Source organism: Myxococcus dinghuensis (genome assembly GCF_024198235.1).
GTDB lineage: Bacteria > Myxococcota > Myxococcia > Myxococcales > Myxococcaceae > Myxococcus > Myxococcus dinghuensis.
Genome location: NZ_JAKCFB010000017.1, coordinates 1 through 110,858 on the forward strand (window position 1 = coordinate 1; position 110,858 = coordinate 110,858).

112 protein-coding genes (1 of these 112 running past the window's edge) are annotated in these 110,858 nt (G+C 69.6%); 85 read left to right on the forward strand and 27 right to left on the reverse strand.

The features are described from left to right. The 31 genes from LZ198_RS21995 to rplQ form a co-directional block, all read left to right on the forward strand. On the forward strand, window positions 1–236 hold a 236-nt coding region (locus tag LZ198_RS21995), incomplete at its 5' end, for an EF-Tu C-terminal domain-related protein (RefSeq protein WP_456094077.1). Between the two features lie 201 nt (window positions 237–437). Further along, window positions 438–746, forward strand: a complete 309-nt coding sequence (rpsJ, locus tag LZ198_RS22000; protein WP_002633608.1) for a 30S ribosomal protein S10 — start codon at window positions 438–440, stop codon at window positions 744–746. 53 nt (window positions 747–799) lie between these two features. Then, entirely contained in the window at window positions 800–1,423 is a 624-nt protein-coding gene (rplD, locus tag LZ198_RS22005) for a 50S ribosomal protein L4 (RefSeq protein ID WP_253973999.1), read from the forward strand. Beyond that, window positions 1,420–1,713 carry a 50S ribosomal protein L23 gene (locus tag LZ198_RS22010; protein WP_206716909.1) on the forward strand — a complete coding sequence of 98 codons (294 nt, stop codon included), beginning with the start codon at window positions 1,420–1,422 and terminating at the stop codon, window positions 1,711–1,713. The genes rplD and LZ198_RS22010 overlap by 4 nt, the downstream gene beginning before the upstream one ends. Window positions 1,714–1,747: 34 nt before the next feature. After that, window positions 1,748–2,593 carry a 50S ribosomal protein L2 gene (rplB, locus tag LZ198_RS22015; RefSeq protein WP_253974000.1) on the forward strand — a complete coding sequence of 282 codons (846 nt, stop codon included), beginning with the start codon at window positions 1,748–1,750 and terminating at the stop codon, window positions 2,591–2,593. A gap of 15 nt (window positions 2,594–2,608) precedes the next feature. Next, window positions 2,609–2,896: a 30S ribosomal protein S19 gene (rpsS, locus tag LZ198_RS22020; RefSeq protein ID WP_046714300.1), complete on the forward strand. Its 288-nt coding sequence runs from the start codon at window positions 2,609–2,611 to the stop codon at window positions 2,894–2,896. A gap of 35 nt (window positions 2,897–2,931) precedes the next feature. Continuing rightward, the gene (gene rplV, locus LZ198_RS22025) at window positions 2,932–3,276 is read left to right on the forward strand and encodes a 50S ribosomal protein L22 (RefSeq protein ID WP_141327456.1); all 345 of its coding nucleotides are present in this window, start codon (window positions 2,932–2,934) and stop codon (window positions 3,274–3,276) included. Window positions 3,277–3,317: 41 nt separating this feature from the next. After that, window positions 3,318–3,980 (forward strand): 30S ribosomal protein S3, encoded by a 663-nt coding sequence (rpsC, locus tag LZ198_RS22030; protein ID WP_002633602.1) that lies wholly within the window; start codon window positions 3,318–3,320, stop codon window positions 3,978–3,980. Window positions 3,981–4,047: 67 nt separating this feature from the next. Then, window positions 4,048–4,467 (forward strand): 50S ribosomal protein L16, encoded by a 420-nt coding sequence (rplP, locus tag LZ198_RS22035; protein ID WP_234068632.1) that lies wholly within the window; start codon window positions 4,048–4,050, stop codon window positions 4,465–4,467. Window positions 4,468–4,510: 43 nt separating this feature from the next. Then, window positions 4,511–4,726, forward strand: a complete 216-nt coding sequence (rpmC, locus tag LZ198_RS22040; protein WP_253974001.1) for a 50S ribosomal protein L29 — start codon at window positions 4,511–4,513, stop codon at window positions 4,724–4,726. A 90-nt stretch (window positions 4,727–4,816) separates the two neighbouring features. Next, window positions 4,817–5,143 (forward strand): 30S ribosomal protein S17, encoded by a 327-nt coding sequence (rpsQ, locus tag LZ198_RS22045; protein ID WP_201768921.1) that lies wholly within the window; start codon window positions 4,817–4,819, stop codon window positions 5,141–5,143. A 66-nt stretch (window positions 5,144–5,209) separates the two neighbouring features. Further along, window positions 5,210–5,578 carry a 50S ribosomal protein L14 gene (rplN, locus tag LZ198_RS22050; protein WP_046714296.1) on the forward strand — a complete coding sequence of 123 codons (369 nt, stop codon included), beginning with the start codon at window positions 5,210–5,212 and terminating at the stop codon, window positions 5,576–5,578. Between the two features lie 43 nt (window positions 5,579–5,621). Next, window positions 5,622–5,951 carry a 50S ribosomal protein L24 gene (gene rplX / locus LZ198_RS22055; RefSeq protein ID WP_253974002.1) on the forward strand — a complete coding sequence of 110 codons (330 nt, stop codon included), beginning with the start codon at window positions 5,622–5,624 and terminating at the stop codon, window positions 5,949–5,951. Window positions 5,952–6,255: 304 nt separating this feature from the next. Then, the gene (gene rplE / locus LZ198_RS22060; protein WP_253974164.1) at window positions 6,256–6,786 is read left to right on the forward strand and encodes a 50S ribosomal protein L5; all 531 of its coding nucleotides are present in this window, start codon (window positions 6,256–6,258) and stop codon (window positions 6,784–6,786) included. A gap of 27 nt (window positions 6,787–6,813) precedes the next feature. Next, window positions 6,814–6,999 carry a type Z 30S ribosomal protein S14 gene (locus tag LZ198_RS22065; RefSeq protein WP_002633595.1) on the forward strand — a complete coding sequence of 62 codons (186 nt, stop codon included), beginning with the start codon at window positions 6,814–6,816 and terminating at the stop codon, window positions 6,997–6,999. 196 nt (window positions 7,000–7,195) lie between these two features. Then, window positions 7,196–7,600, forward strand: coding sequence for a 30S ribosomal protein S8 (gene rpsH / locus LZ198_RS22070; protein ID WP_253974003.1), 405 nt, complete (start codon window positions 7,196–7,198; stop codon window positions 7,598–7,600). Window positions 7,601–7,664: 64 nt separating this feature from the next. Then, the gene (gene rplF / locus LZ198_RS22075) at window positions 7,665–8,231 is read left to right on the forward strand and encodes a 50S ribosomal protein L6 (RefSeq protein ID WP_253974004.1); all 567 of its coding nucleotides are present in this window, start codon (window positions 7,665–7,667) and stop codon (window positions 8,229–8,231) included. Between the two features lie 108 nt (window positions 8,232–8,339). Further along, window positions 8,340–8,696, forward strand: a complete 357-nt coding sequence (gene rplR, locus LZ198_RS22080) for a 50S ribosomal protein L18 (protein ID WP_234068627.1) — start codon at window positions 8,340–8,342, stop codon at window positions 8,694–8,696. A 19-nt stretch (window positions 8,697–8,715) separates the two neighbouring features. Continuing rightward, window positions 8,716–9,237, forward strand: coding sequence for a 30S ribosomal protein S5 (rpsE, locus tag LZ198_RS22085; protein WP_253974005.1), 522 nt, complete (start codon window positions 8,716–8,718; stop codon window positions 9,235–9,237). 2 nt (window positions 9,238–9,239) lie between these two features. Next, window positions 9,240–9,509: a 50S ribosomal protein L30 gene (gene rpmD / locus LZ198_RS22090; RefSeq protein WP_253974006.1), complete on the forward strand. Its 270-nt coding sequence runs from the start codon at window positions 9,240–9,242 to the stop codon at window positions 9,507–9,509. Window positions 9,510–9,528: 19 nt separating this feature from the next. Next, window positions 9,529–10,056 (forward strand): 50S ribosomal protein L15, encoded by a 528-nt coding sequence (rplO, locus tag LZ198_RS22095; protein WP_253974007.1) that lies wholly within the window; start codon window positions 9,529–9,531, stop codon window positions 10,054–10,056. Between the two features lie 134 nt (window positions 10,057–10,190). After that, window positions 10,191–11,537: a preprotein translocase subunit SecY gene (secY, locus tag LZ198_RS22100; protein ID WP_253974008.1), complete on the forward strand. Its 1,347-nt coding sequence runs from the start codon at window positions 10,191–10,193 to the stop codon at window positions 11,535–11,537. Window positions 11,538–11,683: 146 nt separating this feature from the next. Then, window positions 11,684–12,337, forward strand: coding sequence for an adenylate kinase (locus LZ198_RS22105; RefSeq protein WP_253974009.1), 654 nt, complete (start codon window positions 11,684–11,686; stop codon window positions 12,335–12,337). Window positions 12,338–12,437: 100 nt separating this feature from the next. Continuing rightward, a complete protein-coding gene (gene map, locus LZ198_RS22110; protein WP_253974010.1) occupies window positions 12,438–13,196 on the forward strand; it encodes a type I methionyl aminopeptidase in 759 nt (252 codons plus the stop codon). Between the two features lie 151 nt (window positions 13,197–13,347). After that, window positions 13,348–13,566 (forward strand): translation initiation factor IF-1, encoded by a 219-nt coding sequence (gene infA, locus LZ198_RS22115; RefSeq protein ID WP_002614803.1) that lies wholly within the window; start codon window positions 13,348–13,350, stop codon window positions 13,564–13,566. 74 nt (window positions 13,567–13,640) lie between these two features. Beyond that, window positions 13,641–13,757 (forward strand): 50S ribosomal protein L36, encoded by a 117-nt coding sequence (gene rpmJ / locus LZ198_RS22120; protein WP_002633586.1) that lies wholly within the window; start codon window positions 13,641–13,643, stop codon window positions 13,755–13,757. A 53-nt stretch (window positions 13,758–13,810) separates the two neighbouring features. After that, window positions 13,811–14,194, forward strand: coding sequence for a 30S ribosomal protein S13 (gene rpsM / locus LZ198_RS22125; RefSeq protein WP_015350165.1), 384 nt, complete (start codon window positions 13,811–13,813; stop codon window positions 14,192–14,194). Between the two features lie 62 nt (window positions 14,195–14,256). Continuing rightward, window positions 14,257–14,697 (forward strand): 30S ribosomal protein S11, encoded by a 441-nt coding sequence (rpsK, locus tag LZ198_RS22130; protein ID WP_015350164.1) that lies wholly within the window; start codon window positions 14,257–14,259, stop codon window positions 14,695–14,697. Between the two features lie 71 nt (window positions 14,698–14,768). After that, the gene (gene rpsD, locus LZ198_RS22135; protein WP_253974011.1) at window positions 14,769–15,395 is read left to right on the forward strand and encodes a 30S ribosomal protein S4; all 627 of its coding nucleotides are present in this window, start codon (window positions 14,769–14,771) and stop codon (window positions 15,393–15,395) included. A 155-nt stretch (window positions 15,396–15,550) separates the two neighbouring features. After that, window positions 15,551–16,573 (forward strand): DNA-directed RNA polymerase subunit alpha, encoded by a 1,023-nt coding sequence (locus tag LZ198_RS22140; RefSeq protein WP_253974012.1) that lies wholly within the window; start codon window positions 15,551–15,553, stop codon window positions 16,571–16,573. Between the two features lie 185 nt (window positions 16,574–16,758). After that, entirely contained in the window at window positions 16,759–17,172 is a 414-nt protein-coding gene (rplQ, locus tag LZ198_RS22145; protein ID WP_253974013.1) for a 50S ribosomal protein L17, read from the forward strand. Window positions 17,173–17,280: 108 nt separating this feature from the next. Here the strand turns inward: rplQ and LZ198_RS22150 are convergent, their stop codons facing one another. The 3 genes from LZ198_RS22150 to LZ198_RS22160 form a co-directional block, all read right to left on the reverse strand. After that, window positions 17,281–17,865, reverse strand: a complete 585-nt coding sequence (locus tag LZ198_RS22150; RefSeq protein ID WP_253974014.1) for a hypothetical protein — start codon at window positions 17,863–17,865, stop codon at window positions 17,281–17,283. A 111-nt stretch (window positions 17,866–17,976) separates the two neighbouring features. Next, complete coding sequence (locus LZ198_RS22155; protein ID WP_253974015.1) at window positions 17,977–19,368, reverse strand: tetratricopeptide repeat protein; 1,392 nt, start codon at window positions 19,366–19,368, stop codon at window positions 17,977–17,979. An 11-nt stretch (window positions 19,369–19,379) separates the two neighbouring features. Continuing rightward, a complete protein-coding gene (locus LZ198_RS22160) occupies window positions 19,380–20,177 on the reverse strand; it encodes a lysophospholipid acyltransferase family protein (protein ID WP_253974016.1) in 798 nt (265 codons plus the stop codon). Between the two features lie 233 nt (window positions 20,178–20,410). Between LZ198_RS22160 and LZ198_RS22165 the strand changes: the two genes are divergently transcribed. The 3 genes from LZ198_RS22165 to LZ198_RS22175 are packed head-to-tail and all read left to right on the forward strand — an operon-like array spanning window position 20,411 to window position 23,948. Then, window positions 20,411–21,025 carry a deoxynucleoside kinase gene (locus LZ198_RS22165; protein ID WP_253974017.1) on the forward strand — a complete coding sequence of 205 codons (615 nt, stop codon included), beginning with the start codon at window positions 20,411–20,413 and terminating at the stop codon, window positions 21,023–21,025. Further along, a complete protein-coding gene (locus LZ198_RS22170) occupies window positions 21,025–22,197 on the forward strand; it encodes a DUF2314 domain-containing protein (RefSeq protein WP_253974018.1) in 1,173 nt (390 codons plus the stop codon). The genes LZ198_RS22165 and LZ198_RS22170 overlap by 1 nt, the downstream gene beginning before the upstream one ends. A 53-nt stretch (window positions 22,198–22,250) precedes the next feature. Continuing rightward, window positions 22,251–23,948: a sigma-54-dependent Fis family transcriptional regulator gene (locus LZ198_RS22175; protein WP_253974019.1), complete on the forward strand. Its 1,698-nt coding sequence runs from the start codon at window positions 22,251–22,253 to the stop codon at window positions 23,946–23,948. Between the two features lie 10 nt (window positions 23,949–23,958). Here LZ198_RS22175 and LZ198_RS22180 read toward each other — a convergent pair whose 3' ends face one another. Then, entirely contained in the window at window positions 23,959–24,867 is a 909-nt protein-coding gene (locus LZ198_RS22180) for a DMT family transporter (protein ID WP_253974020.1), read from the reverse strand. A gap of 100 nt (window positions 24,868–24,967) precedes the next feature. On the opposite strand from LZ198_RS22180, the gene LZ198_RS22185 reads away from it, so the two are divergent. Next, a complete protein-coding gene (locus LZ198_RS22185) occupies window positions 24,968–25,882 on the forward strand; it encodes a pseudouridine-5'-phosphate glycosidase (RefSeq protein ID WP_253974021.1) in 915 nt (304 codons plus the stop codon). Window positions 25,883–25,947: 65 nt separating this feature from the next. Here LZ198_RS22185 and LZ198_RS22190 read toward each other — a convergent pair whose 3' ends face one another. After that, the gene (locus tag LZ198_RS22190) at window positions 25,948–26,433 is read right to left on the reverse strand and encodes a GAF domain-containing protein (RefSeq protein WP_253974022.1); all 486 of its coding nucleotides are present in this window, start codon (window positions 26,431–26,433) and stop codon (window positions 25,948–25,950) included. A gap of 102 nt (window positions 26,434–26,535) precedes the next feature. On the opposite strand from LZ198_RS22190, the gene LZ198_RS22195 reads away from it, so the two are divergent. Next, window positions 26,536–27,273 (forward strand): SIR2 family NAD-dependent protein deacylase, encoded by a 738-nt coding sequence (locus tag LZ198_RS22195; protein WP_253974023.1) that lies wholly within the window; start codon window positions 26,536–26,538, stop codon window positions 27,271–27,273. Window positions 27,274–27,315: 42 nt separating this feature from the next. Here LZ198_RS22195 and LZ198_RS22200 read toward each other — a convergent pair whose 3' ends face one another. Continuing rightward, the gene (locus LZ198_RS22200) at window positions 27,316–29,019 is read right to left on the reverse strand and encodes a serine/threonine protein kinase (RefSeq protein WP_256559810.1); all 1,704 of its coding nucleotides are present in this window, start codon (window positions 29,017–29,019) and stop codon (window positions 27,316–27,318) included. A gap of 123 nt (window positions 29,020–29,142) precedes the next feature. On the opposite strand from LZ198_RS22200, the gene LZ198_RS22205 reads away from it, so the two are divergent. Beyond that, a complete protein-coding gene (locus LZ198_RS22205; protein ID WP_253974024.1) occupies window positions 29,143–31,119 on the forward strand; it encodes an ABC-F family ATP-binding cassette domain-containing protein in 1,977 nt (658 codons plus the stop codon). A 13-nt stretch (window positions 31,120–31,132) separates the two neighbouring features. On the opposite strand, the gene LZ198_RS22210 is transcribed toward LZ198_RS22205, so the two are convergent. After that, on the reverse strand, window positions 31,133–31,813 hold the full coding sequence (locus LZ198_RS22210) for a TFIIB-type zinc ribbon-containing protein (RefSeq protein ID WP_253974025.1): 681 nt from the start codon (window positions 31,811–31,813) through the stop codon (window positions 31,133–31,135). Window positions 31,814–31,980: 167 nt separating this feature from the next. On the opposite strand from LZ198_RS22210, the gene LZ198_RS22215 reads away from it, so the two are divergent. Then, the gene (locus LZ198_RS22215; RefSeq protein WP_253974026.1) at window positions 31,981–32,811 is read left to right on the forward strand and encodes a hypothetical protein; all 831 of its coding nucleotides are present in this window, start codon (window positions 31,981–31,983) and stop codon (window positions 32,809–32,811) included. Window positions 32,812–32,835: 24 nt separating this feature from the next. On the opposite strand, the gene LZ198_RS22220 is transcribed toward LZ198_RS22215, so the two are convergent. Further along, complete coding sequence (locus LZ198_RS22220) at window positions 32,836–35,076, reverse strand: ATP-binding protein (RefSeq protein WP_253974027.1); 2,241 nt, start codon at window positions 35,074–35,076, stop codon at window positions 32,836–32,838. A 107-nt stretch (window positions 35,077–35,183) separates the two neighbouring features. Here LZ198_RS22220 and LZ198_RS22225 point away from each other — a divergent pair, with 107 nt between their 5' ends. From LZ198_RS22225 to mltG, 3 genes are read left to right on the forward strand one after another with little or no spacing between them, the layout of a single operon-like run. Beyond that, a complete protein-coding gene (locus LZ198_RS22225) occupies window positions 35,184–37,580 on the forward strand; it encodes a lytic transglycosylase domain-containing protein (RefSeq protein WP_253974028.1) in 2,397 nt (798 codons plus the stop codon). Window positions 37,581–37,598: 18 nt separating this feature from the next. Continuing rightward, window positions 37,599–37,976, forward strand: a complete 378-nt coding sequence (locus LZ198_RS22230) for a hypothetical protein (protein WP_253974029.1) — start codon at window positions 37,599–37,601, stop codon at window positions 37,974–37,976. Next, the gene (mltG, locus tag LZ198_RS22235; RefSeq protein ID WP_253974030.1) at window positions 37,973–38,989 is read left to right on the forward strand and encodes an endolytic transglycosylase MltG; all 1,017 of its coding nucleotides are present in this window, start codon (window positions 37,973–37,975) and stop codon (window positions 38,987–38,989) included. The genes LZ198_RS22230 and mltG overlap by 4 nt, the downstream gene beginning before the upstream one ends. Window positions 38,990–39,064: 75 nt before the next feature. Here the strand turns inward: mltG and LZ198_RS22240 are convergent, their stop codons facing one another. Together LZ198_RS22240 and LZ198_RS22245 are read right to left on the reverse strand one after the other, a co-directional pair. Then, window positions 39,065–39,547, reverse strand: a complete 483-nt coding sequence (locus LZ198_RS22240; RefSeq protein WP_253974031.1) for a hypothetical protein — start codon at window positions 39,545–39,547, stop codon at window positions 39,065–39,067. A gap of 180 nt (window positions 39,548–39,727) precedes the next feature. Beyond that, window positions 39,728–40,222 (reverse strand): hypothetical protein, encoded by a 495-nt coding sequence (locus LZ198_RS22245; protein WP_253974032.1) that lies wholly within the window; start codon window positions 40,220–40,222, stop codon window positions 39,728–39,730. Window positions 40,223–40,470: 248 nt separating this feature from the next. Here LZ198_RS22245 and LZ198_RS22250 point away from each other — a divergent pair, with 248 nt between their 5' ends. Both LZ198_RS22250 and LZ198_RS22255 read left to right on the forward strand, forming a co-directional pair. Further along, window positions 40,471–41,166: a TetR/AcrR family transcriptional regulator gene (locus LZ198_RS22250; RefSeq protein ID WP_253974033.1), complete on the forward strand. Its 696-nt coding sequence runs from the start codon at window positions 40,471–40,473 to the stop codon at window positions 41,164–41,166. After that, window positions 41,163–41,927, forward strand: coding sequence for an SDR family NAD(P)-dependent oxidoreductase (locus LZ198_RS22255; RefSeq protein ID WP_253974034.1), 765 nt, complete (start codon window positions 41,163–41,165; stop codon window positions 41,925–41,927). Before LZ198_RS22250 ends, LZ198_RS22255 begins: the two co-directional genes overlap by 4 nt. A gap of 48 nt (window positions 41,928–41,975) precedes the next feature. On the opposite strand, the gene LZ198_RS22260 is transcribed toward LZ198_RS22255, so the two are convergent. Continuing rightward, window positions 41,976–42,314: a tellurite resistance TerB family protein gene (locus LZ198_RS22260; protein ID WP_253974035.1), complete on the reverse strand. Its 339-nt coding sequence runs from the start codon at window positions 42,312–42,314 to the stop codon at window positions 41,976–41,978. Window positions 42,315–42,404: 90 nt separating this feature from the next. Between LZ198_RS22260 and LZ198_RS22265 the strand changes: the two genes are divergently transcribed. Further along, on the forward strand, window positions 42,405–42,911 hold the full coding sequence (locus tag LZ198_RS22265; protein ID WP_253974036.1) for a GNAT family N-acetyltransferase: 507 nt from the start codon (window positions 42,405–42,407) through the stop codon (window positions 42,909–42,911). A 36-nt stretch (window positions 42,912–42,947) separates the two neighbouring features. Here the strand turns inward: LZ198_RS22265 and LZ198_RS22270 are convergent, their stop codons facing one another. Then, window positions 42,948–43,739, reverse strand: a complete 792-nt coding sequence (locus tag LZ198_RS22270; protein WP_253974037.1) for an acyl-CoA desaturase — start codon at window positions 43,737–43,739, stop codon at window positions 42,948–42,950. A gap of 142 nt (window positions 43,740–43,881) precedes the next feature. Here LZ198_RS22270 and selA point away from each other — a divergent pair, with 142 nt between their 5' ends. From selA to LZ198_RS22300, 6 genes are all read left to right on the forward strand, one after another. Next, entirely contained in the window at window positions 43,882–45,279 is a 1,398-nt protein-coding gene (gene selA, locus LZ198_RS22275; protein ID WP_253974038.1) for an L-seryl-tRNA(Sec) selenium transferase, read from the forward strand. Then, window positions 45,276–45,869, forward strand: coding sequence for an HNH endonuclease (locus LZ198_RS22280; RefSeq protein WP_253974039.1), 594 nt, complete (start codon window positions 45,276–45,278; stop codon window positions 45,867–45,869). Before selA ends, LZ198_RS22280 begins: the two co-directional genes overlap by 4 nt. Window positions 45,870–46,025: 156 nt before the next feature. Continuing rightward, window positions 46,026–47,045, forward strand: a complete 1,020-nt coding sequence (locus LZ198_RS22285; RefSeq protein WP_253974040.1) for a P-loop NTPase — start codon at window positions 46,026–46,028, stop codon at window positions 47,043–47,045. Then, a complete protein-coding gene (locus LZ198_RS22290) occupies window positions 47,042–48,829 on the forward strand; it encodes a helix-turn-helix domain-containing protein (RefSeq protein ID WP_253974041.1) in 1,788 nt (595 codons plus the stop codon). Before LZ198_RS22285 ends, LZ198_RS22290 begins: the two co-directional genes overlap by 4 nt. An 85-nt stretch (window positions 48,830–48,914) precedes the next feature. Continuing rightward, window positions 48,915–49,178, forward strand: a complete 264-nt coding sequence (locus LZ198_RS22295; protein WP_253974042.1) for a hypothetical protein — start codon at window positions 48,915–48,917, stop codon at window positions 49,176–49,178. Window positions 49,179–49,188: 10 nt separating this feature from the next. After that, entirely contained in the window at window positions 49,189–50,229 is a 1,041-nt protein-coding gene (locus tag LZ198_RS22300; RefSeq protein WP_253974043.1) for an RluA family pseudouridine synthase, read from the forward strand. Here the strand turns inward: LZ198_RS22300 and LZ198_RS22305 are convergent. Beyond that, window positions 50,210–51,520, reverse strand: a complete 1,311-nt coding sequence (locus LZ198_RS22305; RefSeq protein ID WP_253974044.1) for an HD-GYP domain-containing protein — start codon at window positions 51,518–51,520, stop codon at window positions 50,210–50,212. The genes LZ198_RS22300 and LZ198_RS22305 overlap by 20 nt on opposite strands. 3 nt (window positions 51,521–51,523) lie before the next feature. Further along, entirely contained in the window at window positions 51,524–53,281 is a 1,758-nt protein-coding gene (locus LZ198_RS22310; protein ID WP_253974045.1) for a HEAT repeat domain-containing protein, read from the reverse strand. Window positions 53,282–53,459: 178 nt separating this feature from the next. Between LZ198_RS22310 and LZ198_RS22315 the strand changes: the two genes are divergently transcribed. Beyond that, window positions 53,460–53,783, forward strand: coding sequence for a hypothetical protein (locus LZ198_RS22315; protein WP_253974046.1), 324 nt, complete (start codon window positions 53,460–53,462; stop codon window positions 53,781–53,783). 75 nt (window positions 53,784–53,858) lie between these two features. Here the strand turns inward: LZ198_RS22315 and LZ198_RS22320 are convergent, their stop codons facing one another. From LZ198_RS22320 to LZ198_RS22350, 7 genes are all read right to left on the reverse strand, one after another. Further along, complete coding sequence (locus LZ198_RS22320; protein ID WP_253974047.1) at window positions 53,859–56,321, reverse strand: OPT family oligopeptide transporter; 2,463 nt, start codon at window positions 56,319–56,321, stop codon at window positions 53,859–53,861. A 162-nt stretch (window positions 56,322–56,483) separates the two neighbouring features. Continuing rightward, window positions 56,484–57,371: an RNA polymerase factor sigma-32 gene (locus LZ198_RS22325; RefSeq protein ID WP_253974048.1), complete on the reverse strand. Its 888-nt coding sequence runs from the start codon at window positions 57,369–57,371 to the stop codon at window positions 56,484–56,486. Between the two features lie 338 nt (window positions 57,372–57,709). After that, window positions 57,710–59,773, reverse strand: coding sequence for a transglutaminase TgpA family protein (locus LZ198_RS22330; RefSeq protein WP_253974049.1), 2,064 nt, complete (start codon window positions 59,771–59,773; stop codon window positions 57,710–57,712). Continuing rightward, a complete protein-coding gene (locus LZ198_RS22335; RefSeq protein ID WP_253974050.1) occupies window positions 59,770–60,741 on the reverse strand; it encodes a DUF58 domain-containing protein in 972 nt (323 codons plus the stop codon). The genes LZ198_RS22330 and LZ198_RS22335 overlap by 4 nt, the downstream gene beginning before the upstream one ends. Next, complete coding sequence (locus LZ198_RS22340) at window positions 60,738–61,724, reverse strand: AAA family ATPase (protein WP_253974051.1); 987 nt, start codon at window positions 61,722–61,724, stop codon at window positions 60,738–60,740. The genes LZ198_RS22335 and LZ198_RS22340 overlap by 4 nt, the downstream gene beginning before the upstream one ends. A gap of 97 nt (window positions 61,725–61,821) precedes the next feature. Further along, entirely contained in the window at window positions 61,822–62,145 is a 324-nt protein-coding gene (locus LZ198_RS22345) for an STAS domain-containing protein (protein ID WP_253974052.1), read from the reverse strand. Window positions 62,146–62,372: 227 nt separating this feature from the next. Further along, entirely contained in the window at window positions 62,373–63,110 is a 738-nt protein-coding gene (locus LZ198_RS22350; RefSeq protein ID WP_253974053.1) for a lytic transglycosylase domain-containing protein, read from the reverse strand. A gap of 313 nt (window positions 63,111–63,423) precedes the next feature. On the opposite strand from LZ198_RS22350, the gene LZ198_RS22355 reads away from it, so the two are divergent. From LZ198_RS22355 to cglE, 14 genes are all read left to right on the forward strand, one after another. After that, the gene (locus LZ198_RS22355) at window positions 63,424–63,582 is read left to right on the forward strand and encodes a lmo0937 family membrane protein (RefSeq protein ID WP_253974054.1); all 159 of its coding nucleotides are present in this window, start codon (window positions 63,424–63,426) and stop codon (window positions 63,580–63,582) included. Further along, the gene (locus tag LZ198_RS22360) at window positions 63,579–64,142 is read left to right on the forward strand and encodes a hypothetical protein (RefSeq protein WP_253974055.1); all 564 of its coding nucleotides are present in this window, start codon (window positions 63,579–63,581) and stop codon (window positions 64,140–64,142) included. Before LZ198_RS22355 ends, LZ198_RS22360 begins: the two co-directional genes overlap by 4 nt. A 58-nt stretch (window positions 64,143–64,200) precedes the next feature. Beyond that, entirely contained in the window at window positions 64,201–65,283 is a 1,083-nt protein-coding gene (locus LZ198_RS22365; protein WP_253974056.1) for a HupE/UreJ family protein, read from the forward strand. Between the two features lie 58 nt (window positions 65,284–65,341). Further along, the gene (locus LZ198_RS22370) at window positions 65,342–65,815 is read left to right on the forward strand and encodes a hypothetical protein (RefSeq protein ID WP_253974057.1); all 474 of its coding nucleotides are present in this window, start codon (window positions 65,342–65,344) and stop codon (window positions 65,813–65,815) included. Window positions 65,816–65,878: 63 nt separating this feature from the next. Beyond that, entirely contained in the window at window positions 65,879–66,649 is a 771-nt protein-coding gene (locus LZ198_RS22375) for a hypothetical protein (protein WP_253974058.1), read from the forward strand. Between the two features lie 146 nt (window positions 66,650–66,795). Further along, window positions 66,796–67,467, forward strand: coding sequence for a 50S ribosomal protein L3 (gene rplC, locus LZ198_RS22380; RefSeq protein WP_253974059.1), 672 nt, complete (start codon window positions 66,796–66,798; stop codon window positions 67,465–67,467). A 388-nt stretch (window positions 67,468–67,855) separates the two neighbouring features. Then, window positions 67,856–68,677 carry an outer membrane beta-barrel domain-containing protein gene (locus tag LZ198_RS22385; RefSeq protein ID WP_253974060.1) on the forward strand — a complete coding sequence of 274 codons (822 nt, stop codon included), beginning with the start codon at window positions 67,856–67,858 and terminating at the stop codon, window positions 68,675–68,677. Between the two features lie 13 nt (window positions 68,678–68,690). Beyond that, window positions 68,691–69,974 (forward strand): outer membrane beta-barrel domain-containing protein, encoded by a 1,284-nt coding sequence (locus LZ198_RS22390; RefSeq protein WP_253974061.1) that lies wholly within the window; start codon window positions 68,691–68,693, stop codon window positions 69,972–69,974. A gap of 23 nt (window positions 69,975–69,997) precedes the next feature. Beyond that, window positions 69,998–71,539 (forward strand): tetratricopeptide repeat protein, encoded by a 1,542-nt coding sequence (locus tag LZ198_RS22395; RefSeq protein WP_253974062.1) that lies wholly within the window; start codon window positions 69,998–70,000, stop codon window positions 71,537–71,539. Window positions 71,540–71,786: 247 nt separating this feature from the next. Beyond that, window positions 71,787–75,479 (forward strand): tetratricopeptide repeat protein, encoded by a 3,693-nt coding sequence (locus LZ198_RS22400; protein ID WP_253974063.1) that lies wholly within the window; start codon window positions 71,787–71,789, stop codon window positions 75,477–75,479. After that, the gene (locus tag LZ198_RS22405) at window positions 75,476–76,873 is read left to right on the forward strand and encodes a tetratricopeptide repeat protein (protein WP_253974064.1); all 1,398 of its coding nucleotides are present in this window, start codon (window positions 75,476–75,478) and stop codon (window positions 76,871–76,873) included. Before LZ198_RS22400 ends, LZ198_RS22405 begins: the two co-directional genes overlap by 4 nt. A 125-nt stretch (window positions 76,874–76,998) precedes the next feature. Next, window positions 76,999–77,289, forward strand: a complete 291-nt coding sequence (locus LZ198_RS22410) for a hypothetical protein (protein ID WP_253974065.1) — start codon at window positions 76,999–77,001, stop codon at window positions 77,287–77,289. A 52-nt stretch (window positions 77,290–77,341) separates the two neighbouring features. Then, window positions 77,342–79,384, forward strand: a complete 2,043-nt coding sequence (locus LZ198_RS22415) for a TonB family protein (protein ID WP_253974066.1) — start codon at window positions 77,342–77,344, stop codon at window positions 79,382–79,384. Between the two features lie 178 nt (window positions 79,385–79,562). Continuing rightward, window positions 79,563–80,165: an adventurous gliding motility protein CglE gene (gene cglE / locus LZ198_RS22420; RefSeq protein WP_253974067.1), complete on the forward strand. Its 603-nt coding sequence runs from the start codon at window positions 79,563–79,565 to the stop codon at window positions 80,163–80,165. A gap of 85 nt (window positions 80,166–80,250) precedes the next feature. On the opposite strand, the gene LZ198_RS22425 is transcribed toward cglE, so the two are convergent. The 4 genes from LZ198_RS22425 to LZ198_RS22440 all read right to left on the reverse strand — a co-directional run bounded on the left by LZ198_RS22425 (window position 80,251) and on the right by LZ198_RS22440 (window position 86,608). Further along, window positions 80,251–81,771, reverse strand: coding sequence for a hypothetical protein (locus tag LZ198_RS22425; protein WP_253974068.1), 1,521 nt, complete (start codon window positions 81,769–81,771; stop codon window positions 80,251–80,253). Window positions 81,772–82,031: 260 nt separating this feature from the next. Beyond that, window positions 82,032–83,879: a translational GTPase TypA gene (typA, locus tag LZ198_RS22430; protein WP_253974069.1), complete on the reverse strand. Its 1,848-nt coding sequence runs from the start codon at window positions 83,877–83,879 to the stop codon at window positions 82,032–82,034. 207 nt (window positions 83,880–84,086) lie between these two features. Then, window positions 84,087–85,028: an alpha/beta fold hydrolase gene (locus LZ198_RS22435; protein ID WP_253974070.1), complete on the reverse strand. Its 942-nt coding sequence runs from the start codon at window positions 85,026–85,028 to the stop codon at window positions 84,087–84,089. Next, window positions 85,025–86,608, reverse strand: coding sequence for a sigma 54-interacting transcriptional regulator (locus LZ198_RS22440; RefSeq protein ID WP_253974071.1), 1,584 nt, complete (start codon window positions 86,606–86,608; stop codon window positions 85,025–85,027). Before LZ198_RS22440 ends, LZ198_RS22435 begins: the two co-directional genes overlap by 4 nt. Window positions 86,609–86,715: 107 nt before the next feature. Here LZ198_RS22440 and LZ198_RS22445 point away from each other — a divergent pair, with 107 nt between their 5' ends. From LZ198_RS22445 to LZ198_RS22465, 5 genes are all read left to right on the forward strand, one after another. Further along, entirely contained in the window at window positions 86,716–87,714 is a 999-nt protein-coding gene (locus LZ198_RS22445; protein ID WP_323382849.1) for a cation diffusion facilitator family transporter, read from the forward strand. A gap of 112 nt (window positions 87,715–87,826) precedes the next feature. Further along, a complete protein-coding gene (locus tag LZ198_RS22450) occupies window positions 87,827–88,864 on the forward strand; it encodes a hypothetical protein (RefSeq protein WP_253974073.1) in 1,038 nt (345 codons plus the stop codon). Window positions 88,865–88,890: 26 nt separating this feature from the next. After that, window positions 88,891–89,448 (forward strand): 16S rRNA (guanine(966)-N(2))-methyltransferase RsmD, encoded by a 558-nt coding sequence (gene rsmD, locus LZ198_RS22455; protein ID WP_253974074.1) that lies wholly within the window; start codon window positions 88,891–88,893, stop codon window positions 89,446–89,448. Between the two features lie 53 nt (window positions 89,449–89,501). Further along, a complete protein-coding gene (coaD, locus tag LZ198_RS22460; protein WP_253974075.1) occupies window positions 89,502–89,984 on the forward strand; it encodes a pantetheine-phosphate adenylyltransferase in 483 nt (160 codons plus the stop codon). A 50-nt stretch (window positions 89,985–90,034) separates the two neighbouring features. Beyond that, entirely contained in the window at window positions 90,035–91,225 is a 1,191-nt protein-coding gene (locus LZ198_RS22465; protein ID WP_253974076.1) for a pyridoxal phosphate-dependent aminotransferase, read from the forward strand. A 49-nt stretch (window positions 91,226–91,274) separates the two neighbouring features. On the opposite strand, the gene LZ198_RS22470 is transcribed toward LZ198_RS22465, so the two are convergent. Further along, entirely contained in the window at window positions 91,275–92,006 is a 732-nt protein-coding gene (locus LZ198_RS22470) for a hypothetical protein (protein ID WP_253974077.1), read from the reverse strand. A gap of 151 nt (window positions 92,007–92,157) precedes the next feature. Between LZ198_RS22470 and carB the strand changes: the two genes are divergently transcribed. The 4 genes from carB (at window position 92,158) to LZ198_RS22490 (ending at window position 100,392) form a co-directional block, all read left to right on the forward strand. Next, window positions 92,158–95,412 (forward strand): carbamoyl-phosphate synthase large subunit, encoded by a 3,255-nt coding sequence (gene carB / locus LZ198_RS22475; protein ID WP_253974078.1) that lies wholly within the window; start codon window positions 92,158–92,160, stop codon window positions 95,410–95,412. A gap of 136 nt (window positions 95,413–95,548) precedes the next feature. After that, the gene (locus LZ198_RS22480) at window positions 95,549–96,355 is read left to right on the forward strand and encodes an SDR family NAD(P)-dependent oxidoreductase (RefSeq protein ID WP_253974079.1); all 807 of its coding nucleotides are present in this window, start codon (window positions 95,549–95,551) and stop codon (window positions 96,353–96,355) included. A gap of 382 nt (window positions 96,356–96,737) precedes the next feature. After that, on the forward strand, window positions 96,738–98,744 hold the full coding sequence (locus LZ198_RS22485; RefSeq protein WP_253974080.1) for an ABC transporter ATP-binding protein: 2,007 nt from the start codon (window positions 96,738–96,740) through the stop codon (window positions 98,742–98,744). After that, window positions 98,737–100,392: a serine hydrolase domain-containing protein gene (locus LZ198_RS22490; RefSeq protein WP_253974081.1), complete on the forward strand. Its 1,656-nt coding sequence runs from the start codon at window positions 98,737–98,739 to the stop codon at window positions 100,390–100,392. Before LZ198_RS22485 ends, LZ198_RS22490 begins: the two co-directional genes overlap by 8 nt. 15 nt (window positions 100,393–100,407) lie before the next feature. Here the strand turns inward: LZ198_RS22490 and LZ198_RS22495 are convergent, their stop codons facing one another. Further along, the gene (locus LZ198_RS22495; RefSeq protein ID WP_253974082.1) at window positions 100,408–100,680 is read right to left on the reverse strand and encodes a DUF5132 domain-containing protein; all 273 of its coding nucleotides are present in this window, start codon (window positions 100,678–100,680) and stop codon (window positions 100,408–100,410) included. Window positions 100,681–100,877: 197 nt separating this feature from the next. On the opposite strand from LZ198_RS22495, the gene LZ198_RS22500 reads away from it, so the two are divergent. The 11 genes from LZ198_RS22500 to LZ198_RS22545 all read left to right on the forward strand — a co-directional run. Then, window positions 100,878–101,804, forward strand: a complete 927-nt coding sequence (locus LZ198_RS22500; protein WP_253974083.1) for a hypothetical protein — start codon at window positions 100,878–100,880, stop codon at window positions 101,802–101,804. Then, window positions 101,792–102,643 carry a 2OG-Fe(II) oxygenase gene (locus LZ198_RS22505; RefSeq protein WP_253974084.1) on the forward strand — a complete coding sequence of 284 codons (852 nt, stop codon included), beginning with the start codon at window positions 101,792–101,794 and terminating at the stop codon, window positions 102,641–102,643. Before LZ198_RS22500 ends, LZ198_RS22505 begins: the two co-directional genes overlap by 13 nt. Window positions 102,644–102,901: 258 nt before the next feature. After that, entirely contained in the window at window positions 102,902–103,405 is a 504-nt protein-coding gene (locus LZ198_RS22510) for a YcjF family protein (protein WP_253974085.1), read from the forward strand. A 216-nt stretch (window positions 103,406–103,621) separates the two neighbouring features. Then, entirely contained in the window at window positions 103,622–103,750 is a 129-nt protein-coding gene (locus LZ198_RS42945; RefSeq protein ID WP_256559814.1) for a hypothetical protein, read from the forward strand. Window positions 103,751–103,987: 237 nt separating this feature from the next. Then, entirely contained in the window at window positions 103,988–104,929 is a 942-nt protein-coding gene (locus LZ198_RS22515; protein WP_253974086.1) for a hypothetical protein, read from the forward strand. Between the two features lie 3 nt (window positions 104,930–104,932). Next, window positions 104,933–106,042 (forward strand): prenyltransferase/squalene oxidase repeat-containing protein, encoded by a 1,110-nt coding sequence (locus LZ198_RS22520; protein ID WP_253974087.1) that lies wholly within the window; start codon window positions 104,933–104,935, stop codon window positions 106,040–106,042. Further along, a complete protein-coding gene (locus LZ198_RS22525) occupies window positions 106,039–106,848 on the forward strand; it encodes a phytanoyl-CoA dioxygenase family protein (protein WP_253974088.1) in 810 nt (269 codons plus the stop codon). The genes LZ198_RS22520 and LZ198_RS22525 overlap by 4 nt, the downstream gene beginning before the upstream one ends. Further along, a complete protein-coding gene (locus LZ198_RS22530; RefSeq protein ID WP_253974089.1) occupies window positions 106,845–107,777 on the forward strand; it encodes a phytanoyl-CoA dioxygenase family protein in 933 nt (310 codons plus the stop codon). Before LZ198_RS22525 ends, LZ198_RS22530 begins: the two co-directional genes overlap by 4 nt. Window positions 107,778–107,808: 31 nt before the next feature. Beyond that, window positions 107,809–109,041, forward strand: coding sequence for a cupin domain-containing protein (locus LZ198_RS22535; protein ID WP_253974090.1), 1,233 nt, complete (start codon window positions 107,809–107,811; stop codon window positions 109,039–109,041). Window positions 109,042–109,044: 3 nt separating this feature from the next. After that, complete coding sequence (locus tag LZ198_RS22540; RefSeq protein ID WP_253974091.1) at window positions 109,045–110,196, forward strand: cupin domain-containing protein; 1,152 nt, start codon at window positions 109,045–109,047, stop codon at window positions 110,194–110,196. Then, on the forward strand, window positions 110,193–110,858 hold the 5' portion of the coding sequence (locus LZ198_RS22545) for a type 2 lanthipeptide synthetase LanM family protein (protein WP_253974092.1). The gene runs 2,517 nt beyond the window's last position; the window shows 666 of its 3,183 coding nt (coding positions 1–666); the start codon lies at window positions 110,193–110,195; the stop codon falls past the right edge of the window. The genes LZ198_RS22540 and LZ198_RS22545 overlap by 4 nt, the downstream gene beginning before the upstream one ends.

A 110,858-nucleotide genomic window follows, 5' to 3' on the forward strand; every position in this document is an offset into this window, starting at 1 on the left:
GTGGACGTCACACCCCGTTCTTCAAGGGCTACCGTCCGCAGTTCTACTTCCGCACGACGGACGTGACGGGCACGGTGAAGCTGCCGGAGAACGTCGAGATGGTGATGCCGGGCGACAACATCGCGATCGAGGTGGAGCTGATCACCCCGGTGGCGATGGAGAAGGAGCTGCGCTTCGCGGTTCGCGAGGGCGGCCGCACGGTGGGCGCCGGCGTCGTGGCCGAGGTCATCGAGTAGTAGACCCCTTCCGGCTCCCTCGGACGTCCCTTCCGGGGAATTTCCAGGGAGCCGGAGGAAATCCAGTTGCATACACCGGGGCGGGATGGTAATCACCGCGCCCCTTCGTTCTGAAGAAACGGCTCTGTGACAACCAGGGGACGTCGGTCGTAGCGCCTCCCGAGGCGGTGGCACAGGGTTCGTTCTAAGAGGTTCTTGCGAATGGCGACACAGAAGATCCGCATCCGGTTGAAGGCATACGACTCGAAGCTCCTGGACCAGAGCGCTGGAGAGATCGTCGAGACGGCCAAGCGCACGGGCGCGAAGGTGGCCGGTCCGATCCCCCTTCCTACGCGCATCAACAAGTTCACGGTTCTGCGCTCGCCGCACGTGGACAAGAAGAGCCGCGAGCAGTTCGAGATCCGTACGCACAAGCGCCTGCTCGATATCCTCGAGCCCACGCAGCAGACGCTGGATGCGCTCATGAAGCTGGATCTGTCGGCCGGCGTTGACGTCGAGATCAAGTCCTAGGAAGCGGGTGGGCGTCCGAGTGGTTTCACTCCGACCCCCGCGAGGAAAGTGCCATGGCGAAGTTTGACGTTGTCGACCTGGATTTGAAGAAGGTGTCGGAGATCGAGCTCTCCGACGATGTCTTCGGCGCCGAGCCGAACACGCACCTCTTTTACGAGGTTGCGAAGATGCAGCAGATCAACCGGCGTCGCGGCACGGTGGGTGTGAAGAACACCTCGCTGGTCAGCGGCGGCGGCAAGAAGCCCTGGAAGCAGAAGGGCACCGGTCGCGCCCGCCAGGGTTCCATCCGCGCTTCCCACTGGGTGGGCGGCGGCAAGGCGATGGCTCCCAAGGCTCGCGACTACTTCTACCGTCCGCCCCGCAAGGTGCGCCGCGGTGCGCTGAAGTCCGCGCTGTCCCTGCGCGCCAAGGAGAAGACGCTCATCATCCTGAGCGGGTTCTCCCTGGACGCCCCCAAGAGCAAGCAGGCCTTCGAGGTGCTCACCAAGCGCCTGAAGCTGCAGAACGCCCTGGTGGTGGACGACAAGGGCAACACCAACCTGCACCGCAGCGTGCGCAACCTGGCGAAGTTCGACGTGCTGCCCCCCGAGGGTCTCAACCTCGAGGCGGTGCTGAAGCACTCGCACCTGGTTCTCACCTCCGCGGCCGCGAAGTCCCTCGAAGGGGCGCTCTCATGAATCTCAGTGACGTCATCAAGGGCCCGCTCATCACCGAGAAGCTGGACAAGGCCCGCGAGAAGTTCCGGCAGTATTCGTTCATCGTCGACCGCAAGGCCACCAAGCACGACGTGGCTCGCGCGGTGGAGACGCTGTTCAAGGTCACGGTCGAGGGCGTCCGCACGAACATCGTCCGCGGCAAGATCAAGCGCGTGGGTCGGAGCATCGGCAAGCGGCCCAACTTCAAGAAGGCGGTCGTCACCCTCAAGGAAGGCGACTCGATCGAACTCTTCGAGGGAGGGGCGGCCTGACGCTACGGCGTAAGGTCAGCCTGAGGAACACACCATGGGCATCAAGAAGTACAAGCCGACAAGCGCCGCCCGCCGTCTGATGACGGTGTCCGATTTCGCGGACATCACCAAGGACGCGCCCGAGAAGAAGCTGACCGAGCCGCTGAAGCGCTCGGGCGGCCGCAACGTCCACGGACACATCACCCGCCGTCACCAGGGCGGTGGTCACAAGCGCCGTTACCGCGTCATCGACTTCAAGCGTCGTGACAAGGACGGCGTGCCGGCCAAGGTCGTGGCGGTGGAGTACGACCCGAACCGCACCGCGAACATCGCGCTGCTGCACTACGCGGACGGCGAGAAGCGCTACATCCTGGCCCCCGTGGGCCTGAACGTGGGCGACACGCTCTTCGCCGGTGACCAGGCGGACATCCGTCCGGGCAACTCCCTGCCGCTGCAGAACATCCCGGTGGGTACGGTCATCCACAACGTGGAGCTCAAGCCGGGCCGCGGCGCGCAGATCATCCGTTCGGCCGGCACGTCTGGCCAGCTGATGGCGAAGGAGGGCCGCTACGCGCAGGTGCGCATGCCTTCCGGCTCCGTCCGCATGGTCCTCATCGAGTGCCGCGCCACCGTGGGCCAGGTGGGCAACATCGAGCACGAGATCATCCGCATCGGCAAGGCGGGTAAGAGCCGCTGGCTGGGCATCCGCCCGACGGTTCGTGGTCTCGCGATGAACCCCGTGGACCACCCGCACGGTGGTGGTGAGGGTAAGTCCGGTCAGGGTAACCCGCACCCGGTGTCGCCGTGGGGCAAGAAGACCAAGGGCCTCACCACGCGCACCAACAAGCGTACCGACAAGTTCATCGTGAGCGGCCGCCGCCAGGGCGCGCGCAGCCAGTAAGAGGATTCGCAAGCCATGGCTCGTTCGATCAAGAAGGGTCCGTTCGTCGACGACTTCCTCGTGAAGAAGATCGAGGACATGATCAAGACGAACAAGAAGACTGTCGTGAAGACGTGGTCCCGCCGCTCCACCATCCTGCCGGAGTTCGTGGGTCACACCTTCGCGGTGCACAACGGGAAGAAGTTCATCCCGGTGTTCGTCACGGAGAACATGGTCGGCCACAAGCTCGGCGAGTTCGCCCCGACGCGTACGTTCGGTGGTCACTCGGCGGAGAAGAAGGTCGCCAAGGCGCCGGGCAAGTAGCCAGGTGCATTGCCTGAGAAGCTGAGGAGATGACCATGGAGTCGACTGCACATCTGCGTTTCCTGCGCATGAGCCCGCGCAAGCTGTCCACCGTCGCGGCGCTCGTCCGGGGCAAGCCCGTCGAGGCGGCCCTCAACATCCTGAAGTTCACCCCCCGCGCGGCGGCCCTCCCGGTGGAGAAGCTCATCAAGAGCGCCGTGGCCAACGCGACGGACAAGTCCAAGGGGCAGGTCGACGTGGACACGCTCTACGTCAAGACCATCTCCGTGGACCAGGGCCCCACCCAGCGCCGGTTCATGCCGCGCGCCATGGGCCGGGCAACCCCCATCAAGAAGAAGACCGCCCACGTTCACGTGGTGCTGGCCGAGGCCAAGAAGTAGGACCCGTCGGGCCCTGCCCGGACGCTTCAAGGAGATTCACGTTGGGACAGAAAGTTCATCCGATCGGGTTCCGGCTTGGCGTCATCAAGACCTGGGACTCCAAGTGGTTCGAGCACAAGAACTACGCGCAGTGGCTGCATGAGGACATCCGCATCCGCGAGTTCGTGAAGAAGTCGCTGAACCACGCGGGCGTGTCCAAGGTGGAGATCGAGCGCGCCGCCAACAAGGTGAAGGTCAACGTCCACACCGCGCGCCCGGGTATCGTCATCGGCAAGCGCGGCGCGGGCATCGAGACGGTGAAGAAGGACCTCCAGCAGTTCACGAAGAACGAGGTCTTCCTCAACATCGTCGAGGTCCGCAAGGCGGAGACCGACGCGCAGCTCGTGGCGGAGAACATCGCCACGCAGCTCGAGCGCCGCATCGCCTTCCGCCGCGCCATGAAGAAGGCGCTGCAGACGGCCATGAAGTTCGGCGCCAAGGGCATCCGCGTGGCCTGCTCGGGCCGCCTGGGTGGCGCGGAGATGGCTCGCTACGAGTGGTACCGCGAGGGCCGCGTGCCCCTGCACACCCTCCGCGCGGACATCGACTACGGCTTCGCCGAGGCCAAGACGACCTACGGCAAGATTGGCTGCAAGGTCTGGGTCTGCAAGGGCGAGGTCCTCCCGGGTAAGGGTGGCCAGGCCCCCATGCCCTCCAACCGGTAAGAGCCCGCTTGCGCCCGGTGCCCTCGAACAGGGGGCACCCGGAGCAGGGCAGTGAAGGACCACGACGATGCTTCAGCCTGCACGTACGAAGTACCGCAAGATGCACAAGGGCCGCACGCCCGGCGCCGCGCACCGTGGCAGCGACCTGACCTACGGTGAGTACGGCCTGATGAGCCTCCAGCCGGGGTGGATCACCTCCCGGCAGATCGAGGCGGCCCGTATCACGATGACCCGTCACGTGAAGCGTGGCGGCAAGATCTGGATCCGGATCTTCCCGGACAAGCCCATCACCAAGAAGCCCGCCGAGACTCGTATGGGTACCGGCAAGGGTGGCGTGGAGTACTACGTCGCGGTGGTGAAGCCCGGTCGCATCCTCTACGAGATGGAGGGTATGACCCCGGAGGTGGCGACGCAGGCGCTGAAGCTGGCGCAGGCGAAGCTGCCGGTGCTGACCCGCATCGTGAAGCGCTCGGATCTGAGCCTCTAGGCACCGCGGCGGGAGCCCCTCTCGAGCGGGCTCCCGCACGCATGTGGAGATTGCAATGGCGACTTCGAAGGAACTGAGGGACCTGTCGGCGGACGACCTGCAGCGGCGGGCGACGGAGCTGCGCGAGACGCTGTTCCAGGACCAGCTGAAGCGGCGGACCGGCTCGCTGGACAGCCCGGCGGAGCGGACCCAGCACCGGCGCGACCTGGCCCGGGTGCTCGGCGTGCTCAGCGAGAAGCGGAAGACGTCGAAGGGCTAGCCCTCGACGTGGGACACCAAGCGCGCTCGCCCGGAAGCGGGTGCGTGCGGCCATCCGGGAGTGCGAGAGCGCCCGGGTGCATGAGAGACAGTGAGAGAACAGATGGCTGAAACGACTGAAGCACCCAAGGCTGAGACCTCCACCCGCGGTCGTCCCAAGACGCGCGTGGGCATCGTGACCTCCAACAAGATGCAGAAGACGGTGGTCGTCACCGTCCAGCGTCGGGCTCCGCACCCGAAGTACGGGAAGATCATGAGCCTGCGCGAGAAGTACAAGGCGCACGTGGAGGACCACGACTACCCGAAGAAGGTCACCATCAACGAGGGTGACCGGGTCCGGATCGCCGAGACCAAGCCCGCTTCGAAGGACAAGCGCTGGCGCGTGGTCGAGGTGCTGGAGAAGAGCAAGAACGTCTAGCACGCACCTCCACCCGGGCCCTCGTGAGACGGCCTGGTGGAGCCACCGGCGATAGGAGATTCTCAGATGATTCAGATGACGAGCGTGCTCGACGTGGCGGACAACTCGGGCGCGAAGAAGGTGTTCTGCATCAAGGTGCTCGGCGGTTCGAAGCGCAAGTACGCGTCCATCGGCGACGTCATCGTCGTGTCGATCCGCGAGGCGCTGCCCAACTCGAAGGTGAAGAAGGGTGACGTCGCCAAGGCGGTCATCGTTCGCACCAAGCGCGAGGTGGGTCGTCCCGACGGCAGCTTCATCAAGTTCGACGGCAACTCCGCGGTCCTCATCAACAAGGACATGGAGCCCATTGGCACGCGCATCTTTGGCCCTGTGGCCCGTGAGCTGCGCGCCCGTAAGTTCATGAAGATCATCTCGCTGGCGCCCGAAGTCCTCTGAGGGGACCCCAGGCCGGACGGCGAGCAGCCAGAGAGAGGAAGCCATGCAGAAGATGAAGGTGGGAGACACGGTCCAGGTCATGGCCGGGGCCGAGGCCTCCGAGAAGAGCGCTGCGACCAAGCGCGGCAAGGTGCTGAAGATCGACCGCGAGGCGGGTCGCGTCACGGTCGAGGGTCTGCGTCTGGTCAAGCGCCATCTGCGCAAGACCGCCCAGAGCCCCGAGGGTGGCATTGTCGAGAAGCCCGGCACCATCGCCCTGGCGAACGTCCAGGTGGTGTGCGCCAAGTGCGACAAGCCGACCCGTGTGGGTATCCGGGCCGAGGGCGAGAAGCAGAAGCGGTTCTGCAAGAACTGCGACGCCCTGATTGACTAGGAGTCCCTGTTGGGGCATGTATGCGCGCCCTTCTGTCCACCCAGGTGGGTGGGTAGAGGGGCGTGCAGGCTAGAGGGCCCAGGTATCGGACAGGGCCCTTGGGTTGTTCACGGATTTTCATCAGAAGGACTGATCGGACGCGCTGGGTCCACGACGGCGCCCCGAAGCAGAGGACACGACGATGGCTGACGAGAAGAAGGCCGAGCAGAAGGAAAAGAAGGCGAAGCGCGGCAAGAAGGAAGAGGCCAAGAAGGTTGGCTTCGCGGCGAACATCGAGGAAGGCCTCGAGAGCAAGCCGGCGCGCATGAAGGAGCGCTTCCGCAAGGAAGGCGTCCCCGCCCTCATGAAGGAGCTGGGTCTGAAGAACCCGATGCAGGTTCCCCGGCTCCAGAAGATCGTCGTCAACATGGGTCTGGGCGAGGCGCTCGCCAACAACAAGATCCTCGAGTCCGCGGTGGACCAGCTCGCGGCGATCACCGGTCAGAAGCCGATCGTGACGCGCGCCCGCAAGTCGATCGCGAACTTCAAGCTGCGCCAGGGGCAGGCCATCGGTGCCGCCGTCACGCTGCGCGGCGACCGCATGTTCGAGTTCATGGACCGCCTCATCACCGTGGCGCTGCCGCGCGTGCGTGACTTCAAGGGCGTGTCTCCGAAGGCATTCGACGGGAAGGGCAACTACACGCTCGGCGTCCGCGAGCAGATCATCTTCCCCGAAATCAACTACGACCAGATCGAGAAGGTGAAGGGGCTCAACATCAGCTTCGTCACCACCGCCCAGAACGACGAGCAGGGGCTGGCGCTGATGCGTCACTTCGGCATGCCGTTCCGCCAGTAAGCCCTCGAGCCAAGGACCTTAAAGACAATGGCCAAGCTCTCCAAGATCGCCCAGGCGAAGCGCAAGCCGAAGTTCTCGGTGCGCCAGTACAACCGCTGCCCGCTCTGCGGCCGTCCCCGCGCGTTCCTGCGCAAGTTCAAGATGTGCCGTATCTGCCTGCGCAACCGTGCGCTGCGCGGCGAGATCACCGGCGTCACCAAGTCGTCCTGGTGATGCGGTAGGGCAGGGCGCCCGGGATCCCCAGATGGGATCGCCAGGCGCCCTGGTCGTGCTCCACGAGGGGCACGGCGGAAGAAGCTTCAATGCAGTGAAGTGGCGACCGACGCGAACCCCCGGGATGGGCCCGGCAGGCGCGGTGGTCGCGAACGCGAGGTGCCCGGAGAGGGGCCTCGCCTCTGGAAGGTAGCCCATGCCGGTCAATGATCCCGTTGGCGACATGCTGACCCGCCTGCGCAATGCTTCGCGCGCGCGTCACGACAAGGTCGTCATCCCCCACTCGAAGCTCAAGCTCGAGATCATCAAGGTCCTCAAGGACGAGGGCTACATCGGGGAGTTCACCATCCACACCCAGGACGGCTCGCCGCAGAGCGAGATCACCGTTCAGCTCAAGTACGGGCCGGACCGCAGCCCCGCCATCACCGGCATCCGCCGCGTGTCGAAGCCGGGCCTCCGCCGCTACGTGGGCATCAACGACATCAAGCCGGTGCTGGGCGGAATGGGTATCTCCATCCTCTCCACCTCGCGCGGCATCCTGGTGGACTCCGAGGCCCGCAAGCAGAAGGCGGGCGGCGAGCTGCTCTGCACCGTCTACTAGCCAGCGGCCTGGTGGCCGCGCCTCGTGAGAGTGCGCGCCCCGGGCATACAGGACCGAGGCAACCATGAGTCGGATTGGAAAACTGGCGATCAAGCTCGGCGACAAGACGAAGGCCATCGTCGCCGGCCAGCAGGTGAACTTCGAGGGCCCCAAGGGCAAGCTGTCGGTGAAGCTGCCCATCAAGGTCAAGGTCGAGGTCAAGGACGGTCAGGTCACCGTGCAGCGCGAGGATGACTCCCGCGAGGCGCGCAGCCTGCACGGCCTGACCCGCACCATCCTCGCGAACGCCGCCAAGGGCGTGTCCACGGGCTTCGAGAAGAAGCTGGACATCCGTGGCGTCGGCTTCCGCGCCGAGGTGAAGGGCAAGGCGATCCACTTCTCGCTGGGCTACTCGCACCCCATCGTCTTCAACCTCCCCGAGGGTGTGACGGCGGAAGTGGACAAGCAGGCGCGCACCGAGGACAGCCTCCCCACCGTGGGCCTGACGCTGCGCTCGGCGGACAAGGAAGTGCTGGGCGCGACGGCGGTCAACATCCGCTCGCTGCGTCCGCCCGAGCCCTACAAGGGCAAGGGCATCAAGTACGCCGAGGAGCGCATCCGCCGTAAGGAGGGCAAGACCGGAACGACCTAGTCGTCCCGTCTGTCCTGAGTGGACTCAATCCCGCCGGGCCCTGGAGGCCTGGCGGCATCATCCGGCGGTGGAAGTCCGTATCGCCGCCGGAAGGAAAAGGAAGCAGCCATGCCGACGAAGATCGATCCCCGTCTCAAGAGGAAGAACCGCATCCGCAAGAAGTTGTCGGGCACGCCCGAGCGGCCGCGGCTCACCGTTTACAAGAGCCTCAAGCACATCTATGCGCAGGTGGTGGACGACACCACGGGCCGTACCCTCGCGTTTGCCTCGTCGCTGTCCAAGGAGCTGAAGGGCCAGGACGAAGGCGACAAGAAGGCGGACGCGAAGCGGGTGGGTTCGCTCATCGCGCAGCGGTGCAAGGCTGCCAACGTCGAGGCGGTGGTGTTCGACCGCAACGGCTTCCCCTATCACGGGCGTATCGCCGCCGTGGCTGATGCCGCGCGCGAGGCCGGGCTGAAGTTCTAGCTTTCGAAAGGATTTCCAAGTGGCAACTCCGATCAATCCGAACGATCTGGACCTCACCGACCGCGTGGTGAACATCAACCGCGTCGCCAAGGTCGTGAAGGGCGGCCGCCGGTTCTCGTTCGCCGCCCTGGTGGTGGTGGGTGATGGCGCCGGTCACGTGGGCGTGGGCCTGGGCAAGGCCAACGAGGTCCCCGAGGCCATCCGCAAGGGTGGCGAGAACGCGAAGAAGAACCTGTTCCGCGTTCCGCTGATGGGTCACACGATTCCGCACGAGGTGCTCGGGCACTTCGGCGCCGGCTGGGTGCTGCTCAAGCCGGCCAGCGAAGGTACGGGCGTCATCGCCGGCGGCGCGGTCCGCGCGGTGCTCGAGGCAGCGGGTATCCGCAACATCCTGACCAAGAGCCAGGGCTCGCGGAACCCCCACAACGTGCTGAAGGCCACGGTGGCGGGCCTGAAGCAGCTGCGCAGCGCGGCCCAGGTGTCGCGCCTGCGTGGCAAGGACGTCGAGTCGGCGAAGCTCGCCGGGGAGCAGAGGGGCTAGTCATGGCGCTCAAGGTCAAGCTGACGAAGAGCTACGCGGGCGCTTCCGAGGACATGCTGGGCACGATCAAGGGCCTGGGTCTGAAGAAGTTCGGTGACGAGCGCCTGCTCAAGGACACGCCGGCCATTCGTGGCATGGCGTTCAAGGTGAAGCACCTGGTCTCCCTGGAGACGGTGTCCACCGAGGCGCCGGCGCCGAAGCGCCGCAAGCCGCGCAAGATCGCCCTGCGGGATCGCGCGCGCGCCTACCAGGCCAAGCAGGACAAGGCCTGAGACGAGAGGACCCAAGACAATGAGCACTCTGCACGGTTTGAAGCGTCCCTCGCGCTCGTGGCACCGCAAGAAGCGGGTGGGCCGCGGCCAGGGTTCCGGCCTGGGCAAGACGGCCGGTCGTGGTGGCAAGGGTCAGAAGGCCCGCACCGGCAACATGCGGTTCGAGGGCTTCGAGGGCGGCCAGAGCCCGCTCCAGCGCCGCCTGCCGAAGTTCGGCTTCAACTCCCCCAACCGCACGATGTACGCGGTGGTGAACCTCGCTGACGTGGAGGCCCACTTCGAGGCGGGCGCCACGGTGGACGAGGCCGGCCTGAAGAAGGCGGGGCTGGTGAAGGGCCGCTACGACGGCGTGAAGCTGCTGGGCCAGGGCGAGCTGACCAAGAAGGTCACCGTCCGGGTCCACAAGGCCTCCGAGGCCGCGAAGTCCGCGGTCGAGAAGGCGGGCGGCGCGGTGGACGTCCTGCCGCTCATGGCGCACAAGCCGGAGTCGGCCGCCAAGGCCCACGCGGGCAAGGGCGTCAAGGCTCCTCGGCAGCCCAAGGCCTGAGCATGTCCGGCGCGCATCACTTGTCGGTGGTGCGCGCCATTTCGCTTGTGTAGGCTTCTGCGCCCCTTTCCCGTCCGTGGAACAGGGGCGTTTTGTCGTCCTGGCAGAACCCTCACGAAGAGGATGGCTACCCCGTGGCTCTGAATGCCTTCGCCAACGTCTTCCGTATCGCGGAGCTGCGCAGCCGGCTGGCTTACACGCTCGCCCTGCTGGCGGTCTACCGCATCGGCATCTTCATCAACACCCCAGGTGTGGACCGCGCGGCGATGAACGCGTTCATGGACGCCCAGAAGCAATCGGGTGGCCTGGTCTCGCTGTTCAACCTGTTCTCCGGCGGCGCGCTGGAACAGATGTCCATCTTCGCCCTGGGCATCATGCCGTACGTCAGCGCCTCCATCATCATGCAGCTGCTGGCCGTGGTCATCCCGAGCCTGGAGCGCCTGCAGAAGGAAGGCGCGGCGGGGCGGCAGAAGATCAACCAGTACACGCGCTACGGCACCATCGTCCTGTCCGTCATCCAGGGCGTGGCCATCTCCCAGTACCTGGCGTCGCTGGGCCGCTCCGACGGTGGCCAGAGCGGCTTCAACCAGGTGGTCGTCCCGGACAACAGCGTCTGGTTCACCTTCATGACGGTCATCAGCCTGACGGCTGGCACGGCCTTCATCATGTGGCTGGGTGAGCGCATCACCGAGCGCGGCATCGGCAACGGCATCTCCCTCATCATCTTCGCGGGCATCGTGGCGGGCGTGCTTCCCGGCGGCAAGACGCTGCTGGACCTGACCCGGCAGGAGGTCGTGACGGTGGCCGAGGTCCTGGCGCTGCTGGCGTTCATGCTCGTCATCATCGCGGTGGTCGTCTACATGGAGCGCGGCATGCGCCGCATCCCCATCCAGTACGCCAAGCGCATGGCGGGCCGCCGGATGTTCGCCGGTCAGGCCACGTACTTCCCGATGAAGGTGAACGCCTCCGGCGTCATCCCGCCCATCTTCGCCGGCGCCGTGCTGTCCTTCCCGGCGACGCTGGGGACGTGGTTCCCGTTCCTGCAGGGCTTCCAGCGGGCCATCGAGGGCAACCTCTGGATCTACAACGGCCTGTTCGTGCTGCTGGTCATCTTCTTCGCGTACTTCTACACCGCGCTGACCTTCCGCCCGGACGACGTGGCCGACAACATCAAGAAGCAGGGTGGCTACATCCCCGGCATCCGTCCGGGTCGCCAGACGGCGGAGTTCATCGAGCGCGTGCTGAACCGGCTCACGTTCGGTGGTGCGTTGTACCTGGCGGTCATCTGCGTGATTCCGTCCGTCATCAGCGGCTTGCTGAACGTGCCCTTCCGCTTCGGCGGCACCGCGCTGCTCATCGTCGTGGGCGTGGCGCTGGACACGGTGCAGCAGATCGAGGGTCACCTCATCAGCCGCAACTACGAAGGCTTCGCCGGGCCGCGTGGCCCTCGCATCCGCGGCCGGGTGCGCGTGGCGGCCTGAGTCTCGACGTTCGCATCCCGGGCGCCTCTCCTCGTCGTGGGGAGGGGCGCCTCGTCGTTCAAGCTATCCGGTGGTGCACACGGGGGGCGCATGGGAGCTTCGTGGCCGACGACTTCCGTGCCTTCCTTGGGAGCTGAGAGGAGCACATGAACCTGATCCTGTTGGGACCGCCGAACGCGGGGAAGGGTACCCAGGCGAAGAAGCTCTTCGCCGACTTCCACATCCCGCAGATTTCGACCGGCGACATCCTGCGCAAGGCGGTGGCGGATGGCACGGAGATGGGGAAGATCGCGGGGCCGCTGATGGCGGCGGGCCAGTACGTGCCGGATGACGTCGTCATCGGCATCGTCAAGGACCGCCTGAAGCACGCGGACGTGGCCAACGGCTTCGTCCTCGATGGCTTTCCCCGGACGCCGGCCCAGGCCGACGCGCTGGACAAGATGCTGTCCGGGCTGGGCAAGCGCCTGGACGCGGTCATCTCGCTCGAGGTGCCACACAAGACGCTGGTGGAGCGCGGCTCCGGGCGCCGGGTGTGTCCGGCCGACGGCAGCGTCTACCACGTGGACCAGAGCCCGCCGAAGCGGGCCGGCTTCTGCGACAAGTGCGGCACGGGGCTGGTGCAGCGCCCGGACGACATGCCGGACGTCATCGAGAAGCGGCTGCAGAAGTACGACGCGGAGACGTCGCCGCTGAAGGACTTCTACGCGAAGAAGGGCATCCTCAAGAGCGTGGACGGCGTGGGTTCGCCGGACGGCATCTACGAGGAGATCAAGGCGGCGGCGGGCAAGGGCCGCGGCTGAGGGCCGGACCGGTCAGCGGGCGGGCAGGGGGCCCTTGCGGCCCTCCCGGACGCTGACCACCCGTTCCTGCTGGAGCGCGAGAGGCGGAGCGGAGCACGCGATGAGCCAGGCGGAGATCAAGTCCCCGGAGGAGATCGCCTTGATGCGCAAGGCGGGGCGGATCGTCTCGGAGATCCTGGACGCGCTGGAGAAGGCGGTCGCCCCGGGCGTCACGACCTGGGAGCTGGACGCCCTGGCCGAGCAGTTGATCGCGGAGAAGGGGGCTCGGCCCGCCTTCAAGGGGTACCTGGGGTTCCCGTGTGTGTTGTGCGCCTCCATCAACGAGGAGGTGGTGCACGGCATCCCCAGCCGGAAGCGGAAGCTGGTCGAAGGCGACCTGATGAAGCTGGACTTCGGCGTGTCGTACAAGGGGTGGTTCGGGGACTCCGCCCGGACGGTGCCGGTGGGGAAGGTGAGCGCGGCGGCACAGGCGCTGGTGGACGCCACCCGGGAGTCGTTGCACAAGGCCATCCAGGTGATGAGGCCCGGCAACCGGATTGGTGATATTGGACAGGCCGTCCAGCGACACGTGGAGGCGCGGGGCTATTCGGTCGTCCGGGACTTCACCGGACATGGGATTGGCCGGAAGCTGCACGAGCACCCCCACGTGCCCAACCACGGGCAGGCGGGCGGGGGCATGAAGCTGCGGCCGGGGATGGTGCTGGCGGTGGAGCCCATGGTGAACCAGGGCACCTATGAAGTGGAGCTGCTGGAGGACGACTGGACGGCGGTGACGGCGGACGGCAAGTTGTCCGCGCATTTCGAGCACACCATCCTCATCACCGACAGCGGTGCAGAGATCCTCACCCGGAGCGCTTGAAAACGCAGGGACTGCGGGTGAAATAGGATGGTGTTACGGTGCGTTGGTAGGAATCCGAGTTTTCCTGCGCGCGGCGCTTGCCACTAGCGGACCAAAGTGCTATCCCGCCGCGCTTCCAAGAGGTTCGTGGTCCGGGAAGAGGGTTTGACGCTTGCCGAAGGATGATTCCATCGAAGTCGAGGGGACGGTGATGGAGCCCCTCCCCAACGCGATGTTCCGCGTGGTGCTGGACAATGGCCACAAGGTGCTCGCGCACATCTCGGGCAAGATGAGGATGCACTTCATCCGCATCCTCCCCGGTGACAAAGTGAAGGTCGAGCTGTCTCCATACGACCTGACGCGCGGACGGATCACGTACCGGGCGAAGTAGAACGGGCGGCCCCTCCAAGGTAGGGTGGGCGGCCCGCTGGCTTTTCATCTGTTCGAAGGAAGGAAGTTCGCTCCATGAAGGTTCGGGCGTCCGTCAAGAAGATCTGCGACAAGTGCAAGGTTGTCCGCCGCAAGGGTATCGTGCGCGTCATCTGCGCTTCCAACCCCCGGCACAAGCAGCGCCAGGGCTAGCAGCCGCAAGGCTGTTGGCTTCAGACCAACTCCACCCCAAAGGAATACCGAAGATGGCTCGTATCGCCGGCATCGACCTGCCGCCCAACAAGCGCGCCGTGATCTCGCTCCAGTACATCTACGGGATCGGCAACAAGTCCGCGCACGACATCATCGAGGCGGCGGGCATCGACCCCACCACCCGGACCAAGGACCTCACCGAGGATCAGGCTCGCAAGATCCGTGAGATCATCGAGGCCAGCTACAAGGTGGAGGGCGACCTCCGGCGCGAAGTGACGATGAACATCAAGCGCCTGATGGACCTGGGCTGCTACCGCGGCCTCCGTCACCGCAAGGGTCTGCCCGTGCGTGGCCAGCGTACCCACACCAACGCGCGTACCCGCAAGGGTCCCAAGCGCGGCATCGTCCGGGCGAAGCCGGCCGCTCCGGCCCGGTAAACCTCAGCGTGGGTGCCTGAGGCACCCGCGTCGATCACCTCCTCCCAGGAGCAGCAACTCACATGGCTGACGAGACCAATACTTCGGCTGCGGCGCCCGCGGGTGCCGAGGGCGAGGCCCCTGCCGCGAAGAAGGCGAAGCGCAAGGGCAAGAAGAGCATTCTGAACGGCGTGGTCCACATCCAGTCCACGTTCAACAACACCATCATCACGATCACGGACGTGTCCGGGAACGTGATCTCCTGGTCCTCCGCCGGCGCGCGTGGCTTCAAGGGAAGCCGCAAGTCCACGCCGTTCGCGGCCCAGGTGGCCGCTGGCGACGCCGCGGCGAAGGCGATGGAGCACGGCCTGAAGAACGTGTCCGTGTTCGTGAAGGGTCCGGGCGCGGGCCGTGAGTCGGCGCTGCGCGCGCTGGCCGCCGCCGGGCTGAAGATCAACCTCATCCGCGACGTGACGCCCATCCCGCACAACGGGTGCCGTCAGCCCAAGCGCCGCCGCGTCTAACCCCTTCGTCCGGGCCGCCTTCGCGCTTCCGGGCGTGAGGGCGGCTCCAGACCACCTCTAAGGAGAAGTCAGTGGCCCGTTACACCGCGAGCGCCTGCCGCATCTGCCGGCGCGAAAACCTCAAGATGTACCTGAAGGGCGACCGCTGCTACACGGACAAGTGTGCCATCGAGCGCCGCCCGTATCCCCCCGGTCAGCACGGCCAGGGCCGCGTGAAGTTCTCTGGCTACGGCGTGCAGCTGCGCGAGAAGCAGAAGGTCAAGCGCATGTACGGCCTGCTGGAGAACCAGTTCCGCGGCTACTACCACCGCGCGTCCGCCGCCAAGGGCAAGACGGGTGAGAACCTGCTCCAGCAGCTCGAGCTCCGTCTGGACAACGTGGTGTTCCGCATGGGCTTCGCGGACACGCGCAACGAGGCGCGCCAGCTGGTGCGTCACGGCCACTTCCAGGTGAACGGCCGCAAGGTGAACATCCCCTCGTTCTCCATCAAGCCGGGCACGACGGTCGAGGTGGTGGAGAAGAGCCGCAAGGTGCTGCGCATCGCCGAGGCGCTCGAGACGGTGGATCGCCGTGGCGTTCCGCAGTGGATCGACCTGGACAAGAAGGCGTTCAAGGGCACGGTCAAGACGGTCCCGAACCGCGAGGACCTGACGATGCCCATCCAGGAGCAGCTCATCGTGGAGCTCTACTCCAAGTAGTCCTGTCGCCGGGCGACATACCCGCCTGGACGTCGCAAACGCGCCCTGGCCGAAGAGGCCGGGGCGTCGTGCTTTGTGCAGTCCCCACGTGCCCATCCTCCCGCCGCGCTGGTGGGTAAGTCGGTGGTGGCGCACGGTTCGAAAGGCCGTACATCATGGCAGATACGTTCGTTGCGAAGAACTGGCGTGACCTCATCAAGCCGCGCCGCATGGAAGTGGACCAGGACAGCCTGTCCCCCACGTACTGCAAGTTCGTCGCGGAGCCGCTGGAGCGTGGCTTCGGCACCACCCTGGGCAACTCGCTGCGCCGGGTGCTGCTGTCGTCGCTGCAGGGCGCGGCCATCACCTCCGTGAAGATCGAGGGCGTGGACCACGAGTTCACGACCATCCCCGAGGTCTCCGAGGACGTCACCGACGTCGTGCTGAACCTGAAGGAAGTCCTCCTTCGGATGCACACGAACGAGACGAAGACGCTGCGCATCGAGGCGGAGGGCCCCAAGGAGGTGAAGGCGGGTGACATCATCGCCGACGCCGACGTGGAGATCCTCAACCCCGGTCACCACATCTGCACCATCTCCGAGGGTGGCAAGCTGCGCATGGAGCTGTCGTGCCGCCGCGGCCGTGGCTACGTCCCGGCGACGGTGAACAAGGTGGCGGGTTCGCCCATCGGCACCATCCCCATCGACTCGCTGTTCTCGCCCATCCGCAAGGTGAACTACCAGGTCACCAACGCGCGCGTCGGGCAGGTCACGGACTTCGACAAGCTGTCGCTCGAGGTCTGGACGGACGGCTCCGTGACCCCTCAGGACGCGGTGGCCTACGCGGCGAAGATCATCAAGGAGCAGCTGACCGTCTTCGTGAACTTCGACGAGACCGAGGAGCCGGTCATCGCCGAGGCGCCGAAGGAGGAGGCGAAGCTGAACGAGAACCTGTTCCGCTCGGTGGACGAGCTGGAGCTGTCGGTGCGTTCGGCCAACTGCCTGCAGCAGGCCAACATCAAGACCATCGGCGACCTGGTGCAGCGCACCGAGGCCGAGATGCTCAAGACGAAGAACTTCGGCCGCAAGTCCTTGAAGGAGATCAAGGAGATCCTCGCGGAGATGGGCCTGTCGCTGGGCATGAAGCTGGAGAACTGGCCGCCGAAGCAGGCGCCGGCGCCCGCGCAGCCGAAGGTGTAGTGTTCACGCAGGACCTCCCTTCGCGCCCGCGACATGGTCGCAGGCGGGGCGAGGGGAGGGGAGTTGGACGGAAGCACGTCCCACTCCGAATGGCGGCGGCGGGCCCCGTGTCGGGTCCGCCCTTCCCACCCGGTACCTGATACGGCCGGAGTGGTGGGCCCCCTGACGGGGGCCGGAGCACGACGATGCGTCACAAGGTCGGACAAAGGAAGCTGCACCGCACCACGAGCCACCGGCTCGCGATGCTCAACAACATGGTCACCTCGCTGCTCGAGCACCAGGCCATCCGCACCACGCTTCCCAAGGCCAAGGAGGCCCGGAAGCTGGCGGAGCGCATCATCACGCTGGGTAAGCGTGGTGGTCTCTCCAACGTGCGCCTGGCGGCCCGGACCGTGAAGGACCGTGACGTGCTGCAGAAGGTCTTCAGCGAGTACAAGGAGCGTTACGCCAGCCGTCCCGGTGGCTACACCCGCATCGTGCGCCTCGGCTTCCGCCGTGGCGACGCGGCGGAGATGGCGCTGCTGGAGCTGGTGGACCGCCCGGAGAAGAAGGCCGGCGAGCCCGAGGCTCCCTCCACCGAGGAGACCAAGGCCGAGTAAGGCCGGGTCATCGAGTCCCTCCTGAAAGGGAGGGGCCGGTGGCGACGCGAGGGGCGCTCTTCCCACGGGGAGGGCGCCCTTCGTGTTTCCAGGGCCCTCCAGCGCGTCCTAGCGGGGCTTCTGGAGGCGCTCCCATTCCTTGCGGAGGTTCTCCGTCAGGTTGGCCTTGTCGTCGTTGGTGCGCATCTCCAGCGTCTCGAAGCGCAGGTCCGCGGGCGCCGCGCCGGCGCTGCCCATGAGCTGCTTGGGCGTCAGGGTGATGAACTCCCCCGGCCCCACGGCCGGCACCGCCGCGCGGTACTGCCCGTTGACGATGAGCGTGACGTCCTTCCACGCGTCGCGGCTCTCGTTCCAGATGGTGAGCGACGGGCGATCCATGCGCTCGCTGAGCACCAGCCGCGCGTCCATGTCGCCCGTCCGCACGGAGGTGCCGGGGCAGGCGATGGCGAGGCTGGCCGCGGACATCACCAGCCAGCCGGCGACGATGGAGGCCTTGTACTTGAAGAAGCGATCCCGCTGACGGAAGTCCGCCGCGAACTCCTTCAGGACGGCCAGGCCGTTGAGGAGCTGGTTCGACGCCTCGCCCGCCAGGCGCTTGCCGAGCGGGCCGTCCGCGCCGCCCTTCTGCAGAGGGGCGGCGCGGGCCGCGCTCATCACCCGGAGCGTGCCGGGGTTGGAGGGGGCTTTGGGCATCCCCGGACTGGTGGGCGTCCGGGGCTGGGTGCCAGGATTCGTTGGCGTGCGCGGAGATTTGCGACCGTCGCTCATCGGGCTCGGAGTGTAGAGGGCAGGGCCCGCTGGTGGCTACTGGCCCTTGAGGGATTGCAGCGCGCGCGAGGCCACCGCGTTCTCCGGCTGCGCCTCCAGTACCTTGGAGAGCCACCGCTCGGCCTCCCCCGCGGCCTCCTTGCGCGCCTGGGGCCGCGTGGACTTCTTCGCCTGCTCCGTGAAGAGCAGCCCCAGTCGCAGCGAGAACTCCACGTTCTCCGGGTCCTTTTCGACCACCCGACGCAGCTCGCGTTCGGCGGCGGGGTAGTCCCCCTCCAACTGGTAGACGAGGGCGAGCTTGCCCCGGGGAGGGACGGCGTCCGGCAGGAGCGAGACGGCGACGGAGAAGGCCTCGCGCGCGGCCGCGAGGTCTCGCCGCTCGAGGTGCAGGTCGCCCAGGCGGAACCAGGCGACGTCCAGCAGCGGGTGCAGGGTGATGGCGCGCTCGAAGGCGGTGCGGGCCGCGTCTGGGCGCTGGCGGGACAGGTACAGCTCGCCCAGGTAGAGCTGGTTCTTGCCGTCGCGCGGCGCGCTCTCGATGGCCTGCTTGAACTCGTCCACCGCGCGGCCCGCGTCATCCAGGCGCTGGTAGGCCAGGCCCAGCAGCGCGTGCACCACGGCGAGGTCCGGGTAGTCGTGCAGGACCTCCTCGAAGGCGACGATGGCGTGCTGGGGCGCGTCCAGGTCGTTGAGCAGGCGCAGGCCCTCCTCGAACTTGGCCTCCGCGGCCTTGGGGATGCCGTTGAAGGGGTTGGAGATCTGCTCCATCAGCGCGCGCGCGGTGGCGACGTCCGCGGGCGACGGGTGTCCACGCACCACCACGCCCAGCGCCTTCACCGCGCCGTCCAGGTCGCCGGTGCGGTGCAGCGCCTTGGCCAGGGGCAGGTGCCACGCGGTGCGGTCCGGCACGAGCGCCACGGCCCTGCGCAGGGGCTCCACCGCCGCGGCGTACTGCTCCGACTCCAGCCGCGCCACTCCGAGCCGGTAGTGGTACTCGCCGGTGTCGGGCGCCAGGGTGATGGCGCGCTCGAAGGCGGCCACCGCGGGGGCTCCCGCGTCGCGGGCCCGGGAGAAGAGGGCCAGGCCCAGCATGTACTGGTCCACCGCGCGTTCCTTGGAGCCGATGCGGGCCTGCAACTGGGCGATCCACGCGTCGGCGTGGCCGGCCTTCACCTGGGCCTCCGTCAGCATGCGGGCCACGTCCAGGTCCTCCGGGGCGCGGCCATGCAGGTCCCCGAGGATCCCCAGCGCCTTCTGGGGCTGGTTGTCGTCGAGGTAGGCGCGGGCCTTGGAGCGGTCGTCGGACGGACGCTGGACGGTGCCCGCGCCGCTGGCCTGGGTGTGGCCGCAGCCGGCGGTGACGAGGCCCAGGCCCAACACCGCGATGCGGGCCCAGGGGTGGAAACGGCGGACGTAGGTCGTCTTCACGGAAGGACGTCTCAGGCTGGGGTGGAAGCGCGAGAGGAGGTGGAGGCGCCAACGCCCTCGCGGCCGGCGACCGCGACGGCGTCCTCGGGATCTCCCCCCTTGCCCCCGAGCGACAGGCTGTCCGCGATGATGACCTCGCGCACGGCGCGGGCCAGTCCCTCGCGATCCCCCTCGTCGAAGCACGTGGTGTCGATGGGCTTGCCGATCTTCACGCGCACGGGGCCCGGGGTGATGTTCCAACTGTTCTTGGGCATCAGGGCGCCGGAGCCCTCGATGGTGACGGGGCAGACGGGGACGCGGGCCTTGAGGGCGAGCGCGAAGGGGCCCTTCTTGAAGGGCAGCACGCGGCCGTCCTCGGAGCGGGTGCCCTCCGGGTACAGGAAGATGCTGATGCCGCCGCGGATCTTCGCCGCCGCCCGGTCCAGCGACGCGATGGCCTTCGACCGCTCACCGCGGTTGACGAAGACGTGGCCGGCGAGGGCGAGGTACCAGCCGATGAGCGGCACCCACTTGAGCTGCTCCTTGGCCACGTAGCGGAACGCCACCGGCACCGCCATGAAGTGGGCGGGGATGTCGAGGGTGGACTGGTGGTTGGCCACGTAGATGGTGGGCCGGTTCGGGTCCACGTTCTCCTGGCCGATGACCTCGAGCTTCGCGCCGCCCGCCCACAGGAGCACCGGCGACCAGATCTCCCGGACGACCCAGAGCGAGTTCGAGGCCCGGAACGTGACGACCATCGCCAGGATGGCCAGGGGGAAACAGACGATCGTCCAGACGCCGGCCGTCAAAATGCAGAAGATCTTGCGCATCCCTCAGCCCCCCTCCGCGGGGCCGGAAGCGGGCCGGCGAGGGCGCGGCCCGTGGGCATGCCCGAAAGGCGCCACCGCTTCACGGCCGACCGGGCGGGTGCTCGCATCCCGAAGGGGAGCGACGCCCGGGGTTGGCGGAAGGGACGGCGTGGGGGCATGCATGTCTTCTACCACGTCCCCCCTTACCTTGTTTCTGGTGCGCGCCGCTCGGCGGGGTTACAAGCAAGGGTTGCGTGGCCAGGAAAAAGTTCATCGCCATCGCGGGCAACATCGGCGCCGGGAAGACGGAGCTCACGTCCTTCCTCTGCCGGAAGTACGGGCTGACCCCGTCCTTCGAGCCCAATGACCAGAACCCCTACCTCGCGGACTTCTACAAGGACATGAAGACGTGGGCCTTCCGCTCACAGCTCTTCTTCCTGACGCACAAGTTCCGCCTCCACCGGGAGATGGAGGCGACGCCCGGTACCGTGCTCCAGGACCGCACCCTCTACGAGGACGCGGAGATCTTCGCCAAGAACCTCCACCGCCAGCGGCTCATCGACAAGCGCGACTGGAAGACGTACTGCGAGCTCTACGAGACCATCTCGGACTCCTTGCGCCCTCCGGACCTGATGATCTACCTGCGGTGCCCCGTGCAGACGCTGCGCGAGCGCATCCGCATCCGGGGACGGACCATGGAAAAGGACATCCCCACCCGCTATCTCCAGCGCCTCAATGCCCTGTATGAGGAATGGTTCGGGGCCTACCAGTTGTCTCCGGTATTGGTGCTGGCCACCGACAAGCTCGACTACTTGACCAACCTGGTGGACCGCGTGGACCTCTTTCGGCAAATCGAGAAGCACCTGTGATGGAGGTCTACCTCCTGGCGACGGAGCAGGAAGGCCCCGCGCCGCTGGATGCCCTGCGGGCCTCGTTCGCGACCGACGAGGTGGAGTTCACCCCGAGCGAGGACGGGGAGGGGTTCGTGCTCCGGGCCGACAGCTCGGAGGTCCACGTGCGCCGGACGGTGGGCATGGAAGGCCTGCCGCGCTTCAACAAGGCGGCCTACAGCGGCAGCCCGGAGGCCTTCACCCGCCTGGGCCGCGCCAAGGCCTTCTACCACCTGTCCCTGGAGCCCGGCGGCCCCCAGCCCACACTGCCCGTGTTCGAGGCGCTGTGGGCCGTGCGCACGCTGCTGGAGCACGTGCCGGGCGTCCTCGTCGACCTGGCGGCCTACAAGCTCCATGAGCCCGAGGATGTCGTGGAAATCACGGAGCTCGATTTCGACATCCGGGACCACGTGCACCTGCACGCGGTGGAGGTGGCCGAAGGGGACACGCCGCTGTGGGTGCACTCGCACGGCATGGAGAAGTTCGGCGCGCGAGATTTGGAGATCTTCCACCTGGCCGAGCAGGACCTGCTGCCGGCGGAGAGCTTCCTCCACGAGCTGTGCACGGATCTGGCCTTCGGGCAGGGGCCGGCGCTGCGCTCGCAGGTGGGCACCAGCGAGGGCCAGGCCTTCATGGTCGTCCCGTCGGAGGAGGCCCGGACGAACCTGCTGGGGGTGCCGCTGGAGACGTTCGAGGGGCATGAGAGCCGCTTCCTCACCGTGGTCTCTCCCCTGGGGCGGCACAACACGTCCCAGTTGCTGGCGCCGTACCGCGAGCGCTTCGCCCAGGAGCCGGAGGAGCAGACGGAGTCCATGCGCCGCGAGGCGCAGGCGCTGCTGCCCGCGTTCCTCGCGCGCTTCCAGCGTAAGGGGCTGATGGAGCCCCTGACGTTCCTCGTCCGCGCGCCGTTCGACACCCATCCGGACGGCAACACGGTGGTGGAGAACCTGTGGCTGGAGGTCATGGCCCGGGACGAGGGCAGCCTCGTGGGGAAGCTGGTGGATGGCGCGGTGCACACCACGGAGTGGCGCAAGGGCGCTCACGTGGAGGTTGAAGAGACCCAGGTCAATGCACTGGCGATCAGCCGCGAGGGACGCGCGCTCGACGAGGGTGAGATTCGCGCCTTGTTGAACGCCGAGCGCCCCATGTAGTGACACACGGGGCCGCTTGCCCGGTCCTCCAGGGGCGCTAGGCTCCGCGCTCCATGCCCGCCCTGCTGCTGCTCACCGGCCCTTCCGCGGGACGCCGTTACGAGATCCACGCGGAGATGGCCATCGGCCGCAGCCCGTCGTGTGACATCCCCCTGCGCGACGACCAGGTGTCGCGCAAGCACGCGCAACTGTCCGTGCAGGAGGGGCAGGTCCGGCTGAGGGACCTGGACTCCCGCAACGGCACGCTCGTCAACGGCGCTCGCATCAGCGGCGAGGTGGTGCTGCAGGCAGGGGATCGCGTCCGGGTGGGCGGGACGATGGCCGTCTTCGAGCCGCCCGCGGTGACGCTGGTGGAGGGCGGCCCCACGTCCCCGGGCCACGTCCCCATCGAGGAGGTGCTGCCCCACGTGGGCGCGGCCGCGGCGCTGTACTCGGCGGGGACGGCGCTCCTGGGCGCCACCAGCGAGGCCATGGTGCTGCGGCGGCTGGCGGACGAGGTCGCGCGGGCGCTGAGCGCGGACCGCGCCGCCGCGCTCCTGGGCAACGGGACGGGGTTGCTGACGGCCGCCGTGTCGGGCGCGGAGTCCGTGTCGGTGCCGCGGCTGCTCGCGCAGGTGGCGCTCGACCGCAAGGAGTTGGTCCAGTCGGACTCGGAGATGTGCGCGCCGCTCGTCGCGTCCGGGGGCATGCCCTTCGGCGTGCTGTACGTGGTGCGCGCGGACTCGCCCTTCACCGGCGGCGAGGGACAGCTCCTGGCCGCGTTGGGGCGACTGGGGGGCGAGGCCTATACGGCGGTGCGCTCGCGGAGCGAGGGCGAGGCCCAGGCGCCCGCGCTGCTGGGAAGCTCGCGTCCGCTGCGCACGGTGATGGAGAACGCCCGGCGCGCGGCGAACAGCGCCGCCCCCGTGGTGATTCACGGTGAGCCGGGGACGGGCAAGACGCTGCTGGCGCGGCTCGTCCACGCGCGCTCTCCGCGAGCGCTCGAGCCGCTGGTGGTGGTGGACTGCCGTCTGCCACCGGAGCAGGTGGAGGAGATGCTGCTCGGCAGGGCGAGCGCGCCGGGGCAGCCACCCATGGCGTCCGCGCTGCTGCGCGCCGACCGGGGCTCGCTGGTGCTCCAGCACGTCGGGGCCCTGCCCAAGCCCCTCGCGGAGCGCCTGGCGCGGCTGCTGGCCCGGCGCACCGCGCCCGCGCGTCAGGGCGGCGAGGAGCCCGTCGACGTGCGGCTGCTCGTCACCGCGCCGGCCCCGCTCGGTGTGATGACCTCGAAGGGAGGGCTGGACTCCGCGCTGGGGCGGAGCCTGATGGGCTTCGAGCTGGACGTCCCCGCCTTGCGGGAGCGGCGCGCCGACGTCCTGGTGCTCCTGGAGTCCTTCATCACGCGAGCTGCGCGCCGGGTGAGCCGCGAGCCTCCCGTCCTCGCGCCGGACGCGCGGCGGCTGTTGTCCGACTACGGCTGGCCGCAGAACGTCCGCGAGGTGGAGCTGGTGGGCGAACGGCTGGGCCTGCTGTACGCCGGCGGGCGCGTGGGCGCGCTCCACCTGCCTCCCGAAATCCAGGACGGCGGAGCGGAAGGGCGGACGCTCCAGGAGCGTGTGTCGCGACTGGAGCGCGACGCCATCACCGAGGCCCTGCGCGAGGCTGGAGGCAAGAAGGTCCGCGCCGCGGCGCTGCTGGGCATCAGCCGGCCGACGCTCGACAAGAAGATCGAGGAGTTCGGCATCACCGTGGAGCGCAATCGCCGGGGGTGACGCCGTCGCGTCACTTCCTGCGGCTGAGCACCACGCCGGTGATGATGAGCGCGGCTCCCAGGATCTGCAGGCCGGTGGGCCGCTCGCCGCGCACGGCCCACGCGGTCAGCGCCGCCACCACGGGGACGCCCGTGTTGTAGAGCGAGGCCCTCGCGCTGCCCACCTGCTGCACGGTGCGACCCCAGATGTAGTAGCTGAGCACGAGCGGAATCAGCGCCGAGTACACCACGCCCAGCCACGCGCCCATGCCGATGGGGCGCGGGTCGAGCACGAGCACGGAGGGCACCCCCGCGAGGATGACCCCGGGCGCCCCGGTCAGCATGGTGACGGCGGTGACGCGCAGCGCGGACACCTCCGGGCCGATGGTGCGGATGCCCACGGTGTACACCGCCCAGCACACGCACCCGACCAGGATGAGGCCGTCGCCCAGCCGGCTCCCCGCGCCCATGGAGGGGCCCCGCGCGAGGACGATCATCAACATGCCCACCACCGCCAACGACAGGCCCGTCATCAACGGGCGCGTCAGCCGGTCCACGCCCAGCACCGTGCCCAGCCCGGCCACCAACACAGGCGTCGTCGCCGTCAGCAGTCCGCTGTTCGCGGCCGTCGTGTTCGCCACGCCGAGGATGAAGCACAGTTGGTACACGGTGTTGCCCACCAGCCCCAGCCCCGCGAGCTTCAGGAACAACCGCCAGGGGAGGGGCTTCCAGCCTTCGACCTTCCACAGCAGCGCCGCCATGGCCACGGAGGCGACGGTGAAGCGCAGCGACATGAAGGCCAGCGGTGGAATCGTGTCCAACGCCTCCTTCACCACCGTGTAGTTGGAGCCCCAGACAACCACCACGCCCAGGATGGCCAGGTCCGACGCGGAGAAGGGCCGGGACGCGGCTGCGGGGGCGGTGGCTGTCGAGGAGGACACGACGCGCGAGCCAATACGCCCCGCGGCCTCCGCGCGCAACCCGACCTTTCCCCACCGGGCCGGCTTGTCCGCATGGCCGGCGTGGCATAAACGCGCGGCCATGGACCTACGCTTTTCGGACGAGGTGCGACGCGCTCGCGACGAGGGGAAGCCCATCGTCGCCCTGGAGACGAGTGTGGTGGCCCAGGGGCTGCCGTACCCGGACAACCTCGGGGCCGCGCGCGCCTGTGAGGAGGCCGTCCGACGCGCGGGCGCCGTGCCCGCCGCCATCGCCGTGGTGGACGGCGAGGTGTGCATCGGTCTGGAGGACGCGGCGCTGCGCCGGCTCGCCGAGGGCAAGGAGCGGTTGATGAAGCTCGGCTCCCGCGACCTCGCGGTGGCGCTGGCCACGCGGGCGTCGGGCGGCACCACGGTGAGCTCGACGTGCGAGCTGGCCGCCGCGGCGGGCATCCGCGTGTTCGCCACCGGCGGCATCGGCGGCGTGCACCGGGGCGTGTCCGAGCACTGGGACATCTCCCAGGACATCTCCGCCCTGGCGCGATTCCCGGTGGCGGTGGTGTGCGCGGGCGCCAAGTCCGTGCTGGACCTGCCCAAGACGATGGAGCTGCTCGAGACGGCGGGCGTGCCCGTCATCGGCGTGGGGACGGACGAGCTGCCGTCCTTCTACAGCCGGGAGTCCGGGCTGAAGCTGGAGCACCGCGTGGACGACGTCGCCACCGCGGCGCGCATCGCCCGCGTCCGCTTCGAGACGCTGGGGCAGGGCGGGGGCGTGCTCTACACCGTGCCGCCGCCCGAGGAGACCGCGCTGCCGCGCGGAGACGTGGAGCTGCACATCGCCTCCGCGCTCGCGGAGGCCGAGCAGCAGGGCGTGCGCGGCAAGGCCGTGACGCCGTTCCTCCTGTCGAACCTCGCCAAGCGCACCAGCGGCAAGACGCTCAAGGCCAACCTGGCGCTGCTCACGAACAACGCCCGCTTCGCCAGCCAGCTCGCCGTGGCCTACGCGCGCGGCGACTGACACAGGCGATACATCCACCCTCCGGTGGGGCGCGCGGTGGGCGCGCCTCACCGGACCGGGGCGCGCTACTGCTGGAACCAGGCGACCAGCGCCTCCAGTTCGCGCCGGTCCACGTCGTCGAAGGCCGCCTTGTGCTGGCTGTCGATGTCCAGCACGGCGATGAGCTCGCGGTTCTTGCCGTACACCGGGACGACGATCTCCGACGCCGAGCGCGCGTCGCACGCGATGTGGCCGGGGAAGGCGTGGACGTCCGGTACGACCTGCGTCTGGCCCGTCTCCGCGGCGGTGCCGCACACGCCGCGGCCGAACTTGATCTCCATGCACCCGAGGGTGCCCTGGTAGGGGCCCACGCGCAGCAGCTTGCCGGGCGTCACCACCCGGTAGAACCCCGTCCACAGGTGGCCGAAGGCGTTGTGCAGCAGGCAGCTGATGGTGGCCATGCCCGCGATGGTGTCATCCATGCCCGCGAGCACCGCCTGGACGTGCTCTCGGAGCTCCGCGTAGGCCTGCTCCTTGGGAACGGCGCGCAGATCCAGGGTGACTTCAGCCATGATGGGAGCCTCGGATTCGGGGGGGCGACCCCAGCGTCAGGGCCGGGGGATGTCGGCGTCCCCACTTAACACCCTGACTCCCCCGTCGCACAGGAGGCTCCCGTGGAACGACTCATCCTCGATGCAGATACCTGGCTGCTCGTCCTCACCGGGGCGGGCGTCTCAGCGGAGAGCGGCATCGCCACCTTCCGGGGAATGGGCGGTCTCTGGGAGAACCACCCCGTCGAGGACGTGGCCTCGCCGCAGGGCTTCATCAAGGACCCACTGCTCGTGTGGCGCTTCTACTCGGAGCGGCGCGCCGCGGCGGCGAGTGTCCAGCCCAACCCCGGCCACCACGCGCTCGCGGACTGGGAGCGCCACCTGGGCAACCGCTTCCTCCTGGCCACGCAGAACGTCGACGGCCTGCACCTGAGCGCGGGCAGCCAGCGCGTGGTCGAGATGCACGGCAACCTCTTCAAGAGCCGCTGCACCCACTGCGAGCGCGAACCGTTCGCCGACACCACCGTCTACGCCACCGGCACGTTGCCCCTGTGCGGACAGTGCGGCGAGATGCTGCGGCCCCACATCGTGTGGTTCGGCGAATACCTCGAGCCGGCGGACCTGGAGCGCATCGAGAGCTTCGTCCACACGGCGCTCGACCACGGCGGAAAGCTCGTGTTCCTGTCGGCGGGGACGTCCGGCGCGGTGTACCCGGCGGCGGGGCTCGTCAACAAGGTCACCGCGGCGGGCGGCGACACCTGGTCCGTCAACCTGGAGGCGGCGGAGAACTCCCACCGCTTCAAGCACTTCGTCCAGGGAAAGAGCGGCGAGGTGCTCCCCGCGCTGGCCGACCTGCGCTGAGACACGAACGCCGCCTCGGGATTCCGGGGCGGCGTCGGGGGACTACTCGAAGACGGAGATGTCCGAGCCGGGGCTCGCCGGCTTGGGCTTGGGCTTGGGCTGCGCGACCCGGATGGGCTCCAGCGTGACGTCCACCGTCTGGGTATCACCGGCGACGCGGCTGAAGTTGAGCGTGCGCTCCTCGCTCTTGTGCCCCGCGAGCCGGAAGCTCAGCACGTGCGACTTGTCGCGCGGCATCTCGAGCTTGATGGGCGTGGTGCCCAACTGCTCCTCGCCCTCGAAGATGGCCGCGCCCGCCGGCGTCGTGTTGAACGTCACCACGAGCGACGTGGCTCCCGTGTTGCCGGCGCTGGTCGTGGTCGTGGGCGTCGAGGGCTCGGTCGGACGCGCCGCCACGGGCTTGTCGGGGGCGACCTCCACCACGCGCGGCATGGGCTGCGGGCCGCTCTTGCCACCGCCGAACACCACCGCCGCGCCCACGCCGAGGAGCACGAGCGGCACCGCCACCAGCGCCACCTTCTTGCCGGTGGACATGCCGGTGGGCTCCGGCGGAGGGGGCGGAGCGGGTGTCGCGCCGCGCGGGTTGGGCGGCCTGACCCGGCTCTGCGAGGAGCTGCCGCCCGGGCCCGCACCGGCCTGGCTTCGCGCGACGACGATGTTCGAGGGCGTGGAGCCGGCCCGGCCCGCGCTCGTGGCGGAGCGGGGACGCACGCCGCTGCCACTGCCGACGGGGCGGCCCGCGCGGCTCCCCGGACGGCTGCCGCTGCCCCGGTCGTTGACGCCGGAGGTGGAGCCGCCGCTGGGCATCGCGTCGAGCTGCTCGGGCGACAGGTCCGCCACCGTGTCCTGCATGGCGTCGATGAACTCCTGCGCCGTCTGGTACCGGTCGTCCTTCTCCGGGGCCAGGGCCTTCTGGAAGAAGGCGTCCAGCGCCGCGGGCACCGGCGCGCCCTGGCGCTTGGTGTTGACGGCGGGGACCTGCTGCGTGAGCGACGCGGTCAGCGCCTTGCGCACGGTGTTGGCGCCGAAGGGCGAGCTGCCCGTGAGGCAGAAGTAGAGCACGCCCGCCATCGAATACAGGTCGGAGCGCTGGTCCACGGCCTCGCCACCGGCCTGCTCGGGCGGCATGTACTGCGGCGTGCCCAGCACCTGACCGGTGGAGGTGAGCTGCTCCTCCTCCTCGGCCTCGAGCGCCTTCACCAGGCCGAAGTCCAGCACCTTGACGAAGTCCTTCCCGCCCAGGTCCTGCACCATGATGTTGTGCGGCTTCAGGTCGCGGTGGACGCAGCCCTCCGCGTGCGCGTGCGCCAGGCCCTGCGTCGCCTGCTCCAGCAGGCTGATGGCGCGACGCAGGGACATGGGCCCCTCGCGCTTGACGACCTCCTTGAGGCTCTCGCCCTGGAGGAGCTCCATCACGTAGTAGCAGGTGCCGTCCGGCGAGCGACCGAAGTCGAAGATGGTGATGACGTTCGGGTGGCGCAGACGGCTGGCGATCTCCGCCTCGCGACGGAAGCGCTCGAAGAACTGGGGTGCGGCGGCGAGCGAAGGGTTCAGCGTCTTCACCGCGACGGGGCGCTGCACGGACGTCTGGGTGGCACGGAACACCATGCCCATGCCGCCCTGGCCGAGCACGCTCTCAATCTTGTAGCGGCCATCGAGCACCTGGCCGATGAGCTGGAGGCTCTGGCCCGAGCAGAGGTGGTCGATGCCGTCGGTGCTTCCGCAATGGGGACAAGGGGCAGCCATGTGGGGCCGGAGTATAGGCAGGCACGGGGCGGGTCCGGAAAGGGGCCTCTGGGCCCCCTGGGGGCCGGGCGGTCATCTCCGGCGTTCCCCGTGGGGCCCGAGACTGTTACATCCCCGCCCGCCATGAGCCTCGTCATCGCCCAGGACCTCAGTCTCGCCTATGGGAAGAAGGTCCTCTTCGACAGCGACAGCTTCACCCTCGGCCCCAGGGACCGTGTGGGCCTCGTCGGGGCCAACGGGACCGGCAAGAGCACCCTGATGAAGATCCTGGCGGGGGTCACCCAGCCGGATTCGGGGACGCTCACCTACCGGCGGCGGGCCCGCTGGGGGTATCTGCCCCAGGAAATCGCGGGGTTGCCCGAGGGCACCGTGGTGGAGGCGGTGATGAGCACCGTCCCGGGGCGTGACGCGTTGGAGACACGGCTCCAGGAGACGGAGGCGGCCCTGGCCGCCGCGGAGGACGAAGAGGACCAGCTGGAGCTGGCCCAGTCCCTGGCCGACCTGCACACGGAGCTGGACGACTTCGAGAACCGCTTCGGCCGGCATCACGCCGAGCGCATCCTCAAGGGCCTGGGGTTCAAGGACACGGACCTGGCCAAGCCCACCTCCGCGCTGTCCGGCGGCTGGCGCATGCGCGCGGCGCTGGCGGGCCTGCTCCTCCAGGACCCGGACCTGCTCCTGCTCGACGAGCCCACCAACCACCTCGACGTGCCCACGCTCGCCTGGTTCGACGGCTTCCTGAAGCGGTCGAACAAGGCGATGGTGCTCATCTCCCACGACCGGGACTTCCTCAACCGGCAGATCAACCGGGTGGTGTCGCTGGAGCTGGAGGGCGTGCGCGAGTACGCCGGCAACTACGACGACTACAAGCGCCTGCGCGCCGAGGAGAAGGTCCTCCTCCAGGCGCGGGCGGAGAAGGTGGAGGCCCGTCGCGCGGAGCTCCAGTCCTTCATCGACCGCTTCGGCGCCAAGGCGACCAAGGCGCGCCAGGCGCAGAGCCGCGCGAAGATGATCGAGAAGCTGGAGAAGGTCGTCGTCCTCGAGGAGCGGGCGACGATGAAGTTCCGCTTCCCGGAGGTGGATCGCAGCGGCCGGGACGTGGTGACGCTGGAGGGCATCACCAAGCGCTACGGTGCGCAGACCGTCTACGACGGGCTCACGGGGCGCGTGGAGCGCGGGCAGCGCATCGCGGTGGTGGGCGCCAACGGCGCGGGCAAGACGACGCTCCTGCGGATGGTGGCGGGGGAGCTGACGCCGGACTCGGGCACGGTGACGCTCGGTCACAACGTGGTGGTGGGGTATTACGCGCAGCACCACGCGGACAAGCTCGACCGCCGCAACACCATCATCGAGGAGGTCAAGCCGCTCGCGGCCGACAAGCCGGAGAGCTACGTGCGCGCGGTGCTGGGCGCGTTCCTCTTCAGCGGTGACGACGTGGAGAAGCCCATCGGCGTGCTCAGCGGTGGCGAGCGCGCGCGCGTGGCGCTGGCCAAGCTGCTCCTGGTGCCGTCCAACTTCCTGCTGATGGACGAGCCGACGAACCACCTGGACCTCGACTCGTCGGAGATGCTCATCGAGGCGTTGAAGCTCTACGGTGGCACGCTGCTGTTCGTCAGCCACAACCGCAGCTTCATCAACAACCTGTCCACGCATGTCTGGGAGGTGGCGGACGGGAAGCTGACGCCGCACCCGGGCAACCTCGACGACTACCTGTACCACCAGGAGCAGCAGCGCCTGGAGGCGGAGGCCGCCGCGGGCGGCGCGGGGCAGGGGCGTGGTGGGGCGGACAAGGCCGCGGCCGGGCCCGTGTCGGAGAAGGAGCGCAAGCGACTGGAGGCCGAGGCCCGCCAGCGGCGCAGCGCCGTCGAGGGGCCCATCAAGAAGGAGATCGCGAAGATCGAGGAGCAGATCGCGAAGCTCGAGGCCGAGCAGAAGGAGCGCGAGGCGCAGCTTGCCGACCCCGTCCTCTACAACGACTTCGCGCGCGCCAAGCCCCTGATGGACGCGCACCGCGAGGGCAAGGAGACGCTGGAGGACCTCTATGCGCGGTGGGAGTCCGCGCAGGAGAAGCTGGCGGAGGCCACCGCGTCGCTGAGCTGAGGCCGGGTTCGGCTCACTGGCCGAACATCCGGGAGAACAGCCACGTGAGCGCGGAGCCCGCGGCGTCTCCCGTGGCGCCCACGGCCAGGGCCTCCGTGCCGCCAGCGCCGGAGGGGAACGACGGCTCCGCGCTCGGTCGGGCCTTCGTCAGCTCGTCGGTGAACGGGGCGGCCCCCTCGGGGGCGCAGCTACCGCAGTAGAGCTTCTCCTCCCAGACGAAGCCGTACCGGGGTTCGAGCTTGCGCCGGCACGCGGCGCAGGTCGACGTCTCCTGCTTGCCGAGCTGGGGCCGCACGTCGAGTGGCACGCTCCGATACTGCGCCGCGGCCTGCTGGAGCTGTTGCAGCTCACCCGGGTCCAGCGCCACGCCCGCGCAATCCGGGCAGGCCTCCACCGTGATGCCCAGTGCCTCCACGGCGGGGAGGGGCGCCTTGCCGCAGCGGGGGCAGGTGGGCGCCGTGGCGCCGCACTCGGGGCACGCGGGGACGTATTGGAGCGACACCGAGCAGCCCTTGCACACGCCCGGCTTGCCCCGCGCCCGCCGCACCAGTGCTTCGGAGAAGGAGCCGCCCAGCACCTTCGCCAGGGCCTCGCCCTCGAACCAGACGGCCCCGCACCCATCACATTCCTCGCGGGACAGGCCGCCGATGAACGTCGGACGCATCGTCTGCTGACAGAAGGGACAGGCGCTCATGACCGGTCAGTCTACGCCAGGTGCGAGTCCGGTATCGGCGAGGCCCACGCCCGTTCGAGGAATCTCAGCCTCGCGTGAATTTTCTCCAAAGGGCGTCGTCCTCAGCGAGCGCCGATGGAACCCGGGAGCCACGGCACATCCCCCACTCACGCTCGTCTGGAGAAGACATGTTTTCGCGCGCGCTCGTCGCAAACGTCGTCGCGTTGTCCCTCGTTGGCTGTGCAGGCGCTACGTTCACCACGACGAGGACGGGGCTGGACGGAAAGACCGTCGTCACCAGCTCCGACCCGGCGGAGCAGGCGCGCATCGATGCGGCGGAGCGTGACCGGGAGGCCTACGCCAAGGCCATCGCCGACGCGCCTCGCCGCTCGCCTGGAGCGCCCATCGAGATCGCCGTCTTCGAGACGACCGTCGCCGAGGAACTCGCCAGGTCCCTCGACCGGAAGCAGCTCGACGAGATGTTGCACCGCGAGCTCTCCAGCGACGCCACGCTGCGCATCGTCTCCGTGGGGAGCCTGCCCTCCAACCTGAACCGCCTCGGCGCGTCGGATGGGGAGCGCATCGACGCGGCCCGCGCCAAGGGGCTCTCCCCCGACGTGTGGGTCATGCCGCACGTCCTCCTCGAGGACACGGTGGGGACGAGCGGTGGCAAGCTCGTCTCGGTGAAGGCGTTCACCCTGCGCAGTGAGCTGTGGTCCGCCTACGGCACGGGCACGACGAAGGCAGAGGCGAAGGGCACCGTCTTCCAGAACGCGCAGGTGGTGATGAGCGCCGCGGCGCGGATCCGCTCGGCCACCGTGGATGAGCTCGGCCCCAACCTGCCCGACCGCAAGGCGGTGGCCGGCATCCAGGAGGAGCGGCGGAAGAAGCAGCTCGACGCGATCAAGGAGCAGGCCGGCATCCGCCCCGAGGACGACACCCAGACCCGGCTGCGCAAGCTCTTCGGCGTCAAGGACGAGCAAGCCCAGCCGGCGGAGCAGTCGTCCGCGAAGGAGTAGCTGCCCAGCCGACGTCGAGGCGGCTCAGCCCGCCTTGCGTCGCCGCTCGCGCTTGGTGCGTGGCTCGGGCGGGGAGGGCTTGGGGGGCTCGCGCAGCTCCTCGGGGACGGGGATGGACTGGGAGATGCGCGTCGCTGGCGGCGGCGTACCTTCCGCGGGCAACCCCTCCACGGGCTTCTCCGCGGGCAGGGCGGGCAGGCGGATGATGAAGGTCGTCCCCTCGTTGACCTTGCTCTGCACGGAGATGCTGCCTCCGTGGTTCTTCACGATGCGCTGGCAGATGGCGAGCCCCAGGCCCGTGCCCTTCTGCTTCGTGGTGAAGAACGGCACGAAGATGTGCATCTGCTGGTCCACGGGGATGCCCGGGCCCGTGTCGGAGATGCGGACCTCCAGCAGCTCGCCCCCGGCGTTGCGGAACTCACCGAAGCGCTCCGGGCGCTCCGTGCGCACGGTGATGCGTCCCTCGCGCGTGTCGAGCGCCTGCACCGCGTTCTGTACCAGGTTGATGAGCACCTGCTTGAGCTGCTCCGCGTCTCCGTCCACCCGGGGCAGTTGCAGGTCCAGCTCCACCGCCAGCGCGACGTGGGCGGGCACGTCGTTCTGGATGAGGCGCATGGTGCGCGTGACGACCTCGTTGAGGTCGGTGGGGCCGAAGCTCTGCTTCATCGGCCGCGCGTAGTCGAGGAACGCCGTCACCACGCCGTTGAGGCGGTTGACCTCCTCGACGATGACCTCCAGGAACTCGCCGTCCTCGCCGGGCAGCCGCACGGGGTCCAGGCACTGCGCGGCACCCTTGATGGCGCCCAGCGGGTTGCGGATCTCGTGCGCGAGGCCCGCCGCCATCTCACCCAGCGCCGCCAGGCGGTCACGCTCGCGGATCTTCTCGTACAGCTTCGAGTTCTCCAGCACCGTCGCCAGCTTCTCCGCCACCTCCAGGATGAGGGCGATCTCATCCGACGCGAACGCCTCCGGCACCCGCTCGTCCCACAGATTCAGGAAGCCGATGACCCGGTCGTTCCCCACCATGGGCACGCTGATGCCGGCCCGCATCTGCACCAGCGCCGCGCGCGTGTCGTTCAACCGCTTGAGCTCGTCGCGATACCGCCGTCCCTCCACCGACTGGAGCCGCAGCGTGGCGCCTCGGCGCTCGACGTTCTCCAGCAGCACCGCCTTCTGGCCGCTGGCCACCGCGAACAACAGGCCGCGCGCGGCGGCCGTGTCCAGGAACGCCACGGGCAGGGGGCCTCGCGAGTCCAGCAGCCGGTAGCCGGGGCGATCCTCCGCCAGCAGGTACACCGACGAGTGCGTCACGCGGCCCGTCTCGTGGAGCGTGTCGAGCACCAGCCGCGCCAGCTCGGAGATCTCGATGACGTTGGCCATGCGCGCGCGCAGCGTCCCCAGCGCGTCCAGCAGGGCGAAGCGCTCGCGGAAGAAGATGCGCACCACCATCTCCTCCACCTTGGCGCGCAGCGGGTCCAGCAGGATGAGGATGACGAACGCCGCCACCACCGTGTTGAAGACGAACAGCCCCGTGTCCTCGTCCACCCACGCCGTCAACACCGTGAAGACGGCCGCGAGGATGACGGCCAGCACCGTCTGCGAGGCGATCTTCCCCAGCAGCTCGTGCAGGTCCATCAGCCGCAGCCGCAGCAGCGTCTGCGCGAGGAAGAACAGGTAGAGCGTGGTGAAGACCGGCCCCAGCGTCGGGACGGGGACGCCGTAGCGGCTCAGGAAGTCCAGCGCGGAGAAGAGGATGGCCGCGCCCGCGCCGATGGCCAGGTACATCAGCCGCAGCTGCTCGATGCGGGACTCGTTGCTGCGAACCCGATGGAGCAGCAATGAGACGGAAGCAAGCAGGGAGCCGAGCACCCAGATGCCCATGGCGACGCGGCCCCACGCCTTGTCTCCGAGCGGGGTGACGGCGACCGCCAGTCCCAGGACGACCGACAGGACGGCGAGCCTGCGGCCGACCAGGTGTGTTCCCTTGCTGACACCCAAGAACTCGAGGAAGAAGCCCACCGCCGCGCCTGGGACGAGCGAGGCCGCCAGGACGGTGATGCCGAGGGTGATTCGGGACGTCCATGGGTAGGACGTCGCGGGGAAGATGCTGTGGAAGAAGAACGAGAGGTAGTACCCGGCCACCGTCAGGGCGAAGACGGAGTACAGGGTGAGGACCTTGGGCCGGCCCGGCCGCAGCAGCATGGACACGCCCAGGGCGAGGCCGATGATGGATGCCAGCAGGGCGCTCTGTGTCCGGATATCCATGGGCGGGCGGACAGTCTAACCTGTGTCCAGCTCCGGAAATTTTCCATGTCGTGCCGGTTGTCCTGGGGCGAGCCCGCGCACACCTCCCCGCTTCCCCAGCCCCGCGTATGAAGCCCTTCCTGTCCAAGCTCGCTGTCGTCGCCTCCGCGGTGCTGTTGTCCGCGCAGGCCCCCGCGCCCAACGTGCCCGAGTCCGAGGGGGAGCCGTCCGAGGCCCCCACGCCGCACACGGAGAACGCCCCGTCCGAAGCCCAGTTGTCTCCGCCCCCGGACGCGGAGAAGGCGCCGCTGCCGCCCGGCTACGTGGAGGTCCTCAACCCGGCCTTCCCGAACGCCGCGCCGCCTGCGCCCGTCGTCCACCGGGGACGCCGCTACGCGCAGGAGGACCTGGCGCCGTACTTCGCGGAGGGCAAGAAGAAGGAGGCGAAGGACGCCTTCGACAAGGGGCAGTACACGCGGGCGCGCGAGCTGCTGAAGAACGAGGGTGAGGCGCCGCCGGTGCGCTACCTCCGCGCGCTGTCCGCGCTGCGGGCCGGGGACGACGAGACGGCGGCGAAGGAGCTGGCCGCGCTCGCGCCCGACTATCCCGCGCTGAGGGATCGCTGCCTGACGCACTCGGGTGTGGCGCTGGAGGGCCTGCGCCGCTTCGACGAGGCGGCGGCGCTCCTGGAGCAGGTGCCGCCGGAGTCGCGGCTCTACGTGGACGCGCGGCTGGCGCTGTCACGGGTGCTGCGCAAGAAGAAGGACTCCGCGGGGGCCATGGCCGCGCTGGAGCCGCTGACCTCGCGCGCCGCTCCGAGCTGGGGGCGCAACGTGGGCGCCGAGGCGCTGATGGCCATCGCGGACATCGCCGTGGAGAAGAAGGACCGCGCCGCCGAGCGCGCCGCGCTGTGGCGGTTGTGGGGCGCCCATCCGTTGTCACCGCTGGCGAAGCAGGCCGAGAAGCGCCTCAAGGGACAGACGCCGCCGGTGGAGGCGAAGGTGGCGCGGGGCGAGCAACTGGTGGAGCTGCATCGCAACAAGCAGGGCCTGACGCAGTTGGAGCCGCTGCTGGCCCAGTTGAAGCTGCCGGACACGCTCGCGTGCCGCGCGCACTTCGCCTACGGCAAGGGGATGCGCAAGGAGCGCCAGCACACGCGTGCCATCCAGATCCTCTCGGAGGTGGTGGCGCACTGCACGGAGCGCGACCTGCTGGCGCGGGCGCTGTACGTGCTGGGCTCGTCGCGGTCCATCGTCGACTCCGCGCGCGGCACGGACACGTACGAGCGGCTGGCCCGGGAGTTCCCCGACCACAGCTTCGCGGACGACGCGCTCTTCTACGCGGCCGACCTGTACGTGAAGACCAGCCGCCCCAAGGAGGCGATGGCGCGACTGGACGAACTGGCCCGGCTCTACCCCCAGGGGGACTTCCTGGGCGAGGCGCTCTTCAAGGCGTACTGGATCGCGCGCACCACGGGCGCGGAGGACGTGGCGCAGGGCTTCCTGGATCGCATCGAGGCGCAGTTCGCTCGCGCGGACGAGAGCTACGACGTCGAGCGCGCGCGGTACTGGCGGGCGCGGACGCTGCAGGACAAGGGCAACATCCAGGGGGCCGCGGAGCTGTTCGAGAAGCTCGCGGTGGACCACCCCGCGACGTACTACGGCCTGATGGCGCGCTCGCAGTTGGCGACGGTCGACCCGGCGCGGCTGGAGCGCATCTCCCCGGACATCTTCGCCGTCCCGGAGGCCGCCAGTCCCTGGCCGCTGTTCGCGGGCCCCATGGGCGAGGACCCGCACTTCCGCGCGGGCGTGGAGCTGTTGCGCCTGGGCTTCCCGGAGGCGGTGTCGTCCGAGCTGCTCGCGGTCAACCGCGCCAACCAGCCGGCGGAGTCCATCCGGCTGCTGGTGCTGGTGCTGCACGAGGCCGGCGACGAGCGCTCCGCGCACGCGGTGGCCCGGCTGGCGCTGCGCAAGGACCTGAGCGGCCGCATCACCAAGGAGACGCGCGTGGTGTGGGAGGTGGCCTATCCCAACGCGTTCCGCGACCTCATCGAGAAGCACACGTCCGTCGCGGGCGTGGAGGCGGACCTCTTGCAGGCGTTGATGCGCGAGGAGAGCGCGCTGGACCCGAAGGCGTTGTCCTGGGCCGGCGCGCTGGGGCTGACGCAGTTGATGCCGTCCACCGCGAAGAACGTGGCGCGCGAGCTGAAGCTCAAGCACTTCAACGTGGACCAACTGCTCCAGCCGGACCTGAACATCCGCCTGGGCGCGCACTACCTCGGTGGCCTGCTGAAGAAGTTCGGTGGGCACACGCCGTACGCGGTGGGCAGCTACAACGCGGGCCCGGGCGCGGTGAACCGGTGGCGGTCGGACAAGCCGGACCTGCCGCTCGACGCGTGGGTGGAGGAGATCCCCATCTCCGAGACGCGGGGCTACATCAAGCGCGTGCTGCGCTCGTACAACACCTACCAGCTCCTCTACGGCCGCGCGCCCAAGCTGCCCGTCATCAAGAGCGCGTCGCGATAGGGGCGGGGGCCGTCGGCCATGGCGGACCTGAAGAACCCACGGCTCATCTACGCGAAGGGGTTCCTGTTCCTCCTGGGCGGGGGGATGGCCTCGGGCCTGCTGCTCTGGGAGGCGCCGACGTTGCGCGTGGCGCTGCTGCTCGGGGTGGCGGTGTGGTGCTTCGCGCGCTTCTACTACTTCGCCTTCTACGTGATTGAGCACTACGTGGACCCGGGCTACCGGTTCGCCGGGCTGGGGGACTTCGTCCGCTACCTGTTGTCACGCCGGCCCCGGACCGGGCGGGCGAGGGTGGGCGAGGGGGCCCGCCCGGCCGCAGGGGTGGCGCCCGGGAGCGGACATCCCCCATCCGAGAAGGATGCAGGGGCGGGCGAGGGTGCTACCGTGCGCCGCGAATGAAGAAGATCCTCATCGGTCTGGTCGTCATCGTCGTGCTGGTTGCGGGCGCGGGCGTGAGCGCGTTCGTGTGGGCGGAGAGCGCCGTGCAGCAGGCCGTGGCCCCTCCGGGCGCGGCCACGGTGGAGTTCACGGTGCCCAAGGGCACCTCCGGCAGGGGACTGGGCGGACTGCTCGTCACTCAGGGCCTGCTCGCGGACGCGCGCATCTGGCGTTGGCACCTCTTCCGGCGAGGCTCCTTCTCCCCGAAGGCGGGGCGTCACGAGGTGAGCCCGTCGATGACGGTGGCGGAGCTGGCGAAGGCGCTCGAGGGCAATCCGCTCCCGGATGACGTGCCGTTCGTCGTGGTGGAGGGCTGGCGCCTGCGCGACACCGACGCGGCCCTGGCCGCTGCGGGCTACATCACCCCCGGCGCCTACATCGCGGCGGCGAGCAACCCGAGCAAGTTCACCGCGCCGTTCCCGCTGCCCACGACGTCCCTCGAGGGCTACCTCTACCCGGAGACCTACGGCGTCATCAAAGAGAAGTTCAGCGTGGAGGACCTCATCCAGCGCCAGCTCGACGCGTTCGGCGAGCGCTTCTTCGCGCCCAACCGCGACGCCATCGCGAAGAGTGGCCGCAGCCTCCACGAGGTGGTGGTGATGGCCTCCATGCTGGAGCGCGAGGAGCCGGTGCCGGACCAGCGTCCGCTCGTGGCGGGCATCCTGTGGAAGCGCGTGGACAAGGGCTACCCGCTCGGCGTGGACGCGACGTCGCGTTACGCCCTGGCGCAGTGGAACGACCGTATCGCCTTCCTCAAGCGGCTGCGCGACCCGGAGGACCCGTACAACACCCGCCACCGCAAGGGCCTGCCGCCTGGCCCCATCGGCGCGCCCACCGTGGAGTCGCTCCAGGCCGCCATGTCTCCCAAGGCGAGCGAGTTCTGGTACTACCTCCACGACGCGGAGAAGCGCCTGCACCCGTCCCGCAACGCGGATGAGCACGAGGCGCTGCGCAAGAAGTACAACGTGTACTGAGGGCGTGATGCCCCCCCCGGACCGGCGCGCGACCGGGAAGTGCTCGAGCGCCCGGTCCGGTTCGTTCCTCGGAGTCTACTGAGGGCAGTTGCCCATCGTCGGCGGCAGGATGTACGCGGCGATGCCCTCGTAGGTGTAGCCGCGGTTCCCTTCGCTCCGGGCGATCGTGAAGAAATGGTCGGTGCCGTTCCAGAACCGGTAGAACGGGCAGGTCCCGTTGTGGGGCGAGGGATACACGTAGCAGGCGACTCCCTCGAAGGCGTAGCCGAAGGCGACGTGGATGTCCCGCTCCTCCGCGGACGTCGTGTAGTGGTGGTCGCCGAGGAATCCACTGAAGAGGCGGTACAGGGGAACCGTGCCGTACTCCTGTGTGGTGTAGCAGATGCCCGCGGCGCCCTCGAACACGTAGCCGAACTGGACCGCGTTGACCGCCTCTGGCCAGCTCGTCGTGTAGAAGTGGTCCGTGCCGAGGTTCGCGTAGAGCCGGTAGAGCGCGGCGGGAGCGGCCAGGGCGGGAGCGCTCGAGGCCAAGAGACCCAGCAGCAAGAGACGGCGCATCGTTCCTCCTCATGAAGGACTTGGGGGAGCCAAGGTCTTGTCCCAGGCTTTCCGTGGGCGCGGCCCCCGCAGGGGCGATGGGGGGCTCTCATGCGGGGACGAGGCGCTCCGGAAACAGGGTGGAAACAGCAGTGGGATGGCAGGAGGCCTCGCGGTCGCGGGCCTCCTCCGTGCCTCGTGTCAGTGCGGGCAGCCACCTCCACCTGGCGCGAAGATGTACCCGGCGATCCCCTCGTAGGTGTAGCGGCTGTTGATCGCCTCCTGCATGGACAGGGTGTAGAAGTGGTCGGTCCCGTTCCAGAGTCGGATGAGCGGGCAGGCACCTGCCTGGTTCGACGGGAACACGTAGCAGGCGACTCCCTCGGAGACATAACCGTGGGTCGCGACGGCGAGGTCTCGCTCCTCCACGGACGCCGTGTAGAAGTGATCGCCCGCACGACCGCTGTAGAGCCGGAAGAGCGGGGTGGTTCCCGCTTCGTTCGAGTCGTGGCACAGGCCGACGGTGTTCTCGAACGTGTAGCCATGGTGGGTGATCGCGTTGAGCGCTTCGGGCCAGCTCGTCGTGTAGAAGTGGTCCGAAGCGCGCGAGCTGTAGAGGCGGTAGAGCGGGACAGGGGTGGCCAGGGCCGGAGCGCTCGAGGCCAAGAGGCCCAGCAGCAAGAGACGGTGCATCATCGTTCCTCCTCGGGGATGTCGGGGGAGGCCAAGGTCTCCATCGCGCGTGCGCGGCGACACCTGGCTGCCAGCCGCGCGCGCTGCCCGAACCCGGACAGCGTCCCGATCTCGCGTCCTAAGGGGCTCGCGGGCATGCACCCCGCTGATGCGGGCGGGGCATCCGCATGCGGGGCGGGGTGTCCCATCGCGCCAGCGTGTCGAAAGGCCTTGTCCCATGCGACCGGTCGGTCATATGACCGGTCAGTCGCATGCCCAGGAGCACCTTCTTCAACCTCCCGGAGGAGCGGCGAAACCGGCTGGTGCGCGAAGCCATCACCGAGTTCGCCGAGCGCGCCTACGTCGAGGCGTCGCTCTCGCAGATCGCCGTGCGGGCTCGCATCCCGAAGGGGAGCTTCTACCAATACTTCGAGGACAAGCTGGACCTGTACCGCTGGCTGCTCACGGAAGAGGTGCCGCGGCGCAAGCAGGAGTTCCTGGGTGTATCACCTCCCGTGGGCGGCTTCTGGGCGCGGTTGGAGCACCACGTCGAGCGGGGCATGGCCTTCCTCGTAGAGCACCCCCGGCTGGCCCGGCTGACCGCCGCCGCCGCGGACCCCTCGGCCATCGCCGAGGTTCGAGGGCTGCACCGCTCCATCTGCGAGGCCGGTGTCGCGGAGCTGCGAGCGCTCCTCGAGGAAGGGGTGGCCGAAGGCGCCATCCGCACTCCCGGGGCGGACCTGGAGCACGCCACGCGGCTGGTCTCCGCCGTCATCGGGCCGGGGCTGACGGACCTGGTGCTCCAGGAGCTGGGCGCGGAGCTGCATGAGGTCCTCGGCTCGGATTCGCTGAGGCGTCGGTTGGGCGGGGCGCGGCGCCGGAGGCTCGCGGCGTGGGCCATCCAGTTCATCCGTGGGGGCCTGGACACGGGCGCGCCACGGTCATCCACGAGGAAGAGACAGCCATGATTCGCTTCGACTTTTCGGGACGTGTCGCGCTGGTCACCGGAGGCTCCTCTGGCATCGGGCTCGTCACGGCCCGCGCCTTCGCCCGAGCAGGGGCCGGGGTCGTCATCGCCGCGCGCGGGGAAGAGGCCGGACTGCGCTCGTGCATGGAGGTGGAGGCCGAAGGGGGACGGGCGCTCTTCATCCAGGCGGATGTTCGCGACGAGGCTTCGGTGTCGCGCGTGGTGGAGAGGGCGTTGAAGCACTTCGGGCGGCTCGACTTCGCGGCGAACTGCGCGGGCGTGGGCGGGGACATGGCGCCGCTCGAGCAGACGAACCAGGAGGTCTGGGACGACGTCATGAGCGTCAACGCGCGGGGCGTCTGGCTCGCGATGCGTCACGAGGTTCCGGCCATGCTGGGCACGGGAGGGGGCGCCATCGTCAACATGAGCTCCATCTACGGCGCGGCCGGCAGGGCCGCCCACCACGCCTATGTGGCCTCGAAGCATGCCGTCGTGGGGATGACGCGCTCGGTGGCGCTCGAGTTCGCCACGCGCGGCGTTCGGGTGAACGCGCTGTGCGCGGGAGTCACCGCCACGCCCGCGATGCAGCAGGCCCGACAGGCCTATCCCCAGGTCGTCCAGCAGCTCATCTCCCAGCACCCCATGGGGCGCATGGCGACGGAGGAGGAGGTCGCCTCGGCGGCCCTGTGGCTCTGCTCGGAGGGCGCCAGCTTCGTCACGGGGGCGGTGCTCCCCGTGGATGGTGGATTCCTCGCGGCGTGACGCGCTGCCTCGGTGGGCCCGGAGGTCTCGGGGGCCCGCGCGCGGAGGTCAGGCGGCGATGCCGAGCATCTCGCGAATCTGGCGCAGCATCTCGATTTCGCCGGGGTGCACGTGGCCGTCGCTGGCGATGAGGGCGTGGGCCGCGTCGATGACGGCGTGAGGCTGCGTCCGCAGGATGCCCAGGTTCGGGGCGGGCAGCGGCGTGCCCTGCTGGAGGCACCGGGCCAGCTCGGTCAGCTCCGGGAGCGGCACGGACATGCCGCGCGCCGCGTCGAGGATGTGGTCGATCTCCTCGCGACTGACGGCGTCATCGCCGCTGGCGACCTGGAGCAGCAGCTTGAGGACTTCAATCTGGAAGCGGGCGTCGGGGCTCGAGGGTGTTCCCATCCGTGATACATCCTCCAAGGCACTCCAGGCTGACGTGTCCTGGAGTTTCCGTCCACTCCCGCGTCTCCAGTCCACCAGGGAAGTCCCGCCATGAAAGTCCTCGAAACCCAGCGTCTGCGCCTGCGAGGGATGACGCTGGACGACGCGCCCTTCGTCCTCCAACTGGTGAACGAGCCTTCCTGGCTGCGCTTCATCGGGGACCGGGGCGTGCGGACGCTCGAGGACGCCCAGCGCTACGTCCGCGACGTGCCCCAGGCCTCCTATGCGCGCCATGGCTTCGGCCTGCTCCGGGTGGAGGCCCTGGATGGGACGGCCATGGGCATGTGTGGGCTGCTCAAGCGCGAGGTCCTGGAGGACGTGGACATCGGCTTCGCGTTCTTCCCGGCCTACTGGGGGCAGGGATACGCGTTCGAGGCCGCGCAAGCGGTCCTGGCTCATGCGCGTCAGGAGCTGGGGCTTCCGCGGGTCGCGGCCATCGTCGACCCGACCAACGCCAGCTCCATCAAGCTGCTCGAGCGCCTCGGGTTCCGCTTCGCCCGGCCCTTCCGGATGTCGGGCGAGGCCCAGGAGATCTCCCTGTACCTGACCCAGGATTGAGCCCCGCGAGGGCGCGCGGGGCCCGTGGGGACCGCGTCAGGCCGTCTGAGGCAGGCGCTCCGGCTCCGGGTACACGGCGCGCTGGGGCGTTGCTATCTCGATGATGCCCAGCTTCGCCAGCACCCGCATCACCTGCCACGTGGGGTCCAGCTCCCAGCGGCGCGCGGCGAAGTCCGGGCTCATGCCGTACTTGTGGTGGTTGTTCTGGAACAGCTCGCCCATGCACAGCACGTCCACGGGCAGCGTGTTGCGCGAGTCGTCGCCGTTGGAGAAGTTGCGGTAGCCGTACTTGTGGCCGCACCAGTTGACGATGGCGCCGTGCACCGGGCCCATCACGAAGTGGATGGGCAGCAGGAGGAACTGCCAGGGCGAGGTGGCGAAGGCGACGTAGACGCCCGTGTAGAGCGCGACCCAGAGTCCCCGCATCACCCAGGACTGGCCGAGCGTCCTGTCGATGAGCGGCCACTCGGGATAGCCGCCCAGGAAGCGCGGCTCCGGCTGCCGCCGGTCATAGGCGTAGTCGTCGTACCGCTTCTTCGTGTGGAGCATCATCCGCAGCGCGTTGGGGTGGAACGAGGGCGCGTGGGGATCCTTCTCCGTATCGGAGAACGCGTGATGTTCGCGGTGGAGGATGGCGTACCCGCGAGGCGACAGGTACGACGCGCCTTGGACGAGGTAGGTGAGCAGGTGCATCACCCGCTCGGTGCGCGGCCCCATCGTGTACATGCGGTGCGCGGCGTAGCGGTGCTGGAAGAAGCTCTGGAAGAAGACGCAGAGGACCCAGTGCGCCGCGAAGAAGGCATAGACCATGGCCGCGGATGTCCGCATGGCCAGGTCATGGCGGTGTCACGGGGGCGGGGAAACCCCCGCGCCTGCCTGCCCATTCCCGGGGTCCGAGCGCGTCCCGTCACCCACTCGACACAGCCCCGTCGTTTGGAGATTCGTGGTCGGGTCTCCTAGACTCGGTCGCGTGGGCCCACCGTCGAACAACGTGGACGGCGGCAAGAACGCGCTGTTGCGCGCGCTCCCCTCCATCGAACAACTGCTGCGGCGTCCCTCGCTGGAGCCCCTTCTGGCCAGCGTTCCCCGGGCGCGCGCGGTGTCCGCCTTGCGGCTGGCGGTGGACCGCGTCCGGGCCCGCCTGCTCCGGGGCGAACCGCGAGTCTTCCAGGACGCGGACGTGAAGGACGCGCTGGACGTCCTCGCCACGCCGCGGCTGCGCCCCGTCCACAACGCCACGGGCGTGGTGCTGCACACGAACCTGGGGCGTGCTCCGCTGGCGGCCGAAGCGGTGGCCCGGGCGGCGCGCGTGGGACAGGGCTACTCCAACCTCGAGTACGACCTGGACGAGGGCGAGCGGGGCAGCCGCTACGCGCCCGTGGTGGACCTCCTGCGCGAGCTCACCGGGGCGGAGGACGCGCTCGTCGTCAACAACTGCGCCGGGGCGGTGCTGCTGGTGCTCGCGGCGCTGGCGGCCGGACGCGAGTGTGTCGTCTCGCGGGGAGAGCTGGTGGAGATTGGCGGCGGCTTCCGCGTGCCGGACGTCATGCGCCAGTCGGGGTCGAAGCTGGTGGAGGTGGGGACCACCAACCGCACGCGCCTGGCGGATTATGCGGGCGCGGTGGGGCCGGAGACGGGGCTGCTGGTGAAGGTCCACCGCTCCAACTTCGCGGTGGTGGGCTTCACGGAGGACGTGGGCGTGGAGGCGTTGGCCACGCTGGGACGGCAGAAGGGGGTGCCCGTGTTCCAGGACCTGGGGTCCGGGGCGCTGGTGCCGCTGGTGGGAGAAGGACTCGCGGATGAATTGACGGTGCCTCGCGCGGTGGCGGCGGGAGCGGACGTGGTGGCCTTCTCCGGCGACAAGCTGCTGGGAGGCCCGCAGGCGGGAATCGTGGTGGGACGCGCGGCGCTGATCTCGCGCATCAAGGCCCATCCGCTCACGCGCGCGCTGCGCGTGGACAAGATGACGGTGGCCGCGCTGGAGGCGACCCTGGAGTTGTACCGGGACGGCCGTCCGGATGCGGTTCCCACGTACAGGCTGCTTGCCCAGCCCGCGGACATGCTGCGCGGGCGAGCGGGGCGGCTTCAGGCTTTGCTGGCGGAACGGGACGTGCGTTCCCGAGTGGATGCGGTGGTGGGACAGGTGGGTGGGGGTGCCATGCCGCTGGCCCGGTTGCCTTCCTTCGCGTGCGTCCTCAACGTTGAGGCGCCGGAATCACTCCTCGAACGCCTGCGCGGCGGAGGAGTGCCGGTTATTGGCAGGATGTCGGACGGCGAGGTGATCCTCGACGTCCGGTGTCTCGCGGAGGAGGAGCTCAGGTCGGTCGCCGAAGAGGTGGCGGCCGCAAGTCCCGGGAAACCACCATGATCAACAGCGCCGTCCTCGTCCTCAACCGGTACTACCAACCGGTGCATGTCACGTCGGTGAAGCGGGCGTTCTCGCTGCTGTATCAGGGCGTCGCCAAGGCCATCGACGCGCAGTACCGGCTCTACGAGTTCGACGATTGGGCGGCGCTGAGCGCCACGCAGGACTGCATCACCACCATCAACCGGACCATCCGCGTGCCCCGGGTGCTGGTGCTCAGCGCCTACGACCACCTGCCCCGAGGGCGGGTGCGCTTCTCCCGGCTCAACATCTACGCCCGGGACGCGGACACCTGTCAGTACTGCGGGAAGACGCTGCCGCGCAGCGACCTGAACCTGGACCACGTGATGCCACGCACCCAGGGCGGGAAGACGACGTGGGAGAACGTCGTCTGCTCGTGCGTGCCCTGCAACCTGATGAAGGGCGGCCGCACGCCGGAGCAGGCGGGCATGACGCTGCTCAAGAAGCCCGTGCGTCCTCGCTGGACGCCGCTGTTCCGCGGGGCCACGCGCAAGGTGACCTACCAGGAATGGCTGCCCTTCCTGCACCTGGCGGACGCCTCGTACTGGAACGTGGAGCTGCTGGACGACTAGCCCGGGGAGGCTCGGCTGGTTGGCTGCTGAACAGCCGGGTGAGTCCCGGAAACCGTGTCGCGAGGCCGGGGGAAACGGGGGGCCGTGGCGGCGGAGTGGCCGAGGATTGGCGGGGAGTCGACTCGGGCGGTAGGACGGGATTTGATGGGAGTCCCCATGCCGAAGCCCTCGCGAGCGCCCCTGGCCGAAGCCCGTGCCCTGGGCACCCCGATCCCCGAAGTGCGTGTCTCCGGACCGCCGGGGCTGGGAAGTCGTCCGCGCCCCAAGCGCATCATCGCGGTGGGAGGCGGCAAGGGCGGCATCGGCAAGTCGATGGTCTCCGCGAACCTGGGTGTGGCCCTGGCACAGGCGGGGATGAACGTGCTGCTGGTGGACGCGGACCTGGGCGGGGCCAACCTGCACACGTGCCTGGGCGTGGGACAGCCCGAGGCGACGCTGTCCGACTTCCTGCGCAAGAACAAGGCGCGGCTGGAGGACGTCATCGTCCCCACGGGGGTGCCCCGCCTGTCGCTGATCGCCGGCGCGCAGGATGCGCTGGACGCGGCGAACCTCAAGTACGCGCAGAAGCAGAAGTTGCTCAAGACGCTGATGGGGGCGACGGCGGACTACCTCATCCTGGACCTGGGCGCGGGGACGAGCTTCAACACCATCGACTTCTTCATCATGGCCGACCACGGCCTGCTCGTGGTGCTGCCGGAGCCGACGTCGGTGGAGAACGCGTACCGCTTCGCGAAGGCGGCGTTCTTCCGGCGGTTGCAGCAGATGGAGGCCGAGTACGGCATCCAGGACGTGGTGGACAGCGCGTTGACCACGCGCGAGGGGTCGCTGCGCACGCTGCATGACGTGCTGGGGCAGGTGCGACGCAAGGACCCGGTGGCCGCGGAGCGGTTGGAGCGGGAGCTGGCCGAGTTCCGCATCCGGCTCATCGTCAACCAGGCGCGCACGGACGCCGACCTGAGCGTGGGGGCCGCGGTGGCCGCCGCGTGGAAGAAGTTCTTCGGCATCGACATGGACGACCTCGGTGCCATCCGCTACGACGACGAGGCCTGGCGCGCGGTGCGCAAGCGCCGGCCCGTGCTCATCGAGCGCCCCGACTCCCCGGCCGCCACGGCCATCCAGCGTATCGCCTCGCGCCTGCTCGCCCTCGACGGCTCCGACACCTCGCCCAACCCATGAAGCCTTTCGCGCAGCAGACCTACTACGAGATCCTGGAGGTTCCCGTCACCGCGCCGATGGAGGACATCCACGCGGCCTACAAGCGGCTGATGGAGCTGTATGCGCCAGACTCCATCGCCGTGTACGCGCTCGTGGACCCCGATCAGGTCGACGCGCTGCGTGCCCGGATGACCGAGGCGATGGAGATCCTCACCGAGCCCGACCTGCGGGTCGAATACGACAAGGACCTCGGGCTGCCTGCGCTGCGACTCGTCGAGGCCGCGACCCCGGCTCCCTCCGCGGTGGAGCGCGCGGCGGAGTCGCTCTCGACCGCCGTCGCGGAGAAGCGCGATGGCGCGGTGACGGCCGAGACGAAGGGGGCCCCCACCGAGCCGCCCGTGGCGGTCGAAGAGGAGAAGCCCGAGAAGCGTCGTCGCTCCGCGGAGGACGCGGGGGAGGCCTCGAATGGCGTCACCTCGACGGGAGTCCAGGACTTCCGGGCCAGCTTCTTCACCGGCTTCTCGCTGGGGTATGTGACCAGCTCGTTCCAGATGTCCCCCGCGATGGGGAGCGCCGTGGATGTCTCGGCCGCGATGTCCCGCGCCGAGAGCGCCTCCAGCGAGGCTCCCGTCGCGAACGCTTCGGCCACGGAGGGCGGCGCGGTCGATGCCCGGTCGCGTGGGGGCACCCACGGCGAGGCCGCGACGTCGTCGGCTGGAGTGGAGCCTCGGGCCGTGTCGGCGCCGACGGCGGTCGCGAACGGGCTCCAGGATGCGGGTTCGACTCCTCTGCCCGGGGATGCCGCGGGGCAGGGGAGTGGCGAGGGCACTGTTGCCGCGGAGGCTCGGTCGCGCGCTGTGTCCCCGGCGCCCCAAGCTCACGCCCTGTCTGTGCCGCCGTCCGCGACGACGACGGTCGCGGAGGTGGCGTCCGAAGCTCACGCCCTGGCTGCTTCTCCGTCCGCGACGACGATGGGCGCGGAGGTGGTGGCGTCGGAAGCTCAGGCCATGCCTGCGTCGCCGTCCGCGCCGATGCCGGCCCCCGAGGCCGTGGTGTCCCATCCTCAGGCCTCGGCCTCGACACCGGTCGCCGTGCCTCCGGCCCAGGTTCATGCATCCCCCGCGCAGCCGGTCGCGTCGACCGGCGTGATGGCCTCGGCGCAGGTCGAGGCCAGCGTCGTGGCCGCCCCGGCGTCGCAGGCCGCGGCCACGAACACGGCGCCCGCTGTGGTGGCCTCCGCGCCCGTGACAGCGCAGGTCGAGGTCTCCCCGGCGCCACAGCCCGTGGCTACGACTCCGGTGGTCGCCCCTCCGGTGTCGCAAATCGCCTCCCAGGTCGCGGACGCCCCGCCTGTGGTCACCCAGACCCCTGCGTCCTCCGAACTCGCCCTGGCGTCCCGACCCGCGTCGCGTCCGTCGCCGGGAGGGCGCCGCCTGGGCGACGCGCAGGTGCTGTCCCAGGACGCGGCCATTGCCACGGCGGAGGCCGCCATGGCGCAGGTGGCCGCGCGGGTGCGCGAGGTCCGGCCTCGCATCCCGGACATCCCCTCCGACGCCGAGTTCAACGGCGAGCTGCTGCGCCGCGTCCGCGAGGCCCGGGGCTACACGCTCCAGCAGGTCGCGGACCGGACACGAATCTCCTCTCGGCACCTCGAGAACGTCGAGGCGGACCGCTACACCGCGCTCCCGGCCCAGGTGTACCTGCGTGGCATCCTCATGAACCTCGCCCGGGAGCTGGGGTTGGATCCGCTCCGGGTCTCCCGGAGCTACCTGGCCTTGGCTTTTGAGAAGTCGGGCAAGAAGTAATCGGCGACCTGGTTTGCAGGCGACCGTCAGCCACCCTGGAAGGAAAGTTGACTCCCTACGGTGCGGTGCCTATGTAGGGAGGACGATGACGGACGAGGAAAAGGTCAAGGCGATGCGGCTCGCCCGAGCGATTGCCTCGGATATCTCGCTCTACAACGAGCAGAAGATCATCAAGGGCATCGAGCAGGACAATCTCTTCGATGTCCTCAAGGAGGAACTCGAGGAGGGTCGCGAGCTGTACAGGAGTCGCGTCAGCCAGGAGATCTTCACCAAGGCGAACTTCTTCGAGCGCGCCGTGAATGACATCGTCCTGCGCTCCAAGGCGCACGTGAAGTCGAAGATCTGGTAGTCCGCTGAACGTGGCAGCGCCCGACACCCGCGAGCACCGCGCCGCGCCCTCCGCTCGTGGAGAGCGCGTGGATCAGTATCTCGCGCAGGCGTTCCCCGACCTCACCCGCTCCCGCATCCGCTCCCTCATCGACGACGGCCATGTCCTCGTTGATGGGCGCGTCGTGAAGGCCGCGTTGCGGCTGCGCGGTGGCGAGCTGCTCACCCTGCACGTCCCCGCACCCGTCGCCGCCATCCCCGAGGCGGAGGCCCTGCCGCTCACGTTGCTGCACGAGGACAAGGACCTCGTGGTGGTGGACAAGGCGGCGGGCATGGTGGTGCACCCCGGCGCGGGCCACGCGTCCGGCACGCTCGTCAACGCCCTGCTGCACCGGGTGAAGGACCTGGCGGGCGTGGGCGGGGAGCTGCGCCCCGGCATCGTCCACCGCCTCGACAAGGACACCACCGGCTGTCTCGCCGTGGCGAAGAACGACCAGGCCCTGGTCGCGCTCCAGAAGTCCTTCAAGACGCGCGCGGTGCAGAAGACGTATCTCGCGCTCGTGCACGGCGCCCCGCCCGCGGAGGGGCGCATCGAGACGCTCTACGGGCGTCACCCCGTCCACCGGCAGCGCTTCACCGGCAAGGTGAGGGAGGGCAAGCCGGCCATCACCCTCTACCGCGTGCTCGAGGTGTTCGACGGCGCCGCGCTGGTGGAGGTGGACCTGCTCACGGGCCGCACGCACCAGATCCGCGTCCACCTCTCGGAGGCGGGCCATCCGCTCCTCGGTGACACGCTCTACGGCGCGGGTCGCAAGCCCAAGGGGCTCGCGGGCGAGGCCCAGTCGCTCGTGGGGCGTCAGGCGCTGCACGCGTGGCGGCTGGCGTTCGCGCACCCGCGTACGGGCAAGGCGCTCTCGCTGGAGGCCCCCATCCCGGCGGACCTCGAGGCGGCGCTGCGCCTGTTGCGAGGTGCCGGCGCGGAGCCGGAGGTGGAGCCCGCGCCGGCCCGGAAGAAGGCCCCGGCGCGGAAGAAGGCCGCGAAGCGCGCGGCGCCTACAGGCCGGACACGCTGAGCGTCTGCTGGCGCTTGGACAGCACCTTCACGGGCTGGATGGCCATGACGCGCATGAAGACCTGGAGCAGCTCCGGGTCGAACTTGTTGCGCATCTCCGTCCACATCAGCATGAGCGCGACCTCCGGGCCGTAGGCATCCCGGTAGGGGCGCTTGGAGGTGAGCGCGTCGTAGGCGTCGCAGATGGCGATGATCTTCGCGTAGGCCCCGAGGTTCGTCTTCGGGATGATCATCTGGATGTTGCCGCGAGCGTCGCGCACGGCCGTTCCGAAGTCCGTCTTGTGCTCGAACGTGGTGACGACGCGCAGCAGGGTGGAGCGGCTGAAGCCCTTCTCCATGAGGATGTTGCGCACGGAGATGAGGGGCGCGCGCTGCACGGCCACGCGCTCGTCCGCCGTCAGGGCGCCGCGCTTCGTCGCCAGCTCCTCCGGCAGCGTCGTCATGCCCGCGTCGTGGAAGAGGGCGATGTAGCCCAGGTCGCGCAGCTGCGGCTTGGTGAGCCCCAGCTCCGCGCCGAAGACGATGCTCATCAGGCAGACGTTGACCTGGTGGTACACGAGGTACTCGTGTTCCCGCTTCATGGTCGTCATGCCCAGGAAGTGCGTCTTCTGCTCGAAGGAGATGTCGACGAAGTCCTGCACCAACCGCAGCGCCTTGGAGGCGTTGATGGGTTTGCCGGCGCGGACGGACTCCAGGTACTTGCTGATGAAGAAGACCGAGCGCGCGTAGACGGTCATCGCGTACTTCTTCCGGTCGACCTTCTGGTCGCCCGGATCGTTCATGTCCTTGTCGAGCTTCTCCTTCAGCTTGGAGAACTTGGCGACGCGCATGTTGAGCAGCTTGCGCCCGGCGAGGCCGTCCTCCTCGGCCGCCGTCGCCTGCTCCTTGCTGAAGATCCACACGAAGTTCTTCAGCTCGGGGACCGTCACCTGCTTGGTGAGGGTGAAGCCGCCCACGTCCTTCGCGCGCATCTCCGACAGCAGGTAGCGCTGGTTCTCGATGGAGTTGAGGTCCACCTTCACCAGCATGCTGTTCAGGTAGAACGAGTCCTTGACGCCCACCAGCTCCAGCCGGCCTTCCTTGCCGATGATCTGGTTGATGATGTCCTGGAGCTGGTGCAGCGGCTTCTCGAAGACGGCGTTCTCGGGGTCGTACATCTTCACCGAGCGCACCAGCATGTAGAGGCCCGCGACCATCGACCGCGAGAGCGCCTGGAGCTTCTCGTTGTGCTCACGGCCGAACTCGGTCGTGCTCTCGTCCTGGCTCTGGGTGACCTTCAGGTTCTCGGCCATGGGTCAGGTCTCCTCCGGGAGCGCCGAATCACCGAACAGCGTCTTGCGCGTCTGGTACATCGCCTTGCGGGCCGCGGTGAGCAGCTCCACCGGCAGGTTGCGGTCCTCGACCACCGCTTGCAGCATCTTGTAGCTCTGGATGGAGGTCGCGCCCGCCAGGCCGTTGATGGCGAGCAGCTTGTCCTCCGTCACCCGCTTCTTGTTGAGCAGGGAGGGCTTCACCGCCAGGAGCTGCTGCATGTGCGAGAGCGCGGCGGGCGTCCCCGTGGAGCCGACCGCGTGGTAGAGCGCCATGCGCTCGTCGAGCGTCTTCTTCTCGAAGCCGGGGTCGCGGACGATGCGCATCAGGTCGGCGAAGGCCTTGTCGCGGTCGAACTCGGGCAGCATGCGCGCCGCCGTCATGCGCACCTGGGCGATGGGGTCCGTGAGCGCCTCGGCGATGAGGCGGCGGGCCTCGCCCGTGCGGCCCCGGCCGATGATGCTGATGACCTCCAGCTTCACCACCAGGTTGGGGCTCTTGAGCACCTGCCCGAACATCTTGATGCGGTCCGGGTGGTTGCTCTTCTCCAGCACGTAGACCATGTCGCGCACCGTCTGCGGACGGTCCGACGTGAGCCGCGACACGAAGGGCTCCGGCAACTCGCGCGCGAAGGGCGCCAGCGCGTCGCACACCAGCGCGCGGTTCTCCGGAATCTCCAGCGTCTCCAGCACCGTCAGCAGCGGGATGATGGAGTCGCGGTCCAGCGCCTGGAGGTAGCGCATCACGTCCGCGGGGTTCTTCGGCCGCATGCCCTTGAGCGACTCGCCCAGGCGCATCAGCCGCTGCTCCTCGCCCATCTTGTGCAGGAAGGTCTCCAGCAGCCGGCCCAGGCCGCTGTCCCTCTGCGACAGCGCGCGCAGCTTGAGGACGATCTGGTTGATGGTGCCGAAGTCGTCCTGGAGCAGGAGCATGTCCAGCAACTGCATGAAGATCTCCTCGAGCAGGTTGCCGTCCTCCACGCCGCCTTCCACGACCTGGAACACCGCGCTCACCAGCTTGGGGAACAGCCGGGAGCCTTCCTCCTCCATCACCTCACGCTGGAGCTTCGCCTTCAGCTCGTCCGACGCGTGCCGTCCGCCCACGACGAGGCCGCGGATCTGCTCCACGCCGTCCAGCTTCGCGTCCAGGTCCTCCGCGGACACACGCGCGAAGCGCAGGTAGTCATCCGAGTTCGTCTGGAGGCGGGAGTAGAGGTAGCCCACCACCTTGTCGACCTCGACCTGGACCTCCTCCTCGGAGGCGTTCTCCATGGAGAAGCCTTCCACCACCACGTACTCGACGTGCTCCATGCCCGCGCGCCACAACTGCGCCAGCACGTCCTCCGCGCCGCGCTCCGGCTCCGACAGCGCGATGAGCGTGAAGGTGACCAGCTCCTCCACCGCCAACCCCGGCCGGAAGATGAGCTGGCGGATGCCGTCGCGGAAGAACTTGTAGGGGAGGGGCGTGTCCTCGGAGAACAACGTCTCGCCGTGCAGCATGAGGTTCTGCTGCTCGACCTTGAGCGACAGGGGTCCGAATTTTTCCGTATAGGCGGCGATGGACTCCAGCGCCTTGGCGAGGAACTCCGGGAAGCGGCCCTCGTTGTGGCGATACATGCCGATCTGCTTGATGCCCTTGAGCAGGTGGAACGCGAACGTCCGCGCCATCTCCACCTTCTCGCGGACCTCGGGGGCCAGTTGGCCCTCCGTGCTCGCGTCCTGGGTCTTCTGGGGCTGGGCCATGCGTCTGCAACTCTCCGCTCGAGCGGTAGGGCAAGCCTACCGCGATTTCTGCTCGCACCCCAGTCAACCGCCGCTGGAACTCCGAGGACTTGGCGTGAGACATGCTGCGTCACGGGAGTATCACTGGAATTTCCGACTAAGGTCCCGCACGCCCCGAGTGCGGAGGAGCCTGAAAGACATGCTGCGAGCGATGTTCTGTATCGTGGTGGTGGGGACGTTGCCCGGGTGTTTCCGGATGAGCGTGCGGTCAGGAGCGCCCCGGGAGGGTCTTCCCGTGCAGCGCATGGGGTCCACGCTGGTGTACGGGCTGACGACGTCCAACGTCGCCGCGCCGGAGTGCCAGCACGGCCTGTCCCGGGTGGACGTGTACTGGCCGTGGTGGAGCCCGCTCGTCTACATGGCGACCTTCGGCATCGTCACGCCCCTGCGCGCCGAATACGTCTGCGCGGAGGCCGCGTCCGCCGCGCAGGCCCCCGTGCCGGACTCCATTCCCCCGCTCTGAGGCGGGGCGGGGAAACGCAACGAGGCGGCGGGCCATGGGCCACGCCGCCTCGCGCAAAACCCCGGTCGGGGACGACTACTTGGCCGCCGGCGGGGGCGACTCGGCGCCGCTGGGGCCCCTGAGGGCCGAGCGGAGCAGGAACACGGTGATGCCGGCGAAGAAGAGCAGGCCCCACAGGTTGGACCAGAGCGGGTGCGCCATCTCGCTCTCGCCCACCGCGTTGAGGAAGCCGCCCAGCGCGCCCTCATGTCCGAAGAGCGCCGGGAGGTTGATGGCGCGCGTGCCGGCGCCATCCGTGACGATCTCCAGGAAGGCGATGAGCACGCCCGCGATGGAGCCGCCGGCGATGTAGCCGGAGGACAGCAGGGTGCCCGGCGAGAAGTCGGAGTCGCTGGCGCCGCGGATGCGGTCCACCGCGTAGCGCACCATGCCACCCACGAAGAGCGGCGCGCTGCTGCTGATGGGCAGGTAGACGCCCACGGCGAAGGGGAGGGCGGACACGCCGCACAGCTCCAGCATCAGCGCGATGAACACGCCCAGCAGCACCAGGTCCCACGGCAGCCGCTGCGTCAGGATGCCGTCGATGATGAGCGAGAACAGCTGCGCCTTCGGGGCCGCGTAGCGGGTGAGCGCCTGGCCCTCGTAGCTGCTGATGCGGCCGCCGATGCCCGGGTCCACCACGTACTCGATGGTGCCGCTCGCGTCGACCAGGTACTTGCCCGCGGGCACCGGGGTGTCCGCGCCGCGCACGTAGCCTTCCTTGAAGGTCCGCTCGGGGCCCGTGGTGACCGCGCCCAGGTCGGACACCTTCACCTGCGCGCCGCCGGTGGGGTTGAGCGTCACCGCGCCCACCGCCTGGACCGTCTCCTGGCGCCAGGTGCGCAGCACGAGGCCGCCGTTGACGTTGGCCAGCTCGTAGCCCTGCGCCCAGGCCGCCTTGCGCAGCGCCGCCTCGTCCAGGCCACGCGCCGTCAGCGACTCGGAGGAGACCGCCCACGGGAAGGTGTGCTGCACCCGCGTCTCGTTGGTCAGCTCCGTCACCTGCACGCCGGGGTGGGGCTCCGGGATGGTGACGGTGGCGCCCTTGTTGAGCGTCACGAGCACGACGCCGATGAACATGGCGCTGGTGAGCACGCCCACGAAGAGGGCCACCTGCTGCTTGCGGGGCGTGCCGCCCACCAGGAAGGCCGTCTTGAGGTCCTGCGCCGTGGTGCCGCCGTTGGACGCCGCGATGCCGACGATGGCCGCGGTGGTGAGGGCCATGAAGCGGTCCTCGGAGTTCGTCCAGCCGAAGAGCAGGTAGACGAGGCACGTGACGAGCAGCGTGGCCACCACCATGCCGGAGATGGGGTTGGAGGAGCTGCCGATCTCACCGGTGATGCGCGCGCTCACCGTCACGAAGAAGAAGCCGAAGATGACGATGAGGACCGCGGAGATGAAGTTCACCTGGAGCGGCGGGGCCAGGAAGATGGCGAGCACCAGGAGCACGCTGCCCACGAGCACCACGGTGATCGGCAGGTCCTGCTCCGTGCGCAGCAGCGTGGGGGCGCCGTTGGAGCGGCTGGCCCGCAGCGACTCCACGCCGCGCTTGAACGCGCCGATGATGGTGGGCAGCGAGCGGATGAGGCTGATGAGGCCGCCCGTCGCCACCGCGCCCGCGCCGATGTAGAGCACGTACGCGTTGCGGATCTGATCCGGCGACATGTCCTTGATGAGCATGCCGTTGTGGACCAGCAGCGGCTGCGTCAGGCCGCTGCCGAAGAAGGAGATGGCGGGGATGAGGATGAGGTAGCTCAGCACGCCACCGGCGAAGGTGATGGCCGCCACCCGGGGGCCGATGATGTAGCCCACGCCGAGCAGCTCCGGGCTCACCTCCGTGGACAGCGTGGCGCTCTTGAGGCCCTTGAGCGGGGTGCTCAGCACCTCGCGGAACAGCTTCATGCCCGAGTAGGCGAACTTGTAGATGCCGCCCACGAGGAAGCCGATGATGACCGTGCGCGCGTTGGTGCCGCCCTGCTCGCCCACGATGAGCACGTCCGCGCTCGCCGTCCCCTCCGGGTAGGGCAGCTTGCCGTGCTCCTGGACGATGAGGCCCTGGCGCAGGGGGATCATCATCAGCACGCCGAGCACGCCGCCCAGCGCCGCGGTGAGGAACGCGTGCGTCAGGCTGATGTCGTAGCCCAGCAGCAGCAGCGCCGGGAGCGCGGCCGCCACGCCGAACGCCAGCGACTCACCGGCCGAGCCGGTGGTCTGGACGATGGTGTTCTCGAGGATGTTCGACTTGCCCAGGGTCCGGAAGATGGCGATGGAGAGCACCGCCACGGGGATGGACGCGGACACCGTGAGGCCGACCTTGATGGCCAGGTACACGGACGAGGCCGCGAAGACGATGCCCAGCACCGAGCCGAGCACCAGCCCGCGGAGCGTCATCTCCGTGGGCGACTGGTCGGCCGATACGTACGGCGTGTGGTGGAGGGGCGTGGTCGATTGCGCGATGGGCACGCGATCGTCGACGACCGGAGGGGTTCCGTGGGCCAAGCGAGAGGCTCCTTACGAGGGAATCCGGCCCCTTCTAGCAGGGCGCGGCCCGGTCGCGAAGCGAAGGCCCACAAATGAACGGCACCTCCACCCCGGGGAGGGGGGAGGTGCCAGGGAGGCGGCCGCCGGTGGTCGGGGCCGACCTGTCGCGTCAGGCGCGGCTCACTGGTGGAGGGCGCCGGCCTCCGGGTCGACCTCCGCCATGAGCGCCGCCAGCTCCGCCTTCAGCTTGTCCTTGGCGCGGATCTCCAACTGGCGGGCGCGCTCGCGGGAGAAGCCGAAGTGCTCGCCCAGCTCCTTGAGCGTCATGGGGCGCTCGTTCATCACCCGCTGCTCGATGATGAAGCGCTCGCGCGGGTCCAGCCGCATCAGCGCGGTGCGGACCCGGGCGTTGATGAGCCCCGCCTCCTCCTTGTCCGCGAACTCGTCGTCCTGCGGCGCGGCGGCGCTGACCACGAAGTCCACGTGGCTGTTGCCGCCGTCCTCGCCCATGGGCGCGTCCAGGGACAGGTCGCGTCCGCCCATGCGCTGCTCCATCTCCCGGACCTCGCCCGGCTTCACGTGCAGCCGGCGGGCGATCTCCTCCACGTTCACCACCGCCTCGCCGTTGCCGAACTTCTCCAACTCGCGGCGCGTCCGGGCGAGGCTGAAGAACAGCTTGCGCTGGGCCTGGGTGGTTCCCAGCTTCACCAGCGACCAGCTCTTGAGGATGTAGTTCTGGATGTACGCGCGGATCCACCACACCGCGTAGGAGATGAGGCGGATGCCCTTGTCCGGGTCGAACTTCTGCACCGCCTTCATCAGGCCGATGTTCCCCTCCTGGATGAGGTCGGACATCTTGATGCCGTAGGAGCGGTACTCGTAGGCCACCTTCACCACGAAGCGCAGGTTCGAGGTGACGAGCCGGTGGCCGGCCGCCAGGTCGCCCCGGATGAAGCTGCGCGCCAACGCCTGCTCCTCCTCCACCGTCAGGAGCGAGTAGTGGTTGATCTCCGAGAGGTACATCGCCAGGGAGCCGGAGTTGGACGATTGCTCGGTGGAAGCCTGCATGGGTGGTTTCTCCCGACGGGGGACCTCCGTGGAGGCCGCCTCAAAGGTTTTGGATGTCGCGACGACTTGACGAGAGCGATGTCTGAGCAACCGCGGTGCCACGGAAACGTCCACTGCCATCCCCAATGACTCTGGGGGGTTGGCGGACACGGTGCTCATGTACACAGAAGGCGGCCTGTAACCGTTACGGGGGCCCCGGGAACGCGTCCCGACTTCACGCCTGTAGAATGTGCGCGGATGTCCACGAGTCGCCTCCTGTGGGAAACGCCTAACGGCCCCCACGGGGGCTGTCCGCGCGCGGGTGCAACACGCTCGGAGGGCGACCAGGGACCCGAGGGCTAGGAGGCGCGGGCGCGCGGTTCGGAGGGCGGGCGCGCGGCCTTGTCGGCCTCGCGGCGCCAATGCTCCACGGCGCGCCTCAGCGCGCGCAGGAGGTGCTCGGCCTCACCCGGGCGCAGGGGGCGTCCGCCGAAGCGGGCCTCGAGGTAGCGCCGGGTGACGGGCGTGAGCGTGGACGCGAGGGGATGGTCCATGCGCGTGAGCCGCGCGTGGAGCTCCTCGAGCGGCTCACCCTCCGCGCGCGGGAGGCGGGCCGTGGCGAGCTGCGCCTCGACGGCGTCGAGGAAGCGCGTGGCCTCCAGGGGGCGCGCGCGCCGGGCCAGCCGCTCCAGCGCGCGCCACACGAGGTAGGCGCCGAGTCCCGCCACCAGCGCGACGCCGAAGGCGCGGGGTGGGGGGAGCTTGCTGCGCTCCGCGGGCGCGTCGTCGGGCTGCGAGGGGCGCACGAGGGCTCGCGCCACGTCGATCTGATCCCGGAACGAGTAGTCGACGACGGAGTTGCGCCACCGCGACTCCACCGCCTCGTACAGGGCCAGCAGCCGCTCCAGCAGCCGCGAGCCCTGGCTGGGCCGGTTGGCGGGAGGGGTCGCGTCCACGGTGACGAAGCCGCGCCCGGGGACGAGCACGTGGGTCCAGGCGTGCGCGTCCCCGGCGCGCAGGATGTAGCCGTCGTTGACGCGCTCCCCGCCGAAGAAGCCGGTGGCGAGCCGCGCGCGGATGCCCTGGGTGCGCAGCAGCAGCGTCAGCGCGGTGGCGAAGTGCTCGCAGTGGCCCGCCTTGCGCCCGAAGAGGAAGTCGGCCAGCGGGTCGTCCACGTTGCCGCCCAGCTCCAGCGTGTACGCGTACTCCCGCTGCAGCCACGTGGCCAGCTTCTGCGCCGCCGCCAGCGGCTCGCGCTCGCCGTTGAGCACGCGCGCGGCCGTCTGCGAGACGCGGGGGTCCATCCCCTCCGGCAGCGCCAGCAGCGCGTCCTGCTCGAGCGGTGGCAGGCGGCGGAAGACGTCCCCGCTGCCGGCCTCCGGCGGCAGGCTGTAGGCCTCGTAGGAGTAGCCCAGCCCCGTCTCCAGCACGCGCACCTCGCCGCCGGACAGCTCCTGGAGGAAGGTGCGGCGGCTGCCGGTGGTGCTGTTGAGGAACGCGTTGCCCAGCCGGGACGGCGTCTCCAGCGCGATGAGGGTGCGGCCCCCGTAGGCGGGCAGCAGCTCCACGCGCTGGTGCACGAGGCTGTCGCCGCCCGGGCGCAGGGTCAGCATGGCCTCGCGCTCGCGGCGCACGCCGCCCGCCGTCGTCCACTCCTGGCCGTCGAAGATGTCGTAGGTGCGGCCAATCCAGTAGGCGTTGAGCGCCGTCACGCCCGGGTCCGGGTTGAGCGTGGCGCGCAGCACGACGCGCGGGTTGCCCTTGATGGTGCCCGCGCCGCCCAGCCGCACCGTGTTGGAGAAGCCCGTGGTGGGCTCGCCGAAGCCCGGCGAGGCCCGCGGGCCCGTCATGTTCCAGTTGAGCCGCGGGAAGAAGACGAAGAAGGCCACCGCGCCCGCCACCGCGAAGCCGACGCCCGTGGCCAGGGGCGGCATCACCGAGCGCACCGGCACCGGCTCGCCCTCCGGCACCGCGGCCTCCACCACGCCGAGCGCCAGGGCCACGCTGGCGAGCACCCCGAAGGCGACCAGCAGCACGCCGTAGACGAGCTCGCCGGACAGCGCGGCGCCGCCGGCCACCATCAGCAGGCCGGACAGGTGCACCTGCCCGTCCGTGGCCGGATCCGGCGCGGACAGGAGGCGGTGCCCGGAGATGAGGCCGGCGAAGGCGCACGCGGCCACGACGATGTTGAGCGCGCCGTTGAGGACGTTGAGGGCCAGGAGGATGGCGACGCCCAGCAGCAGCAGCGCGGTGAGCCGCGCGCGCTTCGCGAACAGCCGGAAGCCGGCCAGCGCGCACACCAGCGCCACGCCATACAGGGCCAGCGTCCACAGCGGCAACTGCCCGGACACGGCCATGGACGCGAAGGCGCACCCGGAGGCCAGGTCCCTCAGCACCAGCCGCAGTCGCATGCCCGGCTTCATGCCGCCGCCTCCTCGTCGCTCTCTGGGGCCTCGAAGCCCAGCCACGCCAGCGTGCGCAGGATGTGGCGCTCCTGCGCGATGCCGGTCGCCGGCCGCAGCCGCTGCGTCGCCGTGTCCAGGCCCACGTCATGGCCCTCGTCGAGCAGCCGGTGCGCCTGCGCCGCGACCTCCTCGATGCGGCGCTCCAACTCCTCGCCCGCCAGGCCCGACTCCACCGTCAGCACCCAGGTGCGCCGCTCCTCGCGCTCGCGCTCCACGCGCAGGAGCTTCCCCTGCGAGGCGCTCTTGAGCCAGTGCACCCGTCGGGCGTCCTCTCCGTCCGCCAGCTCGCGCAGGCCCGTCACGTCGCCGGTGCCGTCGTTGCGGCGGGGGTTGCCCGCGTCGCCCACCGGCCCGCGCACCGCCTCGCCCGGGTCGCGACAGGCGTAGCCGCGCCGGGGGTAGACGAGCAGGGTGCCCGGCAGCGGCAGCACGCGCGTCTTGGCGAACAGCCCCAGGGGCCACGTCGTGGTGACGCGCACGCCCGTCAGCGTCACGGGGCCCCGGCGGGGGGCCGTGAGGTCGGCGCGGACGAGGTGCTCCGCGCCCGCGCGCAGGTAGCCCACGCCGCCCTCGCCGGCCAGCGGCGCGTCCGCCTCCGCCAGCGTGAGGGCGAAGGCGTGGCCCTGCTTGCGCGCCACCGCCCAGCGGAACGCGAAGGGCTCCCGGGCGAAGGCCGCGTCGGTGCCCACCCGCCGCACGGTCAGGTCGCGCAGGCAGCGCTCGGACAGCACGCCGGAGACGACCACCATGCTGAGCAGCATGCCCAGGAGCAGGTACAGCAGGTTGTTGCCCGTGTTGAGCGCGCCCAGCCCCACGCCGAACGTCACCACCAGGTACGTGCGGCCCACGCGCGTCACCTTCAGGGTGCGCGGCGGCCGGAGAAAGGCGCGCAGCCGCGCCCAGCGCTGCTTCAGCCGGGGGCTCACCGCGGCGCCGCGACCTTCCGGGAGATCTCCTCCAGGAGGTGCGCCGCCTCGTCCCGCGCCGCCACGCCCTGCACGGCGCTGCGCAGGAGCACGCGGTGGGCCCAGCATGGGCCGAGCACCGCGCGCACGTCACCGGGGGTCACGAAGTCCCGCGACTCCCACAGGGCCTGGGTCCTGGCCGCGGCGCCCAGCGCGAGCACCGCGCGCGTGGAGGCGCCGCGCTCGATGTCGCCGTGCTCGCGCGTGGCCTGGGCGAGCCTCACGACGTACTCCGCCACCGTCCCGTCCAGCTTCAGCTCGGCGGCCAGCGCCCGCAGCGCGCCCACCTCGTCCGGCGTCGTCACCGCCTGCACCGACTCCAGCGGGGGCGCGCCGCCGCGCGTCGCCAGCAGCCGGGCCTCCACGTCCGGGGCGGGGTGGCCCAGGGACAGGCGCACCATGAAGCGGTCCAACTGCGAGTCGGGCAGCGGGTACGTGCCGGACAGGTCCACCGGGTTCTGCGTGGCCACGACGATGAAGGGCGTGGGCAGCGGGTACGTGTTGCCGTCCAGCGACACCTGGCCCTGCGCCATGGCCTCCAGCAGCGCGGACTGCGTGCGGGGCGGCGCGCGGTTGAGCTCGTCCGCCAGCACCAACTGCCGGAAGAGGGGACCGGGACGGAAATGGAAGGAGGCCGTCTGCGCGTGGAAGACCTGGGCGCCGAGGATGTCGGCCGGCATCAGGTCCGCGGTGAACTGGATCCGCGCGAAGCTCAGCCCGCATGCGCGGGCCAGGGCCTCCGCCAGGGTCGTCTTGCCCACGCCCGGCACGTCCTCCAGCAGCACGTGGCCCCCGGCCACCAGGGCCGTCACCACCTGCCGGGTCTGGACTTCCTTCCCCTGGACGGCCCGGCCCAGCGCGGAGGCCATCCGCTCCATCGTCGAGCGCGCGGACGCGGGGGTCGGAGCAGGGGCGGCGGCGAGTACGCGAGCGGGCTGGGTCATCTGCCCCGGACTCTAGCCGACTCCCCCCGGACCCGGCACGCCCCATGCCAGGGTGCCAGGCCGGTTGCCCTCCTCCTGGAAGAGGAGGGGGCTCGCCTCAGACGGAGAAGACGTCCTCGGGCGTGTAGTACGGACGATGGGGGGCCACCCCCGTCGCGACGCCGAAGTAGCGGAACATCCGCTCGTGGTGGGTGGCCAGCCCCTTCAGCGTCACCGCCTGCGCCACCACGCTCACCGTGAGTACGCCCACCGCGCTGTCCTTGAACTCGCGCAGGTGCGTGAAGTCCAGCACCACGTCGCGCCCCCGCAGCTCCTCCAGCGACGCCCGGACCTCCTGGGCCGTCCGTCCGTCCAATACCCCCTCCAGCCGCAGGGTGATGCCGCCTGCGCCGTCCTCGCGGTGGATCTGCAGACCCGCCATTGCCGTGTTCTCCCAGTGGATGCCGTGTGCGCGATGTCCCGAGTGCTCGGGGCACCGCGGCGACAGCAGGATCCGGGCCATTCGGGCCGCCGGAAACCCACGCGGATTCCGCGGGGTTGCGCTCGCCGGGCGCGAACACTGCCCCGGCGCCTGGAAGAAGTTCAGTCGCGGCGTGGCAAACTCTGCGCGACTGTCGTGTGACGGGCGTCCCGGATGTCAGCTGGCCGTCATCCCTGGCCGCCAACCGTCTTCTGTTGATCGCGCAGGGTCAGCTCGCGCTCCTGCTGCGCCTTCAGCTTGCGGAACTCCTTCACCACCTTGGCGGGGTAGCCGGACATGAACTTCGTGCGCGACTCCTTCTTCGCGAGGATGCGCTTGGCCAGCCCGGGCCCCGCGTTGTACGCGACGAGCGCCTTCTCCACGGAGCCGAAGCGCTCGATGAGGTCCGCCAGGTAGGCGGTGCCCAGCTCGATGTTGGTCTCCACGTCGAAGAGGTTGCTGCTGCGGCCCAGCCGCCAGCCGGCGCGGTCCGCCAGCCAGGTGCCCGTGTCCGGCATCACCTGCATCAGCCCCATGGCCCCCACGTGGGACACCGCGTAGTTGTTGAACGAGCTCTCACACCGGATGACCGCGACCACCAGGAGCGGGTCCACGTTGTTGCGCTGCGCCTCGCGCACGATGCTCACCGACAGCCGGCGCTGCTGCCGCTCGGGGAGTCCGGAGGCCCTCACCAGCTCCACCACCCCCAGCCGCTCGGCCTCCGCGTAGTGCGCCTCGTCCTCGTACACCTGCAGCTTCGCCAGCGCCGACCTCAGCTCCGCCTCGCGCTGCTGCAACTGCGCGCGCAACATCGCCACCTCGGACACCTCGCCCTGGGAGTCGGCCGGCAGGTGCTGGGGGAACGCGAACGCCCCCGTCCCCGTCATCATCGCCGCCGCCGCCAACGCCATCGTCCAACCCCGCATCCCACCCTCCCAGGCGCCCCCGCGCCACCGCGCCGCCACTGCCGGCGCTCGTGCTCGACCACACGGACATTGCGCCCAAGCAGGCGGCATGCCAGGGCCGCGAGATGCGGGGAACCGCGCGTGCTCCTCCTTTGAGATCCATTCCTCCCCTGGGTACCGCGCGGTTGTCGTCCGGGCGGATCGGCTTCTCAGGGGGCGGAAAAAATGCCCGACCAGGGAACTTCGCTTCCTGTGAAAAGCACCGGGTTGCCCGCGGGGACACCCATTCCTAGCTTGCGCCGGTCCGGGATAGGGGACGCGGGGAGGTGCGGAAGTGTACTGGACGATGGGATTGATCCTCCTGGTGTTGTGGTGCCTGGGCCTGACGGCGGGCTCCACCGAGGGCTACTGGGTCCACCTGCTGCTGCTGTTCGCGCTGCTGGCCTTCGTGCTGGCCGTGGTGTCGCGAGGGCGGAGGACGGCGGTGACATGAGGGCGGCGATGGAGGTGGAGGGGCTGGAGCTGCCCCGGGACACCGCGGGCTTCTGTCGCCGCGAGTGCCCGTCCTGCCAGCGCCCCTTCAAGACGCGGCCGGGGCCTCACGACGCCCGGGCGCTGCTGCACAAGCTCCAGGCCTTCTTCTCGCTGGAGAACGCGCACGAGGGCGAGGAGGGGCTGCCGGAGTGGCGCTGCCCGTACTGCGGGCTGCGCGCGCAGGCGGACGCCTTCCTCACGCCCGCGCAGCAGACACATCTGGAAGCGGTGGCGCGCGCCTGGGCCAATCACGTGCGCTACGAGCAACTGGCCCATGTCTCGCGCACGCTGGCGCTCAACCCGCGGCCCACCTTCGTCGCGGTGGCGCCGGAGGCGCTGCCCGGCCCCATGGACCCGGAGCCGGACGAACTGCTGCGCGTCCTGCCGCTGCTGTGCTGTGGCGAGGACGTCAAGCTGCTCTGGGAGTGGGACCAGGCCTTCTTCTGCCCGCGGTGCGGGGCGCGCCACGGCGGGCTGAGCGGCCGGCAGCAGATCCAGGTCGAGCTGGTCTCCGAGTAGGCGAATAGGCGTCGGGGAGGGTGGACGCGGGCCCGCCCCGGCGGCAGGCTCGCGCCCCATGAAGAAGGAGCTCGTCGGCCGGGCCGTGCTGGTGGGGTTGCTGCTCACCGCGCACGTGGCCGGGGCGCATGACGCCGACATCCTCTACACCCAGGTGCGCCGCGTCGCCGCCGACTCGCCGGAGGTCCGGCAGGTGTTCACGTTGACCTCGGCCACGCTCGGCCTGCTCGTCCCCGCCGACGCGGACGGGGACGGCGCCGTGTCCCAGGCGGACCTGGACGCCCGGCACGCCGCGCTGGCCGTGGGCCTGTGGGACGCGCTGCCGCTGAGCGCGGGCGGCCAGCCGTGTGCGCGCACCGCCCAGGCCGCGGTGCTCCGCCAGACGTTCGTGGAGCTGACCGCGACGTACACCTGTCCCCCCGGGGCGCTGCGGCAGCGCTACGGCGTGCTGGCGGTGCTGCCGGAGGGCTACCGCGTCATCCTCGGCAGTTCGGTGGAGGGCGAGGCGCCCGGGGCGCTGTTCGCGGACGCGCTGCAGCCCACGCTGTCGATTCCCGGACAGGGCGAGGCGGGGGAGGGCGCGCGGGTGTCCGGCTTCGCCGGTTGGGTGGGCTTGGGCATCCGTCACATCTTCGAGGGCATCGACCACCTGGCCTTCCTGCTGGCGGTGCTGCTGGTGGGCGGCGGCCTCAAGCGGGTGCTGCTCCTGGTGACGTCGTTCACCGTCGCGCACTCGCTCACGCTGGGGGCCACGGCGCTCGGCTGGGTGGTGCTGGACGGGGACCGGACCCGGTGGGTGGAGGCGGCCATCGCCCTGTCCATCATCTACGTGGCGGCGGAGAACCTGGTGCTGCGCCAGCACCGCCACCGCGCGCTCATCACCTTCCTCTTCGGCCTGGTGCACGGCTTCGGCTTCGCGAGCGTGCTGGCGGGCTATGGCCTGGGGGACTCGGTGGTGACGGGGCTGTTGGGCTTCAACCTGGGCGTGGAAGTGGGGCAGGCGGTGGTGGTGGCCGTGCTCCTGCCGCCGCTGCGCATGCTCCAGCGCCGCCCGGCCCTGCACCGGGGCGCGGTCCGCTTGTTGTCGGTGGGCATCCTCATGGCTGGGGGTTTCTGGTTGTTCGAACGGGCCCTCGGTTGAACTTGGAGGAGGCCATCCCTACCTTGCGGAGGAAGAGGGTAGGGATCGGGGGACGTAGATGGGTGCGAGGCATACCCGGCTGGCAGCGGCGCTGGCAGCCGCGTGGGAGGCGGAGGTCGTCTCCGCCCGACGGATGACGATGCTCGCCGAGCGCATCATGGACGCGCGGATCCGCGCGCGGCTCATGGTGCTGGCCGCGTTCTGCCGGGCGCACGCGTCGCGGCTGCTCGCGCGGCTGGCGGCGCTGGGGCGGGGGCCCCTGCCCGTGCCCCCCGAGCACATCGAACTGGACGCGGACACGCTCCTGGAGCTGCGGCGCGAGGGCGCCTTCGCCCGGGCCTCGGCCGCCCGCTACGAGACGACCGCCGAGCTGGCCCGCCAGCAGGCGGACCTGTCCTCCGCCTGGGTGTGCGAGCTCAACCGCACCGAGGAGCAGGACCGGGCCCGGGAGCTGCTGGCCCTGGCCGAGGGGGCCCTCGCCGCCAATGTCGTGACGCCCCCGCCGGCGGCCGCCGCGCCCGCGGACTCCTGAAAACCCCGCGAGCGCTCGCTCTCCCGGTGACAGTGCCGGCGCGTTGGGCGTAGATCTGCGCCCATGGCGAAGGAGAGCTACAACGACCTCATCTTCCAGCTCGGCGACCTCTCCCGGGACAGGCTCCCGGGCAAGCCGAACTGCCCACGCTCCATGGACCGCGTCTACCGGGCCGAGGAAGCCGTGGTGGCGCGCCGGGACGAACTGGCCGGGCTCGAGCAGGAGATGAACGACGAGGACGCGGCCTACCAGGAGTTCCTGGCCGAACAGGAGAAGGAGAAGGGCGGCCACCAGGCCATCGTCCGCAAGTGGAAGAAGGCGGTGGACGCCATCGACGGCAAGGTGAAGGACCTGCGCAAGACGCTGGCCACCCGCCGCGCGGAGCTGCGCTACGCCCAGGACGCGCTCCTCAAGCTGGAGAAGAAGATCGCCGACATGGAGCTGACGCGGCAGGACCCCGCCAAGGTGGACGTCGCGCGCACCAACCTCAAGAAGAACCGCCTCGCCCAGATGCGCCTGGGTCGCGAGGTGGAGGACCTGGACGAGCGTCTGGCCACCGCCCTCACCCCGGAGCCCGGCCAGCCCGGCGCCCCCGGCATCCTGGCGCACAAGCGCCTGCTGGAGATGGAGGACGAGGCGGAGGCCCGGCTGGGCGAGCACGACGCGCGCATGGCGGAGATCGACCAGGCGATCGGGGGCCTGGAGGAACAGGTCAAGGCCGCCGAGGATTATCTCGATCAGGCACTTTTCCTTCTCGGGGAAGACGTGTATGCCCAGCGCATCGCGGATGCGCAGCTCGCGCCTTTCTATCCGAGGCTTGATCGCGCCGAGTGACGTGCTCACCCGCCCGTAGTGCTTGACGTGAGGGGCGTGTCTGCTACATTGCGCCGCTTCCTGGGGACCGCAGAGATGTTCGCGGGCCAGATCATTGATTTTATTGGGTTTTTCCGCGCCACGCGCGCTGGCAGTGTGAGGACGACGTGAAGGGTCTGATTGGCAAGAAGATCGGGATGACCCAGGTGTTCAACGACGAGGGCAACCTCGTCCCCGTGACGGTCATCGACGTGAGCACCTGCCAGGTCGTGGGCAAGCGTACCCCGGAGAAGGACCAGTACTCCGCGGTTACCCTGGGCTTTGGCGAGATTCGCGAGAAGATTCTCAACAAGTGCGAGCGGGGCTTCTTCAAGAAGAACAACGCCCCGTACCGCCGGCACCTGAAGGAGTTCCGCGTCACGGTGGAGGAGGCGACCTCCTTCAACGTGGGCGACGCCGTCAAGGCGGACATGTTCTCCAAGGGCCAGCTCGTGGACGTCACGGGCGTGACCAAGGGCCGCGGCTTCTCCGGCGTCATGCGCCGCTGGAGCTTCAAGGGTTCGCAGACGAAGACGCACGGTACGCACGAGTACCAGCGTCACCCGGGCGCCATCGGTCAGCGTAAGACGCCGGGCCGTACGTACCCCAACAAGAAGATGCCCGGTCACTACGGCGTGGAGCAGGTCACCACGCAGAACCTGACCGTCGTCGACGTGGACGTGGAGAAGGGCCTCGTGCTGGTCAAGGGCGCCGTCCCGGGCCACAACAACGCGGTCGTCTACCTGCGTTCGAGCATCAAGGTCGCCCTCCGCGAGCAGCACAAGGCCGCGCGCGGCTGATCCGCGACGCTTCCTGAAGCAGTGCCAGCGCCCCGCCTCCGGGCCCGATCTTCGGGCATCCGGGCGGGGCGTTTGCTTTTGCGCGAAGCGGTCGCCCTGGCGCACCGGGTGGGGCAGGGTGTGCCCACGGTGGGTGGTGCTGGAGGGCACGCTGGGTCCTCGCGCCTCCCCGGGTGGCCCGGAAACGTTGAGAGGTGGGCGGCGCGGGGGCGCCCGGGTGAAAAGAATTCCGCCTCCTGGGCTCCGTGGCTTGTCGCGGGTGGAAGGCGTGCGCACATGGATGCCCCACGGAGGGGGCCTGGACGTCGGGTGACGCAGGCACCCCGGATGAGGGAGGCTTCCGGGCTTCCCGCACTCGTCGGCCCCGGGGAGGGGCCGGGCAGGAACCATGATCGCACGCACGCTTCGCGTCTTCGCTTCACTGGTGGGCTTGCTGGGGGCCTCTGTCGCCGCCGCGCAGGATGACGAGGCCGTCCTCGACAACGTGGTGGTCCGCAACCGGCTGTACGAGCCGGGCGGGCACCTCGAGGTGTCGTTGGGGGTGGGGCTTCCCCTGCAGTCGAACCTGACGGCGCACTACTTCTTCAACGCGGGCGTCGCCTACAACCTGTTCAACACCTTCGCGGTGGAGGCGCGCGCCGGCTACGCCGCCAGCCGCCACACAGGCCTGGCGCGCTCCATCTCCGAGAGCTTCCTCAACCGGGAGGACAAGCGCGTCACCGACGAGCTGAAGGACCTCTGGGAGTTGAACGTCCACGGCGTGGCGGGCGTGCGGTGGGCGCCCATCTACGGGAAGCTCAGCCTCGTGTCGGACCTGCCCGCGCACTTCCAGGCCTATCTCTGGGCCGGCGGAGGCGTGGGCAGCTTCCAGCGCAACTCCGTCATCCAGTGCGCGCGGGTGGTCGACCGGGAGCTGGGCATCTGTGACAACCGCACCGTGCCCACGGACCGGGGCTCCGCGTCGGAGAACTACTGGGTGCGCGAGACGCGCGTGGCGCCGGTGGTGTCCGCGGCGGTGGGCTTCCGCTTCTTCATCCTCGACAAGCACGGGCTGCGGCTGGAGCTGCGCGACTGGGTGTTCCGCGACCAGTACCGCGTCAACCTGGTTCGCGACGACTGGGAGGCCGGGCGTGTGACGGGCGAGGAGGCCTCCAGTCCGGGCCTGACGCACCTGGTGCAGTTCGACCTCGGCTACACCTTCTCCTTCTAGGGCATTGCCAACCATGCGACCGATTCTGTCCCTCGCGCTTCTCGCCGCGGCGGTGGCCCAGGCCGCGCCCCGGCTCCCCGCGTCCGGCGTCGTGCTGGCCCAGGCGCGGGAGGTGCCCTCCGTGCCCGCGCCGGGCGCGGAGACGTCCGTGCCGCCGCCACCCGCCCAGCCGGCCACGCCGCTGCCGGAGGTCCCCCGCACCAACACCGCGCGGCCGGAGCCGGTGGCGCCGCGCGAGTCGGCGCGGCCCGCGCCCTCCGTCGAGCCCGCGCTCGCGCCCATGGGCGGCGAGGACGCTCCGGGAGGCGATGCGCCCGCGATGGCCCAGGAGCCCGCGCCCCGGCCGGAGGCGCCGGTGGGGGAGGAACCCGAGGCGCCGGTGGTGCCCGGTGACGCGCCGGTGCTGGCCGCGTCCGACGAGGCGCCGCGCACCACGGACGCGCGCCAGCAGCGGTTGGTGAACGGCGCGCCGCTCTACGACCCGAACGTGTCGCTGCACATCGTGCAGAAGAAGCGCTTCGCGGACGAGGGCAAGCACGAACTGGCGCTGTATCCGGCCGTGGTGCAGGTGAACGGCAAGTACACCAACCACGCGGGCACGGCGCTGCACTACAGCTACCACCTGCAGGAGAACTTCGCGCTCCAGGTGACGGGCCAGTACAACTGGCACACCAACGAGAGCGACTTCAACCTGGAGCTCATCGACAAGGTGCGCGAGCAGGCGCAGGCGGCCTCGTCGCTCCTGCTCGTGTGGGGGCTGCAGGCGGGCGTGGAGGTGACGCCCCTGTACGGCAAGTTCGCGTTCCTGGACAACAAGCTGGCGCAGTTCAGCCTGGTGCTCAGCGGTGGGGCGGGCGTGGGCTTCACGCGCCACCTCATCCGCCCGGAAGTCGCGAACGAGGTGGACGGCCAGCGCTACGACGTGCCCGCGCGCTTCGGTGACACCGGCTCGAAGTTCCTCGGCTCGGTGGGTGGCGGCTTCCGGCTCCAGTTCGGCGAGTCCTATGCGCTGCGCCTGGAGGTCCGCGACCTCATCTACACCGCGCGCGTGGACAAGGTGGACGGCTGCAACCTGGCGGACTTCGAGGCGCTGGAGGCCGCGCGCTCCAGTGGTCAGGACTTCGCCTCGCTGCAACTGAGCGGTAGCTGCAAGTACCAGAAGTTCGACGGCATCGACCCGAAGACGAAGAAGAACTACCGCGAGGACATCATCCTCGGGCGTGACCTGGTCGCCGAGCCGTCCTCCGACGTCCTCAACAACATCGGCTTCTACGCAGGCTTCTCGTTCCTCTTCTGAACGCCATGCAGGCACTCCACGCCATGAAACGACTGCTCAGCCTCCTCGTTGTCCTGGCGCCGCTCGCGGTGCCCGCCCAGCAGGACTCGGGGAGCTACAATCGCGCCCTGGCCGCCTTCAACGCCGGGGACTACAACACCGCCGCGCCCCTGTTCCTCGACGTGTCGGAGGGCGCGGGCGACGCGCAGACGCGGGGCAAGGCGGAGTACTTCCTGGCCCAGTCCTTCGCGAAGAAGGGGCTGCCGGTGGCGGCCTTCATCTCCTACGCGGCCATCGTCAACGCCGGGCCCTCGCACCCCTCGTACCTCAAGGCGGTGGAGGGGCTGGTGGACATGCAGCAGCAACTGGACGAGCAGAACCTCATCCCCAGCATCCTCAACCAGGCGTACACCGACGAGGTGCGCGACCAGTGGGTGACGCTGCCTCGCGAGGTGCTCGCGCGCATCAACTACCTGGTGGGCACGGTGAGCCAGCGCCGCATGCGCTTCGAGGAGGCGCGCTCGCTGCTGGAGGCGGTCCCCAAGGACAGCCGCGTCTACGCCAAGTCGCGCTACCTGCTGGGCGTGGTGCTCGCCGACCCGCGCTTCCCCGGTCGTCCGGGGGAAGGCGACGCGCTGGACAAGGAGGCGCTCGCGGCCTTCGATGCGGCCCTCTCCGCGACGGAGCCGCAGGTGGAGCTGAAGGCGACGCAGCACCTGTCGCTCATCGCGCTGGGGCGGGTCCACTACCGGAGGGGCGAGTACGCGGAGGCGTCCGCGGCGTACGAGCGGGTGCCTCGCTACACGCGGTATTGGGATCAGGCGCTCTTCGAGAACGGCTTCGCGCGCTTCCAGAACGAGGACTTCGGCGGGGCGCTCGGCAGCCTCCAGGCGCTGCACGCGCCCCAGTTCGCCGGGGCCTTCCAGCCCGAGTCGTGGATCCTCAAGGCGACCGTCTACTACTTCTCGTGCCTCTACGACGAGGTGAAGACGACGCTGGCGGCCTTCGACGAAATCTACGGCCCCATGGCGAAGCAGCTCGAGCCCTTCACCGCGGACGACCAGGACCTGGTGCTGGCCTACAACCTCGTCGCGGCGGAGAACCGGCGCCTGCCCCGCCCGGTGTACCTGTGGCTGCGCAACAACGAGCGCATCCGCGAGGTGACGCGGGTGTTGGAGCGCGTGGACGCGGAGAAGCGCGAGCTGACCAGCGGCGCGTGGCACGGCACGGCGTTGTCGCGCCAGACGGTGGCGTCGCTGGAGGACGTGCGCACCACGCTGCTGCAGGTGGGCGGCACGCTCGCCAAGAGCCGCCTGCGCGAGGCGGCGGACAACCTGCGCACCTTCTCGGACCAGGCGGAGATCATCCGCGTGCAGACGGCGCTGGACGAGAAGGACCTGTTCCAGGCGGGCGTGGACCAGAAGGCGCTGCTCACGCGCCAGTCGCTCTACCGGCCGAAGATGCCGGGCGCGGCGTGGAACTACTGGAAGTTCCAGGGTGAGTTCTGGATCGACGAGATCGGCTACTACCAGTACACGCTCAAGCGAGGCTGCCCGGCGAAGTCGCCCGAATCCCAACAGCCATGACGCCGTGGGCCAACGTCGCCCAGGCGCCGTTCCTCGGGGGCCGCCTCCGCGCACATCAGGTGCCGGGGTGGCCCCTTCGCCGTTGTCACCCGGTGGAAGTTCGTCGCGACTTGCGTCGTGCAACGTGTCGCGAGCGGCGGGCCACGCCACTTCTCATTCTGGGTAGGCGCGTCTACTTTCCATCGTCCCGGGTCTCCGGGAGATGGGCTGCCTGGAGGGCGGGGGCGGCCACACGGCAGGAGCTCGCATGAAGGTGGTGCTTCGTTTCGGTGCGCTGGCGGTGGGCGTGGCGCTCGCTGCCGGCGGGGTGGGAGAGGCGGCGGAAGCGCCCGCGCGCAAGGCGGTGAAGAAGCCCGCCGCGGCGTCCTCGAAGTCCACGGGGGCCTCCGAGAAGGGCGGGAGCGGGAAGGGCACCTCGGCGAAGAAGGGCGTGGCCTCGAAGTCCGAGGCGAAGGGCAAGGAGACGCCTCCGGGGGTCTCGCCCGAGGACGTGCGCCGCGGCCCCGCGCGGGTGAAGCCCGCCACGGCCAAGTTCGCGGACATCCCACGCATCGACGACGCGCGCCGGGACGCGCTCGCGGACAAGAAGCGCGACGAGGCCATCGAGGCCTTCAAGCGCCTCATCCCCAAGCTCCAGGACGGCAACCCGCAGAAGGCGGAGATGCTCTACCGGCTGTCGGAGCTGTACTGGGAGAAGTCCAAGTACCTCTACCGGCTGGAGATGGACCGCTTCCTCGCGGCGGAGAAGCGGTACGACGCGGCCGTGGCGCGCGGCGAGAAGCTGGAGGCGCCCAAGCAGGACCACCGCGAGAGCGAGCGCTACCGCACGGAGACCATGGGCATCTACGAGGACATCCTCGCGGGATACCCGAAGTATCCGCAGCGCGACGAGGTGCTCTTCTCCATGGGCTACAACCTCTACGAGCTGGGACGCCGCGACGAGGCGGTGGCCCGCTACGAGACGCTCATCCAGGAGTTCCCGAAGTCGCAGTTCGTGCCCGACGCGTACATCCAACTGGGCAACCACTACTTCGAGAGCAACAAGCTCAACCCCGCCAAGGCGAACTACGAGAAGGCGCGCGACTCGGGCGTGCCGAAGATCTACGCGTACGCCGTCTACAAGCTGTCCTGGTGCGACTACAACACCGGCGACTACGACACGGGCCTCCAGAAGCTGCACGAGGTGGTGGACTACGCCGCGAAGCAGCCGGAGCTGGGCGACCTGCGCACGGAGGCGCTCAACGACCTGACCGTCTTCTACGTGCAGTTGGATCAACCCAAGCAGGCCATCGCCTACTTCCGCGAGAAGGCCCCGCCCAAGCGCCAGGGGCGGCTCATCGCCAAGACGGCCGCGGGCCTGGTGGACGCGGGTCACTTCGACAGCGCCATCCTCCTGTACCGCACGCTCATCGACGACGAGCCCATGGGCCCCAGCGCGCCCGAGTACCAGCAGGCCGTCGTCCGCGCCTTCGAGGGCCTGCGCCAGCGTCAGCAGGTCCGCAAGGAGATGAAGCGGATGGTGGACCTGTACAGTCCGGGCGGCGAGTGGTGGAAGGCCAACGAGAGCCAGTTGCCGGTGCTGCGCAACGCCTTCAACGTCACCGAAGAGGCGATGCGGGTGATGGTCACCGAGTACCACCAGGAGGCGCAGAAGACGCGCCAGGTGGAGACCTACCGGCTCGCGCGCGACATCTACAAGCAGTACGTGGACGCCTTCGCCTCCAGCCGCAACCCGGACTTCGTCGCCGACTCCGCCTTCAACCTGCGCTTCTTCTACGCGGAGATCCTCTGGGCCCTGGAGGAGTGGCAGGCCGCCGCCGCCGAGTACGACGCCGTGGTGGCCTTCCAGATTCCGGATCGCGACTCGGCGCGCGAGGTCTCCAACGAGAGCTACCGCAAGAGCGCCGCGTTCAACGCCATCCTCGCCTACGACAAGCTGGTGAAGATCGAGCGCGGCCAGCTCGCCCGCAGCGACCTCAAGGACGGCGAGAAGGTCGACGAGAAGAAGGACAAGGGCGACGTCGCCCGGCAGAAGATCGTCAAGCGCGACGCGAAGACGCGCCAGGAGGAGCCGCTCACCTCGTTCGAGGGGCGGCTGGTCGCCGCGTGCGACACCTACGTGAAGCTGTACCCGGACACGCAGGATGAGATCGACCTGCGCTACCAGGCGGCCGTCATCCTCTACGACCGCAGCCACTTCGTGGACGCGGCGCGGCGCTTCGGGGAGATCATCGACAAGTTCCCGGAGGAGCGCCGCTCCCGTGACGCGGCGGACCTCACGATGTACGTGCTCGAGAGCCGCGAGGAGTGGCTGGAGCTGAGCACGCTGTCGCGCAAGTTCCTCGACAACAAGAAGCTGTCCAAGCCCGGCTCGGAGTTCGCCACGCGCGTGGCGCGCGTCGTCGAGGGCAGCCGCTACAAGTGGGTGGACGAGGTCGTCTACAAGCAGGAGAAGAACCCGCGCAAGGCGGCCGAGGAGTTCCTCGAGTTCGTCCAGGAGTTCCCCCGCTCGGAGAACGCGGACCGCGCGCTCACCTACGCGATGTCCATCGCCCAGGAGTCCGGGGAGCTGGACCGGGGCATCGAGGCCGGCCAGCGTGTGCTGGCCGAGTACCCACGGAGCCCCTTCGAGCTGCGCGCGCGCTACACCCTGGCGGGCCTTTACGAGAAGGTGGCGGACTACCGGAAGGCGGCCACGCTCGCCGAGTCCTTCGTCGCCGGCTACGACGCCGCGGTGAAGGCGCAGGACGCCGAGTCGCGCAAGTCCAAGGCCCCGAAGGCCAAGGTGGCCGCGAAGAAGAGCGAGACGCCCGGCGCCCAGGAGGACGCGGACACCCGGCGCGCGCAGGACTCCGCCGAACGCAAGCAACTGCTCGACGAGGCGGGCGCCTGGCTCGCGGACGCGCAGTACAACGCGGGCGTGTGGTGGGAGGGCGCGGGCGAGGCCCAGAAGGCGGTGGCCGCGTATTCGGCCTACGTGTCGCGCTTCAAGGACCGCAAGGACGTGCCGCAAGTGGCCTTCTCCTCGGCCCGGGTCTGGCAGAAGGAGCGCAAGTGGAGCGAGGCCGCGCGCGCCTTCGGAGCCTTCTCCGACCAGTTCGCCCGCGACGCGCGCGCCACGCCGTCGCAGTTGTACCTGGCCCGCTACAACGAGCTGCTCTCGTACGAGCAGCTCAAGAACCCGCGTGAGCAGGAGCGCGTCCAGGCGGAGCTGGTCCGGGCGTGGAGCCGGCTGCCGGAGGCCACGCGCCAGGAGGACGCGGTGCTCAACGCCTATGCCCACGCCCGCTTCCTGGGCCTGGAGCCGGCGTGGAAGCGCTACACGGACATCCGCTTCTCGCGCGTGAGCACCATCCGCCGCGACCTCGCCGCCAAGCAGCGGGAGATCCAACGCGTGGAGAAGGAGTACCTCGCGGTGCTCTCCACCGGTTCGGGGGAGTGGGGCATCGCCGCCCTGACGCGCATCGGCCTGGCGTACGCGGACTTCGCGCGCAACATCATGGATTCGCCGGACCCCACGGGCCTCGACGAGGACCAGATCGCCATGTACCGCTCGGAGCTGGAGAACCTGGCGCTGCCGCTGGAGGACAAGGCCAACGAGGCGCTGGAGAAGGCGCTGGAGAAGGCCTACGAGCTGGGCGTCTACAGCCCGTGGACGCTGGCCGCGCAGGACCAGGTGAACCGCTTCCACCCGGGCGCCTACGCGCAGGTGCGTCAGGTGGGCTACCGCGCCAGCGACACGCTCGCGGCGTCGGAGCTGGCGCGTGAGCCCGGCGCGGCGGGCGCCACGGCCACGCCCGCGCCCATGCCCCAGCAGGGCACTCCCTCCGAGCCCGCCTCGCCCGAACCGCCACGGGGAGGCGATGGGGCGGGACAGCCGCCCCGCTCCGAGGACACCACGCAGGCGCCCACCGCGGCGCTGGAGGAGGTGCGCCCATGAGCCGCTCCCACACCGCTGTCGCGAAGACGGGGATGCCGCAGACGAACTGGTTCCGCTCGCTGCTGACCGGCGCGCTGGCCTTCACGGCCGCCTGCGCCTCGGGCCCGCAGAAGCCCTCCGCGCTGCCGGAGACGGAGAAGACCGCCGCACGCGAGGCACCTGCTCCCTCCGCGCCCGTCGCGCCGCGGGAGACGAGCGCCGCGGATGACTTCTCCACCGCGCTCCGGGCCTACGAGGCGGGTGACCTGGACGCCGCGCGCCAGGGCTTCGAGAAGACGCTGGCGAAGTCGCCGCAGAGCCTCAACGCCCAGTACAACCTGGGGGTCATCGCGGAGCGCCAGGGGCACGTGGACGCCGCCCGCGAGGCCTACGAGAAGGTGCTCCAGCTCGAGCCCGCCCACACGCGCGCGGTCATCAACCTCGCGGGGCTCTACCGGCAGCAGGAGCGCGGGGACGACGCCGTCGCGCTCTTCGACAAGGCCCTGAAGGTGCCCGGCCGCGAGTTCGACGCGACGCTGCTCAACGGCCTGTCCACCACGTACCGGTTGCTGGGCCGGCTCGACGAGTCGGAGGCCACCGCGCGCCGGGTGCTGGCGCGCAACAAAGACAACGCGGGGGCATACAAGAACCTGGCCCAGGTGGCCTTCGCGCGGGAGAAGTACTCCGTCGCGGAGCTGTTCGCCGGCACCGCGCGCAAGTACGCGGAGAAGGACCCCAGCCTCTACAACCTGCTGGGGATGATCTACCTGAAGCAGGAGGACCGCGGCCGCGCGCTCGCGCAGTTCCAGAAGGCCGTGCAGCTCGACGAGAAGTTCGTCCCCGGCTACCTCAACCTGGGCGCGCTGGCGCTCAGCTACCGCGACTACGCGGGCGCCGAGCGGGCCTTCACCCGCGCCACCGAGCTGGAGCCAGGCTCCCCCGAGGCGCGGCTGTACCTGGCCTGGGCGCTGGACGGACAGAAGGGGCGCGACCCCAAGAAGGGCCTCGCGGCGGGCGAGGCGTTCGAGAAGGTGCTCGCCGCGCGCGCGGACCTGCCGGAGGCCGTGTGCGGCGCGGGCTGGGCCTACGCCGCGGACCGCGCGGGCTACGAGAAGGCGATCGCCTTCCTCGACCGCTGCAAGTCCCTGTCGTCCTCCAGTGAACAGGACCGGCAGATGATCACCGCCAAGGTCCAGGGCCTGCAGAACATGCTCAAGGCCCCGCCGCCGCAGCAGCCCGCGGCCGCGGAGGCGGAGGGCGAGAAGAAGGACACGGCCACCGGGGGCGCGGGCTCCATGCTCAACCAGTTGCCCCAGGACGCGAACGCGCCCGCGAGCGAGGACCCCGCCACGCCGGAGGAGGCTCCCGCGGCGGAGGGCGAGCCCGCTCCTGTTCACCAGGGACGGGAGTTGTGACGGGGTCGGAGGAGAAGATTTTTCCACGCGCCAGGACCCCGCGTGGAAGCCAGCAGGCGAGTTCCATAGGATTCAGGGACTTGGCTTTGGATCGCGCCCTGCAAGGAAACGACAGGAGGCTGAGGATGAGACGACTGGCAGCGACGGTGGCGATGGTGGGCCTCTGCGGTGCGCCGGCGGCGATGGCGCAGGACCCGGGCTCGACGAAGGACTCGGTGAAGGTCATCCAGGAAGAGGACCGGACCGTCTTCCGCAAGAAGACGGTGATCGACTTCACGGATGTGGCGGTGGAGGGCGAGCTGACGAAGCCGGAGGGCTCGTACGTGCTCCACCGCAAGAAGACCGACTTCCAGAGCCTCATCAAGGTTCGGGAGGACTTCGATCCGGAGCTCCAGAAGTCGGTCGACAACCTCTAGGGGCGGCGGTCAGGCGTTTTTCGGGTGCGGAAGGGAAGAAGGAAGAATCCTCATGGCGGCGGCGAAGAACAACGGCTTGACCCTTCGAATCACGGGGCCGGATGGCTCCACGGTGGAGACCGTCTCGGAGGCGGAGAGCGTTATCGTGGGGTCGGGCGCCCAGGCGGCGGTGAAGATTCAGGACCCTCGGGTCTCCAATCTCCACGTGATGCTCAAGGTGGACAAGGATGGCTCGGTGACGGCCATCGACCTCGGCAGCGAGGCCGGTACGGAGGTGAGCGGGCAGAAGCTCGTCATCCCCACGGCGCTCAAGCCGGGAGACGTGCTGCGCGTGGGCGGCACGCGTGTGGAGGTGCTCTTCGGTGAGCCCTCACCCGAACGTCAGGCCCCCGCGGGCGCGAAGGTCGCGGGGCCGCGCTTCCAGGGCTCCGTGACCCAGCAGCAGCGCCCGCCGCCTCCGCCCATGGCCATGCCCCAGGTCGTCACGCCGCCGTCCGCGGCGGGCGGCACGCGCGGGGGCTTCGTCTTCTCGACGCCTCACGCGGAGGCGGGGGCCGGGGGCTCGCTGCGCACCGAGCGCGTGACCCCCGCCGCCATCAACCGCATCGAGCCGCCCCCTCCGGTGCCGGTGGAGCCTCCGGCGCGGGCCGCGGCGTCCGCGGGGCTGAAGGTCGAGCGCAAGCCCACGGTGCTGCCGCACCTGCGCGATCCGCTGCCGCCGGAGGCGATGCCGACGGCCCAGGAGCGGGTGCTCCAGGTGGCGATGCTCTGGGGCGACACGCTGCTCCACGTCCAGCACTTCAAGGACGGCGTGCCCGTCACCATCGGAGAAGGGAAGAAGAACGCCTTCCACCTCCATGCGCCGGAGGTGGGGCGTCAGTACGTGCTGGCCATCAGCCACGCGGACAAGCTGGAGGTGCACGTCCCGTCGGGCGCGGGGGCCTTCGTCACCGAGCGCGGCGACGTGAAGACCAAGGACGCGCTGCGCGCGGCGGGCAAGCTCGCCGGGACGCCGGACGCGCAGGTCTTCTCGCTCGGCCTGCATGACCGCGTGGAGGTGTCGCTCGGCACGGTGTCCTTCGTGGCGCGGTACGTGAAGCCGTCGCCGGCCATCGCGGCCACCTCGCTGGCGGAGGCGGACTACACGTTCTTCAAGATCACCAGCATCTGCCTGCTCGCGGGCCTGGCCGTGGTGGTGGCCATGGTGCTGACGCCGCGCTCGGAGCTGCCGCCGAACGACGACATCTTCGAGTCGCAGCAGCGCGTGGCGAAGTTCCTCATCACCCCGGAGAAGAAGCTCGAGCAGAAGAAGCTCCAGCTCAACGGGGTGGAGGAGGGCGTCAAGGCGAAGGACGAGGAGGGCAAGTTCGGCAAGGAGGACGCCAAGCAGCAGGAGGCCGCGCCGTCCAAGCCGGGCACGCCGGTGGTGGACAAGGACAAGAAGGAGAAGGACCGGCAGGTGGTGGGCAAGGTGGGCCTGCTCGGCGCCTTCAAGGGCATGAAGGGTGGGGCGTCGGACGTGTTCGGTCCCGGCGGCTTCGGCACGGGCCTCAACAACGCGCTCGGTGGCCTCAAGGGCGGCGCGGCCATGGGTGACGCGCAGGGCGTGGGCGGCCTGGGCTCGCGCGGCACCGGCACGGGCGGCGGCGGCACCGCGCTGGGCATCGGCGGTCTGGGCACCAAGGGCGAGGGCCGGGGCGCGGGTGGCTCCGGAGGCATCGACCTGGGGGGCCGCGGCAAGTCCGTCACCAAGGTGATTCCGGGCAAGACGACGGTGGTGGGCGGCCTCGACAAGGACGTCATCGCCAAGGTCATCCGGCGCCACCAGGGGGAGATCAAGTACTGCTACGAGTCGGAGCTGAACAAGGACCCGAGCCTGGCGGGCAAGGTGGCGGTGGCGTTCACCATCGACCCGACGGGCGCGGTCTCCGACGCCACCGTCTCCGAGACGACGCTGAACAACTCCCGCGCGGAGCAGTGCATGCTGTCGCGCATCCGACGCTGGAAGTTCCCGGAGCCCAAGGGCGGCGGCGTGGTGGCGGTGACGTACCCGTGGCTCTTCTCGCCCGCGGGCGCGGAGGGCGGCGAGGGCTAGTCGTCGCGGCGAGCCCGTCGTCCGGGGACGGCCCCTGGCCTCCCCACGAGTGGCGTGGACGTGACGGTCCACGCCCTTTTCGTCCAGGCCCCGCGTTGCCGAGTCGGCGGGGGCGTCATTAACGTGCCGGGCTGCTCCTGGCCCCAGCCAGGAGGGCGTCCGCGTACCCGGAGGACCCGTGAAGAAGTCCAAGCTGGCTGCCGCGCTCGCGCTGTTGTCGTCCCCGGCCCTCGCGGCCACGCCCCCGGAGGGTGTGGCCTTCGAACCGCGCCGGGGCTTCTACACCGACACCAACATCGGCGTGTTCTTCACCGTGGGCGGGGAGAACGCCTATTCCAACGCGCAGACGTACCTGCAACTGGGGATCGGCTACGACCTGACGGAGCGGCTGTCCCTGGGCGCGCACTTCGGGCTCGGCTCGTCCGCGCAGAACTGCTTCGCGGGGTACCTGCCGGGCACGGAGACGTGCGCGCTCTCCGACAACTTCACCATGAGCTTCCTGGACGTCTCCGCCGCGTACCACGTGCGGTTGATGGACCGGCTGTACCTGACGCCGAAGCTGGTGGCGGGCTACACGCGGTTGGATCCCGCCCCCGTGGACCCGGACGAGAACGACCCGAGCAAGGCCGTCAGCGCGCCCAACGCGGGCGTGGGCGTGGGCCTGGAGTACGCCACGGGCATGGACCACTTCTCCGTGGGCGCGGACCTGCTGGCCCGCTACGTCATCGGCCCGAACATCACCGCCTTCGCGTTCTTCCCGAAGGTGAAGTACACGTTCTAGCCACCCGGAAACGCGAAACGGGAGCGGGCCGCGCACTCCGGCCACGCTCCCGTCGTCGTTCCGGGGCCGCGCGCGGCCCGCGGGCTCAGGCGGCCTTCTTGATGCCGCCGCCGCCGAACTGGCCCTGCTCCGTGTAGTCGCGCTGGTTGGCCTTGCCGGACACCTCGACGCCCAGGCCGCCCGTCTTCAGGTCCACGCCCAGGTTCAGGTCCTTGTCCTTGAAGGTGCCCCAGCTGCCCTTGGCCTGGACGGACACGCCGTCGAAGGCGTTGCCGAAGTCGCCCTTCACGAGCTTGCCGACCACGGACTGGGCCTCCTGGCCGCTCAGGCCGCCGACCTCGAAGTCGCCCTTGACGCCCACCGCGCCCGCGTCACCCGTCAGCTCGCCCTTGAGCGAGGTCTGCGCGGGGCCCGCGAAGGCCGCGGTGGTGGGGCTGGCCATGAAGGCCGCCAGGTCGCCGACCTTCGCCGCGTCGAGGGGAATCTTCGACTCGACGGTGAGCTTGCCGGTCACCTCGCCCTCGACGCCGTTGAACGCCTTGAACGCGTCGTCGCCGCCGCCCATGTTCTTGAAGAGGCTCGCCGTCACGCCCGCCTTGCCGCCCACCTCCACGGCCGTCGTGCGCACCAGGTTCTTCGGCTGGCCGTTCTCGAACTCGACCTTGTAGCCGGCGGTGCCCGCGATGCTCGCGGACGCGCCCGCCTTGACGCCGGCCGGGCCCGCCTCCGCGCCGAAGGACGCGTCCACGCTGGCGTCCACGCCGCCCTTTACCTCGATGGAGGAGAGGTTCTTCTGGAGGAAGGCCAGCTCGTCCGGACGGGGCGCCAGCGCCGGCGCCAGCACGGGCGAGGCCGCGGAGGCCCCCGCGCCCGCCAGGATGAGCGCGCCCTTCTTGGCGTCCTCGGCGTTGGCGAACTTGTACTCCACCTTGCCGCCCGCGGTGACGTGCGCGTTGGCGCCCGCGCCCAGGCCCACGCCCGCGCCGCCCTCGGCGGAGACCACGTAGCTGCCGTCCTTGTCGCGGCGCACGCCCACCTCGCCCTTGAGGTCGACGTCCAGCTCCAGCGCCAGGCCCACCTTGCCGCTGACCTTCATGCTGTCGCCGGGGCCCAGGTCCTTGATCTTCTGGTCCAGCCCCAGGCCCTGGTCGATGCCGCTCAGCGACGCGTCGTGGACCTTCTGCTGCAGCTTGTCGCCCAGCGCCAGGCCCTCCTTCGCCGCGAACTTCACCGCGTCGAAGGCCGCCTTGCCGCCGTCCGCCACCGTGTCCGCGACCAGGTCCACCGTCTTCTTCTGCGCGTCGATGGCCACCTCGGCCGCGCCCAGCAGGAACTTGCCGCCCTGCTTCACCGCCGCCTTCGCCGTGTCCGCCCCGGCCTGGAGCAGGTCCACCTGCGCCTGGATGCCCTTGCCCGTGAGGTCGATGGCCGTCTTGCCCACGTCCTTTGCCACCTCGAAGCCGTCCTTCGCGACCCCCACGCCCTTCTTGGCCACGTCCTTGGCCGCGTCCACGCCCTTGTCGACGACCTTCTCGGCCACCTTCACGGGGTTGGGGATCTTCGGCAGCTTGATCTCGGGGAGCTTCAGCTTCGGCAGCAGGCCCATGTCGTGGCTCCGACTTCTCGGGGGAGGAGTGGGGGTTCCGGCCCCGGATTGCGGGCCGCACTCCATCGAATGACAGGGTTATCGCGACTCCCGGTGAACAGTTGCGTCGCCCGGCGAGAATTCTCGCAGCCTGAGACTCGCCCCGGGGCACCCAGGAGTCCTTCCAGGGTGGGGTGGACCTGACTCCGGAAACACGAAGGGCCCGCCCCCGGGTGTGGGAACGGGCCCTCGTGCTGGTTCGCGTCAGGGACGCGGGGGGACTACTCGCCGTCCGCGGCGCGCTCCTCGCGCTTGCGGTCGCGCTCGGCGCGGTAGCGCTCGCCCACGGACAGGGACTTCTTGCGCATGCGCACGGACTTCGGGGTCACCTCGACCAGCTCGTCGTCGGCGATCCACTCCAGGGCCTTCTCCAGGCCCATCTCGCGCGGCGGGGTGAGGATGACGTTCTCGTCGCGGCCGGCGGCGCGGATGTTGGTGAGCTTCTTCTCGCGGCAGCAGTTGACGTTGAGCTCGGAGGGGTGGGCGTGCTCGCCGATGATCATGCCCTCGTAGACGGTGATGCCCGCGCCCACGAACAGGTAGCCGCGCTCCTGGATGCTGAACAGCGCGTAGGGCACGGTGTCGCCCAGGCGGTCGGAGACGATGGCGCCGTTCTGGCGCTTCGGGATGTAGCCGAACCACGGCTCGAAGCCGTCGAACTGGCTGCTCATGATGCCCTCACCGCGGGTGATGGTGAGGAACTCCGAGCGGAAGCCGATGAGGCCGCGGGCGGGGATGCGGAACTGGAGGCGGGTGCGGCCCGAGCCCAGGCTCGCCATGTCCGTCATGCGGCCCTTGCGGGGCCCCAGGCGCTCCGTCACGGCGCCCACGCTGGTCTCCGGCACGTCGCAGAAGAGCAGCTCCATGGGCTCGTGCAGCACGCCGTCGATGGTCTTGGTGATCGGCTCCGGGTTGGAGGCGGTCAGCTCGTAGCCCTCGCGGCGCATGTTCTCGATGATGACCGCCAGCGCCAGTTCACCACGGCCGACGACGCGGAACGCGTCCGGCGTCTCCGTGTCCTCCACGCGCACGGCCACGTTGCGGTAGGCCTCGCGGTACAGGCGCTCACGCAGGTTGCGGGAGGTGACGAACTTGCCCTCCTTGCCCGCCAGCGGCCCGTCGTTGACCTTGAAGATCATCATCATCGTGGGCTCGTCCACGGTGATGCGCGGCAGCGCCAGCGGCTTCTCCGGGTCGCTGAACGTGTCGCCGATGGACACGTCCTCGATGCCGGCGATGGAGACGATCTCCCCGGGGCCCGCGTCCTGGATCTCCACGCGCTTCAGGCCGGAGAAGCCGTACAGCTTGACGATCTTCCCCTGCTCGATCTTGCCGCCCTCGCGCACCACGCCCACGGGCATGTTCGGCGTGAAGCGGCCGGACTGCACGCGCCCCACCGCCAGCCGGCCGACGTAGTCGTCGTAGTCCAGGTTGGCGACGAGCAGCTGCGGCGTCGTCTCGTCGGAGGCGGGCGGCGGCGGGATGTGGTTGATGATGGCGTCGTACAGCGGCTCGAGCGTCTTGCCCGGCACGTCCAGCTTCGTCGACGCCTGGCCCTGGCGCGCGATGGTGTAGAGGACGGGCATCTCCAGCTGCTTGTCGTCCGCGCCCAGGTCGATGTACAGCGAGTAGACCTGATCGAGCACCTCGGGGGCGCGCGCGTCCTGACGGTCGATCTTGTTGATGACCAGCACCGTCTTCAGGCCCATGGCCAGGGCCTTGCTGAGCACGAAGCGCGTCTGGGGCAGGGGACCTTCGGCGGCGTCCACCAGCAGGATGACGCCGTCGACGAGGCGCAGACCCCGCTCCACCTCACCACCGAAGTCGGCGTGACCCGGGGTGTCGATGATGTTGATCTGCATGCCCTTGTAGTTGACCGCGGTGTTCTTCGCGAGAATGGTGATGCCCTTCTCGCGCTCGAGGTCGTTCGAGTCCATCACCCGTTCGGCGACGTGCTCGTTGCTACGGAAGGTGCCCGCCTGCCGCAGCAGGTGATCGACGAGCGTGGTCTTGCCATGGTCGACGTGGGCGACGATGGCGACGTTACGGATGTTTTGACGAGGAATCATACGAACCGAACTAGATGAGAAGGCGGGGGGATGCCCCGTCGTGGACAGGTCTCCCGAACCCCACCGGAACCCGGAAGGCGGGGGCTTATATGCCGTGAGTGCGTCCCCTGCAATGAGCGCGGACGCCCTCCATGCGGGCGAGAGGGGGGACCCACCCCGCCCGACAAGGGTCTTCGTCACGCTCCGTCACCCCCAGGTCACGAGGACTCAGGCTCCGGGTGTCCCCGCGGCCGTCCGGGCGGGGGGCGTCCCGTGGGAGGTGGCGACGCCCAGCCGCTCCCTCAGGAAGCGCTCGACCCGCAGCTCCACCAGGCCAGGGGCCTCCAGCGGGGCGGTGTGGGTGCCGTCCGGGATGAGGAGCAGCTCCGAGTCCGGGATCCGGGCGGCCATCTTCCGGGACAGCCAGCCGGGGGTGAACTTGTCGCGCTCGCCCGCCACCACCAGGGTGGGGACGTCCACGTGGAGCAGGTGGTCGAAGGCGGTGTGCTCGGCCAGCGAGTCCAGGGTCCTGACGAAGACCACCGGGTCCATTCGCGCCAGGTGCTCGAAGTAGGGGGCCAGGTCGTTGCGCGCGATGCGCTCGCGGTTCATCTCCAGGGAGATGGCCAGTTGCACGGCCAGCTCCGTGCGCAGCGCGGTGTGGATGAGCTGGGCGGACTGCTCCGGGAAGCGCTCCACCACGCGGCGGATGGTGGGGAACAGCCGCTTGAGCAGGGTGGAGTCGTGGAAGGTGTCGAGCGGGTTGCCGTAGCTGCCGCACAGCAGGACGAGCCCCCGCACCCGGTCCGCGTGGCGGCGGTGGAACTCCAGCGCCACCTGCACGCCCATGGAGTGGCCGAAGAGCACGGCCTGGTCCAGCCCCGCGGCGTCCATGACGCGCTGGAGGTCGTCGCAGGTATAGAGCATCCCGATGCGGGCGCGGTCGTCGGGGATGCCCGAGCGGCCGTGGCCCCGGTAGTGCCAGCGCAGCACGCGGTGGTGCCGGGACAGGTAGGGCGCCAGGTACTTCCACGCGAAGCCGTCGCAGCCCAGGCCGTCGCACAGCACCATGCCCGGCTCGCCGTCGCCGGTGACCTGGTAGTACAGGTCGGCGCCGTCCGGCACGCGTAGGGTGTCCTGGTGGAAGTAGACGGCCTCCGGGCTGCTCATGCCTCCGCCTCGCTCTCGTCGTCGTCCGGCAGGCCCCGGTCCAGGCCGTAGCGCGAAATCTTGAGGATGAGGTTGGAGCGGCTGATGCCCAGCTCCCGCGCCAGCCGGCTCTTGTTGTTGCGGGTCCGCAGCAGGCCCTGGTGGATCATCTCCCGCTCCAGCGCCTCCACCGCCTCGTGCAGCCGCCCGTTCGCGCGCGGGGGGATGAAGGCGCCGCCGCCGGGCACCACCGCGTCCCGGATGCGGCTGGACAGCAGCTCCGCGGGGAGGATCTCCAGGTCTCCGCCCAGCACGAGCAGCCGCTCGATCTCGTTCTCCAGTTCGCGGATGTTGCCCGGCCAGGCGTAGGCGCCGAGGATGGCCAGCGCCTCCGGCGTCAGGCCCCGGGCCCGCTGGTCCTCGCGGTGGTGCTTGCGCAGGAAGTGGTCGATGAGGATGGGCAGGTCGTCGCGGCGGTCGCGCAGCGGCGGCAGCTGCAGGCGGATGACGTTGATGCGGTAGAACAGGTCCTCGCGGAACTCGCCGCGCCGGACCAGCTCGCCCAGGTCCTTGTGGGTGGCGGCGATGACGCGCACGTTGACCTCGCGCACCTGGGTGCCGCCCACCGGCAGGAACGTGCCCTCCTGGAGCACGCGCAGCAGCTTCACCTGGAGCGCCGGGGACATGTCGCCCACCTCGTCCAGGAAGAAGGTGCCGCCGTCGGCGAGCTCGAACAGGCCCTTCTTGTCCCGCAGGGCGCCGGTGAAGGCGCCGCGCGTGTGGCCGAAGAGGGCGGACTCCAGCAGGTTGTCGTTGAAGGCGGAGCAGTTCTGCACCACGAACGGCTTGTCCTTGCGCGGGCCGTTGTGGTGGATGGCGCGCGCCACCAGCTCCTTGCCGGTGCCCGACTCGCCGTTGATGAGCACGGTGGAGTCGGAGTTGGCCACCTTCTCCATCAACCGGAAGACCTCCATCATCGGCCCGGAGCGGCCGATGATCTTCTCGAACCGGTAGCGCTCCAGCAGCTCCGCCGACGGCGGCGCGGGCTGCTCGTCGCGGCGGGTGATCTCCGCCTCGTGGTTGGCGATCTCCTGCGCGGCGAACTCCAGCAGGTCCGACAGCTTCGCCAGCTCCGCGCCGTCCAGCACCGGGACGCGCTCCTCGGGCCGCTCCAGCTCCGTGAGGGGCGGCGCGAACTGCCGCAGCCGCGAGCGCAGCACGTCCACGTCCCGGTCGTGGAGGCCCTGGCGCGCGAAGCCCTCCACGAACAGGCACCCCGCGTACTCGTTGTCCACGTAGAGCGGCGCGCCCACGATGCTGAAGTTGAGGTGGCAGTCGTGGAAGAGCGAGCGACGAAGCTTCTTGTTGCCCCGGAACTTCTCGTGCAGCACTCGCACCGACTGGCTGCAGCGCCGCAGGCCCTCCTTCGAGAAGAGGGCGATGCGGCAATAGGCGTTGGGCGGCGGCGCGATGTCCCCGCGCTGCCACTCGTGCACGACGCCGAGCCGATCCGCGAAGACGAGCTCCATCTGCCACCACTTGCGGATGACATCTCTCAGCATGATGATGGTGTGCAGGTTCTGGTGCTTCTCGAAGTCCATCCACACCTCCGGCCCCGAGCACCGGAGGGGGGAGACCGGGCCGGCGGAAACGCGTTTTCTCGCTTCTCATACCTCATGACCGGGCCCTATCCGCACCTATCTCTCCCGTGACTACTCATACTCACACTCGCGGCGGAGGCGGACACGGACACGAGCATGGGCACGACCACGACCATGACCATCACCACGGCCATGGGCACGCCCACCACCACGCTCCCCGCCGGGGCGGGTTGGCGGAGGAGCGCCAGAAGGACCGCCGTCGCCTGATTTTCGCGTTGGTCCTGACCGCGACCATCGCCCTGGCGGAGGCGGTGGGTGGGTGGCTCACCCACTCCCTGGCCCTGATGTCGGACGCGGGCCACATGTTGACGGACGTGTCCGCGCTGGCGCTGAGCCTGGTGGCGCTGTGGTTCGCGACGAAGCCGGCGGACGTGAAGAAGACGTACGGCTACTACCGGATGGAGATCCTCAGCGCGCTGCTCAACGGCGTGCTGCTCCTGGGCATCACCGTCTTCATCCTCTACGAGGCCTGGGAGCGGTTCCAGACGCCACAGCCGGTGGTCCTGGGCCCCATGGCGGTGGTCGCCGGCGTGGGCCTGGTGGCGAACCTGGGGGCCCTGGCCTTCCTGCACCAGACGCACTCCATGAACGTGCGCGGCGCGTTCCTCCACGTGCTGGGGGACACGCTGTCGTCGGTGGGCGTGTTGATCGGCGCGGGCATCATGGCGCTCACCGGGTGGTTCGTGGTGGACGCCATCATCTCCGCGGTCATCTCCGTGGTCATCGTGGTGGGCGCGGTGCGGCTGGTGCGCGACGCGGTGGACGTGTTGATGGAGGCGGTGCCGTCGCACGTGGACATGCCGCAGGTGCGCGAGCTGCTGCTGCGCGTGCCCGGGGTGACGGCGGTGCACGACCTGCACGTGTGGACCATCTCCAGCGGCGTGTACGCGCTGTCGGCGCACCTGGTGGTGCTCGACCCCATGGTCTGCAACAACGACGAGATCCTCTCGGCGGTGAAGCACGACCTGTTCGACCGCTTCGGCATCGACCACACCACCATCCAGATCGAGAGCGAGACGTACGCCCACCTGGGCGAGGTCCACTGAGCGGGCGCCCGGGCGACCCCGTCCCCGGGGGAGGGGCGCGCGTGGCGCAACGGACGCTCCGTGCAGCTTCGCCTTGCGCTGGCCCGCGTGGGCGGACGATTCTCGCCGGCCCATGAGCGTGCTGGACAAGGTGCTGTCATTGCGACCGGGCAACACGGTGGCCCGGGTCGGCCCCGGTTCCCGGGTACCGCTGCTCAACCCCCGCGAGCTGCTGCGCGCGCTGGAGCGCGCCCCGGCGGCGTTGCCCTGCCTGCCCGTGCAGTCGAAGGCGGCGCTGCCCGGCCTCTTGCGCGCGGCGCGCTCCGAGGACGCGGTGCTGGGGCTCGCATGTGCCCACCCCATGGCGGACCGGGGCGCGGCCGAGCGCTTCGTCGAGGCCGTCCACGCGGCCGCCGCCGAGGCCGAGCACTCGCGGCCGCTGTTCCTCCAGGCGGGGCCCGTGCGGGTGCCCCGGGCGGACGAGGAGACGCTGGCGCCCCTGCGCGAGGGCCTGTTCCGCATGGTGGACGCGGGCTTCGCGCTGGTGTCGCTGGACCTGTCGCGGCTGGACTCGTACGCGGCGGTGGAGGCCGTCAACGCGCTGGCGGCGCCGGTGACGGAGCGCGAGCTGTCGCTGGAGCTGAGCCCCCCGCTGCCCGCGCAGGGCGGCCTGCTGGGCGCCTGCCGCACGCTGCTGGAGGGCCTGCGCCAGTGGAAGGTGCCGGTGCGCTTCCTGCGGGTGGGGGAGCGGGAGCTGGGCGAGGGCGACCCGGACGTGGGGCTCTTGCGCTCGGTCGTGGACCTGGCCTCGGAGTTCGAGGTCTGCGTGACGGTGGGGGACGTCCGGGGCGGCTTCCCGCGCATGCTGCCCACGTACGTCGCGGCGGGGGCCCGGAAGGTGGACTGCGTGGGGCCCTTCGAGCGACTCGCCCTGGGCGCCTGGCCCTCGGACACGCGCGCGGACGTGGAGCGCAGGTCGGCGGCCTCGGGGGTGCCCCCCGGGGAGCTCTTGAGCGTGATGGAGGACGGGCTGCCCGCGCTGGAGTCGGGCGCGCGCGAGCGGCTGGAGGCGCTGTCCTTCGCGGAGACGACGGACGCGCTCGCGGCCCTGGGGGCGGTGGGGCGGGCCCAGTCCGTCATGCGCTTCCTCGCCGCGAATCGAGGCGACTGACGGCCCGCGCGGTGTAGAAGGGCGCCATGCGAATCGTCGCTGGCTCCGCCAAGGGGCGGGCCCTGGCCGGCCCCAAGCCCACCTCCCGTCACATCCGTCCCACCGCGGACCGCGTCCGCGAGACGCTCTTCAACGTGCTGGGGCAGTTCCTCGACGGCCAGCGGGTGCTGGACCTCTACGCCGGCACCGGCGCACTCGGCCTGGAGGCCCTGTCCCGGGGCGCCGGCGGCGTGGTGCTGGTGGACCAGGACCGCGAGGCCCAGGCGCTGTGCCGCCAGAACATCCAGGCCCTGGGGTTCTCCACGCAGGTGGAGCTCCTGGCGCAGCCGGTGGACCGGGCGCTCCCGGCGCTGGGCAAGCGCGGCGAGCGCTTCGAGCTCGTCTTCGCGGACCCACCCTACGCCGCCCGCGTGGTGGAGACGGTGCTGGAGGGCGTGGTGGGGGCGGGGCTGCTGGCGCCCGGCGGCATGCTCGTGGTGGAGCACGACAAGCGCGAGGCGGCGCCGGAGACCCACGTGGGGCTCGCCCGCGAGGACCAGCGTCGCTTCGGGGACACCCTGGTGAGCTTCTACCGCGCGCCCTGAGGGGGCGCCCATTGCTTGACCGGCATCCGACGCCGGCCGAGACTTCGGGGCACATGCCGGTCGCCATCTACCCTGGTTCGTTCGATCCGCTCACCAACGGCCACCTGAGCCTCATCCAGCGGAGCCTGAAGATGTTCGACAGGCTCATCGTGGCCATCGCGGTGAACCCGAAGAAGACGCCCCTGTTCTCCGAGGACGAGCGGCGCGACCTCATCCGCGACGCGGTGAAGGACCCCCGGGTGGAGGTGGACGCCTTCCACGGCCTGCTCGTGGACTACGTGAAGCGCCGGGGCGTGAGCGTCATCGTCCGGGGGCTCCGGGCGGTGTCGGACTTCGAGTACGAATTCCAGCTCGCGAACATGAACCGCAAGCTGGCGCCGACGGTGGAGACCGTCTTCATGATGACGGGCGAGGACTACTTCTACATCTCCTCCCAACTGGTCCGGGAGGTGGCCTCCTTCGGGGGCGACGTCACCGGCCTGGTTCCCCCGAATGTCAACGACCGCCTGAAGCAGAGGTTCGCTCCCAAGCCGTAGGCGGCGTGTGACCCTTGTCGCGCCTGCCGCGGCGCGCTACGCATCGGGTCATGAAACTTGCCCGGCGGCTCCAGGCCATCAAGCCCTCTCCGACGCTTGCTCTCAACTCCCGCGCCAAGGCCCTCGCGGCCCAGGGCGTGGACGTGGTGGTGCTGGCTGCGGGTGAACCGGACTTCGACACGCCGGACTACGTGAAGCAGGCGGCGGTGGACGCGCTGCGCGCCGGCTTCACCAAGTACACGCCCACGGTGGGCATCCCGGAGCTGCGCGAGGCCATCTGCCGCAAGCTGGAGAAGGACAACGGGCTGCGCTTCACGCCCGAGCAGGTGCTCGTCACCGCGGGCGGCAAGCAGGCGCTCTACAACTTCTGCCAGGCCGTGCTGGACGAGGGCGACGAGGTCATCGTCTTCGCGCCCTTCTGGGTGAGCTATCCGGACATGGTGCGGCTGGCGGGGGCCACGCCCGTCATCGTCAACACGCGCGAGGAGGACGGCTTCGCGCCGGACCCGGACGCCATCCGCCGCGCGCTCACCCCGCGCACCCGCGCCGTCATCATCAACAGCCCGGGCAACCCCACCGGCGCCGTCTACTCGCGTGCCGCGCTCCAGGGCATCGCGGACGCGGTGCGGGGCCACGACTGCCTCATCGTCACGGACGACATCTACGAGAAGCTGCTCTACACGGGCGAGCGCCTGGGCATCAGCGACGTGGCCCCGGACCTGGTGCCCCGGCTGGTGGTCGTCAACGGCATGAGCAAGGCGTACTCCATGACGGGCTGGCGCATGGGCTACGCCGCCGGCCCGCGCCCGGTCATCAACGGCATGCAGCTGGTGCAGGACCAGTCCACGTCCAACGCGTCCTCCATCGCCCAGAAGGCGGCGCTCGCCGCGCTCAACGGGCCCACGGACACCATCGCCACCATGGTGGTGGAGTACCGCGCGCGCAGGGACCTGTTCGTCAACGGCCTCAACGCGCTGGACGGCATCCGCTGCCGCATGCCGGAGGGCGCCTTCTACGCGTTCGCGGACGTGCGGGGGCTCTACGGCCGCTCGTACAAGGGCAAGGCCATCACCGGCTCCATGCAACTGTCGGAGATCCTCCTGGACGACTTCCGCGTCGCGGGCGTGCCGGGGGATCCGTTCGGCGCCGAGGGCTACATCCGCTTCAGCTTCGTCACCTCGCGTGAGGTGCTGGGCAAGGGGCTGGGGCGCCTGAACGACCTGGTCCAGGCGCTGCGCTGATGCCCCGCCCGCCGCCCCCGGCCTCCAGCCGGGGGCCTTCCCCGCGCCGTCAGTCCGTGTAGGCGAAGGCGCGGTACTCGCCGCCGTAGGGCCGGTAGACGAAGACGCCCGCGTGGCCGGAGAGGTTGCCCACCGCGACCCACAGGTCCTTCTGGCCGCGCAGGTCCAGCGCGAGCCGGGCGGGAGCCTTGCCGTACTTCTTCTCCATCTCCTCCAGCGTCAGGACCTCGATGTCGTAGAGGTTCACCAGGTCCGTGCGCTTCAGGCGCAGTTGCTTCACCCACGAGCCCACCAGCTCCTCGGGCGTGGCGTAGCGCTTCTCCTCGAGCTGGAACGGATAGAACAGCTCGTTCGCCGCGTTGCGGACATCTCCCGACAGCAGACACTGGAAGAGGTAGCGGGCGCTGATGCGGATGTCCTCCTTCGCAATCTCGGCGGCGGAGAGCGGCGGGGGCGGAGCGGCGGCGGCCTCCGCCGGCGTGGGGGTGGCGGTGGGCACGCTGGCGGTGGCGGGCTTGGAGGGGGGCGGCGGGGCCGCGGGCTTGGGTGCCTGCTCCGGGGGCGGCGTGGGCGCCGCGACGGGCTTGGGCTGCTCGGCCTTCGGGGCCGCGGGCTTGGGTGCCTCGGCCTTGGGTGCCTCGGTCTTGGGTGCCTCAGTCTTGGGCGCGTCGGCGGGCGGTGGCGTGGGCGCCGGGGCGGACTCGGTGGGAGGTGAGGCCGGGTCCTGGGCCAGGGCGGGGGCTGAGACGGAGAGGATGAGGGCCAGGGACCAGCGACGCATGCGACCTCCAGCGGGGAACGGGGGAGCGTAGCAGACGCGGGGGCCGGGGGGCGCCCGGCTGTCACGGCGACGGCACGGGGGCCCGCTCGGGAGGACGCTCCTCTACAACATCCGTGCATGTGGAGTCGGACGTTGGTATGGGGGCGCCCCGATGCCCAAGCGTACCGATATCCGCAAGGTTCTGGTGATTGGCTCGGGCCCGATTGTCATCGGGCAGGCCGTCGAGTTCGACTACTCCGGTACCCAGGCCATCAAGGCCCTCCGGGACGAAGGCGTGGAGGTGGTGCTGCTCAACAGCAACCCCGCCACGGTGATGACCGATCCAGAGTTCGCATTCCGTACCTACATCGAGCCGATCACCGTCGACGCGGCGGAGCGCATCCTCGCCGCCGAACGCCCGGACTCGCTCCTTCCGACGATGGGTGGCCAGACGGCCCTCAACCTCGCCAAGGCGCTGGCGGAGCAGGGCATCCTCGAGAAGTACGGGGTGCGGCTCATCGGCGCGTCGCTGGAGGCCATCAACAAGGCCGAGGATCGCCAGCTCTTCAAGGCGGCCATGCAGAAGATCGGCGTGGCGCTGCCCAAGAGCGGCTACGCGACGACGCTCGAGCAGGCCATGTCGCTGGTGGAGGAGATCGGCTTCCCCGCCATCATCCGGCCCTCCTTCACGCTCGGCGGCACCGGCGGCGGCATCGCCTACAACCGCGAGGAGTTCGAGGCCATCTGCCGCTCGGGCCTGAAGGCCAGCCCCACCTCCACCATCCTGGTGGAGGAGAGCGTGCTGGGCTGGAAGGAGTACGAGTTGGAGGTGGTCCGGGACTCGGCGGACAACGTCATCATCGTCTGCTCCATCGAGAACCTGGACCCCATGGGCGTGCACACCGGTGACTCCATCACCGTGGCGCCCGCGCAGACGCTGACGGACCGCGAGTACCAGCGGATGCGGCAGGCGTCGCTGGCCATCATCCGGGAGATCGGCGTCGACACCGGCGGCTCCAACATCCAGTTCGGCATCCACCCGAAGGACGGCCGCATGGTCGTCATCGAGATGAACCCGCGCGTGTCGCGCTCCAGCGCGCTGGCCTCGAAGGCGACGGGCTACCCCATCGCCAAGGTCGCCGCGAAGCTGGCGCTGGGCTACACGCTGGACGAGCTGCGCAACGACATCACCCGCGACACGCCGGCCTCCTTCGAGCCGACGCTGGACTACGTGGTGGTGAAGGTGCCGCGCTTCAACTTCGAGAAGTTCCCGCACGCGGACCGCACGCTGACCACGAGCATGCGCTCGGTGGGCGAGGTGATGGCCATCGGCCGCACCTTCCGCGAGGCGTACATGAAGGCGCTGCGCTCCATGGAGCTGGGCCGCGTGGGCCTGGAGCCGCCGGAGCTGCCCACGGAGAAGGAGGAGCGGCAGAAGGTGCTGCGCGAGGCGCTGCGCATCCCCCGCCCGGAGCGCCCCTGGTTCGTCGCGCAGGCCTTCCGCGAGGGCCTGACGGTGGAGGACGTGCACGCGCTGTCCGCCATCGACCCCTGGTTCCTGCGCTACATCGAGGCGCTGGTGCGCGAGGCGCAGTCCCTCCAGGAGTATGGCCGGTTGGATCAGATCCCCGACGACGTCCTGCGCCTGGCCAAGTCGCACGGCTTCTCCGACAAGTACCTGGGCAAGCTGCTCGGCTACCCGGAGGAGGAGGTCCGGGCGCACCGGCACGCGCGCAACATCCGCCCCGTCTTCAAGCGGGTGGACACGTGCGCGGCGGAGTTCGAGGCCTACACGCCCTACCTGTACTCCACCTACGAGGAGGAGGACGAGGCGCCCCCCACGGACCGCCAGAAGGTGCTCATCCTGGGCAGCGGCCCCATCCGCATCGGCCAGGGCATCGAGTTCGACTACGCGTGCGTGCACGCGGCCTTCGCGCTGCGCGAGGCCGGGTACGAGACGGTGATGGTCAACTGCAACCCGGAGACGGTGTCCACGGACTACGACACGTCCGACCGCCTCTACTTCGAGCCGCTGACCATCGAGGATGTGCTGGAGGTGTCGCAGCGCGAGAAGCCGGTGGGCGCCATCGTCCAGTTCGGCGGCCAGACGCCGCTGCGGCTGTCGGTGCCGCTGGAGAAGGCGGGCCTACCCATCCTCGGCACGTCGCCGGACGCCATCGACCGGGCGGAGGATCGCGAGCGCTTCGCCAAGCTCATCGAGAAGCTGGGGCTGACGCAGCCGGAGAACGGCGTCGCGCGCAGCCACGCGGAGGCCTTCAAGGTGGCCGAGCGCATCGGCTACCCGGTGATGGTGCGCCCCTCGTACGTGCTGGGCGGCCGGGCGATGGAGACGGTCTACGACCAGTCGAGCCTGGAGCGCTACATGCGCGAGGCGGTGAGCGCGTCGCCCGAGCACCCGGTGCTCATCGACCGCTTCCTGAAGGACGCCATCGAGGTGGACCTGGACCTGGTGGCGGACCGCACGGGCGAGGTGATGATCGGCGGCGTGCTGGAGCACATCCAGGAGGCGGGCGTCCACTCCGGTGACGCGGCCGCGACGCTGCCCCCGCACTCGCTGTCCCCGGACCTGGTGGAGCGCATGAAGGACCAGGCCATCGCCCTGGCGCGCGAGCTGGGCGTGGTGGGCCTGATGAACGTGCAGTTCGCCATCCAGGGGAAGACCATCTACATCCTGGAGGTGAACCCGCGCGCCAGCCGCACGGTGCCGTTCATCTCGAAGGCCACGGGCGTGGCGATGGCGAAGATCGCCGCGCTGTGCATGGTGGGCAAGACGCTGCAGGAGCTGGGCGCGACGCACGAGCCGGAGATGCGGCACGTGGCGGTGAAGGAGAGCGTGTTCCCCTTCGCGCGCTTCGCGGGCGTGGACGTCATCCTCGGCCCGGAGATGAAGTCCACGGGCGAGGTGATGGGCCTGTCGCAGGACTACGCGTCCGCCTTCGCCAAGAGCCAGCTCGCCGCGGGCGTGAAGCTGCCCAAGTCCGGCAAGGTGTTCATCTCCGTCAAGGACGACGACAAGCCCGCGGTGGTGGACCTGGCGCGCCGGCTGCGCAACATGGGCTTCTCGCTCATCGTCACGGCGGGCACCCACAAGTACCTGTCCACCAAGGGCATCGAGGCGCAGGTGGTGCAGAAGGTGAAGGAGGGCCGGCCGAACATCGTCGACAAGATCGTCGACGGTGAGATCGTCCTGGTCATCAACACCACCTTCGGCAAGCAGGAGATCGCCGACAGCTTCTCCATCCGCCGCGAGTCGCTGATGCACTCGGTGCCGTATTACACGACGGTGCAGGCGGCCCGAATGGCGGTGGGCGCGCTGGAGGCGCTCAAGCGCACGGACCTGGAGGTGAAGCCCCTCCAGGACTACCTCGGCATGAAGAGCACCGTGCCGGGCACGGCGCGCCGGTAGCCCCCGTCCGTTGATTCCTCACACGCGGCCCCGTTCCCCGTCCGGGAGCGGGGCCGTGGTGTTTCCGGGGACCCCCACGATAGGCTTTGCGTGGAATCCAAGGCTCGCGTGAGTCGCGAGTTGAAAGGGAGTCTGCGTGAAACTCATATCGAACAGCGCCATCGTGACGGGAGCGGGGCAGGGGATTGGCCGTGGAATCGCCGAGCGGCTGATGCGGGACGGGGCCAATGTGCTTGTCTTTGGACGGACGCAGGCGAAGGTGGAGGAGGCCGCCAGCGACCTCAACCGGTTGTTCGAGGGGCGCGCCCGGGCCGTGCCTTGCGCGGGTGACGTGAGCCGGGCGGAGGATGTCGCTCGGGCCATGGACGTCGCCACGCGTGAGCTGGGGCTGCCTGGCATCCTGGTGAACAACGCGGGGACGGCGACGCTGGCGCCCATGCTCGAGCTCCCGGACGCGGACTTCGACCACGTGCTGGCCGTCAACCTGAGGGGGCCGTTCCTCTTCATGAAGGCCTTCGCGCGGGCGCTGGTCCAGGCACAGAAGCCCGGGGTGGTGGTCAACATCTCCTCGCTGAACCAGCTCTCGGTGACGGACGGCCTGGCACACTACTGCGCCTCCAAGGCGGGCCTGGCGAACCTCTCGAAGGTCGCCGCCGCGGAGCTCGGTCGCCATGGCATCCGGGTGAACGTGGTGGCGCCCGGGGTCATCGATACGCCGCTGGCGGAGAGCGTCGGGCTCATCGAGATCATGGGCGGGGAGTTCCTGGCGCGGACGCCGCTGGGCAAGCCCTGCGGCAAGCCGGCGGACGTCGCGGGCGTCGTGTCCTTCCTCTGCGGCGAGGACGCGGCGTGGATTACCGGGGAGACCATCTCCGTCGATGGTGGCAATCACATCCGTGGCCTGCACAGCTACTGGGACACGATGCGCGCCGCCGCGAAATAGCGCAGGGCGACCTCGACCCTCCCCACTTCCTCGCCATGTCGCATGCGCCGGGGTGCCCACGCGGTCCGTGGGCGCTCCAGCGCCGGGTCCGACCCACGGGGGCGTTACCTGGTGAGTCATCACTCCATGCCTGACCCAATGCCTCTCATTTCTGGGGGGGTGGTGATGTCTGGGTGGTGTGGGTGCGTGGGTTTGAGGGTGCGAGACGCCGCGCGGAGCGGTGTGATTCGTCCGATTCTTAGCTGAACCCAGTCGTGGTCCGCATCGGGGACGGGTGAGGCCGAGGTAGCCTCGATTCAAACACAATTCGTTTCGCTGCCTTTGGACCCTCTCCCCGTGAGTCCGACGCATGCCGAGTCCTTCCTCCTCCGCGGTCTCACGGATGCGATTGTGTTCGAGCATCCCCGGACGCGAGCGCTGGGAGGTGGAGGCGCTGGCTGACGCTCCGGAGCTGGCCGCGGCGCTGGAGACGTCGCTCCTGTCTCACGACGGTGTCGTCAAGGTGCGCGCGAGCGCCGTCTCGGGGCGGGTCCTGGTCTTCTTCTCGCCAACCACCCTCGTGGAGTCGGTGGAGACGTTGCTGCGGGAGGTGTTGCGGCGGCTGCTCTCCAGGAAGAACCCCGGGGCCGAGGCCGGCGTGGACTCCGGCGTTGCTTCCTCCCGTGCGCTGAGGGAGTTGCTCCCGGAGCGGGCGCGGCTCGTGCGGCCGCTCGTGTTGTCCGTGGTGAGTCACGGGTTGAGCATCTCCCAGGGGTTGCTCGTCGTCGCCACGTTGAACGCCGCCCTCGCGAAGCGCTCCGGGCTCTTGCGAGGAGCGGCGGACTCGCGCTTCGGGCTCGTGAGCGGCTTGCTCATGCTCTTCACGGGGGTGAACCAGTATGTCCAGCACGCGCGCAAGCGGGCCTGGAGGCAGCTCGCGCGCAATCACGAGCATGCGCTGCGCGCGCGGCTGCTGGCGGCCATCGAGGCGCAAGACCTGGCCACCCTGGACGCGCAGGGAACGGGGCGGCTCCTGAGCCTCGTGACGAAGGATGCGGCCCGGCTCGCCTCGTTCCTGGAGCGGGACGTGGACGACGCCGTCAACAACGCCCTGGTCATCCTCGTCTCAGGCACCTTGTTGCTCACGACCTCACCGCTGCTCGTGCTCGTCGCCTGTCTGCCCGTTCCCTTCATGGTGCCGCTCCTGCGCAAGCTGGGCCGGAAGACGGCCGCTGCCCGGATGCACCAGAACGAGGAGGTGGATCGCTTCACCCAGCACCTGGAGAACAGCTTCGCCGGCATCGTCGACATCAAGAGCTTCACCGCGGAGCGAGAGGATGTCCGACGGCTGTCGGAGTCCGCCCGGCGCCTCGCCGACGCGGAGCTGGACGCGGCGGAGTCCGCTTCGCTCGAGGCGCACCTCATGCAGGGCGCCTTCGCCACCGGGTTCGTGGTGATGACCCTCTACGGTGGCTGGAAGGCCCGCAAGGGCCTGCTCTCCAGCGAGGTCTTCGCGAGGACGATGTACCTGTTCCCGCAGGTCCTGGGGGCGCTCGGGGGCGTGGGCGGGGCGCTGGGGAGCTATCACTCCGCGGTCAGCTCCGCGGCGCGCCTCCAGGACATGCTCGCCTCGCGTCCGGGCATCCAAGGGGGGCCCGTTCGCCTGCCCAAGGCCCGGGTTCGCGGCGAGGTCCGCTTCGACGACGTCTCCTTCGGCTACGAGCCCTCCACGACGGTCCTCCATGGCGTCTCCCTGCACCTGCGCCCCGGGGAGACGCTCGCCATCGTCGGACCGACCGGGTCCGGGAAGAGCACGCTCCTGAAATTGCTGCTGCGCTTCCACGACGTGCGGTCCGGGAGCCTCCAGGTGGATGGCCACGAACTCCGGTCGCTGGACCTCGAGGACCTCCGCGCCGCCATCGGTATCGTGGGGCAGGAGCCCTTCCTGTTCGAGGGGACGGTGAAGGACAACGTGCTCCTCGGCGAGCCGGGCGCGTCGGACGCGGAGGTCGCGGAGGCCCTCGACCACGCGGGGGCGTTGCAGTTCGTCCAGGCCCTTCCGGACCGGATGGATGCCCAGGTGGGCGAGCGTGGCCGGAAGCTGTCGGGAGGGCAGCGGCAGCGCATCGCCATCGCGCGTGCGCTCCTGAAGAAGGCCCCCATCCTCGCGCTCGACGAGGCGACCTCCCACCTCGACTACGAGACGGAGGCCGCCATCCAGCGGTCGGTCCGCAACGCCTCCACCCGGATGAGCATGATCGTCGTGGCGCACCGCCTCTCCACCATCCGCCATGCGGACCAGATCCTGGTGCTCGACCAGGGGCGGGTCCGGGAGCAGGGGCGTCATGAGGCGCTGCTCGCGCGAGGTGGGCTCTACGCCTTCCTGTGGAGCCTTCAGCAGGGTGAATGACTTTCCGAACCGGGAGGCCGTGATGGATGCCGTGCAGCGAGAGCAGATCGACAGCCTGTTCAGCTCCTGGAGTGACTCGGAGGGCCCCGGGGGGGCGCTGGGCATCTATCGAGAGGGGGAGCTCATCCACGCGCGGGGATATGGCGCCGCGAACCTGGAGAGCGCGGTCCCCATCACCCCGTCCACCGTGTTCCACGTGGCCTCGCTCTCCAAGCAGTTCACCGCCGTGGTGGTGGGGCTCCTGGCGCGAGAGGGGCGCATCTGCCTCGACGACGACATCCGGCGTCACGTGCCGGAGCTGCCCGAGGGGCCGCCCATCACCTTCCGGCACATCATCCACCACACCAGCGGCCTGAGAGACCAGTGGGACCTGCTGCGGTTGGCGGGCTGGCGCGCCGCGGACCTCAAGACGACGGGCGACATCCTGTGGCTGGCCTCGCGCCAGAAGGCGTTGAACTTCCCGACCGGCACCCGGTACCAGTACATCAACACCGGCTACACCTTGATGGCCATCGCGGTCGAGCGCATCACCGGCCGCTCCCTGCAAGCCCACGCGGAGGAGCACCTCTTCGCGCCGCTCGGGATGCACCACACGTGCTTCCAGGACGACCACCGGAAGCTCGTCCGGAATCGCGCCCTGGCCTACTCGCGCGAAGCGGGCGGCCCGTGGAAGCTCAACGTCCCCGCCTACGAGACCATCGGCCCCACGGGGCTGCTCTCGACGGTCGAGGACTTCGCCCGCTGGGAGCGCAACTTCCACTCTCCGACCGTGGGAGACGTGGACTTCATCCGGCAGCTCTCGCAACCGGGGGCCTTCGACGACGGGCGACCGCTCGGCTACGGCTTCGGCCTCATCCTGGGCCGATACCGGGGACTGCCCGTCGCGGAGCACGCGGGGGGCGACGCGGGCTTCGCGTCCTACTTCCTTCGCTTCCCCGCGCAGCGCCTGTCGGTCGCCATCTTCTGCAACGCCGCGGAGCTGCGGCCGGGGCCGCTGACCCGGCGGATCGCCGACATCCTCCTGGCGGACCACTTCGAGGAAGGGTCGGCAGGGGACCGCCAGCTCCCCTCATGGGCGGGCCGGGCCGCGGGCGCCACCGACGCCGCCTCGGACACGTTCGAGGCCCTGACCGGCCTCTACCGGGACACCTGGAGCGGGACGACGCTCGGGCTCGAGGCCCGGGGAGGAAAGCTCTTCCTCGTGCCGAGCACCGGTGGAACGTATGAGCTGCTGCCGGCCGGCCCCGGCTGCTGGCGGTTTCCGGAGGTGGATGCGCAATGCCAGTTCACGCCCGCGCAAGGGGATGCTCCCGCTCGGATGAAGGTGACCCACGCGGGGCAGACCACCGCGCTCTGTGAGCGCGTCGAGGTGCCGCCCCGGGGGCCCGAGTCGCTGGCCGAGTACGCCGGCACCTACCGGAGCGAGGAGCTGGGGGTTCACTACACCTTCGCTGTCTCGGGTGAGGCCCTCGTCCTGCGGCGGGAGAAGTTCGCGGAGGCCCGCGTCCAGTTCACCTCGGAGGACGATGGCTCGACTCGCAGCGGGGATGGGCTCCACCTGCGCTTCGTCCGGGATTCACGTGGCCAGGTCAGCGGCCTGCTCGTGAGCGCCGAGCGGGCCTGGAACATCCACTTCGCTCGCGCATGAGCCGCCACGGGTCCATCAGGCGGAGGACGGGGAGTCCGGGCCGGAGGCGTCCTCTCCGGGGGGGGCGCTTGCAGTCTCCTGTTCGGCCATCATCTCCGCGACCAGGTCTTCGAGATCCTCGACGAACCGGGCCGCCTGCCGTCGAAGCTCGGCCCCCACCGCCTTGCCATTCTTCAGGGCGCTCTCCGCCAGGGGCCGGAGCTTCTTGCGCAGCTCCTCGCGGTCGAGCTGGGCGCCCACGATGGCACCCAGGGCGAACGAGGTGAGGGCAATGAATGGACGATTCATATGACAGGTTCTACGTGACCCTTTCATGAAGGGTCAAGCAATGGGCTTCGCGGTGTGAAGTGTCATGGGGGAAGACAATGTCATCCAATGCAATATCAGTCGCGACACCCGGTCTGGAGACTTCGGCGGACGCCGTGAGGCTCCTGGAATCCTCGTGCAGACCGCCGTTCTACTCACGGCGGAGTCTCCAGGAACTCATGGAGACGGCGGAGACGCTGCCCACCCTCCTCTCGTTGAGCCACATGTTCGAGCGCCCCATGCGCGGGGGGGAGCACCCGGTCGATTTCTTCCTCTGGCTTTCGGCGAAGGGGCGGCGAGACGTGCTGGCGGGGACCCACGCGGGCCTTCCCGCCACGTTCCATGACCAGGAGTCCTGGAAGCGGATTCGCGACTTCGCCCGAGGCTGGGTGGACGAGACCTCTCCCCTGCACGAGGTCTGCTCCGTCTGGCTCGAGTTCGACGTCCGCGGCCGGCCGACGGGGGTTCCCACGCCGCTGATCTTCTTCACCGTCGAACCCCATGTCTCCCCGGGGCCCGCGCTGGAGCTGCTCCAGCCCCGGTCCTTTGCCTCTCCGGAGTTGGCGAACCTGCGCCGCTGCTGGGATGCCATTCCCGCGACCTGCCGCTACCGCACGGTCGGCGTCCTCTACTCGCGGCCCACGGAGGCCCTGCGCCTCATCCTGATACTGCGGCCGGACGAGGCGTTCTCCTACCTGGAGCGGATCGGCTGGCCGGGCTCGCCGGCGAAGCTGCACCAGCGGATGGCGCGGTTCCTGCGTTTCCACTCGGAGATCGCGCTGCACGTCGATGTCCACCCCGACGGTGTGCAACCCCAGGTGGGGATGGAGATCTACGTAGACGAGGACGCGATGTATCGAGGACGGGGAGGGGACTGCAGGCCCCTGCTCGACCTCACCGTCGAGGAGTCGCTGTGCACGCCAGGCATCCGCGACGCGCTCGCCGTGTGGCCCGGCACCGACACCGTGGGTCTGTCCGATGGGAGCGTGGTGCGGGTGGAGCGCATGTTCCACCACGTGAAGGTCGTGAGCCAGTTGGACCTGAGCCTTCAGGCCAAAGCGTATACCACCGCGGAGTACGAGGTGAGCCCGCCATGGAACCGGTAGCCCGAGCAGATTGGTTCAAGTTCCGCTCCGTCGACTTCACGCAGCTCGACGCCCTGGAGGACTGCCTGGACGCGTTCACGGCGCGGACCCTCGATGGCGTGGTGATTCGACGGGTCTATCCCGAGGAGTACATGCGGGAGATCAGCGCACGCATCGAGCGACACGAGCCGCCGTTCCATGTCTTTCCTCGGGTGGCCGACCCCCTCAGGGCCCGCCAGGGGAAACACCTGTATGGCATCACCCTGGTGGCCGCCCCCCGTGACCTGTCGGAGTACTTCCGCGTGGCGGAGGGCTTTCGCTCCCATTGCCGGGAGCTCTTCCTGGATGGCGCCGACTATGAGGCGCGTCTGAAGTCCATCTTCGAGGTGCTCGGGGGGGGCCGCCCGGTCGAACTCCCGCGCAATCCGGATGGGCAGGGGTACATGCCCGCCACCATCCGGATCCTCCCCGCGGGCGCCGCCATCGACCTCCATTGTGACAACAACCTCAGTCACCATCCCTCCTACACGCACCTGAAGACGGTCTGTGACGTGAACGACCAGCTCAGCTTCTTCCTGACGCTCAACGCACCGGGTAGTGGTGGCGAGCTGGTTGTCTATTCGCGCCGCTGGTCGGACTCGGACGACGTGGAGACCCAGTACGTCGTGAGCAAGGACGCGTCCATGGTCGAAGGCTGCGAGTCGCTCGCCCTCAAGCCTGGGCCCGGGGACCTCATCCTCTTCGCGGGCGGGCGCATCTACCACCGCGTCGCTCCGACGGAAGGAAATCGTCCGCGCTATACCATCGGTGGGTTCCTGGCCCGGGCGAATGAGGGCCGGGCGCTCTACTACTGGAGCTGAGGGCGTCGCGACTGCCTCTGGCGGTGTGTGTGAATGCGGAAAGGGAATGACTCACGAGGTTGAGCAGGCATACACGGAACGAGTGAGTTGTGCTGTTCAGTTTCGTCGCGGACGTCCGACCCGAGGGCAGGCAGGAACTCCTCCCGAGTTGTGTGAGTATGCATTGCGTCAGGAATGGTTGTGATTGATGCCCGTTCCTGAGTCAGCCTTCAGTGCGTCTGTCTGGGTTCCTGCGAAGAAGGAACGGGAGCGATTGCCATGGAAGAGACGGCGAAGCTGGAGGCTCGAGAGGTTCAGGCGCGCGATATCGTCAAGAAGTACTCCCTGTGGGCGATGGGCGCGGGCGCGCTCCCCGTCCCGGGGCTGGACATCGCGACGTTCACGCTCATCCAACTGGGGATGATGCGTGAGCTGGCGGAGCTCCATGCCGTGCCATTCCACGAGCAGCGTGCCAAGGGGGTGATCGCGGCGTTGATCGGCGCGTCCTCGGCCACGCTGCTGGGGCGTCCGCTGGTGTTCAGCCTGTTGAAGGGGGTTCCGGTCATCGGTTCCACGGCGGGCGTCCTGTCCGGTGCCGTGTCGATGGCGGCGCTCTCCCGCGCCATCGGTCGCCTCTTCATCCAGCATTTCGAGACAGGGGGCACCCTGCTCTCGTTCGATGCGAAGGCCATGCGCGCTCACTTCGTGCGTGAGTTCGAGAAGAACGAGGGCGCGCGGGGGAGGGCCTCCACGCCTCCTCCCGTCCAGGATTCATCCGTGTGAAGCAATCACTGGCGGCGGACGACGCCGCCGGGCCGTGAAGGACGCGGCCCGAGAGTCTTGTGTCTGGCGGAGCGACACCGGGGGCCCTGCGCCCCGGACGCCGTCTGTCTTCTCGAGACGGCTCCACGTCGCGTGTCACCTGGTCCCCGCCGGGCACTATCGGCGCAGTACCCGCGGTACGTGCTGCTGCACGAACCAAACAGGAGGAGTACGGACATGGAGAACAACCACGAGACGCAGCAGGTCGACGTGAACACCCAGCCGGCCGATCAGGAGCTGACCGACGAGCAGCTCCTGCAGATGGCCGAGGGTTCCTGCACCTGGGGAGCCAACTGCGGCAAGTAGCCACCGGGCCGCAATAGAACCCCGAACACAGGAGATGGGACGGCGACATTCCGCGGGAGCAGGCCCCGAGAAGTGCGTCATGGGGCTGTCGTTGGCGGTGGCTCCTGTTCGTTGACGTCCTTCACCGGCGCCATGGAACCTTCGTTGGATTCATCGTTGGAACGAGTGGAGTCTCTGCTCCCTTCGTTGCTCATGTCGCCGGTGAGCTTCTCCCGTATCAGGGGAGTCGCGCGGCTGTTGCCCCGGTCCATGGCGGACTTCCTGGGCTTCGAGTGCCGCTTGGGAGAGGGGAATTCACAGACGGACTGCGCCATCAACCTCACGGCGGACGGCGCCCGCTTCCTGGCCGGACACCATGACCAGCAGGTTCCGGACGCGCTGCGGACGGAGAGCTGGCGGCGCGTGCAACGCTTCTATCGCGCCTGGGGAGAGACTCGGGAGCCCGCCTACGTGGACGCGGGCGCGACGTGGTTGGAGTTCGACTCCACCTCGGACGAGCCCAGGCCCAACCTCCTCTTCGGGTACTGGCCTGGGAAGAAGGACATCCGCCGGCCGCTCCCCTGGCTCGTGGAGTCCATCATCCCCATGTTGCTGGGCACTCCCGTCACCCAGGCGTTCCAGTCCCACCTGCTGCGCTGCTTCGACGCGTGTCCACCCGGTACGGATGACTTCCAGGTCGGGCTGATGATCGCCCGCCCCATCCAGGCCGTGCGGTTGTGTGTGTTCGACATCGCGCCAGACGCGGCGCCGGCCTACCTCGAGCGGATCGGTTGGAAGGGGCCGCTGGACGAGGTCCGCCACCTCCTCGAGGTGCTCGCGCCGCACGCGGACTTAATGGGGTTGCACCTGGACGTGGGCGAGCAGCTCTACCCTCAACTGGGACTCGAGCCGGGGTTCGTCGCCGGCCCCTGGGCGCGCCAGCCGCACCTCGAGCCCCGCTGGCATCGCCAGTTCGAGCAGCTCGTGCGCCTGGGGCTGTGTACGCCCGCCAAGCGCGAGGCCTTGATGCGCTGGGTGGGCCATCAGCGGGCGCCGGTGGGGTCGAGGGACGAGGACCTCGTGCTGCTGCGCGGGTTGAGTCACATGAAGGTCGTCCTGCGCGCGGGCGCTCCTTCCCAGGCGAAGGCCTACTTCGGCATCGCGCACCGGCCGCTCATGGCCGTGGATGGGGCGGTGTGAGCCATGGCGACCTCGGACCCGCGCACCCTGGAGGCCAGCGCCGAGGCGGCGCTCGGCTTCTTGTTGGAAGCCCAGGACGCGAGGGGGGCGTGGACGGACTTCATGCTCCCGGCCACCCAGAGCGATGTCTGGGTCAGCGGCTTCGTGGGCACGGTGCTCGCGGGCCTGGTCGAACCCGCCGCGCGCAGGGCCGCGGAGGCCGCCTGGCGGTATCTCGAGGGCGTGGACGGGCAGGGCGGTGGCTGGAGCTACAACGCCTGGGTCCCAGGAGATGCCGACAGCACGCTCTGGGGATTGAGGCTGGCGGAGGCGTTGGGGACGGGTGACTCGGCGCGGGCCCGGCTCGCGGGGGACTTCCTGGCGCGGCACCTGCGCGAGGACGGCGGCCTGGCGACGTATGCCTCGGACGAGGACGTGCGGGACTACATCGGGTTGCCGCCGGAGGTCTCCTTCCAGGGCTGGACGCACTCGCATGTCTGCGTGAGCGCCGCGGGGGCCAACCTCTCCACCCACCGCGCGAGGCTGGGCGCGTTCCTGCTGCGGACCCAGGATGCGCGGGGACACTGGCCCGCGTACTGGTGGTTCGACGAGGAGTACTCCACCGCGGAGGCGGTGGCGGCGCTGACGGGGGTGGCGGACGCGGTGGCGTCTCCCTCGGAGCGGGCCGCCCGGCTCGAGCGCGCCGCCGCGTGGGCTCTGGAGCGCGTGGCGCGCCACGTGGAGTTCGAGGGCCCGCGCCCCCCGTCGTTCGCGTTGGCCCAGGCGCTGCGCGTGGTCGCGCGCGCCCGTCCGTCACCTCGGCGATTGGAGGCCCTCCTCGGAGGGGTCTCCCGACTCTGTGCGTGGCAGACGCCCCGAGGGTGCTGGTCTCCCTCCGCCCGTCTGCGGGTGCCTCGCCCGGATGTGGTGGTGCCGGAGCCCTCCGCGCCGTGGACGCTCTGGAGGGGCGCGCCGCCCGACATCTCCTCGGTGGAGGACATCCTCCGGCACACCTTCACCAACTACTCCCTGGACCTCCACGCCGTCTTCACGACGGCGACCGTGCTCCGTGCCTTGAACGAGGTGCGCGCGCTGCTCCTGGGTCCAGGCTCGCCATGGACGAGGACCTCATGACCGGACTGCCGGAACTCCACCCGCGGCGGGCGTCGACCGAGGCGGAGGCGGAGGTGTTGCGCGCCACGGGCCATGTCCTGCTCCGGGACGTCTTCTCCCCGGAGGAGATCGCCGCCTACCGCCCCGCGCTGCGGGACTACATCCTGGACAAGCGGGAGCGGCTCACCGAGGGCGAGCGCAACCTGGGCGCGAGCCCGGAGAACACCCTCTTCAGCCTGGGGGACGCTCCACGGTCCGTGGCCGACTTCGTGACCGCGCCGCGGCTGGGGGCCATCGCGGCCCGGCTGCTCGGCGTCGACGCCGTGCGAATCCTCCACTTCTGCGGCTTCTTCAAGCCGGGCGGCGGGCCGCCCACGCCGTGGCATCAAGACCTGACCTTCATCCCGTTGGACAGCGATCGCGCGCTCTCCGCCTGGATACCGTTGATGGACGTCACCTCGGAGATGGGGGGACTGGTCTTCGCGGAGGGCTCGCATCACCAGGGCCATCAAGAGTCGTCGGCGGCGAGCCGCTTCCGGTTGGCGCGGAACGGGCCGATGAAGGCCGGAGACCTGTCGCTGCACATGGGGTGGACCCTGCATGCCGCCGGGGGCAACACGAGCACGGTGATGCGCGAGGCCGTCGCCGTGTGCCTCTACGCGGATGGGGCCCGGGTGACGAGCGGGGACGGGCTCCCGTTCCGCCGCAGCCTCATGACGTCCTACTTCGCCGGGCTCCGCCCGGGAGACGTGGCCGCAGGGCCCATGAACCCCGTCGTCTTCCGGCGAAGCGGCCCGCCGGCCGACACGGAAGGAGCGCGCCGGTGAACGCACCCGTCATCCCCGAGGACCGTGGCCTCTCTCCTGGAGTCCGCTCCCTCGGGCTCCCCTCGCTCGAGGAGCCGCACACGCTGACACAGGCGTCGATCGAGACCTTCCGCCGCGACGGGCACGTCAAGCTGCCCGGGGTCCTGACCGCCGCGGAGATCGACGCCTACCGCCCGCACCTGAAGCGGGTGGTGGAGGTGCACAGCGCGGAGTCGCACGCCATGGAGCGCAAGGTGGCGGGCAGCGGGAAGAACTGGATGTTCGTCAACAACCTGTGGACGCGGGACGACCTGGCCCGTCACTTCATCCAGAACCCGCGTCTGGCCCGGCTCGCGGCGGAGCTGCTGGGCGTGGAGGCGGTGCGGCTGTTCCGGGACCAGTCGTATTTCAAGAGCCCGGGCGGCTCCAACACGCCCTGGCATCAGGACTCCCGCTTCATGCCGCTCGACACGGACAAGATCGTCACCTTCTGGGTGCCGCTCACCGCCATCACCCCGGAGATGGCTCCGATGGGGTACGTGACGGGCTCCCATCAGGCCGGCTACCTGGGCACCTCGAACGGCGACGACGAGTCGATGGACCGCTTCGAGGCGGAGCTGCGCGGCAAGGGCTTCCAGCTCGCCAACTACGGCTTCTTCGACGTGGGCGACGTCGCGGCGCACTGGGCCAGCACGCTGCACTCGTCCCGGACCAACGACGCGTCCATCCTTCGGGAGATCGTCGTCATCGTCTACTTCGCGGACGGGGCGCGGGTCGCTCCGGAGAAGCCCCTGGCGAAGACGGCCCATCCGTCCGAGTTCTACGCCAACGTCATCCAGCGCGAGAACCGGGCCACGTCGCTGCCGGGGTTGAAGCCGGGAGAGCTGGCCGCCGGACCGATGACGCCGCTGGTCTACAGCCGTTCGTGGGACGCGCCGCGTGCCCGCTGAGCCTGGACTCGAGGGGAAGGGACCCAACGCGATGATGGCAATGGACGACCGCGACGCCGGGCCACGAGGCGGTGAGACGGTGCGCGTGGAAGCGCTGGGGTTCGAGTCGCTGCTGGCCCCGCTCACGCCGGAGGTGTTCTTCCGCGAGCACTGGGAGCAGCGGCCCCTGGTGACGCGGGGACGCGCGCGCGACTGCTTCGCGCCCTTGTTCTCCATCCGCGACGTGGACCGGGTGATTCGCTACCAGAAGCCCGGCCCTGGACGCCTGGACCTGGTGACGGCGGGAGGGTTCGTCCGCGACAACTTCCTCAACCTCGACAACACCGCCAACATCAACCTGGTCTACGAGAACTACCTGAAGGGGAGCACGCTCGTCCTCAGCGGGCTCGAGGAGACGTGGGAGCCGCTGGAGGTGTTCTGCCGGAAGCTGGAGGGGCAGCTCAGCCACCCGGTCGCCGTGGCGGTCTACCTGACGCCCCCGGGGCACCACGGCGTGCAGCCCCACTTCGACACCCAGGAGAACTTCATCCTCCAGGTCGAGGGGGTGAAGCACTGGAAGGTGTACGGCGCCGGTCAGGCGCTGCCCCGGGTCGAGGGCTCCTATACGCCAGTGGCGCGCGAGCGGCTCCCCGAGCTGCTCCTGGAGACGGACCTCCACCCGGGAGACATGCTCTACGTGCCCCGCGGCTTCGTGCACGAGGCCGAGGCGCGGGAGCAGGCCTCCCTGCACATCACCGTGGACGTCCATGTCCGCACGTGGCGTGACTTCCTCGAGGACGCGCTCGCGGCCATGGCGGAGCGTGACCCCCGGTTCCGCAGGTCCCTTCCGCCCGGCCTCTTGCGAGACCCCGGCGCGGTGACCTCGCTGGAGGCGGGGTTCCGGGAGCTGGTGGCGAGCTTCCACCGGGACGTCCGGGTGTCGGACGCGCTGGCGAAGCACGCCGAGAAGCTCATCGTGGCGAGGCCACCGCCGCCGGACGGTCACTTCGCGATGTTGCACGCGGACATCGGCCTGGACACGCCATTGAAGAAGCGGACCGCGGTGCTGACCCGCCGCTTCCAGGAGGCGGCGGTGGCGGGCATCCAGTTCTCGGGGAACCAGCTCCTGGGGCCCGCGAAGATCGCCGAGGCGCTGCGCTACATCGACGAGACGGACCGTGTCGTCGCGTCCCGGCTGCCGGGGGGACTCGGTGACAACGAGAAGCTGGTGCTCGTCCGGCGCCTGGTCCGGGTGGGGTTGCTGACGCACGCCTCGGAGGAATAGGGCATGGGCCTGGCGAGACTGCTCCATCCCCTCGCGCCGACGGTCTTCTTCGCGGAGACCTGGGAGCGCAATCCCTTGGTGCTCCCGGGAGCGCCCGAGCGTTGGTCGGACCTCTTCGCGTCGCGCGACCTCGGGCGCCTGTTGGCCTACCGCCCACCCCGGTCCATCGAGGACATGTCGCTCGTCAAGGAAGGGCGCCATCGGGATGAGAACTGGGTGGCGCCGGACGGCTCGCCACGGCTGGAGCAGGTGCAGGCCGCGTGGCGCGAGGGCTTCACGATCATCATCAACAGGTTGGGGCGGTTCTGGGAGCCCGTGGGCCGCTTCTGCGCCGCCGTGGAGGAGGAGCTGCACCACCCCGTGGGCGCCAACCTCTACATGACACCCGCTGGAGCGCAGGGCTTCAGGGCCCACTTCGACGTCATGGACGCCTTCGTCCTGCAACTCGAAGGCTCCAAGGTGTGGCAGGTGCGAGGACCGCAGCGCGTCCTCCCACTCCCCGACGAACACACCCCCGAGCTGTCCTCGCCCCTGCCACCCGTGCTCCTGGAGCACGAGCTGAAGCGCGGGGAGGTGCTCTACATCCCTCGGGGCTTCATCCACGAGGCCCGTGCGGCGCGGACCCAGTCGGTGCACCTGACGCTCGGCCTCCAGGCCATCACCTGGGAGGAGCTCGTCAGGGCGGCCATCTCCGTCGCCCGGCGCGACGAGCGGTTCCGCAGGGGGCTGCCCCCCGGGTTCCTGGCGGGGTCCACGACGATGGAGCAGACCTTCCAGGCGCTCCTCGCGGAGCTGCCTCGGAAGCTCGAGCTGGACTCCGCCCTCACCCAGCTCGCGGAGCGGCTCGTCGTCCAGAAGCCACCGCCCCCCACGGAGGACCTCCTCGAGGAGCCCGCGGCCTTGGCCATCAGCGCCGTGCTCACGCGGCGTCCGGGCCTGGTGCTGCGGGTCATGGAGGGCCCCGGGTATGCGGGCCTCCAATACTCCGGGGGCAAGCTCGTGGGGCCGGCGAAGATCGCCCCGGCCTTGCGCCACATCCTCCTCGCTTCGGACATCGTCGTCCGGGACCTCCCGGGCCTGAGCGAGAAGGAGCAGCTCGTCCTCGCGGGGCGGCTGGTTCGTGGAGGGGTGCTCCGCGTGAGGGAGGACCCGTGAGCGAGGCGCGCGAGGAGGAGGCCGTGGTGCGTCGGATCGCGGCGCGCGCCTCGACGCTCTGGGAGCGCATGGAGGGCGCCTTCGTCCCCGACGACGGACCGGAGAGTGTCCGGCTGGCGAGCGAGCGCCTCGGGCGGTGGCGCGACAAGGCGGCGGGCGGGGACGCGCGGCTGTTCCAGCAGCGGCTCGACTGGCTCGGCACCACACCCAGGCAGGTGTTGCCCTGGCTGGGCGAGGTCCGGCTCGAGGGGGCGCTGCCCCCGTGGACGCGGACGTTCCGGCGGGCCATGGCGCTGCGACGGACGGTGGGGAAGCGGACGCAGGGCAGCGCGCTTCCCTTCGTCGAGCTGCTGCGCCCCTTCGCGGAGGTCGCCAGGGAGCTGCTCGACCTCGAGTGCCATGCCCTGCTCACGGAAGCGGCCTTCGACGACCTGGTGGAGGACCTGCTCCACGAGTTGAGTCATGTCGCGGCGCCCGCCTTGCTCGCGGAGTTCGTGGCCTTCCGTTCGAGCCGGGGAGGGCGCGCGGAGCCCTCTTCCCGTGTGCTGTACGAGGCCTTCACCGCGCAGCAGCTCGGAGAGGGCCTGTGGACGTTCTTCACCGACTACGCCGTGCTCGCGCGCCTGCTCTCGCGAGTCACCGAGCAGTGGGCGGCGCAGGTC

What these genes read in the sequence shown, in the direction of transcription:
- rpsJ (WP_002633608.1), top strand. Translation starts at nt 438, where the DNA reads ATGGCGACACAGAAGATCCGCATCCGGTTGAAGGCATACGACTCGAAG.
- rplD (WP_253973999.1), top strand. Translation starts at nt 800, where the DNA reads ATGGCGAAGTTTGACGTTGTCGACCTGGATTTGAAGAAGGTGTCGGAG.
- LZ198_RS22010 (WP_206716909.1), top strand. Translation starts at nt 1,420, where the DNA reads ATGAATCTCAGTGACGTCATCAAGGGCCCGCTCATCACCGAGAAGCTG.
- rplB (WP_253974000.1), top strand. Translation starts at nt 1,748, where the DNA reads ATGGGCATCAAGAAGTACAAGCCGACAAGCGCCGCCCGCCGTCTGATG.
- rpsS (WP_046714300.1), top strand. Translation starts at nt 2,609, where the DNA reads ATGGCTCGTTCGATCAAGAAGGGTCCGTTCGTCGACGACTTCCTCGTG.
- rplV (WP_141327456.1), top strand. Translation starts at nt 2,932, where the DNA reads ATGGAGTCGACTGCACATCTGCGTTTCCTGCGCATGAGCCCGCGCAAG.
- rplP (WP_234068632.1), top strand. Translation starts at nt 4,048, where the DNA reads ATGCTTCAGCCTGCACGTACGAAGTACCGCAAGATGCACAAGGGCCGC.
- rplN (WP_046714296.1), top strand. Translation starts at nt 5,210, where the DNA reads ATGATTCAGATGACGAGCGTGCTCGACGTGGCGGACAACTCGGGCGCG.
- rplX (WP_253974002.1), top strand. Translation starts at nt 5,622, where the DNA reads ATGCAGAAGATGAAGGTGGGAGACACGGTCCAGGTCATGGCCGGGGCC.
- rplE (WP_253974164.1), top strand. Translation starts at nt 6,256, where the DNA reads ATGAAGGAGCGCTTCCGCAAGGAAGGCGTCCCCGCCCTCATGAAGGAG.
- LZ198_RS22065 (WP_002633595.1), top strand. Translation starts at nt 6,814, where the DNA reads ATGGCCAAGCTCTCCAAGATCGCCCAGGCGAAGCGCAAGCCGAAGTTC.
- rpsH (WP_253974003.1), top strand. Translation starts at nt 7,196, where the DNA reads ATGCCGGTCAATGATCCCGTTGGCGACATGCTGACCCGCCTGCGCAAT.
- rplF (WP_253974004.1), top strand. Translation starts at nt 7,665, where the DNA reads ATGAGTCGGATTGGAAAACTGGCGATCAAGCTCGGCGACAAGACGAAG.
- rplR (WP_234068627.1), top strand. Translation starts at nt 8,340, where the DNA reads ATGCCGACGAAGATCGATCCCCGTCTCAAGAGGAAGAACCGCATCCGC.
- rpmD (WP_253974006.1), top strand. Translation starts at nt 9,240, where the DNA reads ATGGCGCTCAAGGTCAAGCTGACGAAGAGCTACGCGGGCGCTTCCGAG.
- rplO (WP_253974007.1), top strand. Translation starts at nt 9,529, where the DNA reads ATGAGCACTCTGCACGGTTTGAAGCGTCCCTCGCGCTCGTGGCACCGC.
- LZ198_RS22105 (WP_253974009.1), top strand. Translation starts at nt 11,684, where the DNA reads ATGAACCTGATCCTGTTGGGACCGCCGAACGCGGGGAAGGGTACCCAG.
- map (WP_253974010.1), top strand. Translation starts at nt 12,438, where the DNA reads ATGAGCCAGGCGGAGATCAAGTCCCCGGAGGAGATCGCCTTGATGCGC.
- rpmJ (WP_002633586.1), top strand. Translation starts at nt 13,641, where the DNA reads ATGAAGGTTCGGGCGTCCGTCAAGAAGATCTGCGACAAGTGCAAGGTT.
- rpsM (WP_015350165.1), top strand. Translation starts at nt 13,811, where the DNA reads ATGGCTCGTATCGCCGGCATCGACCTGCCGCCCAACAAGCGCGCCGTG.
- rpsK (WP_015350164.1), top strand. Translation starts at nt 14,257, where the DNA reads ATGGCTGACGAGACCAATACTTCGGCTGCGGCGCCCGCGGGTGCCGAG.
- LZ198_RS22140 (WP_253974012.1), top strand. Translation starts at nt 15,551, where the DNA reads ATGGCAGATACGTTCGTTGCGAAGAACTGGCGTGACCTCATCAAGCCG.
- rplQ (WP_253974013.1), top strand. Translation starts at nt 16,759, where the DNA reads ATGCGTCACAAGGTCGGACAAAGGAAGCTGCACCGCACCACGAGCCAC.
- LZ198_RS22150 (WP_253974014.1), bottom strand. Translation starts at nt 17,865, where the DNA reads ATGCCCAAAGCCCCCTCCAACCCCGGCACGCTCCGGGTGATGAGCGCG.
- LZ198_RS22160 (WP_253974016.1), bottom strand. Translation starts at nt 20,177, where the DNA reads ATGCGCAAGATCTTCTGCATTTTGACGGCCGGCGTCTGGACGATCGTC.
- LZ198_RS22170 (WP_253974018.1), top strand. Translation starts at nt 21,025, where the DNA reads ATGGAGGTCTACCTCCTGGCGACGGAGCAGGAAGGCCCCGCGCCGCTG.
- LZ198_RS22175 (WP_253974019.1), top strand. Translation starts at nt 22,251, where the DNA reads ATGCCCGCCCTGCTGCTGCTCACCGGCCCTTCCGCGGGACGCCGTTAC.
- LZ198_RS22185 (WP_253974021.1), top strand. Translation starts at nt 24,968, where the DNA reads ATGGACCTACGCTTTTCGGACGAGGTGCGACGCGCTCGCGACGAGGGG.
- LZ198_RS22190 (WP_253974022.1), bottom strand. Translation starts at nt 26,433, where the DNA reads ATGGCTGAAGTCACCCTGGATCTGCGCGCCGTTCCCAAGGAGCAGGCC.
- LZ198_RS22200 (WP_256559810.1), bottom strand. Translation starts at nt 29,019, where the DNA reads ATGGCTGCCCCTTGTCCCCATTGCGGAAGCACCGACGGCATCGACCAC.
- LZ198_RS22205 (WP_253974024.1), top strand. Translation starts at nt 29,143, where the DNA reads ATGAGCCTCGTCATCGCCCAGGACCTCAGTCTCGCCTATGGGAAGAAG.
- LZ198_RS22210 (WP_253974025.1), bottom strand. Translation starts at nt 31,813, where the DNA reads ATGAGCGCCTGTCCCTTCTGTCAGCAGACGATGCGTCCGACGTTCATC.
- LZ198_RS22215 (WP_253974026.1), top strand. Translation starts at nt 31,981, where the DNA reads ATGTTTTCGCGCGCGCTCGTCGCAAACGTCGTCGCGTTGTCCCTCGTT.
- LZ198_RS22220 (WP_253974027.1), bottom strand. Translation starts at nt 35,076, where the DNA reads ATGGATATCCGGACACAGAGCGCCCTGCTGGCATCCATCATCGGCCTC.
- LZ198_RS22225 (WP_253974028.1), top strand. Translation starts at nt 35,184, where the DNA reads ATGAAGCCCTTCCTGTCCAAGCTCGCTGTCGTCGCCTCCGCGGTGCTG.
- LZ198_RS22230 (WP_253974029.1), top strand. Translation starts at nt 37,599, where the DNA reads ATGGCGGACCTGAAGAACCCACGGCTCATCTACGCGAAGGGGTTCCTG.
- mltG (WP_253974030.1), top strand. Translation starts at nt 37,973, where the DNA reads ATGAAGAAGATCCTCATCGGTCTGGTCGTCATCGTCGTGCTGGTTGCG.
- LZ198_RS22240 (WP_253974031.1), bottom strand. Translation starts at nt 39,547, where the DNA reads ATGCGCCGTCTCTTGCTGCTGGGTCTCTTGGCCTCGAGCGCTCCCGCC.
- LZ198_RS22245 (WP_253974032.1), bottom strand. Translation starts at nt 40,222, where the DNA reads ATGATGCACCGTCTCTTGCTGCTGGGCCTCTTGGCCTCGAGCGCTCCG.
- LZ198_RS22250 (WP_253974033.1), top strand. Translation starts at nt 40,471, where the DNA reads ATGCCCAGGAGCACCTTCTTCAACCTCCCGGAGGAGCGGCGAAACCGG.
- LZ198_RS22255 (WP_253974034.1), top strand. Translation starts at nt 41,163, where the DNA reads ATGATTCGCTTCGACTTTTCGGGACGTGTCGCGCTGGTCACCGGAGGC.
- LZ198_RS22260 (WP_253974035.1), bottom strand. Translation starts at nt 42,314, where the DNA reads ATGGGAACACCCTCGAGCCCCGACGCCCGCTTCCAGATTGAAGTCCTC.
- LZ198_RS22265 (WP_253974036.1), top strand. Translation starts at nt 42,405, where the DNA reads ATGAAAGTCCTCGAAACCCAGCGTCTGCGCCTGCGAGGGATGACGCTG.
- LZ198_RS22270 (WP_253974037.1), bottom strand. Translation starts at nt 43,739, where the DNA reads ATGCGGACATCCGCGGCCATGGTCTATGCCTTCTTCGCGGCGCACTGG.
- LZ198_RS22280 (WP_253974039.1), top strand. Translation starts at nt 45,276, where the DNA reads ATGATCAACAGCGCCGTCCTCGTCCTCAACCGGTACTACCAACCGGTG.
- LZ198_RS22285 (WP_253974040.1), top strand. Translation starts at nt 46,026, where the DNA reads ATGCCGAAGCCCTCGCGAGCGCCCCTGGCCGAAGCCCGTGCCCTGGGC.
- LZ198_RS22290 (WP_253974041.1), top strand. Translation starts at nt 47,042, where the DNA reads ATGAAGCCTTTCGCGCAGCAGACCTACTACGAGATCCTGGAGGTTCCC.
- LZ198_RS22295 (WP_253974042.1), top strand. Translation starts at nt 48,915, where the DNA reads ATGACGGACGAGGAAAAGGTCAAGGCGATGCGGCTCGCCCGAGCGATT.
- LZ198_RS22305 (WP_253974044.1), bottom strand. Translation starts at nt 51,520, where the DNA reads ATGGCCGAGAACCTGAAGGTCACCCAGAGCCAGGACGAGAGCACGACC.
- LZ198_RS22310 (WP_253974045.1), bottom strand. Translation starts at nt 53,281, where the DNA reads ATGGCCCAGCCCCAGAAGACCCAGGACGCGAGCACGGAGGGCCAACTG.
- LZ198_RS22315 (WP_253974046.1), top strand. Translation starts at nt 53,460, where the DNA reads ATGCTGCGAGCGATGTTCTGTATCGTGGTGGTGGGGACGTTGCCCGGG.
- LZ198_RS22325 (WP_253974048.1), bottom strand. Translation starts at nt 57,371, where the DNA reads ATGCAGGCTTCCACCGAGCAATCGTCCAACTCCGGCTCCCTGGCGATG.
- LZ198_RS22330 (WP_253974049.1), bottom strand. Translation starts at nt 59,773, where the DNA reads ATGAAGCCGGGCATGCGACTGCGGCTGGTGCTGAGGGACCTGGCCTCC.
- LZ198_RS22340 (WP_253974051.1), bottom strand. Translation starts at nt 61,724, where the DNA reads ATGACCCAGCCCGCTCGCGTACTCGCCGCCGCCCCTGCTCCGACCCCC.
- LZ198_RS22345 (WP_253974052.1), bottom strand. Translation starts at nt 62,145, where the DNA reads ATGGCGGGTCTGCAGATCCACCGCGAGGACGGCGCAGGCGGCATCACC.
- LZ198_RS22350 (WP_253974053.1), bottom strand. Translation starts at nt 63,110, where the DNA reads ATGCGGGGTTGGACGATGGCGTTGGCGGCGGCGGCGATGATGACGGGG.
- LZ198_RS22360 (WP_253974055.1), top strand. Translation starts at nt 63,579, where the DNA reads ATGAGGGCGGCGATGGAGGTGGAGGGGCTGGAGCTGCCCCGGGACACC.
- LZ198_RS22365 (WP_253974056.1), top strand. Translation starts at nt 64,201, where the DNA reads ATGAAGAAGGAGCTCGTCGGCCGGGCCGTGCTGGTGGGGTTGCTGCTC.
- LZ198_RS22370 (WP_253974057.1), top strand. Translation starts at nt 65,342, where the DNA reads ATGGGTGCGAGGCATACCCGGCTGGCAGCGGCGCTGGCAGCCGCGTGG.
- LZ198_RS22375 (WP_253974058.1), top strand. Translation starts at nt 65,879, where the DNA reads ATGGCGAAGGAGAGCTACAACGACCTCATCTTCCAGCTCGGCGACCTC.
- LZ198_RS22385 (WP_253974060.1), top strand. Translation starts at nt 67,856, where the DNA reads ATGATCGCACGCACGCTTCGCGTCTTCGCTTCACTGGTGGGCTTGCTG.
- LZ198_RS22390 (WP_253974061.1), top strand. Translation starts at nt 68,691, where the DNA reads ATGCGACCGATTCTGTCCCTCGCGCTTCTCGCCGCGGCGGTGGCCCAG.
- LZ198_RS22395 (WP_253974062.1), top strand. Translation starts at nt 69,998, where the DNA reads ATGAAACGACTGCTCAGCCTCCTCGTTGTCCTGGCGCCGCTCGCGGTG.
- LZ198_RS22400 (WP_253974063.1), top strand. Translation starts at nt 71,787, where the DNA reads ATGAAGGTGGTGCTTCGTTTCGGTGCGCTGGCGGTGGGCGTGGCGCTC.
- LZ198_RS22405 (WP_253974064.1), top strand. Translation starts at nt 75,476, where the DNA reads ATGAGCCGCTCCCACACCGCTGTCGCGAAGACGGGGATGCCGCAGACG.
- LZ198_RS22410 (WP_253974065.1), top strand. Translation starts at nt 76,999, where the DNA reads ATGAGACGACTGGCAGCGACGGTGGCGATGGTGGGCCTCTGCGGTGCG.
- LZ198_RS22415 (WP_253974066.1), top strand. Translation starts at nt 77,342, where the DNA reads ATGGCGGCGGCGAAGAACAACGGCTTGACCCTTCGAATCACGGGGCCG.
- LZ198_RS22425 (WP_253974068.1), bottom strand. Translation starts at nt 81,771, where the DNA reads ATGGGCCTGCTGCCGAAGCTGAAGCTCCCCGAGATCAAGCTGCCGAAG.
- typA (WP_253974069.1), bottom strand. Translation starts at nt 83,879, where the DNA reads ATGATTCCTCGTCAAAACATCCGTAACGTCGCCATCGTCGCCCACGTC.
- LZ198_RS22435 (WP_253974070.1), bottom strand. Translation starts at nt 85,028, where the DNA reads ATGAGCAGCCCGGAGGCCGTCTACTTCCACCAGGACACCCTACGCGTG.
- LZ198_RS22440 (WP_253974071.1), bottom strand. Translation starts at nt 86,608, where the DNA reads ATGGACTTCGAGAAGCACCAGAACCTGCACACCATCATCATGCTGAGA.
- LZ198_RS22450 (WP_253974073.1), top strand. Translation starts at nt 87,827, where the DNA reads ATGAGCGTGCTGGACAAGGTGCTGTCATTGCGACCGGGCAACACGGTG.
- rsmD (WP_253974074.1), top strand. Translation starts at nt 88,891, where the DNA reads ATGCGAATCGTCGCTGGCTCCGCCAAGGGGCGGGCCCTGGCCGGCCCC.
- coaD (WP_253974075.1), top strand. Translation starts at nt 89,502, where the DNA reads ATGCCGGTCGCCATCTACCCTGGTTCGTTCGATCCGCTCACCAACGGC.
- LZ198_RS22465 (WP_253974076.1), top strand. Translation starts at nt 90,035, where the DNA reads ATGAAACTTGCCCGGCGGCTCCAGGCCATCAAGCCCTCTCCGACGCTT.
- LZ198_RS22470 (WP_253974077.1), bottom strand. Translation starts at nt 92,006, where the DNA reads ATGCGTCGCTGGTCCCTGGCCCTCATCCTCTCCGTCTCAGCCCCCGCC.
- carB (WP_253974078.1), top strand. Translation starts at nt 92,158, where the DNA reads ATGCCCAAGCGTACCGATATCCGCAAGGTTCTGGTGATTGGCTCGGGC.
- LZ198_RS22485 (WP_253974080.1), top strand. Translation starts at nt 96,738, where the DNA reads ATGCGATTGTGTTCGAGCATCCCCGGACGCGAGCGCTGGGAGGTGGAG.
- LZ198_RS22495 (WP_253974082.1), bottom strand. Translation starts at nt 100,680, where the DNA reads ATGAATCGTCCATTCATTGCCCTCACCTCGTTCGCCCTGGGTGCCATC.
- LZ198_RS22500 (WP_253974083.1), top strand. Translation starts at nt 100,878, where the DNA reads ATGGAGACGGCGGAGACGCTGCCCACCCTCCTCTCGTTGAGCCACATG.
- LZ198_RS22505 (WP_253974084.1), top strand. Translation starts at nt 101,792, where the DNA reads ATGGAACCGGTAGCCCGAGCAGATTGGTTCAAGTTCCGCTCCGTCGAC.
- LZ198_RS22510 (WP_253974085.1), top strand. Translation starts at nt 102,902, where the DNA reads ATGGAAGAGACGGCGAAGCTGGAGGCTCGAGAGGTTCAGGCGCGCGAT.
- LZ198_RS42945 (WP_256559814.1), top strand. Translation starts at nt 103,622, where the DNA reads ATGGAGAACAACCACGAGACGCAGCAGGTCGACGTGAACACCCAGCCG.
- LZ198_RS22520 (WP_253974087.1), top strand. Translation starts at nt 104,933, where the DNA reads ATGGCGACCTCGGACCCGCGCACCCTGGAGGCCAGCGCCGAGGCGGCG.
- LZ198_RS22525 (WP_253974088.1), top strand. Translation starts at nt 106,039, where the DNA reads ATGACCGGACTGCCGGAACTCCACCCGCGGCGGGCGTCGACCGAGGCG.
- LZ198_RS22535 (WP_253974090.1), top strand. Translation starts at nt 107,809, where the DNA reads ATGATGGCAATGGACGACCGCGACGCCGGGCCACGAGGCGGTGAGACG.
- LZ198_RS22540 (WP_253974091.1), top strand. Translation starts at nt 109,045, where the DNA reads ATGGGCCTGGCGAGACTGCTCCATCCCCTCGCGCCGACGGTCTTCTTC.